Consider the following 113,392-nt stretch of genomic DNA (forward strand, 5'->3'; position numbering starts at 1 on the left):
CTAACGGATACTTGTCCGCTACTCCGTTCTCAGCGCCGCCGACCCACAGCGTCCGTCCGCTCAAAAACTGCCGCAGATGGAACATATTATCGAAGAGTAACTCGGCTTCCTTCCGGTGCCACTCGATATCCGCGCCGTAGCCGATACGATCCATATGCTTAACGCCGAGCTGTACGTTATATTCCGTAGCGCGTCGGACTGTCTCACGCCAGTTTTCGCGGCGTCCTTCAGCGGGTAAGAATCGCGAGTAAGTACGTAGGTAAACGAATTTGCCAAGCGCGTTCATCTCTTCCGGAAACTCCGGATATCCTTCGATAAATGAGTCCGTTAATAATTGCGTTTTAGCGTTAATATGCGTCAGCTCCTCGTAGTTTAATTTCCGTCCGTTCTAATTCCTCCGCGATACGGAGCCTGCGTTCACTCAGCGCCTTTACGTCAGCCGTACGCATGGCGATCGCGAAATCGATACGCGCTAGTTCGGTACGGTGACCCTGCGCTATCTTGCGGGTAAATTCGTAATCAGCTACGTTCATCCCCATATTACGTACCCGATGACTACGCCAATTGCGATAAGAATCGTAGGTATTCCGAAAAATAGCGCTAAATCGAACGACTTCCCTACTGGACCGTTTAACATACGTCGATCAACTCCTCGCGGATTAAGTACGCCAGGCAAACGCCGAGCGCATCGCTATCGTCGTAACCGGACTTAAACGTGTGATCAGCGCCTAACCGCAGAATCCTCCGCACATGGTCCGCAACTTCCGGCTTCTCCGCGCGACCGTTACCCGTTACGATTTTCTTGACGGACGTCGGTGATATCTCCGCATCAATACCGTATCCGTACGCATGGAGCGCTCTGTCCGATGCTGCCCACGCGCTGAATATCGTTTGCGTAGCGCGCTTGTTACGTCCGGACGTAAAGTCCTCGCGGATGACTGCGGCAAATCTAAGCGGTAAAGCCGGACGATGCGTATATATGAATTGCGCGATGAACGATTCGACCGTGTGTGACCGAATGGCATCGTTATCGGCGTTCGATGTCGCTACGGAATCGGCGGCGATGAGCGTTGGTATGCGGTTCTTAACGGCGATACACGCCGCGCCGGGCGATAGTGATAGATCGAGTCCGAGATAGCGCGTTACTTCCGCTTTAGGTTTCCGTTCCGGTTTATTCGGAGGCAGGAGCGCTCACCTCCAAGTAAGAGATCGGTTTGCCTTTGGATATCGCGTACTCTATCTCCTTACTCGTACTAGACCCGATATATCCGCCTACGTTAATGACGCGAATCTCGTCCGCGAGATCAATCTTGCGTAAATGTATGTTATCGAGCAACTCCTTCTCCTGTGTGGTTAACTGAATGCCATCACTGTGTCCGAAAACTCCGACCGATATAACGAGGTTTCCGGCTAAGGTTAGCCTTCTATTTTCCGCCTCAAACTCGGCTTTGAATTTCGTTGATCCACAGAGTGTTATTACTTTCGGTATAGCATTACGCCGACATTTACACGGGTAGCGGTAGTGTATCGCTTCTCCACACGCACCGCATGCTCCGATTCGTATTTCCACTACGCAATCACCTCCGCCTGTATTCCGAATGGCTCCGCAGCTTCGCGTATCATACGCTTAAGGAGGACGGTATTTTCTCGTCCGTCATCTTCGTCAGAGTCCGGAATCGGAATATCGTCGATAATCGTGTTAAGTGTATTTAGTTCTTCCGTTGTGAAAATTACGTCCGTCTTGATTCCCTCCGCGATGGCTAATCCTATCAACGCACCTAAAGAAATCATATTACGCGCCAATTGTTCGTTCATACCGCAGTCACCTCCGTCCGCAATCTCGTAATATCTTCGAATGCCTCCGCAAACTGGCGCTTCTTAAAGTCCGGAAGTCCTGACCGGTTCATCGCGTCTACTTGGCGTTCGAGTACCGCCATTTCTTCGTCGGTTAGCGCTTTAGCACACGTTGATTTAAAATTATTGAACGTCCATTTGCCGATGTCGAGCGCCGGAGGATTACCTATTTCCGCCGAGGCTACGATGCCCGCTAGATGGTCAAGCAACTCCGTACGCATTCCGTCTGTTATCGCGATACCGTGCGCCTTGATGTCCGGACTCTTGGCGAAGTCCTCGTCACTCATTTGCCACGATTTCTTCGATGCGTTAACGTAGAGGATGACGTAATAATCGATAGGCTCAGCCGCGTTACCGTACATGAGCGAATAGCAGACGCATTGCTTAACGTGGTCTTCCTTCGGACCGCTGCGCTGGCTATATTCGGACGTCTGCGAAAACGTAGTCTGCTTCGATTTCACTTCGAGTCCAACGCGGATTAGCTCGCCGTCATCGGAGCGATACGTCATGATTCCGTCACATGTTCCGTAGAGGTAAAAGCGACGTTTATTATGCGTAATTGGCGCGGCTACCTTCGCGAAGTCCTCGAACATCGGACGTCCATCAGCGGTGCGTTCGAATTTGAATCGCGGTGCCTGACCGATTGCTTTAGCGTAATGTTTCTCCGCGAATAGGATGTCGCGTTGGATTACGTCTCCAATTGCGGTCCCTATGCGGACCCAGCGTCCTTGATACGGGGGGCGACCGCTTACGTCCTTCTTGGCTCCGCGCATCTTTTCATATAGCTCGCGCGGATCGCTATTTGCGGAGGATGGCGAAAAGTACGGCGCATCTCTCGGCGGAAATAACTGCTTGCCGCGTAAAGCCTGCGCATACCATTCGTGAATCTGCGCGTCTAACGGATTGTCATAGACTTCGTTGCTGGCGTGCCATGCGTTAAGGAACGCCTCGAAATCCGCTGCGATACGATTAGCGATGTCCTGACGGCTGACTTCATGTACTTCCGCGCCTATCCGTGTGAATAATCCGCTCAATTAATCGCCTCCTTAACGTAGTCGTACGTCCTCGCGAAGATATCGGGCTTGCACGGATAAATCTCGCCTTGAACGCCTTGGATAATGTAATCGCCGACTTCTCCGCGCATAACGCCTTCTAACGTATTGATAACGCAATGCGTCGGATACGTTATGATTTCGTTAGTCGTCACCTTATCGCAAAACCAATCCGGACGACCCTCGATCCAATAACGGAATGCTTCGATAACAACCGGCTTTTTACGGTAAAGCGCCATTAAACCGCCTCCTCTTCGTCTTCTTCCGCATTCTCATCGATAAACTCGTATTCGTACGATTCGCCACGTTTGCCGGCTTCGTACGCAATCTTAACGAGATCGGCGATACTATACGCGCCGTTTAAATCGCGGAAGAATACTGCGTCTTCCGGCTCACCTGCGCTAATATCGGCGCTCCTGCGGTTTCCTGCGCCATCCTCGACCGTAACCGTAATTGAACCCTTACCTTCGTATTCATAATCCGTTCCGATAGCGTGCGTTTCAATTACGCGCATGTTTCACCAACTCCTCCGTTATAATTGCGTCGATTACCTCGCCAGGAACGCGTCCATAATCGCGCAGATGAATCGTACTAAACGCGAACGCGTCCGGGATAAGTCCGCGCTCTACGCAGTCCTTGACGTAAGAGCCGATTGTTTCGCATAACTCTTCGTTAAACTCACGTTCGTCTTCCGGTTCCCATCCGCAGATGCACCCGTGGTCATTTACCTCATCCGCCAGGACGCGTATCTTGCGTTGGCATTTCGGACATTGATACGTAATGATATCGGCGGGCATCGTATGCAGTCGCTCCATTACGCTGACCTCCGATACGGAAGTACGATAACGTCAATTCCGTTTTCCTCATCGCGCAATAAGATAGGCGTCATCGGTCCGATTAATCCGATCGTAATGCGCGCTGATCCTGCGTCCTTGAATACGTTGAGTGCCGCTAGTAAGTACTCCGCGTTAAACGATACTGTTTCGTCGGCACCGCTTATGTCCGCGCTTATTCCCGCTGAGAATGATACGCCAGGAGCATCGCTCTTAACCGACAACGTGACGGACGCACCTACGTAAGACAGTTTCGCGACGTATGATTTATCTCCGGCCAGTTTCGCAACGTCAACCGCCAATTTAACGCGAGCGATTGCGTCCTTTAAGTCCGTACGCTTGATTCCGGATTCAATCAGCGTTATCTCCGCTTTAAACTCCGTCGGAATAATCTTCGATGTATCCGGATAAGTGCCGTCAACTGGCGATCCGGTTACGGCGTGAGACGTGAACGGCTCCGTGAAACTATGTGCGCCGCCAATCCGTAGCATCTTGTGGCGATCCGTTACGACTACGGAGCCGTCTGCAGCATAATGTACGCCTTCTAATACCGGCGTGCTTCCGTTCGGCTTAGCGGCAAACTTACGTCCGTGCTTCGTGATTAATTCGAGTTTCTTCGGCTGAGTTAACGCCATTAAATCGCCTCCATATTCGTATTTTTATTCTCCGATTCCTTTTTCCGCGAGTAACTTCGCGATATCGGCCGCCGTCAATTCGATAATTACGTAATCCGCGCGGTCTTGGCTACTTACGTTCTGACCGATACCGCGGCGAGCACTCGATTCATACGAGTAAACGCCGGCACCGGACGTTAATATCGCGTTCGTATTACGGTTGATTGCGATGAAACTCCGACTCATTCCGTAACCTCCTTCATTTACTACGTTGCCGCTACGAGGGAAACCGTACAGTCATCGGGAATAACGTTTAGTCGCGCATACTCTCCGAATAACTCTGTGGCTTTAGCGTTGTAAGCGCGAGCTGCTTCGGATGGACTCTCAAAGTAACCTGCGTGGTATCTTTTATAATCCTTACCAATCTGAGCCTGCCATTTGCCGTTCCAAGTGTTCCAAGTCACTCCCTTAAACCCCGAAGTATTACCTTTTGGAGCGCCTCGATTTCTACAATTCTGGGCATTTGTGCAAAGGCGTAGATTATGTCTTTGATTATTTAGTGGATTGCCGTCTATATGATCCACGAAATACCCTTTAGGCGCGTCTGTAATGACCCTGTGCATCAGGTACGTTATATATTTACCGTTTAGGTAAACGTTCCTCGCGGCATATCCTCGGTTGGAGCATTTCCATCGGAAAAATGAAAGAGCGTGGTAATCTTCGTCGTCCACCGAGGATGTTACTCCTTTAGTTAGCGCAATTTCCTGCAAATAATCACGCTCCTAAATCGCATATTTAGCGTACTTATCCGCAAACTCCGGCTTCGGACGTCGCGCAACGAAATCCCACTCGTCTACGGAAAATTCAGACATCCAGCGGTCTTCGATAACGGAATCGCATTTCAGCGGACAAGCCAGCGTAACGGTATCCGTCATGATTTCGCTATAAAGCTTAACTGCTTCCTCCGTTAATTCATCCGCAGGCGCTGCGTGCTTCTGTTCGTCATGGAGTGTTAACGTGAATTCCCATCCGCGCTCTAATACGAGAATGTAGTAGCTCATAATCATGCACATTTGGAGAACGTTAGCGCCCGATCCCTGTATGCGGTGATTAAAACAAGCGCGCTCGTCACGTCCAGTTTCGCGGATAAGTTGCCAGAATTCCGAGCACTCATCGCGGGATAATCGGCGTGATTTCTTACTGAGCTCCGCGTCATCCTTGCCGTTGATCCGCGCCTTCCGCATAAGAACGGATAGCCTGCGCCAGTTTTCACGGTAAGCCGGAAACCTACGCTTTTGATGCCATAGCGTCGCCGTCCATCCGTGTTCGCGTAGATGTTCGAACGCCGTCTCAACCATCCGTTTGAAGCCCGGAAGGATCTCGTCAAACTTGCGGTAAGCGTTCAGCGCTTGAGCTTCGCTGATTCCGAACGGTTGGACCGCTTTATAAAACTGGCCGAACGCCTGCCCGTAGCCTTCCGCGAGAAATAGCTGCTTCATAAGCTTCCGATATGGCGGAAACTCCGGATGTTCCTTTGCGTAATCGTCCGTACAGTGCTCCTTTGGAACATCGAATAGTATCGCGGCAAATTCGATATACGGATCGAGTCCCATACGGAACATTTCCGCGAATATATCGTCGTCAAACTCGACCGCCATGATATGCGCTTGAAGACGTGGCTCAATGGACGAAAGATCGCTTCCGAGGAATATGCGTCCTGGCGGCGGCGTGAACGTCATCCGAACACGCTTGCCCTCCTTCGTACGTGACGGTATGTTCTGAACATTCGTTCCCTTGCTTACGGATTTTTCCGGAGCATCGATTAACGCCCGCATTGCCGCGAGGTAATTCTCATCCGTAATCACCGCCGGCCGTGTATCATTCGGCTTCCCTTTATATCCCTTCGACGAATATCGTCCGGTACTCACCGTATCGAGCTCCGTATGAAGCCGTCCGTCAACGTCAAGCGCTAACGGTATCTTATCGACGTACGTACCGAGCAGCTTTTCGTACATGGATACGGCAGCTAACGGCTGCAACGATTCCTCCGCCTCGTAATAGCGTTCGAGTACGTCCTTCGATACGGCGCGCGTCCGTGACTTATCCTTCGCGATTTCCTTAGTACGGTCTTTGACTCCGAGGTAATCGTAAATTAAATACCGCAGATGGTTATCGTTAGTAAATTCGAACGCCTCGACGTAGGCTGGCGCATTATCCGCAATCGGTTCCGGTAACGCAGCGAGATCCGTTTCGTAACGCTTCAGCGCTTCGGTTTCGGAGGAGTACGATTTAAGATGCGTCTTGCCGGCGGCTGCTAGTTCCGCAATCTTCGCATGTTTCCCTGCGATTTGCGTACGTAATCGTTCCGCCTTCTTACGCTGCGATTCGCACCAGTGCTCGATTTTCGTAGCGCTGACAACGCGGTCCATTCTACGCAGGAAGTCCGCCTCGTCTACGCCGTACGCCTTGATTACGTTAGCCTGCGATTCTACAAGCTTCGAGCGGAACTCAACGCCTAATCTCGCCAATGCGTCCAAATCGATAACGAAGCCGGTCCGTTCGATATTAACGTTTATCTCCGTTAGATATTGGCGTATCTCGAAGAACGGAACATGCAGATTGTCCGTAGATACCATGTTATCGATTTGCCAACGCGTAAGCGCCCAGCCTTTGAGAACGTCCTTAATCGCGTAGATGCCGACGACTTCGATTCCGTAGACCATCGGCGATCCTTTAAATAAATCCTCGAACGTAAAGTCATCGACGTCGATTCCGATTAGCGTTTTATACTTCGCGATTAACGGTTTCAAGCCGACGCTCTCTTCGTGCTCATTGAGTAATCGCTGAACGTCCTGCGAGTCGTAACGGATGCCTTGCGGTTTCAAGCCGTCGTTTAACATGATCGATAAATCGTAATTCGCGTTATGGAACGATTTGATGTGTTCCGGCAGCGTCATGAAGCGCTCGATCGCGCCGAGCGCATTTGACCGCGTACACTGGCGTTCGCCGGTTAAATGACCGTACGCAACGTAATATCCTTCGTTAAGAATCGGAAGCCAGACGGAATATCCGCCGCTTAAATCGAGCATCTTATCGAGTCCAGATGTTTCCGTATCCCAAACGGTCAGCGACATAACGGGCGGTATGGATATCCCGCGCTCCAATAGTTTCCTCCGAATTAGCGTATTGTCAAAGAGTCCGAAGATCTTACGGAACCAGGCGTCCGTTTGCTGACGGGAAACTTCCTCCCGCAGACGTTGTATCATCCGCGGGAGATCGTTATCGTCCGTTATTACGTAGAAATTGTCCGGCTTCGTGCGCAGCGTTTCCGCTATTCTTGACTCACGCATCGATTCGGATTTCTCCGCTAGAAGGCGTGTACCAACGCTCAGCACGTCCGCCTTCGTCAATTTAGCTACGCTGACTACGCTGCCCGACCGGAATGAATCGTTACCTATTCGACCATTCCGGTAAGCCTCGGTTACTTCCGTATATTGCGTACGTTCCTTATCCGTTAGCGACATCGCGCCTATTCGGACTAACGCGTCAGCTACGGATTCATTGGCGGCTGCTTTCCGTCCGGCTGCGTCTTTGATACGTTGGCGCGTATCTTCCGACTCATCTACGTTGGGACTACGTACGTTTAGCGTTAATTTGACGTCTATAGATACCGTCTCCTTCCTTCTTACTTAGCGCTGAACAACGATTCGACTGGCGCGATGAGCTCTACTTCAGCGTAACGGGTTCCGCCGCCCTTGTGGCGTACGTCCGGACTGTCCGTTCCGTCCGGAGTAACGACCGTGGTGATTTCGCCGATTTCCAAACTACTCCCTAACGGGTTCAATACGCGAACCATGTCGCCCGCCTTTATTTCGCCGACTTTACGTCCGATTGCGGACCACTTCGCGAGTTCAGCGACTTTTAACGCAGATTTCTCCGCTTGCTTACGGACAGCTTCGACTTCAGCGGGAGAAACGCGTTCTATCTGCGTAGGCCTGAACCAGTCCCATTCGTTAGTGCCGCTGATATCGCGCCCTTTAAACGGAACACTATCGCGATCATCTTCCTCGATGCGTACAATTGCGCCTTTCACTACGTCTTTCTCAGCAGTCAGAACACGCGCATACTCGCCGACTTTTAAGCGTTCGGGTTCCGCAGGTTCAGCGGCTATCTTCGCCGGCTCCAATACGACGTATTCGAGATACACAATCAGTCGCTCATTCCCACCAATATCTACGCGTAAATCACCTGTTCTATCGCTATCAACACGCTTGACGGTAAACTCCGATCCCTTATCGTACATGTTCATGGACATAGTGGGATTCACGATCCGAATACGTTCGCCTACGTTGGCTTTACGTTTGACTTCTACGTAGGAAACTTGCTGCGCGGATACAACCGGAACAAGTACGACGTATCGCGACTCGCTTATAGCGTTTTCCTTTCCGTTGTTCCACGTAACATCTGGAATACCGTGGCTATCCGTAGTCCGTCCAATATCGCCCGCAACATAACGTCCGTCGCCGGATGATCCTATCGCTAGGATAACGTCGCCGACCGCTGCCTTCCGTTTCTCCACGTTATAAACCGTTCCACCCAACGTAATCGACTCGGCTGGCGTGATGACTGCGTAACACTTATCCGAGAGCCATCCGTTAGCGCGATCCTCTCCGCGAACACGTTCGTTACCCCGGAACAACTCTTGAATAACCGTTGTGCTTCCGACTTCGAATGCGTGATGCGTCATATTCGCGATGATAATCACCGTTTCCCCAACGTTAGCCTTACGCGATTCCTTCGTATAAACGGAACCAGCGTGGATGACGTAGTCGGAAGGTAACGTAGTGGTTAACGAAGTCGGGATTGACGTAGGAGCTGCGGACGGTTCCGTTGGGGATTCGGTTTCGGGGCGCTTGAATACTACGAAATCCTCGTCTAAGCGCGCCGTATCGTAATTGTCCCCGTCATCGTCCGTAATCTGCGGATCGCCAGCGCTGTCTACGCGGTTAACTTCGTAGTAAGCTCCATCCGTCAAATCCGAAGCGCCTTCGTCGTCCGCGATACGGATAATATCGCCTTTAACCGCAGCTTCCTCCGATTGAACATAATTAACGCCATTGTACGAAATAGTCGCGATTGCCGGAATAATTACGTTAACGCCGTTTAATTTAGTCAAATTTGCGTGCTCCTCTCGGCTGCCGCTATAACTTCACGGCTAACACCGCTGTTACGTTTACTCCACATCTCCGTCAATTCCGATTGTTCCGCGTGCTGCGATAAACCTCGCATTAACGTAGTCGCGCTCACAGTCGTCGTGTACGATATCACCACCGCTTATAACGGTAATTTCGTCGCCCCATCGGACGTCATCGCGGCATTGTGCGCATTTTGCTACGACCGGCATTTCGCTGTCCGGCGCTTTAAAACGGTCTAGTTCGGCGTTACTCATATCGCGACTTCCGGTTCGATACGGTCTGGTAAAGTGACATGTGTCCATGACTTACGGTTCTTTATCTGGTACGCTGTACAGTGGTTGATCCCGTAATCTTTGGCTATAACGGTTCCTGTTTCGCCCTTTCTGAATCGCAATAATATCTGTACAATATCATCGTCGGTCAGTTTGGTTCTTGGGCTACTACTCCTAACTCCTGGCACATGTGTCCAAGTCAGTCCTTGGTTAATGCCCGCAATAGCAGAAACGGATACGCCGTATGCTTTGGCGATGTCCTCTTGAAGTTCCCCTTTTAATATGCGCGCAAGGATATCCTCGACTTTTGTTTCGGTCAATTTAGCGTTCGTCGACCTACTTCCTCGGTTGTCGCGTTTTTTGTGGGCTTCAGAAAGCTTCTTCCGAGTCTCCTCCGGCATTGGTTTCCCTCTTCTAGCATTAGCGCTTGCTAATAGCGTTTTTTCGGACGGCCTCCGTCCTTTAGATGCTCGCGACATCTTTCTCTTGGTCTCATCGAAATGTATCCGCCCAGATGATTTTCCAGCGATCGGAAAAATATTATATAGATTATTAGTTTCCCTATATCTGTCCATCCAAAATTGTTCCCTTTCGTACCTAACTTTAGAGTTAACTTCCTCTATAGAAGTAAACTTAAACTGATCAAGCCCGTAATTATCGTAATCCGCTTGAAGGAGTCTGTTCCTGTGATTACCCTTCTTAAGCATGTAACGATGCTTAGTCAACCTGCTGCTAGAGTTAACCGTAGACCCTACGTAAACTGTGCCATTCGCGACGTTTTCGATGAGATATATAGTTACTATTTATATCGCCTCCGCGTAAATACTTCGATTTAGAGCAAGTGGGAGTTCTACCCATCGTTCACTAGCTCGCGCCGCCGAACACCAATACTCTCCCAAAAGCCGATTTTCAAAGATGAATACGCGCGGTACGTTCCCTTCCGCAGCCCATACGCCAACAATATAGTCAGCGTCGGACAAGTCGTACGTGGTTCCGTTACCCTTTTTCGCGATAACAACGAGGTCGCCGCCGCGGTCATGGCGTTGCCGAATCGTTTTACACTGTATCCGCTTATGCTCGCCGGTCAACGGATCGGTCGCCAGGATATCGTAAGCTTCCGCTGTCTCAGCGCTGTGAACCGTCCAGCCGTTCGCGATTAAAGCGAGGCGCGCCGCTAATTCCGAATAGACGCCGGTTACTTCCGAGATATGCGCGATATTAACCACGCTCCTGACGGTAAAACGGCGTAAGATGCGGAGCCTTGTACGGATTATCTCCGTAACCTGACGCTATGATTACGCGAACCGGCGGTTTCATTCCGCTTCCTCCTGCGTTGGTTTGTTGCGTTGACGGACGTTCTAACGTTAATGTGTTCATTCAGCGTCCTCCTCTTCTGCTTCGCGTCGTTCCGCGGTGAATCCGATAAGCGGTGTAAGATCTGACGGCGGACCCGGCGGTTTCTCAGCGGTATTTACCGTTACCTTTACGTCAACCTCGTAATCAGCCGGGGCTTGTTCGCGTAAAATCTCGATGAATTTCGCGACATCGTACGCTGCTGAACCGAGCTCGGACGCTTTGTTTACGTTGAGTACGATTTTAATACGGCTGTTCCCGTTCATCTAGCGCCTCCTTCCCGCGGAACAATCGCCAGGAATAGCGCGAAAGCCGCGGATAATACAGTAACGGTAAGATGTCCGTTATAAAGCGCGACTGCGGACAGACTCGCGAATACTCCGCTAGTAAATTTCATATGCCGCGTGCCTCCCTTCGTCTCCTAACCGCTGATGATGCGCCTGATCCGCAATATGATTCCGCTATTATCGCGGCGCTGACCTTCCGCTGCCATGTGGATCTCCGTCAAACGGATAATTTCATCGTTGACTTCAGTAATCGTCTCCGATAGCATTTCGTTCTGACGCGTTAATGCTGCGTCGGTTTTCGTGAACGTTGCGAGCGACTTTAGACTTGCGCGACTTAAGCGGTTAATGCGGGATTGAAACGTTTGGAACATCGCCATTAATCGGACACCCCTTCGGATTTAGTTTCATTTAATTTACGTTAAGATTGCGTAACCAACCGCGGTCCAAAACGCTAGGCACGCGGTCGCTATCGTCAACCATACGGCACCTCTAGCGCTCATCAAAATCCGAGGTCAGGCGTCGGGGCGCTTTCGTCGATCGGAGGAACATCGTCGTCGGACGGTTGACTCGCGTTAGTTTGCGTCGATCCCGCTGAAGCTCCGATACTAAGACCGAGCCGCGCGATATCGAATCCGGCGATAACGAGATTCTTTGTCTGCTCCGCCTCGTCCGCTACGTACAGGCACGTTTCCAGCGATTCCATATCGAACGGTTTCTCCGCTAGTTTAGCGAAATTGGCGCGTTCGGCATCCGTCAAGTCTTCGTCGATATCGAGCATCGGCGATAATGAAACGGCGGCATTCGTACCTGCGCCTACTTTGCTGAGTTCGAACGCGACTTTGCCGAGCTTCTTCGCGTATTTCTCAATCGTAGCTTTAATCTGCGTTTCTTGCTTCGGTGAAAAGTCGATTACGATATCCTTGCCGGTCGCCAAATCGTAGAATGCACGCAGGTAACGCTTCTTACCTTTGTACAGATACGCTTCATCCGTGATTAGTTTAACGTCCGCCTCGGATGAGCCGGCTTCCTTCGCGGTTTTAGCGTCCGCATAAAGAGCGTCGGCGGCCTGATCCCATAGCGATGGGTTACTTTCTACGTAGCCTTTAGCGTTACGTACGCCGGGATTCTTCGGCAGAAACGTGTTGACTTTTCCGAACATGCCGTAACCGTAGTATTCCGCGACATCATTGACGGACTTAACGCCGACTTTAAACGTTGTGCCGGATTTGAACGATACGATCGGGCTATCTTCGCCACCTCCGTTATCGTTCGTTGCCTGCGCCGCTGCTTCGCCTTTTTTCGTAAATAATGACAATTCGCATCACTCCCGTTATATTTTCGTAGCGTAATCTTCTACGCCCGCTATCGGATATTAACGTTCCCGACGGAATAGCGCCTCTCCTCGCTAACCGCACGTTAATATCCGATAGCCGACGTCGGAACCGGTTGGCTCCGTGCTGTCCGCTTGTTGTTTCGTTACATATACTACGTTGCCGTCCGTTTCATTTCCGTACAAATCCGCGATATCTTTTTATACGTAATTCGCGATTCCCTTCGCCAGCGTCGATTTCGTACGCTTGACTTCGAATGCGGCTACGTTGAGCTGCGTGATTTCTGCGTCAATCTCCGCGATACGATTGGCCATAGATTCCGCTACCGTAATTGACCGTGTCTTCAGCTTCCGCAACTCACATTCGGCGCGCTCGACCGCTAATTCCGCTTTACGCACGCTGATTGCGTGTAATTCGCGGGCTTCCTTCCGCTGAGCGCCTCTCAATGCTTTGATAAGCACCCTCGTAACATCATCGCTTATTGACTGCGCAGATGACTCCTGTGGGTATAACGTAATTACAGCGTCCTCGTTAATCGCGACGATAAACGCGGTACGTTTATATGCGAATAGTCTACGCGAAACACCGTCCTCGCCAATCACGCTCGAATCAATAAGACTAGCGCGACGTACCATGTCCATTACGTACATAGGCGCTTGGCCACGGTCGACTCCGAAATGCTCGACGGCACGGTCGCAAGCATGTGGGACTACGAATATTTTACCGGTGAAATGCGAGCCTGCTTTCGGGTCAATTGCGATGCTCATTACGCAATCACCCGCCCCAAAATCCGTCCGCCACGGTAGTAATCCGCTACATCCTCGTATTCTTCCGCGCCTCCGTTATATAGTAGGAACGTATCAACTTCGGTTATTTTCTGCGTAAGTACGGCCGCTGGAAACCGCGTTGTTTTTCTATTGCGTAATCTATCGTTGAATTGCGTTAACATTTCGTCACACTCCGTTCACAAATTCGTCAAACTTCGTTATATATTTAGTGGAAAATTTTAGGCACATTTGAATAAACGTTGACAATCGATTCTTTTTTCAATAGAATAAGAATCGTAGCAAACATAAGTGAGACAATATAACATACAGTTTAATACATAAGAAAATGGGTAATACTACGTAATGTTAATTTTTACGCGTTTTACAGAAAAGCGCGCTATGTTATAATGTAAGTGGAGCCGTCCCTTCCGACGCCATACCTAATCGCCGGAGGGTTCGTGTTCCAAACGTTATACCGCTAAGTAATCCTCTAAATCACCGAAACGATTAGCGTCGTAACGTGATGCAAGGGATCTCAGCTTGCGGTAAACGGTAGTGTGGTTAAGTCCTAGCGCTTTAGCGAGTGCCGTGACGGACTTATACTTCGGAAAGTTCGTAACGATTAGCGTCGTTACGGAATCGACCTGAGACGGGTCATTTACTAGGAAGTCGATCAGTTGGCGCTGGTCGGCTTCTTTCTTTGTGTACATACGATCATTTGCGTATTCTTGAAGATCAAACATGTCATCTTCGATAGTTTCCGGAAAAAGCGTCTTGCCTCCGACTTGATAGCGCGTTGTTCGCCGCTTGCTCGTTCGGTAGAAATGTAATCGCGCCAGCTTCAGCGCTACGGACAGCGTCTTTCCGAAATCTCGAATGTCTGTCCTACGGATAAGCTTCAGCACTGTGTCGTCAAAGACTTCACTAGCGTCGCTGCCATCCCCGTAGCCGGATCGTGTAATCATTCGGATATTCGTCTTGCGCTCCGTACTTACCTCCGCATATATATCACGGAATGTTTGCTGGTCGTTGGTGGCGCGAAACTTACTTACGAGATTATTAAGTTTTTCAAAACCCATCCATTAATCACTCCCTTTATCATCTTTCAAATACTACGTTGCCGCCCACTTTATTCCCGTACACATTTCCGGTAAATAATGCTAAACTTATTAACGTTGTTGATATTATGTAAAACGGAGGACGCGGCGGCTATGGCGATTAAGCCTGTACGCTGTCTTATTCCGTCTTTACTCGAAGAACGCAAGATGACGCAGCAACAACTTATAGAGCGCACCGGTATCGCAAAATCTACGATATCTGCGTATAGCCGGTTTCATCGAAAGGCAATGACACTACAAAGCGCGATTGTTATTGCGGAAGTTTTTGGCGTCCATCCGCGTGATCTGTACGAGTGGGATAGCGAATGATTCAGCGTTAAGCTGGCGGTTTTTAAACCGTCCGGCCGCGCTGTAGTCTACGTTCGTAGACACGACCGCATATTCCCGATTGTACGCGCTTCACGCCGCCTTGTAAATCGCTATCATTCGACCCAATTCGACATTATAACGCGTAAGGTATCGAATATATCGGTCGATGGTCTTATTTCGCATAGATTACCGCCCACAAACGCTATACTAGCGCGATTTTCACCGTATAAACCGTCCGCGCACGTTCGACAAACGAGGGAAATTTTACCTTGGCAGACGTTCCCATTTCGTTAACATCCTTATATCGCGAAGGCACCGTTGCTACTTTGACGCGCACGAACGGACTTAGTTCCGAAATTACTTTCCGCTGCCACTTTCGGCCGGCACCGTCATTATCGCGAATCACCGTGACTTCCTCGATGCGGCTACGGATTATAAGATCGCGCTTGGCTTCGGTAAACGACGTTCCTCCCGTTGCAATCGCGAATATGCCAGCGCTCATTAGAGTCATCGCGTCAATCTCGGATTCTACGACGGCTGCTTTCGTTAACCGACGCTCATACGCGATATTGATTCCGTAGACTAAATCGCGAATAGGACGGCCTCCACGCATATACCAGAATACCTTCGTATCGATTCGCCTGTATTTGACGTTAGCGAGCGAATTATCTGCGTTAACCCAGGGAATCGTGACCGCAGACCTACGTTTATCGTATCCTATGCTCATGAGACGCTGGACTGATTCGGAAATGCCGCGCGATCCAAGATACGGACTTCTAAACCGGTATTCGTCGAGCAAGCGCATACCTAACGTTACTGGCGTAGGCTTGTCCGCGCTACTAAGCTTCAGCGGTTTTAGTGACGGGGGCTCATCCGGATTCTGCCCGTACAAGTCGTTCGGATACTCCGCTAGGAACCGCTCAATGACTTCGGTAGGCGTAACGTTATCCAGAAACGCGATAAGCTTAACGAAGCCGCCGCGCGCCCATTCGGAATCCTCCGCGCCTGGGTCGCCCCAATCGCCGGCTTTCGCGCTCGCGGTATCCTCCGTGTAAACGTAAAACGAAGGCTGACGGTCGCCGTGGCGGAACGGACTGACTGCGATTAGCCTATCCGGGAGCCACGTCGGCTTCGTCCACGTGAAGCGTTCGAGCTCCGCGATAATGTCGACTTCGACGAGGACTTCCGTAGGCTCAGCGGATGGTGCGTTTGATCCGTTTGGACCTCGTATGTAGAGCGTGATTGACATAGCGTCAACTCCTTTCGTGTAATGCGATTATATAGCGAAAGCATGTTCGGAGTCGAACGTCATATTCCGTCAAAATTCCTATCCTGGTCACCGAGTCGATCTCGTAAACGCTACGGATTACTACTGATAGCTTAGATTAACGATTATTTTACGGGTTTGATGTGGTTAGTATAACTCTATCACTCTTTTTCATTCATTTGTTCTAGTATCCCTTTGTGGTATGTTTCTGTAAAATCAAAACCTATTCCATTTTCTCTAGCCGTTAGTAGTCCTAACTCAACTTCTACATCTGTCAAAGCTGCCTGTATTATAGACATGAGAAACTCTTGTTTGGATAATTTCAATTCTTTTCTAACAAACTCCAATCTAGCGTTTGTCATTCTGTTTGTTGTTAAGGAAAATCTAACATCATCGGTCATTGTTGGATCTTTAGCTCGTTTTATCATAGAATTAATCTTCTTTTTCAAAACATCACTCATCTTTTTCACCACCTTCCTTGATTCATATTTGATTTAAATATTAGCACCAATTTTGGTTCATGTAAATAGTGGAATTATAATATATTTTGTCGTACGCTAGGATTATCTTCCGCGTAGCAAAACTCACGCTAGAAATTGCGCAGCCACTTCCGCACCCGTCGGCATCTCCCGCAGCACTCCGTAATCCATCAACGCAACTAAGTCCAGCGTAAATCCCTCGCCACCATTGCGCCCTTTCTCTACACCGATCCGCCCGTTACCGTCCACCGCATCAAATACGAAGAGGTTCGTTGCGATTTCGAGTAGCGCCTTCGTCGTTTTGACTTGGTCGCGCTTCGGCAGCTTGATTTCACGATGTCCCGTACCCTCATCCGTTTCCTGGCGTTCTGTTGACGCTTGTATCGTGAAGATGCCTACGACGTCATGCGCGCCTATGATCCGCTCGAAGTGACGCGCAGCTTGTTCCGCAGCTCCGCCCGCTGTCTTATTTGCGTTATGACCGTACACGTCGTCGAGTCCGTAAAATGGATCGATAACTACGCAGTCAATATCCGGTCGAATATGGAGCTCACGGTCGAGATCCGCTAGTGTCCGCGTCAACTCCGTATCCGACTTCGCCTGCAGGATAAGTTCGCCCGGATAATACTCGTTAATCGCGTCCAGCATCGCGAAGAAGTACGGCTCCATCTCGTCGTCTAAGTGACCGCTTAATATCGCCTTATTCGGAAGTCCGACTTTAACCGCGTGGTCAGCGTGGCTGACCGCTTCATCTCGCGCTGTCATAATCGAGAATAGACGCGCCAGCCATACGTACGCTTTAACTTCGTATGACTTAACGAGCACCTTCGCGCCCTGGCGTAGCATTTCGTCGATGAGGACTGCGGAGAGGTACGTTTTGCCTCGGCCACTTTCTGCCATGATCCCGTAGATGTCACCGGAATATAAGCCGCCGATTTCAGCGTTAAGCGTTGGGAATGGCGTTTTCCATAGCTTAAACGAAGCGCCAGCCTTCCGTTTATCGTATTCTGCGCGAAACTCAACGGCGCGGTCAGCCAGCGTCTTACCAATTGGTAATGGAACACTTGTTCCCATTTTAACTCGTTCGAGCTCCTTTGTAAACCACGTAATGAACGAACCGGCAGATAATTCGGCATATTTTTTCGCCATGCTTCCGTTAATTAACTCGGCTAGGATACGTTTTCCAGCGCCGTCCTTCAGCTTACCCGTAAGGTACTCGTAGGAATCCGTCACAGCCGGTATATACACGAAGTCCGGAACCTCCGTAACTACCGTCGCATAGCTCGGCGCTTGTCCTCCGTTCTTATCCGCGTAATCCAGAATGAATGCGGACGCTGACCGTTCCGTAACCGTTGGGAAATCGGACTCGGCGATCTGATAACGTAATAACGCCGGCACATCGTTCGCGTCGATAATTTTCGATAGTAACGTTTCGCCTACGCTCATTTCGTTCACCTCCATATATTTGATCCGGAAGATAGCGTTACCTATTCGCCACCTTTTGGTAGGAAAAGCATAGCACGCCGCACTTACGTTGTAAAGACAGCGCCACTATATATTGTATGTCTTTTAGTGTTTAGTTTGTAAACACACACAATATGTAGTATGTTTAAACTCGCCGTCCCGTCGTTCATAATCTACATATTGATTTAACGCATTCCCCGCTGACTCCCGCCGATAAACGTTATCTCCGCGCACATATCCCGGACTCGATCCGCCAGGCGTGCCGGCTGCTCACGGAATACTTCGTTAAGCTGCGTTAGCGCTACGTTAGACGTATAAACCGTAGGCAGTCCGCTACTAACCCGCGCGTTAATTATGCGGTGTAAATCCGCCCTGAAAGCCTCCGTACAGTCGCGTACGCCCATATCGTCCAATACCACAAACGGAGCACTCATTGCCGCCTTCTGCGCGTTGTAATAGCGTGCTGACGCGGGCTCGGCGATATGCTCCGGAACACGCGGACGGTTGAACTCGTTATAGTCCGATTGCCACGCGTTGACGTCGAGGAAATACGCCGGGCGTTCATGTACCGGAAGCCCACGCCGGAGAGAACCTACGTAATGAACCGCAATGTATTCGTTGAGTATAGCGGCCGCCGTCGTTGTCTTGCCGGTGCCTGGCGAATCGGACGCGAGGTACAACGATTTAATCCGAGATTGGCCGCTTTCTTCCGCTACGTCTGCGAATTGGCGCGTAAATGTCGACGTGTATTGGCGTACCATATCGTATACGCGGTAACCTCCGATCGCCTGCGCGTCCTTGGCGGGACTGTTCGCCAGTGTTACCAGACGGTAATCCTCCGGTAAGTTTGCGGCTGCTATCCGTCCTGATTGACCGCTGAACCCATAGAGAGCTACGTAAGAGGCGCAGCGTGCGGAACATTGCGGTCCGTCGGCGAGCGTACATATCGAGCTGAGTACGCATTTTTGCGAATGCTTCATTCGTTCACCTCTCGTTCTATATTCGGAGTGTATAACGCAATGTGATACGTTGGCAATGTAATTAGTTGTACAACTAATTGTGTTGACATGCGTAAATTAACGGAGTATAATGCGCGCTATTTGGATTAACGTCATGGTTGCGCCAGCATCTTCGGACGATAATACGAAGTCTTCGCGCGTTCATCGACGATCTCCTTCGATCCGTCCGCGTAATAATTAACGAGGCGCACTCCGTAGACAAGTCCGTTCAGATAACGCATCTTGCCGTGATACTCGTCCATCTTCTTACGTGCGGCTTCTTCCGTCTTCCAAAACGTAGAAAACGTTCCGGAGTACGCTTCGACAACGGCTTCCCACGGTTTTTCCATCCGTTCAATATGCGTTAGCTTTGCGTTAATCTCCGTCAATTCCGTTTCGAGATCCGCTTTCTTTGCGAGCAATTCCGACTTAGTTAGCGTTGTCACGTTATCGCCTCCGTTAATAGTATTGTCACACTAGCGGCGTAATTTCGTCAAATTACCGATATATCTGGATATGTCCGTTCGTAGTTCGATATGTTTAGATAGCGCGATTGAGATTTCCAACGTTCACAAAACGTTCACTTTTCCGTTGGTTTCTACGGATATCGTAACACGGCTTTTTATTACGGACCACACTTCGTTACTTACCTCCGTAATGTTCGATAATATCGTCAATCGTGCGGAATGTATCGTCCGCTACCTCCTTTATTGCGTACACTCTACGTTAGCCTCCTCCGCTTTCCAACACGATTGGCTTCCGCGTTTAGATTCCGTAAGTGTTAACGTTCCAATCGGACGCCCCGCGAGCACCTTCAGCAAATCGACGGTGAATACGTTAACCTCACGCCCCGTTTCTGTATGGCGTAGATAAACGCGGTTTCCGTATGACCGTTCGTACGTAAACTCTCCGGTAATGACATCTTTCGGAATGTCACGCTCAACGTATAAACCTCCGCAATCCCCTTCCTTGTAGCCGTGTTTGCGTCCAACCTGCCACGTATCGACCTGTGCTCCGCATACGTCACATACTGCCTTTTTAATCGTCTTATTTGCCGCCATAAAACATAGCCTCCTTCGTTATTTTACACAGAGTCCGTTAGTTCCGCGAATTAGAAAATCCGAGATAAACGGAGATAAACGCGTTACTGAAGGGGTCGCCTCCCCCTCAGAAAACGGCCGAATTCGGACTAATTTGAGGTTTTATAACCACGGCTTTACAGCCATTTCATCACCGCGTCCGCACTCGGAGCCTTATCCGCCGCATTTACCGCAGCTTCAGCACGCCTTTCCTGCGCTGCCTTATCCGCTATCAAACGTGGCATAATCGTATTCAACCGATAGCTACACGCAAATCCCGCCGTAAGTGACGGATAATCACGCGTCGGCTTATAATCGCGGAAGCACTCGTCGAAGGCTGCGTGTAGGAGCGCCGGTCCGTATGCGTCTAGCGCCCGTTTGAGCTGCGCCTGTTCGAAGCGCCAGTTGCGCAACGGAAAATATTCGGTAACTCCGAAGCGCTCAGCGTTCATATCGCGGAAATACTCCGTAAAACTTAACGTGTTCCAGTCGGCAATCGGAAGCGAGCGCCATTCTTTCCGGTTAAGCTTCGGTTTGGGTTCCGTTTTCTTGCGTGGCATCCGCGATTGCTTCGGTGCTTTCTCCATCGCTTAGGCTCACCTCCACTTGATATCGTTTAAACGTTTCCCATTGCGTTTCGTCCCAATCCAGAGCGCGTAGAATCGATTGGGTATGCGATTCAGCACTTAACGCACGTCTCCGCCAACGTTCAGCCTCCGCATCTAGCCGTTGGATTCCGCTCGCTACTGCTAACGAACGTTTCCACACCGCCAACTCGGACTCAGCGATAATCGCCCGCTTGATTGCGTGAGGCCATCCGGTTCGGGCTTCCGCGATGAACGTAATATCTTCCGCTGATATATCGCAGTATGCGCGGTCGCTTCCACCTACGTTGATTACCGACTCCGTATCCGATGCAATAATTGTGTAGTCGAATTCAATACGTAACCACGGACCCGCCGTAGCCGCATCGCATATTTGCAAATCAGCCGCTAAGTCACGGCGTTCTGTGACGTTTAAATCGCGTTTAGTTTCCGTTGTCACACAATCGCCTCCGCCTCGTCATATTTGCGCCCAGTCCGTTCCTCGTATCTCCGTTTTGCTTGGTATTCCCTGTACGCATTCTGTGCGGAAGTCGAACCGCTGATCGGCGCGCCAACTCGCACGCATTCCGCGATAAACTCGTCGTTAACGTCACGATGTGGAATCCCTTCCGTTGCCAGCCGCCAGTGTACGAGTTCGTGGAGTAGCGTTCCCAACACGGCGGAGCGCATCCTCTCCGCGTTCCTATGGCGGCTCATGCGAATTAAAGGGACGGCGTTCGGGTCGCTTCGTTTCCAAACGAATTTACCGTTGTAATTGTGCCAGACACGGTTAACGAGTTCGATGTGACCGGTAAACGGAACGCCCCAATGACGCCGAGAAAGCATGGAGGCTTCCGCATATAACTCGTCCAAAGTCATACGGTCACCAACGCTTCTTTTACCTTCCGTGGACGTCCGCGTTTCTTCTTGACCGGTTCAATCGCAATAACTTCCGTTTCAACTACACGCGATTCTCCACTCAACGGAAATATATTAACGAGCGCCGACGTAATATCCTTCGCGAGTTTCATTACAACGGATAACCGCGTATTTTGAAGCACGAAGTATTCCATGAATCCGCCGACGTTCACCACGCCTGATATCGCGTAATCGCCTACTTCCGGCAGGTGCGTTTTTCCTACGCCAGCGCCCGGCTTAATTGCGCCTTTATGTGCGTTTAATAAGCCGACGGAGCTCGATTGCCCGAGACACGCGTCAATCGCGATAACCGTTTTACCCGCAGGCAGTCCCGCAACTCGCTCCGCCAGGTTGACGGCATGAGTCGGATCATCCAGCGTACCGACTACGTTCCCGTATCCAATGCCGCGCAGAAACGTTCCGACTAACGGGCCCAGCGAATCACCACTTGAACGGTCGGTTCCGATGCAGACGAAGATAACGTCATTCACCGTTAAGTGGTTCGGAATTAGCGCGGATAATGCCGTTGTAAGCTCGGTCGCACCGTTCAACCTACCGTACTTGACTCCGCTAAAAACGTCCTCATGCGCTACCGCTACGTTACCCTTCGCCAATTAAACCGCCGCCTTTTCATCGGATTTTAAAACGATACCCTCAACCGCTTCCCGTAACCGCTCACTGTGTCCGCGGATTATTTGAGCGAGCTCTCCGAGACTTTGTACGGTCTTCATCGTATCTGAACCGGAATCAATAACCGCCTGGCGCAATACAACGTCCTGCAACGCTGCATTTAAGCCAGCCGCTGTCATACCGTAATAGCCGATGTTACGCCAGTCTTCGTGGGGCTCGGTTGATAACGTTGGATCCGCAGCTAATCGCGCGCTAAAGCCGGGCGCTTTCGCCGGATCGACCATATGGCGCTCCTGCACGATGAGCGAGCGTTCGCCATCGGATGTTAACCGGAATGATTGCGTTAAGGATACGTTAAGTTTCGTTGTCATAGATACGTCACCTCCGTCGATTCTTCCACGTTAAGACCCGCGATGTTGATTCCGAGCTCGCTTAGTACGAATAGGATTCCGCGTTGATATCCGGAGTCGTACGGGAACATGTCCGCGAAGTGGGAAGCGTGTTCGTATTTATCGCGGATATTCTCGTAAGCAATTCGCCTCAATTCGTCCGCTGACGGGTTTAACGGTTCGACCGTTGTATATCCGTTAAGGACAGCCGCGAGGTAGTTGCGCCGGTTCAGCGCTGTCTCATCGTAATAGCGGAGGATTGTTTTAGCGTGCGCATTTCCGTCCGCTAACGCCCGCCTACGGATGGCTTCGATATTCAGCGGATCGACTTGGCTGTATACGATGTGGCTACGGTAATATTCGAGTGCTAACGCGACTTCGACGGGAATGACGGGAATTAATACGTTATTCATACGTTCACCCCTTCGATTTTGACGTTAACTATGCGGAGGACGTCTTCTATCGTCCACATACGTATTTGAGCCATTTGCCAAGCGGTGTCGGCGGGATTAGCGGCTACCTTCGCGAGTGATTCGTACCAATTCCGAACGTACTCATGCGCGGCTTCCTCCGGCGTTTTCTCGACGGTCCAGCCGTTAACTAACGCAGCGAGCAACGTGTCGAACGGGATTGAACGCAATATATCGTAATCCCTACCCTCGTAATCATTAGCGTTGAGAACCTTATATACGAATGATTGCGTACTACTTTCGCCAATTTTGCTACGTAGGACTTCGATAGCGTCCGCCTCTTCACGCGATATAGCCGGAATTAATACGTTTGGTGCGATTGACATTACGTAACCTCCTCGTTTTTTTTTCTTACGATTACTACGTTGCCGACCGCTTGGAGACCGTACACTCTACGCGGATAAATTCGTACGTACTGTATCACGATTGCTACAGCGGAATACGGAATACGACATTTGTCCATATGAAACCCATACGAACGGCTGCGATCCGATACGGCTATTACGCGAATACTACATTTGTCCATGCGGGCATCCGCGGATAAGTAGCGGGGTATTACGGACGATAACGGTAGTGAACGTAGGTTAACGTTTAATAACGGAGTAAAGAGCGTTATAAGAGCGTATATAAAGATCTTAAGTACTTAAGTTCTTTAAGATCTTAAGAACTAAGGTTATTCACTACGTTCATAACCTCCGTAATCGGCGGAAAAGAACGCCTCTACGGGATGACTAATAGATTAATCCGCGTAAGCACTAAAAAACAAAAGATAAAACCGTTGGAATCCGGCCACCAAACGGCCCCTTTCGCAATCCGCACCGCCGCCCACACGTCCGCCATACGATTCTCCCGTATATTTACCGTGAAATTAGCGTGTTTGACCGTCTGGACGATAAAATGTTCATCCGAAGTATGAAACGCGCTAATTTCCCGTCGAGATTAAGCCGAGCGCTAGGAGGGCGTTTTTGATACGGGCGGCTGTCGTCGATGGCGAGCGTTCAACGTGAGGGAGCGTTATGAAGTCACTTGATTACGTATAAAAACGACATTTATCCATATACGTATTGTATCGTTAAGAGAGCGTTGGTGATACGTAATGGAATCGTTGGCGCGATTCGAACGGTTAGACTGCGACTTTGAACGATTACCTACTTCGCTCATTTACGCTACTTAACTATGCCGCGTTTGAAAGACGTCGAGCAATGAAATCGATACCTTTCGGCGTAACACGCGTAGTAGGAAAGGCGGTTACTACTCCCTTAACTTTTCGCACCGCCTCCACTACTTCGAAATACCCTGAGTTAATATACTGCTGATATGGGACGTTCTCCTGCGTTAATACTTTTAGAACGCGTAACTTGTTAAACATAGTGTTACGACCTAACCCGATCGCCTTGGCTACCTGTGCCATAGACTGCGTACCTTCAGCAAACATGAAAGTATCGAAAGCCTCAACTTTTGGAGATTGTTCCGCAATAACCTTTTCTGCCGACAGACGTAATTGACGCTCTTCATGTAACCGCGTTACCGTTTTAAGAAGTAATTCCGGATCATCTAACAGTGAGTCCGTCGCGTACATTCCGTTTTGGCGTATTGACGGGAGGACTTCGTGAGTAATCCAACGTTTGAACGCCTTGGCTTCCGGCTTACTACTACGAATAATTAAACTATATAGACCGGCTTCGCTGATAATATTAGCTTCTGGACCACCCTCAGAAATTCTTAGGGTCGATTTTTCGTCAGCATCCAGAGCGCGAATTGCTTCCGTTGGATTTGAAAGACCGATGGATTCGCAAATATCTTTAACTACCCACCACGGCTCGCCGTTAACTACTACCGTTCTAACCTCGTTTTCTTCATAATTGAATACGTGTTGAATTTGTCTCATTCGTATCGCCTCCGAATAGTCTATTAGATTACACATATCAATACGCAACGCTCGAACTGTTTCGCGCATGTTTCGTGTAATCTCATTAACTACGTTGCCGCTCGGAGGATTTCCGTACACTTTCGCAAATAGAAGCAACGCCACTCCGTTATAATCAGCGGCGTTGCTCCGTTTATTTAATCGTTATCATCGTCGTGCAAATGTTCTAGCGGAGAGAACTTACGATGTTGCTTCGCAATGTCAGCGCCAAATAATGAGACGTATGTCTGGACCATTTCGACCGTAGTATGACCGAGCATCTTCTGTAGAGAGAACGCGTCCCCTCCGTTCATTATGTAAAACTTCGCAAATGTATGACGGAACGTATGCGGACTCACACGTACGCCTTTTATTCCCGCAGCGATACCGAGTTTCTGTATATTCTCCTGCACCGTACGCCGCTTAATCGCGCTGTTATCGATATTGACGAATAGGAAATCGTGATCCAACGGACCGCGTATAGCAACGTATTTCTTCATCTGTTTTTCCAACGTAGCCTGGAACGGCACAAAACGCTCCTTGCGCCCCTTGCCGAATACTTTGATAACGCGTTCCTTCCAGTAGATATCCGTTACCTTAAGCCCCTCCAGCTCGCATATGCGGATGCCCGTTTCAATAAGAAGCTGAACCGTTGTATAATCGCGGAATCCCGTAAACGACTGCTGATCGGCGGCTTTTAACAACGCTTTAACTTGATCCGTAGTGAATGCCGGTATGATCCGCCTCTCCGTCCGTAGTAGCTCAACGTGTTCAGCCGGATTCGTTGGCAGAAAACTCCGCTCATTAAGGAAACGGAAGAACGTCCGCCATCCCTTCAAATTCGTATTGACCGTCGTATCCTTAACGCCAGAATTCAACTTCGCCATAATCGCGGTCTTCAATAACGCCTCCGTTACGTCGATCGGACGTTCAGCTTTCGCGATGAGTAGATACTTAACGAGTTCTTTTAACGAATTCCGGTAATACTTAACGGTGAAGCTACTGAGGTTCTTCACGGTGCAGTCGTAGAGGAACGTAGCGACCGCTGTGTCGTAGTCTACGGCTTCCATCGCATATTTACTTGTGCCGTCCTCTACGAAGGCTGTAACGGTGTTTGGACGCCTTGTACGCGAGTTGTTCGCCATAACGCAAAAATACCTCCTTTCCACTTTTACGCGGCTAAGAGGTATCGAATATAGACGGATATTAACGTGACGGCTCGTTTATTGCGTGCCGCACGGAAGATGTAAGTTTACGCCGAACTGCGAATCTATCGGATTTTCTACGTAAAGCGCTAGGTACGCTAATACCGCAGTAGGCAACGATTGGGCTCCGTAAGGCAACGTTTGGCATCCGTATAAATACGAGCCTATCCGCTAGAATTACCTGAACCGTGCGCGTCTGCCAATTCCGCCATGACCGCTTGTAACCGTTACTTTAGCACCAGAAGCACCGCCTAACGGGACAGAAAATAATATATCACGATAGGAAACGGATGTCAACGGCAACCTTATTTATTTTAATACAAGGGATCAGGTGTCTCTTGCAGCCATTCATTATGGCGGTCCTCGGTAAACGGTTGGTAATGGTAATTGCGGTTTAACTTGACGATATTCCGGTTCTGCTTGCGGATTGCGACTGTTTGGTCATCCCATGCCACAACGATACCTTTCACATCATTCTTGGGATCGGCATCCCTTACTACACGAAGCCTGGTTCCATCCAGACGGTATTGGTCTAATTGCTCTTCACTAATCATTGCTTTCGCTCCTCTCCTTCGGGTATCTAGAATAGAATACCCCATTACAAGCATACAATAAACAAGTCATGAATATATAAACCAGTTAAAGGAGTAATTCATTGTGGACAAAAAGACCTATTACGTCGCAGTAGGCTCCAGTGAAATCCTAGAGCCTGAGGACATGACTGGCAACTTCGAATTTGAGATTATCGCCTCTGAAGAGGAAGTTGACCAGCTTCAGGAATTGTTCGAAGAAAATGAGGATGCACATGATGATACCTATATCCGTTCGCATCTCCCCTTTCCGTTACACGATAATAATAGGGGGAATAGCACCGCCGACTATTACATGACCCAAATCTACAGCAAGCTGCACCAGTTGGGCACCCATGAGACCAAAGCCCATATTGAGAGCATGAACATCTTGCCATAAAAACAATTATCGAAATGTTAACAAAAAAACCTATTCCCTCCATGGAGAATAGGTTTCCCTACTGCTATAGATCGTATATACGCATGATTAGCTTACATGTTCTTTAGAATCATTAGTTTCGAACCAATAATCCAACACTTTGCTGGACATCACCCGTTTACTGATATAATCAACTTGCTGCTCCGAAAAATTTTGCTGCCACTCTACCTCAAGCTCATTGCACAATTTCACAATGGTCAATAGCTCGGACCATGCGACATATCTTTTGTACCAGAAAAATTGAGGATGTTCAATCATATAGGGATACAGATCATCAAACTCTGTATGTTTACAATCGAGGGCACGTTCAAAGTGAATTTTAGCTTCGCCTAACTTGGTCATGAAAAATTCATTTGGAATTTCATTCCCCATAGCAAATGCCTCCTCTCTTATGCATAACTCCATTATAAAGGAAAACAAGCTCGGATGGAAGGCTTTGTAATTTTGTAAATTATTCATCCGACTTGCCCTTACTCGAAAATAATAGTTCCCGATTCCATCGAAACAATTTTGGCCAGCGATTCCACGCGGATTCCAGTCTCCCGAATGGTCCTGCCCCCAGCTTGAAAGGTCTTCTCTACGGCTATGCCTACACCTACCAAATGCGCCCCCGAGCGACGAATAATCCGGATTAATCCTCTTGCTGCATCTCCATTAGCAATAAAGTCATCAATTAACAAAATCCGGTCCTCGGCCGCAAGAAACTCTCTAGCGACCATGATATCGGTGACAAAGCCTTTAGTGAATGAAGGTACACGTTCACTGTATATTTCTGCTGAATCCGAGCTTAACGGCTTTTTACGTCTGGCAAACACCATAGGTACGTTCAGAATTTGAGCAGCAGCGAATGCAATCGGAATACCCGATGATTCGATGGTCAAGATTTTGGTAACATTTTCCTCGGCAAACAGCCGTGCAAATTCCTTGCCCATCTCTGTCGTGAGTACGGGATCTACTGCATGGTTCATAATAGCATCCAATTTTATTACATCATTTGAAAGAACGACTCCAATTTCTCGTATACGCTGTTTTAACATTTCCATCTTTCTAACTCCTCCATCCGAAAAATCCCTTCTCGTTAACTTATCACAAGGTTAATAAACGTTTCAAGTCCAACTTTAATAAACTTTAAAAGTTTCGAAACTTTATGCTCGGGTAATACGTTAATAAAGGTATATTATCAAAAAAATTTTCTATTTAAGTTAAATCGCCTTGAATTAGTCATATTTGGACTTTGAACAGCTTGCCAGTACAGAGTATGATTATAAGGCTTATTAACTTAACGGAAGGCCAGGGTGCAGATGACAAACAAATCAAAATTACATAACTTGTCGCCGGCTTCTATTATCTTCATTATGCTATTATCAGGTTGTTATCATACGCCTGAATCCGTCCAACAGCCAGAAGCTAACATTCAACAATCCGTGGTATCCGGAATAGGGATAGTGGATCCTTCGGTCGATACAACCAAGGTTGATTCGGCAATAGCCGATTTATCTGAACAAGCTGCTCAGCCTGTTGTTGAACCAACACCAGCTACACCAGCAGCAGAAGTCAATCCGAGCGACAAGGTTTCCTTAGCCAGTGTGGAGCCCGCACCTAAGCAAGATCCAGTGATATCAGAAGTAAAGCCCGCTCCCTCCAAACCTAAAATTGATATTCGTGATTCTTACAATCAGGCTAAACCGACACTTATCGGACTAACTTTGAATACATCGATGGACAAGGTAGTTGCAACCTTCGGAAAACCTAAAGAGCAGTTTATTATGGATGAGGAAAACGACCCTATCACTGTCTATGACTATACTGATTTTCTTATAGGCTTTAATAAGCAAAAACAGCTGAGATTCATAGACATCCGCAGTGCGGAGATAAACCCTGGTTTAAATGGGTTAAAGCTAGGCCAGTCTACAAGTAAGGTTTATGAAGCGCTGGGTAAACCCGATTCTAACACCAGTTTCGTATTTACGTATAATTCAACTGGAGCTGTATTGAAGCTTGATGTGGACCCGAAGACAGATAAAGTAAACTCAATTAAGCTCTTCACCACTGAATAATCCCACATTCTTGGGAGCTAAGAAAAAAGCCTTTAAACTGATTTCAGTTTAAAGGCTTTTTTCTTTTACGTACGCGCCAATAAATGATAGCCGCCAAACCAATAACCACTACAGCAATAATGCCACCGATGCCGAGATAATGATGGATAACCGCCATAATTTTCGGAGCATTAAGTCCAATTACATGCCCTAAGGTTAAAAAGGTTAAGCACCAAACCATCGCACCACTACCTGCATACAATAAATACCGCCAAATACTCACTCCACTTACACCTGCTAAATAACAAGTGAAATGGCGTACCCCTGGGACATAATAGCCGAAAACTACCGTCCAAAGACCGTATTTCTGAAACCAGCCTTCGACAAGATCCAACCTTTGGGGTGTCAACTTGACCCATTTGCCATACCGATATAAAAAAGGCTTGCCGACCGTGTTTCCTAAATAATAACTAACGATCATCCCTACCATCGTACCTGCAAAGCTAGCAATAAAGGATTTAAAAAATGTGAGCCGACCACCTTCAATCGTTAAAGAACCCACGGTAGTCATAAGAATTTCATCCGGGACAGGTATTCCTACAATCCCAACTGCAAGCAAGCCAAACAGAGCGATATACCCATAATCTTCAATCAGCAGTAAGATATCTTCCAGCACAGGACACGCTCCAGCATGAGAAATGACTTGATGTATAAAATTCCAAGCATGAATATGAAGACAACCTCTATTTTAACAGAAACTATCCAATTTCCCAAGTTCGAGGCATGGGATGGTTCATTATTTCATATCTTGTACTATTATCCCTAGAGAACAAGCTATAAGAAGGGTGGAAAGCCATTAATGAAAGCATGGGGCCGTATCATTCAAGTTGGTTTCACTTATGCGGGTACGGTCGTTGGTGCCGGCTTTGCGACTGGGCAAGAAATCCTCCAGTTCTTCACCAGATATGGATCTGCAGCTACACTAAGCATAAGCATAGCTGGTGTTTTGTTTATCTGGATGGGTATAAAGCTAATGCTTCTGGCGCATGACCTTAAAGCACGCTCCTATGAAGATATGAACGCGTTATTATTTGGCCGACGTACCGGAAGATGGATCAATCTATTTACCTTGGTTACAATGCTAGGGGTTACGACAGTGATGCTGGCAGGAGCTGGCTCGGTGTTTGAAGAGCAGTTTCATTTGCCTTATCAATGGGGCTTACTTTTTACGTTGGTTTTGGCTTATGCCGTTTTGTATAAAGGTATGAAGGCTATTTTGATAGTGAATTCAATTGTCGTTCCCTTAATGCTTTGTTTTATTGGCATGGTCGTTTGGAACACCTGGAGCTTGCCTAGCTCAGGCAACTGGTTAACCTTTTCCACGGATTATTCCTTGCTCCAAATTTGGCTTTCACCTATGCTGTATGCGGCTTTTAACCTGTCTATGGCTCAAGGAGTGCTCGTCCCCCTTGGTGGGCAAACCGAAGACCGTTCCGTTCTATATTGGGGAGGAATATTAGGCGGCTTGATCATCGGCATCATGCTTTTGGCCGGCCATTACGCTTTATCCGCAAGAATGCCAGGCATTATACAGTATGATATCCCCATGGGCCAGCTAATTAGCAACCTTGGATGGATTTGGCAGCTTATCTTTATTGGTGTCATCTATAGCGAAATCTTCACAACTTTTATTGCTGACATGTTCGGGCTTACCACACAGCTTGAGCAGCATATCCAGCTTTCACACACATCCATCGTGCTGGTGCTTTTGTTATTTACCTATATAATCAGCCAGTTTGGTTTCAAATCGCTCCTCACCACTCTGTACCCGCTCTTCGGCTTGTTCAGCCTTGCCTGGTTGGTCATCCTGATTGGGCATAGAAAGCACAGATTCCACACGAATTAGTGAGAGCACTACTGACAAGCGAAGCACTATGAACAACATTCCAAAAACCATAAAAGCGAAGCCACATAGCAAATATCCATAATGGTACAGCGGATAGCTGGATGCATCACGAACAACAGCAAGTATATCGGCCACTAAAAACAAACAACCTATCACGAAAACACCGATAAGCATATAATCAAAAAAAGTCCAACGCAGCAAAGGGCGAAATGCCCCTTGGAGAAGAATTTGCTTGGATGCCGTTTGCTTGCGCTTCTCATGAAGCTGATGCATGGTCAACCAAGCCATCGCGACTGCGGATCCGGTCACCAGCAGCCCAACAACTCCTGCCAGTATGGCCAGCGTTAAGTTCATCCTATTCCCCTCCTAAAAGTTTTCAACGAAAACTTGCTTCGTAAGCATTTGCTGAGTTTTCGTAGAAAACTTACTTCGTAAGCATTTGAACAAGCCATAAGGAACCGATAAAGATTACTACCGGAAACACCCATAGTCCCATTAATAGGACCCTTATCGGTGCAGTCCCCGCATGGCTCCAGATTGAAGCGATATTTAAACGATGTACCCACGGTAGTTGTATGGATGCGGGATTCCCGATGGGTCTGCCAGCAGGATGAACCATTGTTCCACGCTTCCAGCCAACCCGATACGTAATTTCCCGTGCTTTCCGCTGCACCGGCTCCATGTTCGTGCCCCCGATTCCTTGATCAATATCCTGCAGGCAGGCCTGCCAGCCTAAGCCACCATAAATAGACTGCATCCACAAGGTGCAGTCTATCTCTCACTGTCGTGAAGCGCTGCCGCTATTCTTCCTTGCGATACGTGCGGTATACGCTTTTTAGCTGTTGGACTACCCGCGTCATCGAGTAATCGTTTTTAGCTTTGTCCCAAGCGATTCGACTTAAATTGTAGCGATATGTAGGATCGCCTATTACTTTTTCCAAAGCATTAGCAAGTGCTGGCACATCACCTACCGGGACAAGCAGTCCATTTTGCTCATGGACGATCTGCTCAGGGATGCCGCCAACATCTGTACCAACCAAGGCAAGACCGCATAACGCCGCCTCAGCGAATACGGATCCGAAGGATTCCGCTCGGGAAGGCAAGACGAATACATCAAAAAACGGCATAAAGTCCTCAGGATGAAGCATATACCCATAAAAAATAATTTCCTCATATATGTTTAGTTCGATTGCCATTTGCTCCAGCTCTTGGCGAATAGGTCCATCCCCGATTAAATGCAGCACAAAGGGATGCCCGTTTTTCTTCAGCTCCGCACAAGCTAGCAGCAAAATATCAATCCCCTTGGCAGGAACAAGGCGACAAACCGTAATTAATTGAGTTATTTTATTTTCATGGGGTACCGGACGGAAACGCTTCTCATCAAAGCCATTAGGAATAACGCCGATCCGCTCAGGCTCTTGGACAAATTCAGCTAAATATTGCTTGAAAGCATTAGAGGCTGTAATAATCTGGTCTAGCTGCTCCTCCAATTCCCGATAAATCGAGGTAAGGAAGTTGTATTCGACCCCTTCAGATGGAATTTTCCCGTTCAATGTCAATTCTTTTTCATAGCTGGAATGGATCGTTATAATAACGGGCGTTTCCGGATAAAGCTGCTTCATCACGAGACCTGCAATTGGATGGTGCGCATGGATTAAATCAAAGGTTTTGTTCATCCGCAGCTTGGTCCACCATACGTAATCCTTATAGGTTTGAATATATTTATCAACAATTGGATTGCCAGCGTAAACTTCCCAGTCAAAGGTAGCAAATTTTACCGGCTCCACCCCTTTGCTACGCACTCGTCTCGGAAGCGAGAACAACTCCATTTCCCAGCCGCGCTTATTAAACCTATCAAGTAGAAACGGAATCATCGAAGATACGCCACCAGGCTGTTCTGGCGGGAAAAATAAAGCTTGTAAAATATTCATGATTGGCCTCCGTGACCCTACACATAATTTTCTGTATAAATACTTGCATATCTGATATCGTATCAGGTATGTACCACTACTACAAGTGCAGCTGGCGAAAAAATGAGCAGGAATGGGAGTTATAAATTTTTCTGCAAAGCGAATGTACGTTTGCTATCATACTCTAGATATTTAGGAATAAATCGTGATGCATTGTACTGAGGAAACACGGTAATTTATCAGTGCAAAATTTAATTATATGCCACTCGATGACACTCAATGAATCCGAAAATGTTATTTTATTGTTACTTTTTAAACATATTAAAGTACTGAGTTTCCCCTCACCCTAAAAATATTTAGAACTGAGCCTATAATATCATTGATGTCGTTCAACCATCAATCATTGCCCAATCTTCCTCGGTTGGGCGTTTTGGTATGGCGTTCTCACTTACGGATTTCGCTAGTCTGGACATATTCATTCCTCCTGTTTTAAAAAGCTTGTTATATTTCCACCTGATCAAACTTCGCATGAATAATATCCTCGAACATGATCCATCGCCAATCATCCCCTGACTCATCGAGGAGCAGCTTCACACCTCGCCGCGTTTCAATGGCACCAACTGGACCGGTAATCACCTCATGCTCGAATTCACCATGCAGGTTAGCGTAACGGGCAAACAGCAAGCTCGGGTGCTGCGGATCAGCCCGAATATGTTTTCCTGTTCGTCCTCGGTCAGAATGGGCTTTGTGATTCTTAGTTTATCTTTGTCATGCCTGTTGAGCGCTATCACATGCTCCGGTAACACCATGCGACTGGATTCCCAATGACCATTGCCCTCTAGCTTCTTGCTCGGTGCTTGCTTCATGCTGTCACCCTATTCCCGTTGGCTGGATCGCCAGAATGTTTTCAATCTTAAACACCCGCGGCGCTTTCCGATGCAAACAATGGGCTTTTATGTAGCCTTTGTTAATGGCACGGACTTCGATCAGACGTTGCGTTATTTGCTCGGCAGCTCCTATGTAAATGATTTCTGTGGTACATCCAAGGTATTTCTTCAACTCCTTTTCCAATGCAATCGCCTCCTAAAAACACTAATGTTTGTTTGTATGCTATACACCGAAGTGGGAGGTTTAAATCAAGAGGAGTTTCTAGGATGACGAAATTTGTTTACTTTTTATTTACCAAGAGTTACTTGTGTTGGTTTATGTGTACTTCGTTTATCATGGAAGTGAAAGGGTGTGATCCTGATGTTATACCATGTCATCCACTTGCAAACGAATGAAATGAAAACACTAAAACCTGAAAATGTATTAGATATGGCCTATGATTCCGATGGGCGTGTAATTGTTATAGATAATGATCAACAAAGCTATTTTTTATTGGCGGATACAAACCTTATAAATGAACCCTAAGCACTTTCTATGGCACTCTCTACAAGTCGTTAAGCATTTTCCTTCCAATACTTCCCGACGCCAACTTACTGCCTCTTCCTTTATAATTACGGTAGAGGTGATTCATCTGTGTTTATTTCTCCAATGTTATTAGAAACCGCTCCAGCTCCGTTTTCCCACGATGATTATATATTCGAACCGAAGATAGATGGACACCGCGCCATCCTTACGAGATCCAACAATAATACGCGAATATACACGCGACACAATAACGATTGTACGCGGCAATATCCGGAGCTCAATAGTTTAGCGATCGACGACGTTATCCTGGACGGGGAGATTGCTGCAACTGGCGTTAACGGGCAAGTAGATTTTGAGGCAGTAATGGAACGTTTCGCGTTACGGAAATCGGACAAAGTACGGAAGGCTGCAGAATCACGACCGGTTAATTACGTTGTGTTCGATATATTGCGATATAAAGGTGAAGAATTGCGTGGTTATCCTCTACATAAAAGGAAAGAGTTATTGGCGACGCTAAACTTCGGCAATGCAAATATCGCAATTATACCGTCGATCGAGGCAGAGGGCGAGCGTCTTTATAAGCACATTGAGGCACTTTCAATGGAGGGAATCGTAGCCAAACGTGCAAATTCGATATATGTGAGTAGCCGATCAAGTGCGTGGCAAAAGGTTATTAATTGGACATACGTCGATGTTTTCATAAGTGGATATCGTAAGGGTGACTTTGGCTGGCTTACTGCCGATGAACACGGGCGCCCGTTGGGTATTGTAGAGATCGGTGTTACCCCGCGCCATAAGCTCGCGTTTTATGGTGTGAGGGATCGATTAAGGACGTATGAGGACGACGATTACGTTTATTTAGAGCCAAGGTTACTTGCGAAGGTTAAGATACGGAATTGGACACGCGCCGGCTTATTGCGTTCGCCGGTGTTTGTTGACTTCATTGTATAGATTAAAACAAAAGAAGCCCTAGATCCCGAAGGATGAGGGCTTAACCAAATTCATCATTTATGAAATTTTTTCCTACTCACAAGATAACGCAATCTACCACGAATCTCAAATATGTCTGCTGTATCGAATACAAGCCCGCCATCTCGCTGTACCTTTATGCCCTCCATGGCAGAATTCATATTGATCAAATTATGAAGGGTTAGGATTATATCTGCATTTTGCTTAAAGATCACTCCAAAACACATTTGTCCATCCTTTCAACAACATATTACAATCTATAATTGAAATAATAAAACAATTAGTCATTATGATTATACTTTACCCGAAACCTTTGAATATAAAACGCGTATAGACCATTATTGCTACTTATATTTTCTAATAAATTTAGTTTCATTAAATTAATAGACATATTTGTTGTAAATCTATATATTATTTTGCACTTTTTATATTACATCTTAGAGTGGAGGTTAGCAGAAGATGAGTCCGTCAGAATTAAATGAACTTGTTTTATTAATGAAAGTTGCGAGAGAGAAATCTAATATAGCTAACACCATGGCTTATGAACTCAGGCAAAGGGCTATTCAATATCAATTTGAAGCAACAGCTGCAACGGAGACAGCCGCTTTGATTATTGAAATTTTAGCATCTTGTACGGATTCAGCCCTTTTACCTAAAATTATGTTCGAGAGTAAGGAAGCCGCCCTTAAGGCTGTATCTTCTATTTTAAAAGCTTCTAAAGCAGTAGAGGAAGCAAACAAAGAAGAAAAAGAAGTTACAGCATCATTTAATTTAGCCTATGAGGCAGCGAGTAAATTAGTTAGTGCCCTTTCTTATACAGAAGATTCAATAAATATGAACAATAATAACTGTTAATAAAATTAGATACGCGCCAGCTTTCGTGGAGTCATTTTATAGATTAAAACAAAAAAATCCCCCATTCCCGAAGGATGAGGGCTTTTACCAAACAAAGACACAGATATAACTTTGTTTGGTAAAGATAGTATAACCACACATCCCAATATTAAACCCTTGTCTAAAGCATAAAAAAGCCCTCGATCCCGAAGGGTGAGGGCATGGATATTACAAGCCAACTAAAATTCCTCTATCGGAGTCAAGGGTTTTAGTTGGGGACATCAGGGAGTGTGACGTAATATCACATTTACATTATTTCCTCATTCACAAAATATAATCTCATTTAGGAGGCATTCCTCACAATTTAACACAGTTTATCTTAGGGCAATACTGTTTCATTCCATCCCATTTACCCCAAACGCACCCTCGGCATTTCTTTGGTTGTCTGGGAATAATCTCAATAGCCAACCTTTTTCACCTATACTTTCAATAGTGAACTAAAAAGAACTTCATCAATAAATCAGGCTTGAACAAGATCCGGTCTTTTTACTTGAAGTGGCGGAGGTACAAGCCACCCTTTATCTTTGCTCATTTTTAAAATTTTCAAACCAATAGTGCCTTTTGTCATATGATACTTAGTGAACAAAGCAATGATATCCTCTCTAATAGAACTGCCCATAATTTGACTGCAAGCCACCAAGCCAACTGAAGTATCCGCTGCAATAATTGTGGCGATTTCCTGATCTGTAAATCGGGCTCCCAACGGAATCTCTTCTAACTTTACCTCTGGTCGTGCAGGTAGCGACGGAGAAGGAGTAAATCCGTTATGGGTAAGCATCGTGTCACATTCACTGATTTCGAGCTCTGCCTGATCGATTATAGCAGCCAGAATTTTTTTGAGATCCTTGTCACCAGCATGGTTCAGGAAAGCCCGATTCATAGATATACAACCCTTTGCTGCAGCGGAAAATTGCCAGACAGCATAAATTTCTCCGTAATGCATAGGTTCATCCTTTGGATTACCGCTTAAAATTCCCATTTAACCCAACTCCTCGTTAGTTAATTTAACAAAGGTTATTTTGACCAATGCAGAAGAAACTTATTCTTATTGAGCGACGTATGAGGTTTCTCATAATCCCAAGCGCTTGGGATTATGGTAAAGAAAATGATACGCTCGGATGCATGGGATGTTAATGGGTCACTCCAGCGGGTGGTATTTTCCGAATGATTTTCTGCGGACTCGATTTGGTTCGGCTGCAGGATTCGTTTTCAGAATGAACTTTAATCAGTTCCTCACGGCTGATGAGCCTTTCATTATTGGATTTTGCTAATGTTCGCAGCATCGGTGTAATCGCTGTTGGTAATAACCCAAGCTTCAGATGCTCCATAATGAGCTATAGCACCAACTATTTCTTGGACAGCCTTGATGCCTACATTACTTTTATATCTTTTGGCTTGGATCACGATCTTTTTTCCGCCTTTTGCAATGACTAGATCAGCCCCGTAGTCTCCGGCAGATTGGGTTCCTAATACTTCGTAACCATGCTTTTTAATCAACTCCCCTAGGTACAACTCGAACTCCCTGCCGTCCATTTTATGGATGTCCTCAATTCCTGAACGCCTAAGTTTGTCCGTGTAGTTCATTTTTCGGATGATTAAAACTGCTATAACGACGGCGAAAGCAACGATTGCCACGCCTACAGAGGTTAATAGCGATTTAGTGAAATAAAACGTTACAAAAAAAGATCCAAACATAAATAACCCAATAAGCCCATTGATCAATTCATCTTCTTGCTTTGCTTTACTTTTTCGTCTAGATGAAAGTTTCCTTAGCAAAGTATGGTACTTTATTCCTATATTTGTTATAGTTGGATTTGACATACTTCGAGTAAATCACCCAGCCGATGGGAAACATGAAAGCAGGATGATCAAATTGAGTACAGTATTAAATGCAAGTGGGGATGTGGGGCAGCCGAGTCATAGAGTTGAACTAAACTCCTATTTTGATGGAGGATTACTCCAGTTCATCGGTTGGAATATTCTTGGGGCTCTCATCACGACGTGTACTTTAGGTATTTGTTATCCATGGAGTTTAACTATGATCTATCGTTGGAAGACTGAACATACTGTGGTAGACGGAAGGCGACTGCGATTTGACGGCACGGCGCTGGGGTTGTTCGGAAATTGGATTAAGTGGTGGTTACTATGCCTCATCACATTAGGTATCTACGGTTTTTGGCTTTTCATTTCTTTGGAAAAATGGAAAGTAAAACACACGACCTTTAGATAAATTTGGAGTGACCCTATGAAATTCGGTTTTCGAATACCAAGCTTGAAAAAGAGAATCGCTGCGAGGACTAGAGTTAAGCGGCATCTCGTAAACCAACTTGGACTAAAGATGCCCCGTGGTTCTGGCTGGATGAGGAGTCCGAAAAAATTACATATAACAAAGTGTATAACCGAACAATTTTTATATATTTGCTTTTATTAAAAAATTGTTCAAATGAAACAAAAAAGCCCTCGATCCCGAAGGAACGAGGGCTTTTAATATTCCCAGGCGCATGGGATTATGGTAAGGAAACTTTTCCTTGGCATAGAAAACCCTTCTTCTCGTTTACTGTCACGAACATATATTCCATATATCGGAAAATAGGACTTTTGTAGTAGGATTATATAGATATGAGGAGGTAATTGATGGATTTGCGGGTCAAGCTTGCCTACTTCTATCGATTATTGATTTTTCCACGATTAAAGTTCTCATCTCAACTATTGAGTTAACGTCTTCGATCTCTTGCTGAATAAAATCCTCGAACTGGATTAGACCCGACTCTAGAACCTTGATCTCCAAGAGATACCTCTTATGGTTTTCAAATTCGGTTATTACAAATGAGTGTATCGTTTCTCTAAGCTGTTTTACTTTGCGCCCACTTAGTTTAGTACGGGATAAGTCATCTATCAATTTCACCAGTTCTGCCTTTAGTTCAACGGAAAGAACCCCGATTGTTCCCGAAACAGAGATAGATCCCCTTGCTATCCCCCGTTCCCCATACTCCATAGTTTATTTCGCACAGATCGTCTAACGCGTCTTGAGACAGCTTGAAGCAGCTTTCCAATAAATGGTTCCGATCTCATATAGTCATCACTCCCGCCCACTCTTTCGACAGGAGGCGACCAATTACCTTTTTAATCCAGCCATGTATTTCAGAGGATAAAAATGGGTATGCTGTTAATCCTCTCTTTCATGACTTAAGGATCAGACCTACATCATGTGGTGTAGGTCTGATGTGTTTTACTTCTTCTTCAGCGATTCGAAGTATTTATCATGTCGCAAATCTTCTTCGGCCCTTATCGCAATCCCTTTTGGACACATGCAGTAACCAGCAGCATTCAACGGAATTAACTCCCGTTCCTCTACAGCCCTGACAAATCACCACTCTTTCAAGTGATACAACCTCGACCGGAATGACCTCTCCTTGCTCATACCAATCAGCGCCTATTCTTGCTAGATGATCGCCAAGCGCTTCTTCCGGTGTTTGTGAAACGATGAATTCTGGCATATCGTCACCGACTTGATATAATGACCATTTAATGATTGCTATTTTGTCCATTTGTTTCTTCCTCCTTGGCAATAAGTCCATACCAAATCAAAATATGAATCATAGTATATACCATCCCTCTAAAAGGAGGTTTACGATACTATGATGCGTAGACGCAAAAATAACGTTATTGTCATTAGATTAAGACCTGGACAAAAAGCAATTGTGATTTGTTCACCCCATCGCCGTTTGGTTTAAGATTCATTGCGGGAGCGCCTCGTCTTGACGGAGCGCTCTTTTTTTCTTTCATACACTTTAATAGCCAGCCAATGTCCTTTCCTCCTCTCCGGTGTTCCCCTTGGTATAAGGGGACCTTATTTAAATAATTTAACATTTGAAAGGCTGACATCATGAATAGTTATATTTTTCCCGTCAGGCTTAACCGAAATCCTGTCGCCCCGCACAAGCCCAATGATTCTCCCTGTTTCTCCAACTTTTGCCCTGCACCGTTTACCGTTCCACGTTGTTACTTCTTCAAGAAAAATCACTTTATCACCGTGCTTCATTCCATGTACACCACCCTACCCAATGATTTTTCCTAATTGAACGTTACTGTCAGGTGTGACAGGTTCATATCATCGATTTGGTTCAGCAGATCATCCCTGCTTTTTTGGTTCTTACCAATTCACGTTTGCTGCCGTTATCTTTTCATATACTTCAATTTTCAAGGTGTGTCACCACCCTATTAAATAAAACTAGTTAACCCTTCTGGCGGCTGGGGCTGTTCGGTCGGACTCGATGGCACCTGCGGTGCAAGTTCAAAACATTTTAAGTTCTTTTAAAGCGACATTACGATTACGTTTCTGTTCATAAAAATAAACAACTGCATTTTGAGATTCAGTCACACATATTAACTGACCTTGACCATGTTCCTTGTGCTCAACCTCGTTTAATCTTGTGGGATTTCCGCAAGCTGCACAGTATTCAACACTACTTTCATATGCAAGCACCGATTTGCCTCCCTTGCTTCTTTCCAGCCATCATCTTTATGCTTGATCAACCTTTCGATTTCAGTATCCTTCTGTTCTCTTTCCTCTATGAGTAGCCTATTAGCTTCCTCCAACTTATCCTCTTTTTCAAGAGATTAATGAAGATGTTCTTTAATCAGTCTACAAAATTGGACACCATAAGCCCTCACGTTTGTTTCTGAAATCTATAAAATAGTGAGCAATGAGAGGATGGTGATAAGGGTGTACGAAATATATCAAGCTTGCAGAAGCTGCCTTAATCGTCGAATTCGTGTTTACATGAGATCCGGGGAAATTTATGAAGGAACAGTCGTTAATGTTGATCCCAATTATTTATATCTGGAAGGAGGTTCTGCCTCGATCTCAAGTAAAAAAGTAAAAGTTAAAGGATTTTTAAATCCATTTATAACTACTCTTGTATTATTCGATCTATTAGCAATTGCTTTACTGGTATGATTGGATGTCCCTTTGAAGGAATGTAAGATCTCAACCCTCGTAACGCCCACTGAGATGCAGCGAGGGTTTTTATATTTGGTACTGGAGTGGTTTAGGGAGGCTATACCTCCCGCATTAATCCATACAAATCATGCCCCGATGAATCCGATCAAGGTCAGCCACCTCAGCCAGCTGCATTATCACAGCCCTACCATCCACCAGCAGAACCAGTTCCTCGCCTAACTTCATTGCATTAACTTCCTTCATCAATTCTGCTACGCGCTTGCGATATTTGCTCAGCTCCGTTTGCAATGCCGTGGAGCTAGTACCACGTTCCTTGGCGACTTCCATCCAGGTCAGGTCCTTTTGGATCTTCTGCATGAGGATTTCAGGATCAAAGTTGATATCATCGAATACCGGCTTCTTCTCAATAATGAAGGCTTCAACGTCCTCCTTGGAGGGCTCAACATAACCCATGTTCAATTCCAATCAAATCCTAAGCAGCTCCGTTGATTTTGACAATGCGATGTTTCTCGGATCCAACATTGAAGTCTACCAGGACGGCGAACCCATCGACCGCGGCGGGCAGATCCTGAAGCATACCGACGATTGTGTCTTTATAGGCGATGGATATTTTATTAAAGAAACTTGTGGATTCAAGGGCCGCTAGCCCGGGCTTTTATTTTAAAAGAAAATAGAACATACCTTCGAAGGAGTGTAGTCCATGGCAAAAGAAACCAGATCGTACGCCGCGCCGTTAGCAAAAAAAAATTACTAGCCCGCGCCGAGTCCGCTCATGACCAACTGAAAGATTTTGGTATTGATGAAAAGAAAGTAAAGAATATGGCCTTTGAAGAAGTTGCCGAAATGGTTGATTGCTTACTCTAAGGGAAAGGTGAAATCGAGTACAATACATATACGAAGGAATTCAGTGAATATGCTGTTTCGTTATTTTGCAAAAACGAGCATTCACAAGATCACAACGCGCCAATATGAAAATATGTTAAATGATTTAGGTGACCAAAACTATGCAAGGAGCACCATAGAGGGCGTACATGTGGCTGCTGGCTTGATATTCAAGTATGCAATGAAGCATAGGTTCCGCAGGGACAATCCCTGTGCGGGGCAACTATACCCGTTAAAACGGCAACTGTTGAAGATCTCGAGAAAGATATGTTAGAGAACACGGCAGAGAACGTGACCTTGAAACATTCTACTTACTTCTTTTCTCAGGAATGCGATCTGGAGAGTTGTGTTCGTTAAAGTGGCCGGATATGAATTTTGATACTAATGAAGTTCGTATCATAAAGACGATATACAGTAAAGGGAGGATGGGAACGTACGAGTTGACACCACCAAAGACGACGGGATCCATTCGAACGATTGACATCGATTCGAGTGTGATGGAGTTATTTGTAAAGTACAAGAGCAAACAAGAAAAGCTATTGGTTGCAGCGAAGAAAGCTGGAATCGAGGTTAACGATAAAGGTTTTGTTTTTTGCCGTTCAAACGGATACCCCTATTACCAGGCTTCCGTGATTCGAAGGATGAGGATACTCATGAAGAAAACCGAAATTAAAAAACATGCAACTCCTCATATTTTTCGTCACACACATATTAGCATGCTCGCTGAGGCCGGAGTCGATATAACAACGATCATGAAGCCTGTTGGTCATGATGAAATGAAAACAACGATGAAGATTTATACACATGTTACCGATAATATGAAAAAGAATGCTTCAGATAAAATAAAGAATATGTTCGGTGATATTTTAGAATTTTAGGTGGCTTTTTGCAAGGAATGTGATTTTTTCGTGATTTTTATCTAATAATCCATGAATTTACACCTTTAAAACACTGATATATCAAGGTTTATTGATAAATGTCAATGTATGTTTGCTATAATGGTGCTAACTCTTGAAGAAGAATGTGAGGCATTGGTCTGCAATGCAAATATTAAGCTTATCGGATTTGTGGTCAGGCACTTTAGGCAGCATCGTGTCCTACATCATCATTATCGTTATTTTATTAGTAACATTGCTAGTATCATTGAGGTTGCTCATTACACGCCGCAAAATCGGTTATTTCTCCATGTTGCTTTCTCTGTTTCTGTTGATTGTTCAGTATATGCAGCTCATCCAATTTCAATTAATCCAAACGGTCGATGAAACCGCTGCATTTATGGCCCTTATTTTGAAAATATCGGCTTTTGTGCTTGTTAATACCGGTATTTACCAGCTCTACAATCCAACTAAATTGAGGGATGGTTTGGTTATTGGATTATTCGGCTTGGCAACAGCAGCCGTTGCGTCCTCTTACTGGTTCATACCCGGATGGCTAGAGGGTAGCGACGAGCAGATCCGGCAAATGCAGCCACTGGGCTTGGAATTATATTTGTTCGTTCTCCTGTTTGTCAGCTTCCTGATTGTTAACCCGCGAATTGGGCAAAATGGAAAATTCCAGCTCATGCTGACGCTCTACTTTTGTGCCCATTTGATCTATATGGCAAATAAATACCTGTTTAATGGCAACCAGCTAGCCTTGGTTAAGCTTGAGGAAGTGTTCCCGATGATTTTTCATATCGTACTGTTTCTGTTTATAGTCGAACGGATCATTGAGCTTATGCAAGCCATCTATAATTCTGCGATTAAGGATGGCTTGACTGGGCTATTCAATCGCACATTTTTCTATAACCGGGTCAACCAACATATTTCTCAAAATATCGCCGTTTCGATCATTTTCAGTGATATCGATAATTTCAAAAAGCTCAATGACACAAAAGGCCATCAGATGGGAGATCAAGTACTGAAGCAGGTCGCACAGATTGCTAAAGAGGAAGCTGAGCCGGATGGGGTTTGCGGCCGCTATGGCGGTGAGGAGATCGTTGTTATGGTTCTGGGCACCACTGCGGACAATGCAGCAGTGGCCGAGAAGATTCGTGCCCGAGTAGAAGCCGAGACTATAGTAACCGTCAGCGTAGGGCTCAGCCATTACCGCACTCCCCTTAAGACGGAGGAGTTAATTAAACAGGCAGATGAAGCGATGTATAAAGCCAAAACCACCGGCAAAAATAAAGTAATCGCTTATAGCTGACTTTGGCAAACCAATAAATAAAAAACCGGCTAGCGTCTCCAAGACGCTTTGCCGGCTTTTTATTTATTGGCTGGATTCGGATTTACTTGTAACTTTCCCATTGCGGAAGGTTACTTTCATCACGCCTCCGTCTTTCTTTTTGTACTCGTAGGTTTGTGTCTTATTGATGTTACCCTCATCTGTGGTTTCACTTGTCAACTTACCGATTTGCCCCATAGTTTTGCCAACATCATCGTATGTCATCCCAAAATCGACTTTTTCTAATTGGTCTATTGTCGCTACTGGCTGTTCCTTTGCCCCCTCAGGCCTTGGAACTTCGGGTACTACGGTAGTTGGTGCAGGCGTTGGCGCTGGCACCGGAGTTGCTGATGGCACTGTAGCTGGTGGTGTAGCCGGCGTTGTAGTTGCCGGTGGCGTCACTGTGCTAGGTGCTGGCGTCGTTGTTGCTGGTGCTGGTGTAACAGGAGCCATGGTTTCACCTGGTTTCGTTGTTGGCGTTTCTGTTGAACATCCCGAAAGGATGATGGTCAAAGCAGCGACTGCAATAATTAGTTGGCGCAAAGATAGTCTCCTCCCTTTCGTTAAATAAAATTCGGAACTCTCATTCCGGAGGCTTGTACTTTCATGCCTCACTCTTATTATACCGCATTCCAATTAGGGAAGCGAATTACCCACCTTTATCTGCACCTATTCAATGACAAACAAGGAGTCCAAAGGCTGGTCCAGAAGCTCACTCAGTCTCTTAGCTGTGGCTGGTCCTACGATTTTGACAGATCGCTCCAAAAGACTTATATACGAAGGACTTAAACCCGATTGCTGGGCTAATTCCTTTTGGGACATTCCTTTAAAAACCCTCGCTCTTACAAAGGCATTTGTATTCGTGCGTATTTTTCGCATGGAGAAGTCACGCTCCCTTCTTTTCCTTGTTTTCCATTATATTATCACGTATTTTCGCATATGGAAACACTTTTATTTACATTTGTATTGCTTGTAAAGAACGTTGAAATTACAGATCTTTACTGTTATTATATCAATGTTAACTATTGTTTACTTTGAAAAATGCAGGTGCCCTTATATGAACTTTTATGAAAAATTACGCGACATGCGCAAGCTAAAAGGCTTTACTATCCGTGAGTTAGCCGATCGTTCCGGCGTTTCTTCCGCTTATATCTCCCAGCTTGAGAATGGGAATCGTGGTGTCCCGTCGCCTGATGTGCTAATGAAGCTATCGGAGGGCCTGAATACACCTTATTCGAATTTAATGGAGATTGCCGGCTATCTGGAGCAATCTGCCGACCGTCAACAGGGCGAAGACTACGTGAAGCCGCGTGTCAATTTGCGACGATTTCTGCAGGAGAATGAGTTAATCTTTGATGGCATGGAATTGACCGAGCAGGATAAAGAGTGGGTAGAGCGTATGCTGACGGTATTGTTTTGGAAAGATAAGCTGAAGAAGGATGGCTCTTCCAAAGAATAAATCAAGACCATAACCAACTCCATACTAGATGAATCAACTAGAGAGATGTCCATACATAACGAAAAAAACCTCCGTTTCCTACGATGCGGAGGTTTTCTCGATCCTATGTTTTGCGGCATCTTGATCATTTCGCATGCTATCTAATGCACCTGGTCTGCCTCATATACAAATTCCTCAAATGGCTGATTTTGAAATAACATCGTCAAGTTAAATGATTCAAAAGCCGTTTCCTTATCCAATTCCTGCATCATCAATAACGCAATACACTCACGATCCGCCAATTGACCTGGCTCCCGGAAATCGATAAATCCTTCAAGCTGGTCATTGCTAATATCCACGGTTGCTTTACCGATAGGCAGCCCGCCATGCGATTGTTGGTACACCTCATAAATGAGCGTGTCCCCATCCTCTCTTGTCAGGACAACTGTATAATCCTCTTCCGCACTCTGGATCGATTCCCCTGCTAGGGGCTGATTATGTGTGATGAGGCCACCACCTACTATTAATGACTCCGCCTCCGATAATCCACTATTTTTTTGCCGTCCCAGCTGTTTACTTACCATGGTACCTGTTCGTTTCTGCATCTGCATAATATATTCATTTTGCTCGTCCAATGCCTCATCCTCGAAGCGCTCCGTTTCCATCCAATCGTACTCATAATCATAATCTTCCTCGACATTGGCGGGATTTATTAAATCAGGGTCTAAAGTTATAAGTTCACCATAATCGCTGTAAGCAATTTGAATACAACTGGTGTCGACTCCCAAAGCAGCAATCATGGATTCTATATATCGATGTACAAACGAAGACACACGCTGTTGGGCATGGTGAGGAAAGCTTGATGGCTCCAATTGGACGGTTCCAGCGATGCGGTCTGCCTCACGATAAACGAGCGTCATCGTCCCGATACTTGCATGGTCCCACATTATCGTACTTACCTCTCCGCCAGATGTTTTTAACTCCTGCTTGAGCCAAATATCGGTCATGAATTCCCGCCTCCCATACATGGTTTGGTCATTGCTATAAACACTACCTAATTAGCCTGTCCCAATTAGTCCAAAATATGAATATAAGGATAAATGTCTATGCGAAACTTGGGTTTTGTCATACTATACATTAGACCGTTGACAGGGCAGGGCAAGGCACTCGGCAAAAAGTTTACTTCAAGCGGCGCAGCCTATTCTCTGCATCAATAGGTCAACTTCATACATGGGTACCTATATGAATGAGCAGAGCCAACCTTACGAAAAAAAGACCAATGCAGTGTGCCATTTATCGTCACACGCGCGGGTCTTTTCTCTTATTTCGTTACCTGCTGCAGCTCGGCAAGCTCGGTCTCCGTTAATTCACGGTAAGAACCGGGCGATAAACGCTCGTCTAGCAGCAAGGGTCCCATAGAAATTCTTTTTAAGAAGACTACCTTTTTCCCAACGGCCTCAAACATTCGTTTCACTTGGTGAAATTTCCCTTCCATAATCGTCAGTTCAATTTTTGACACCCGATTTGCTGCCGGATCCCCCGCGACCAATACCGTAAGCTTTGCCGGCATAGCTACATAACCATCCTCCAGAGTCACGCCCGCTTGGAAGGCCTCTCCATCCTCCTCAGTCACAGCTCCTTCGACCTCGGCAAAATAAGTTTTGGGTACATGCTTACGAGGTGACAATAGATTATGCGCCAGCTTGCCATCATTGGTCAATACCAGCAGGCCTTCCGTATCTTTATCCAGCCGTCCCACAGGAAACAGCTCGAAATGTGCATGCGCTTCATCCAACAAATCCAGCACAGTACGTTCACGGCTATCCTCTGTTGCCGAAATCACACCTTGTGGTTTATTCAGCATCAGGTAAATAAATTCACGATAATGGACCAGTTGCCCGTCTACCGTAATCCGATCCTGCAGCGGGTGTACCTGGATGCCGCCATCCTTCACAGGACGATCATTTAGGCGAACCCAGCCATTTTTGACGATTCGTTTGATTTCACTACGGGAGCCGTGACCGGCATGGGCCAACAGCTTTTCCAATCTCATGGTTTCTTTCAATTAATCCTACCTCCTGCTAGCGGATATTCCTGTATTATTTTCCATACCCTAATGTAAGTTTCAAGCTATTGCACGTGGTTCCCCCCATTATAGAGGGTTACAGTGCCCAGCTGCAACCGAACATTGTCAAAATTCATTCATTTTTACAGGAATACTTGGGCAGGAATTGGGGACCAGTTTAGCGAAATCATTAGTTACCAACCATCTTTACTATACTTACTTATCTTACTTGAAGAGAGGACTATATCTAATGAAAAAGCTCGCGATTTATTTATCCATCATTATTGTATTGTTCGCGGGGCTTTATGTCGTGAACCAACAGTCGGACAAGGCCAAGAATAGTCAATATGCCACCAATGTTTATGGTATTGCGCCCGATAAGCTGAATCCAGAAACGGTCAAGCAGCTAGACGATCCCAATTACCAAAATATCATTTTACCCGCAGAGCTTAACAAAAAGCTGGATGCCAAAGAAGATTTTTTCATCTATTACTTTGCCTCCACCTGCTCCCATTGCAAAAGAACCACCCCTGTTTTATATCCGCTAACCAAAGAATTAAACTTGGATGTCAAGCAATTTAACTTAGAGGAATTTAAAGATGGCTGGGGCAAGTATAAAATCGAGTCCACGCCTACCCTGATTTATTATAAAGCAGGCAAAGAGGTAGACCGGATGGTTGGTGGTATTGCCGAGACGGGCCAGCCTGGCTACAATGCAGATTCCTACAAGCAATTTTTCGAAAAGAATAAAGCCAAATAGAGCAGATGAGCGAAAGCTCCTGCTCTTTTTTTTTGCCCATCTGCTTCTATAAGCCCTAATGTTCAGCATCAGGAAGCGGCGGATTGGCCCTCAGCTCCTCCACTAGGTCATCAAGCTCCTGATCGATAATCCGAATGTCCAAGTCGTAAAAAGCAAAGGGCTCCTCCTCCATCCGCTGCAGCTGGGATAAATACCTTTGGCTTGCAGTAAGCAAGCTGCCCAAATCAATACCTAAGAGCTCCGGCTCACGCCCTACCAGCTTTTCCAGGGCAGCCGTAAAAAGCTTGACCGCACCACTCACATTGCCGTTACGGTGATGGTAAAGCCCTACCGCTATTTGCAGCAGGCCCTGATATAAAGGGTTGCGCCCTTCTTCAAGCCAAAGCTCCTCCATCACCTCATGGCATTCAAAATAATCGCGCTCAATATTGAAATAATAAACGAATTTAACATACAAACGATCGTATATGGGCACTTAGGCACCTCAGTTTCTTCTAAAGCAGCCGATCCTTCTTGGCACGGGCGATAGCTTCGTCGATCTCCGTGGAAAGCTCCTTTAAATACCGCACATCCTCGGTTTCCCAATGCTCATTGAAACGGAACTGGAATTGCACGGCCTCTCGGACGCGATGATAAAAGTAGAGCTCTTGGATCCCATTAAGGATCCGGGATACAATATTGGAATTGTCCTCGAATAGCTGCTGGGCCTCCATAATTTCATCACGGATGCTGCTCATTTCCTGGTCAAGCAAATAAGCGGCTTCGGCGGCTTTACTCAGCCTTTTAATCACTTCCTCGGGAAGGCTTTCCCGATATTTATAATTAAGCGAATGTTCAATCGTCGCCCAGAAATTCATCGCTAATGTGCGAATCTGTACCTCGGCAAGCACACGCTTCATACCAAGCGCCGTTTGTACGGGATATTCCACAATCATATGATAGCTACGGTAGCCACTCGGTTTTTTGTTAAGCACGTAGTCCTTCTCATACATCAGCTTCATATCCTGCCGCCTGCGGATCAAATCCGCTAATCGTTCAATATCCTCAACAAACTGGCACATAATACGTATGCCAGCAATATCCTCGATCCCTGTCTCCAATTGCTCCATAGGTACATTTAAGCGCTTGGCTTTATCCAAAATGCTCGATATTTTTTTCACTCTGCCTGTTACAAATTCGATAGGGGAATATTCCTCGCGGCTTTTTAATTCTCCACGCAGTGTTTTAAATTTTACCTTTAGTTCTTCAACGGCCTGGTCATAAGGCATGAGAAATTTTTTCCAATCGCGTCCATCCATCCGTACGCCTCCATTCTTACCTATGCCGATGTGTCGAGCCTACTGCTTCCGTAACGCTCTTAAATCCATCTCTCTGGAGCAGCTTCCTTAAGCCTTCATTCAAATTCCTTAACAAAGCAGGGCCTTCATAAATAAAAGCTGTATATACCTCCACTAAACTGGCACCTGCACATATTTTGTCATAAGCATCTTGGGCTGTGAATATGCCACCTGAACCAATGATCGGCAGTTTCCCCTCAGTTAGCTCATATAAAGTATGTATAAGCTGGGTAGACCGCTTCGTCAAGGGCAGGCCGCTTAGACCTCCTGCTTCGCCTTTATGCATGTGGGTTAAGCCTTCTCTAGATAAAGTCGTATTGGATGCGATAATGCCGGAAACGCCACTTTCCACGATCGTCTGCACCATATAACGAATTTCCTCAGGCTCAAGGTCTGGCGCTATTTTCACCAAAATCGGTTTAACTGCACCCCCATGCTTGTTGTGTTGCGCCTTCATTTCCTCTTGAACCGTCCTTAGCAGCCGGTATAAATCATCCCCATGCTGCAAGCTGCGCAGGTCGGGTGTGTTGGGAGAGCTTATATTCACTACAAAAAAATCGCCATACCCATACAACTTATTTATACAAGTACGGTAGTCATCCTCTGCGTGCTCATTAGGCGTTGCTTTGTTTTTGCCGATATTGACAGCAACCGGAATACTATGATGGGTCGCCTTAGCCAAATGCTTGGCCATCGTTTCGATTCCTACATTATTGAAGCCCATTCGGTTAATCAAGGCTTGATCCTCCGGTAACCGGAACAACCGCGGCAGCTCATTGCCTACCTGTGGCTTAGGCGTGACCGTACCCACCTCCATAAATCCAAATCCAAGTCTGGAAAAACCGGGAACAGCCTTTGCATTTTTATCAAGCCCTGCAGCGAGCCCAATCGGATTGTCAAAATGGATACCCCATAGCTCCGATTGTAGATCAGGTGTTGAATTAACGCCATAGAGGCCTTTCAGCAGCCCCTTAACTCCAGGCACATTGGAGGCGTTATGAAGACCATTTATAATCAAATGATGAGCCTTCTCTGGATCCATACGAAATAACAGTGGTTTAATTAAGCTTTTATACAGCATTTCTATTGTCTCTCCCTTAAACGAACCATAACTTACTCTCTTTGAATAGTTTATCTTTTAATCCAAAAAAAATAAAGAGGACAAGCTACAGAAATGACGTTTTTAAGCGGCTACATTATGATAAACTAGGGATAAATCTAAAATAAAGGCAGGGATACGGCTATGCAACGAAAGAAACCCAGTTATTTACAGCAACGCAAACCGAAAGATACCATAAATAAAAAGCTCATTATTTGGATTAGCTCAATTTTTGCCGTGCTGGTCATTGGAATGGCTGTTTTACTTTCGGTCAATTAAGAAAGCGTTTCATTAGAACCATTCCTTACCGTCTTCAGTCCAACCATTTGTATACCTTTCCCGGATTCGTTTCTGTGCTGTAAAGCGGCAAACGGAATTGCGGCTCGCCACGCTTAATTTCAGAGGGTAGCAACCCCTTACCAATGGTTACAGGTGTTCCTAAAGGTGTCATATCAAATAATTCCTCAATATCAGCCTGGAGCATTCTTACGCAACCTAAGGACTCATCCTTGCCTATACTGCCGGGCTTGTTGGTACCATGAATGGCGTATAACGGGTCAGAGAGCCCCATGCCTCTGCTGCCAAAATCACCATTGGATTTCCCGTTCGGATCCCTTACCTTCTCGGCGATTTCAAAGCTGCCCTCAGGCGTTCGATCTGCCCCTAAACCTACAGGGTAGCTACGGACAATCATTGTCCCACTGACCAAGGCCAATCGATGATTGGTCTTATCCACGATAATGCGGAGCGGGCTAGTTAAGGGCTTCAGCAAGCCTGCCGCCACAGGTTGTGCCTCGTTAGCTTGAGTACCCGTTCCGAGATTAGGTGGTGAGGTTACGGCGTTTGGGACTGGGTTTTGCGGGCTGCTTCCTTGCGGCTTGTTGTCTGTAAGCTGATCCTTTTGCTGCTCGTAAAGCTCTTCCATAAAAGGTGTAATCCCAGATAGGATATTGAGTGGATGGGACTGATTTAAAGCCTGGATACCTTCTGGCGGTTTTCCATTCTTGCGGGTATAAGCATCTAGCGCCGAGCGGAGCACAACCTCCTGCTCGCGTTGCGCCACCCATGAGTTATAAATAGCCTGTGGCTTAGACGCATCCGAGGGCTGGCAATGGCAGCTTTCAGCATCATGATATTGAATTTGCTGCTGGGCTGCATCTTCTTTGCCCTCAACAGAAAGTAAAATATCCGGCGGCTGCAGCCATGAGATCCATTTACCATCTTCCGTTTTTTTACCATTAGCTAGGATCGCATAACTATTCACGCGTTCTTTAATGAGCATTTCTTGCAACGCTGCGCCTACAACTTCCTTCGTTTTATTCCCTGCTATGTAGTAGACCTTCGTTTGCTGCACTTGAGCTATGCTTACATCCTTAGGGAGCGTAGGGGCTGCTATATGCTCAGCTTCTCGTAATGTACCGGGCAGATACGCAATCCCAGCTATAATCAGGATCAGCGCAGCCATTAGCCTTAACCGGTTTAACCAATGCCTTCTCCTGCCGCGCTGATCCCACTGCTCCAAGGTTTGCAGCGACTCCATTGACACATTTATCGTTTTTTTCTCGAAGGCCTCATAAATTTCTCCAGATTGTGCAAAGCAATATAAAGCTTTTCCTTTTTTACCCTGCCCGTCATATTCCCGTCCCAACAGATACCATGCCATTTTGTTGCTTGGATGCTCGCGCACATATTTTTTAAGACGTATTTGGTCATCTAATGAGTTGCTATTGAAAAACTGCTTTAGCTGCTCCTCATGTTCCTTAGGCTTCACGGTTATCCCTACTTTCAACCTTCTTACCATAATATCGGTTTTGATTCCGATATTATAAATAGTAGAAAAAACACCCGCATGCTCCATACGGAGCCAGGTGCTTGATCTCTAGCTAGGGTGTGAATCAAGCTGCTGCTCAATGGGTCCACCTTTTAAATAATTACGCTCCTGCATCACTTTATTAAATGCGGATACAACCAAGGGGTCGAAATGTGAATCCCTACAACGGAGTAGTTCCTCTACGCCTTCTTGGTAGCTGATTGCTCTTGAATAAGGGCGGTCTGTAGTCATCGCATCAAAGGCATCGGCTACCGCTACAATTCGGGCATAAAACGGTATCGCCTCTCCACGCAAGCCTTCGGGGTAACCAGAACCATCCATTTTCTCATGGTGGTACTTAGCAACCTCGGTTGCCTGTATCATTCGCTCCGTTGGCTCCATCTTAGATAATATGCGTGCACCGATCGTTGTATGTGAAATCATAATCTCGAATTCTTCCTCGTTAAGGCTTTCGGCCTTCAGCAGCACCCGGTCAGGAACCCCAATTTTCCCCACATCATGCATAAGTGCGGAACGATAGAAATGCTTGCATTCCTCTTCCGATACTCCAAGCTCCTTCGCTATCCACAAAGAATACAGTGCTACTCTTGAGGAATGTCCTGCCGTATAAGGGTCTCTAGAGTCCAAGGCAAGGACTAATGAATGAATGACACTAATAGAAAACGGATGGTCTGTTAAAGTGGGGCCATGCTTAAGTTCAAAGGCAGATTCTAGTAGCAGGGTTAGCTCTCGGTTGCGTTTCTCTAACTGTTCAACTCTGTCGTTCAACTCTTGCTTATCAGGCACAAATCCGCCTCCAACTGTATGGCTTTTTATTATTATAATCGAATATAATCGAAAAACCTACTTTGTAAAGAGAAGGATCGGATCCATCCCTCCCAAGCAAAGTAGGCCTTCTACCTTTGTATTATGGAGCTATCGTTGTTTTTGGTCTTAAAATAGCGGTTCTTGTAACATTATCCCATTGTACGTCTAAACCGATTTCTTCAGCAAAAAAGCGAACTGGAACATAAGTGCGATCCTGCTTGATGTATGGAGCTACATCGGTTTCTTTTAAAGGAGCAACTAAGCCCTCTACGATTCGTTTAACACCGGTTTTATCCACATATAATTCAATGCCTAGTCCATCTTTGGTTAATTGCAGACTGCGGTCCGCATCGTTAAACTTTACGGTATAGCCTAATGTTTCCGCAATTATACGAACAGGCACCATCGTTCTGTCATTCACGATTTCAGGCTGCGCATCAAATTGGATCCAGTTAGATTCATATGCTACCTTAATCGTATTGTCCTTGGGCAAATCCGCCGGTAGCTGATAAGGGCTTACCTTACGAACTTTGTTATTAAAAGCATCGGCTATAAGTATCGTTCCATCGGCTGCTACCGTAACATCAGCAGGGTTCTTAAATGAAGCTCCCCGATCCACACCATCAGACTCGCCGCCACGTAAATTCGTTGCTCCTGCCAAAGTGGTAACCTTGCCTTGGTTTAAGTAGCGAATCGAATGATTCAAGCTATCAGCAATAACTAGGCCGCCTTCACCAGTAACCGCAATACCTTGCGGGGCATTGAATAACGCTTTGTCAGCAGGTCCATCCAAATAATCACCAGGTATGTACAAATCGGTTTCACCATACAGGGCACCTTGGGGATCATACCTATTATTGCCCGCTACCGTTGTAACTTGGTTAAGCTGGAAATCAATATAGCGGATTCTTTGGTTGCCGCTATCACTAACAAACAAATTCCCTTTGCTGTCTAACGCAAGTCCCGTTGGCTCATTAAATTTGGACACTAGGATAGAGCTGTCCAAATAATCTCCAGCCTGCACGACCTGGCCGGGTGTTACTTCAATTAAACGCCCCGATAAAGCATTCAAGGTTGTAACTTGGCCGGTCGGGCTTATGCTGCGGATCAGATGATTCAGCGTGTCCGCTACATAAACGGTTCCATCCGATTTGACAGCTACATCAGATGGGCGATGGAAGGTAGCTTCGCTACCAGCTCCATCTGCTATCCCGATTATTCCTGTTCCGGCAAGAGTAGTCACATTGCCGTTAGTATCGATTTTGCGTATCGCATTATTGCCTGCGTCTGCAACATACACATTTCCTTTGCCGTCTAGGCCAAGACCCATTGGTTCTTGGAAGAAAGACGTATCCACTTTGCCATCATAGCGGCCCCCCAGCGGAAACCCTTTAGCATCCACGTCTACAGTGACTCCGGCAAATGCAGTAACTTGACCGTCCTTTAGCTTACGAATCACATGATTGCGGGTATCGGATACAAGGATCGACCCATCGGGCATTATAGCTGTACTCGTAGGGTTCCGGAAAGAGGCAAGGGCTGCAAGTCCATTCTGGTTATCGAAATCACCAATTCCTGCTAGAGATGTCACATTCGTTAATAGTTGATCATCGCTTCCCTTTATGCTATCGACCGATAAAGCTGCGCCCCACACAGTAGTAGTGCTCATCAACAAAGTCGAAATTAGGGCTAATGTGAAAACTTTGCTTACTTTATTCATAGGGTTCCCCTTTCTTTATGTTTCCTTACTTAGTCGTTACGCTCAAAGATTTGGGTGCATGGGCTAGGCCTGAGCCCAGTTCGTAAACAACGGCTCCGGTTTTGTCAACAATTTTAACATAGACTAGATCTACGGTTGCCGGATTTACAGATCCGCTACCAACCTGTAATGGAATTGCTACTAACAGCTTCTCTCCACTAACCGTTAGATTGTTAATGGTGCCAGTATTGGCTGCGGTTTCGAATTGGGAGGCTGCGTAGATCAGCTCGCTTTGTGTAGAGCCTGTAACCTGACGCATCGTTTCAGCTGTTGAAGCCCCATCGAAGACCGTACCATTAACGTCCGTTATTGTGGTAGGTCCTGTATAGCTAAAGTCGGAGTTCTTGTATACCAAATGCGCTTCTACCGCATAAAATTGGTTAGCAGGCAAGAAGTTTTTCAGAGACAAATTCAGGTTAGCTACACCACCTGTAACTCCGCCCTGCGCCAATACAACATCAGCCACTATAGGCTGTTCCGAATTATTGACAGTGATCGGAGGGATGGAAACCGAAGCACTGTATCTCTGGGCACGTTCTGAGCGTGCAGTTAAATTGTACACGCCATTAAGCAATGCAAGATCGAAGACTACCTCATTGTCACCCTGGCCTGTCAAAGTAGATAGCACGGTATTCCCATTTAATATTTGGATATTGGATGTAAAAGGAGCTTTAAGCTTGATCTGTACATTACCTGTAGTAACGGTAGTCGGTTGAGCAGGACTTATTAAGTTAGGAGCCACAGGTACGGAAGCATTATTGTTATTGCTGCTGTTTCCTGATCCCGAGCTGGATCCTCCACCCGACCCTCCTGTAGTCGTTCCGGTGCCCGTAGTACTTGTACCCGTTGCTGCACTGTTGGCAGTTTTACTTGCTTCAAAGCTTGCCTTCTCTGAAGGGGAAAGCTGCTTAATGAAGTCTTGCTCTGCTTTTTTGGCAGTTTCCTCTTCTACCTTCTTATTGGCGGCAGCAACCCGTTTCTTTTCCAATTCAACAGCCTCGAGGACCGATTTCAGTTTATTTTTCAGTTCATTCTCCATCTTTAACTGCTCGGCTAGCTTCATGGCTTTAAGTGTTTCTAGCTTTGCTAATTCTTCTTGTTTGATCCTTTCTTTCTCTGCATCGACTCCGGCAGTATGATCAAGAGGCTCTACCTTATTCAAATCAATTTTTTTGTCCAATGCCTCAATTCTATTGTTGGCGTCATTAAGGATTTCCTTCATTTTTTCCGGGGAAATTTTCTTTTGCTCCAAAGCTATCTTGGCAATATTCCCGATCACATTGTCCAAGTTTTTGCTGATTCTATTCAAGGTTTCGATATCGTTAATTGTCAACGCTGAATTACCTGTGTCAGCTTTATTTTTTTCTGCAATTTCAGCCCTTTTCTTATCAAGAAACACTTGATTTTCCCGATCAATCTCGGCTTTGTTCTTAATGATGATTTCTAACAAAGCTGGCGAGGCTTGCTCGACCAATTTATAAATATCAACGATTTCAACCTTTACATTTAAGTCCGATACTTCTTTACGATCTGTTAAGCTAATTTGCTGTGTAGGCAGCAATAGTGTAGTCCGTTCTTGCTGCGAATTGTTCGTATCCGGCTCATTATATGTTGTAGTTGTGGTTAATACAGCCCCAGCACCTACGGAAACAAAAGTATTACCTGTGATAGGGTCTACACCCATGAAAAACTGGGTACCACGCACAGCCATGACCGCTGTTGGTGTTTCAACTTCAAACTCATCATCAGAGCCAACTAGTGATTTTACTTTAACCCACATGGAGCCTGCCCAAGAGGAAACCTTAGATTGCTTGCCATTCTTTTCGCTTGCTAAATCCGTTATACTAACTTCGGCATTATCTCCGATACTGATTTCATCATCATGGTCGGCAATGCGAATAACAGCTGAAGATTCGGCTCCTGTAAAAATCACGTCACCTTGATTTAAAGTCATATCCCCATAAGCCGTATAGGATTTAGAGCCCCCTGACTTTTTGACAGTGACCGTCCCTTTTACATCAACGATAATGGCAGCACGTGTACTTTTTGCTTGAATAGGTTCAGATAATGCCACAGACAGCAATGAAAATACCATGCAAAAAGCTACAAATAAAGATAAAAATGATTTGCTACCGCCCATCCTCATCTTATTCCCATATCCCACAGTAAATCTCCTCTCATTCTTCCAGCATTTTACGTTATCCCGAGTTACGTATCCTCTTATTCACTCTCTATCAATTGTAAGTTGAGACACATTAAATGGCAATGCAAAGTTTGACACACTATGACGCTTTACCTGACTTCTTTTCTTCGACTGGGGCTCCTTTTACACTCACAACCTCAAATAATTTTAATGGAGCGCTCTTACCTTTCATTAGCTTCTCTCCAGCGAATTCATATTCAAAATAATCCTTCGTTAATTCATAGGTGGATTCGGAAACCCATACCTTATTGGGCCTTGCATTGGACTCGATTCTCGCTGCTGTATTCACGTTGTCACCAATAGCCGTATAATCCACCCGCAAATAGGAGCCTATGTTGCCTACAACAACATCACCGGTATTGATGCCTACCCGTATGCTTAAGGAGACCCCATATTTAGCTTCAACATCCCTCCGAATCTGCTCCATGCCTTCTTGGATTTCGAACCCTGTCTTCACTGCGTAATAAGCATGGTTAGGCACATCCAGTGGAGCATTATATAAGATCATAGCCGCATCCCCGATAAATTTATCAATCGTTCCCCGATTCTCAAGGGTACGCTCCGTAATCAGGTTAAACATCATATTCAGGAAATCGACAACCTCCTCAGGTTTAAGCTTCTCCGATAGTGGCGTAAAGCCGCTAACATCCAGGAACAGTAGCGATAATTCCCGCTTGATGCCACCCAATTGGATTTCCGAATCGCTCTTGGCAATTTCTTTAACCAGATCCGGCGATATGTAGCGTCCAAATTGCTTTGTGATGTAGTTTTTCTGTTTGGTTTCAAAATATGTTTTCATCGCGATATTGCCAATATAAGAGATGAGTCCACTTAAGACAACACCAATGGTATCCAAGTAAAGATTGCTATAGGCGAAAGTAAAGTATTGAAGAGCCAACAAACCAAGTGAAACAACGATTACTATTAAAATGCTGGTAATGGATTTCAGCCTCCATGTGAGGAAACCGAATAAGGCGATCATAAATGCCGCCATTGCCAGTGTTATAGCCCCGCTAACAGGCACGATTACCTTCTGGTTTAAAATTTGGTTTAATATATTCGCATGCGCATATACCAGATGCATATGGCGCTCCACCGGCGTGATGCCTTCATCTGAGCCCGGAGCCGTATAACCAATAAGAATGATCCGATCTTTGAACACTTGTGGTGGTATGGAGCCGCTTAATACTTTCGAGAAAGGGATCGTTTCGAAGTTGAATTCTTTGCCATCCCATTTGATTAGCATTTCTGATTTGGGGCGATTTTGTAAAAGGGGGAGGTTCAAATACTTAGTAACGTCTGCACCGGCCAATTGTGCCATTGCTAGCCCTAAAGTGGGCAATACGCCATCAGGTGTATCAATTTGCAGCCAATTGGAGCGTACCACTCCGTCGGAATCGAAGGTAGCATTCACATGTGCCTTATGGACTGATTTTTGAAACATTGGAATCGGTTGGTCCGTGTTGCGCGCCATAATCAGCTCGCCCGCCTTAACTGTGGTAGAACGATCAAAGTCGCCCTCCAGGTCAGCATGTGACGGAATAATAATATTTTTATGCTTAGCCAATTCCTCAGCTAAAATTTTGTCGCTTTCTGGCTTCGTGCTGTCTGTGTAAAGCTCGATATCAAAGGCTATTACTTTAGCGCCGGCTGTTTCTAGTTGACTGATCATTTGTGCATAAACCTTGCGGTCCCATGGATAAGGTCCCACGGATTTGATAGATTCCGTATCGATTCCAATAACGAGGATATCTTCATGTGGAGCACCGTTCATTGATTGCTTCATATTGATGTCAAATACTTGATCTGAAAGCACCTTCCATAAACCTAAAACAAGAAAAACCAAACAGATCAATACCACCAATGTATTTCCCATAACAATGACGGCAGATTTGCTGACACCCTTTTTCATTTTAGCCCCTCCAACCCAGATTCGCTCTAATATTACCATACTTTTTTGCCTATAAGCATCAAAAAACGTCAATTTTTGCATAAATAAAAAAAAGTCTTTTTCCTAGGGACTACATCCCTAAGAAAAAGACTTTTTTCAGCTAAAGAATTATTTAGTTAAACGGACTATCAGCAACTTTAATGGAATCCGTAGGACAGCCATCTTGTGCATCCTGCAAATCGTCATATAAATCATCTGGAATTTCGGTTACACCCTTATTTCCATCATTATCGAAAATAACCTCTGCCAAGCCTTCATCATCATAATCGTAAATGTCGGGTGCCGTTGCTCCACAGGCTCCACAGGCGATACAGGTATCTTTTTCAACCCAAGTGTATTTTGCCATTTTAATTTGCCTCCTAATTTGTATAATCTCATCCTTGAATATAATATAAAACGCTGGAAAGTTCAAATAAAAAGTAGATTAAGAGTTAAATCGCCCTTTTATCCAGTTGGCAAGAGCCTCCAAGTCGTCTGGATCAAAAAACGGAACCCCTTTAATACTATATTCCCTTAAGGGCTCGGGAGCTACAACAGCAATAGGCAAATGGGGTAAATTCGAGATAATCTGGGATTGCTCCTCATTACGGAATAAGGCGATTTTATCATGATTACCTTGCTTGAAGCCCTCAACCATTATTAAATCATACCCTTCAGCCTGAAGTTTAGGCAAGAGGCTGTCCAAATCTGTGGGCACTTTTTTATAGGTAACGTAGGCATTGGGCGAAACAACTACCGTTGCAGCGGCACCTGCCTCAATAAATTGTGCAGAATCACTGCCAGTCGCTTCTCTATAATGCCCATGTGCGTCATGTTTCACTACTGCACAGCTAATATGGTTTAGCGCAAAATAGTGAACCAGCCGAGAGATCAGCCTGGTCTTTCCACTATTGGAATATCCGGTAAATCCGATTACGACGGTCAACTTCAATCCTCCTCCAAAGGGCGATCCCTTAAATGGTCCATTTGCAGCGAGGTTCCCCTTGATTTGTGGTTGCGAATCATTGCGGAAGGATCGTCACTCAGCATACCTGCCGTCAAGATAGCACTTTCGCCAAATTTGTCGCGCAGTGCATCTATGGTTCGCATCAGCTTATCTTTAACCGGACGCTGCTGGTAATCGAATAAATCCATTTGAACCGCAGTTTCTTCTTTGTTCAACAGATTCTGTAAGGTAATTCCCAGAAGCCGAACTGGCTTCCCTTGTTCCCAATGCTCTTCATAGAGCTTGCAGGCCATCTTAAATATATCTTCACGCGTTTCCGTTGGCACTGGAAGCTTGGCCGCTCTTGTAATGGTTCTCATATCTGGGTCACGAATGGTGATTTGGATGGTTTGGGAAAGAAGCTGCTGCTTGCGAATACGCCGACCTACTTGATCTGCCAAATTAAGAAAAACCCGATAAATATCGTTGCGATCCGTAAAATTCGTTGGCAGGGTTGTTGTGTGTCCAATTGATTTGCTCTGCTCTCGCTCCGAGTTGACCTCCGATGAGTCCTCACCATTCGCCGATCGCTTCAGTACCGCACCCATAATGCCAAACTGCTCCGCTAGCAAAGCATCATCAGCCTTAGCGAGTTGCCCTAGCGTCTGGATATTTAATTTCTTCAGCTTATCCGCAGTTTTGTTGCCAATTCCATATAATTGGTTGCAAGGGCGCTCCCATAATAAAAGCGGAACCTCTCTCTTTCGCAAAATGGTAATCCCATTGGGCTTTTTCATATCTGAAGCCATTTTCGCCAACAGCTTATTCGGGGCAATTCCGATCGAGCAAGGCAGCAGTAGCTCATTACGTATTCGTGATTGAAGCATCTCGGCAATTTCAATAGGCGTTCCAAATTGCTTCGAGCCTGTAATATCCATAAAGCATTCATCAATGGACATAGCTTCGATCAGAGGGGAGTAATCATAGGCTATCTTCATGAAACGACGGGAAAAATCACGGTATAAATCAAAATCGGGCCGAATAAGGATCAATTCAGGGCAGCTTTTTAAAGCCTGTCCAACCAGCATCCCGGTTTTGACCCCCTTGGCGCGGGCAACGTAGGAGCAGGTCACAATGATCCCTTTACGGAGCTCCACACTTCCGGCTACAGCTGTCGCCTTCCCCTTGTAAACGCCAGGCTCTACAGCTTCGTGCACCGAGCAGTAAAAAGCATTCATGTCGATGTGCAGGATGACTCTGCCTTTAATCGGGTACGCTTCTGTGGACATTGGTCGTGCTACCCCCAGACAAGGTAATGGCTTTCAAATTGAATAATCTCTTTCATTTAAGGATACCTTCCCTAATGAAGCAGGTCAAGCAGCCACCTCTGTCTATTTTCATGAAAGTATTACCCTTATCGATGCTTGTTGTGCTATAATAGTACATTATATTTCGTGAAAGTGTTCTAGGATCAGGAGGACTATCCATGGCTACTAATGTAAAAATTTTTGATACTACTTTAAGGGACGGCACACAAGGAGAAGGCATCAGCTTATCGGTCGAGGACAAGATGAAAATTGCCCGCAAGCTTGATTCGCTTGGTGTTCATTATATTGAGGGCGGATGGCCAGGCAGCAACAATAAAGATATCGAGTTTTTCCTGCGTGTGCAGGAGCTGGAATTGGTCAATGCCAAGGTTACGGCTTTTGGAAGCACACGCCGCAAAGGCATTCTTCCCGAGGATGATGCCAACCTGAACAGAATCCTCGAGGTCGGCGTTCCTGTTGCTACGATATTTGGCAAGTCATGGGATTTCCATGTCCACCATGCCATCCAAACGACGCTTGAGGAAAACTTGGCGATGATTTATGATTCCGTCCATTATCTAAAAAGCAAAGGCCTCGAAGTTATTTATGATGCCGAGCATTTTTTTGACGGGTACAAAAACAACACCGAATATGCCTTGCAAACGATCAAAAAAGCCGAAGAGGCCGGCGCAGACTGGATTGTGCTATGCGATACGAATGGCGGCTCGCTACCGCATGAGGTTAGCGAAATTGTAGCTGCCGTCAAGCAAGCAATCTCGGCACCTATTGGCATTCATGCCCACAACGATTGCGAGGTTGGCGTCGCGAACAGCCTGGCAGCGGTCATGGCAGGCGCCACCCAGGTGCAGGGCACGATCAATGGCTTTGGCGAGCGCTGCGGCAACGCCAACCTCTGCTCGATCATCCCGAACTTGCAATTGAAGCTGAACTATTCCTGTATTACGGCATCACAGCTTGAGAGCTTAACTGGGGTCGCCCGCTATGTCAGCGAAATTGCCAACATGCATTTGCCTGTCAACCAAGCATATGTCGGAACGGCATCATTTGCTCATAAAGGAGGCATCCATGTCTCAGCTATTCTACGTAATGCCAGCACCTACGAGCATATCACTCCAGAGCAAGTAGGAAACAAGCAACGTGTTCTGGTATCTGAACTAGCGGGCCAAAGCAACCTGGTATTCAAAGCCCAGGAGCTAGGCCTTGATTTCAATAACAATAATCAGCAATCCCGACAATTGATTGAGCAGATTAAAGAAATGGAGCACCAGGGCTACCAGTTCGAAGGGGCTGACGCTTCTCTGGAATTGCTCATTCGTGATGCTTATGGCAGCTTAGAGGAAATTTTCACTCTCGAATCGTTCAAAATTATGGTTATGAAAACCGTCAACCAGCCTGTGGTGACTGAAGCCATCGTGAAGATGAAAATTAATGGAGAATCGGTCTATAACGCTGCAGAAGGCAACGGTCCGGTCAATGCCTTAGATAACGCCCTGCGCAAATGCTTGCTGCAGCACTACCCCGCCCTGAAAAATATCCATCTAACTGATTATAAGGTTCGGGTACTGGATGAAAAAGACAATACAGCCGGCAAAGTGCGCGTACTGATCGAGTCCACCAACTTCGACAACACATGGAACACAATTGGCGTATCGGCTAATATTATTGAAGCCAGCTGGCAGGCGCTTACCGATAGCATCCGCTACGCGCTTATTGGCCAAGCCAAGGCAGATGTACACACCGAAGAGCAAAAGGAACGCCACGGCCTCGTTAACCACTAGGCGAATGCCTTTAGAGAATGAAGCAGCTCCACAGCTGCCAAGATGTTGCAAGGACCTCGATTTCCCATACTGTGGAGATCGAGGTTATTTGCCGTTTATTGGGTTTCACTAGCCCTTAACCAGCTGCTGGATCCTCCGCTCCAGCTCCTCAGCAGGAAGCACATGAATAACATCAACCAAGATACCCTGCTTGTTAACCAAAAAGCTGGTCGGCACAAATAATAGCCGGTACTTGTTAGCAACACTTCCTTGCTGATCCAGCAGCACAGGAAAGCTAAGCCCGTATCGCTTCACAAATTTGCTAACTTCCTCTAGCTGGTCGCCTTTGGTAACATTTACGGCATAAATGTCCAGCTCATTTTTATATTTACTATACATCCGCTCCAAGTCAGGTGCCTCATCATGGCAGGGACCGCACCAAGAAGCCCAGAAATTGATTATAAGCGCTTTACTCCTTGCCCCACCCACATGATAAGCTTTGCCATCCAAACCGCTTAGATCAATAGCTGGAGCAGGTTGATTGCGAGCAGCAGGCATTGGAGCTGCCTCGCTTGCTGCCCTCACCTTAGACAAGCCAATCCACCCACCCTCTATATACACCAACAAGAATAAACCTGCTAACAACGCAACTAAACTTCCTCTCCATACTGAGCGCTTCATCATTGTGCTCCTTCCACCCTCTTTTCGATTATTATAACCAGAACTGACAAAAGAATGACGTGATTGACATTAGGGTATCCTATGGTTATCAAAGCTCAAGGAGATACCCGCTTATGGAAAAAACAAAAAAGAAACTCCCTATTATTTTCGAAAGCAGCATTACAGCGGAACCAAAAACCTCCCCAGCTGAGCACCCAAATAGTTCTGGGAACAGTAAAGAGACCAAGGGCCACTCCCTTGAATTTATGGCGATTGCCTCGGTTCCTTTAGTCCTTGTGTTGGGCAATTCCATGCTGGTTCCCATCCTGCCCGACCTACAGGAAAAGCTTGGAGTCAGCCAATTCCAAAGCAGCTTGGTCATCTCCTTGTTTTCGGTAACGGCTGGACTGGTCATTCCGATTTCGGGATATTTATCAGACCGCTTTTCACGAAAAGCCGTAATCATCCCTTCTTTAATTATTTATGGGTCTGCAGGGATAATAGCAGGGTTAGGTGCCATGTGGAATTCGTATCCGATTCTTATTGCGTCGAGAGCCGTCCAAGGTCTAGGCGCCGCAGGGACAGCCCCTATTGCTATGGCGCTTGCCGGAGATATGTTTAAAGGTGGCATGGAAAGTAAAGCGCTCGGACTAACGGAAGCTTCCAATGGCTTTGGCAAGGTCATAAGCCCGATACTTGGCTCTTTGCTGGCGCTAATTGTATGGTATGGAGCCTTTTTTGCTTTTCCGTTTTTTTGTCTGTTATCGTTGCTTGCGGTTATTTTCTTATTAAAAGAACCCGCTAAAGCAGAGGAGCCCTTGAAGCTTAAGCCTTATTTGAAAAGCATCGCCGCTATTTTGAAGGAAAAGGGACGCTGGCTGATTACATCATTTTTCGCTGGATCTATGGCTTTGTTTGTGTTATTTGGTGTTTTATTTTATTTATCGAATATTTTGGAGGAGGCTCCTTATACAATCGATGGCGTCAAAAAGGGGTTTGTGCTAGCTATCCCGCTGCTTGGCCTGGTCATCGCCTCTTACACGACAGGGGCTACCATAAAAAAGAATGGGGTCGCCATGCGATGGCTAATGAATATAGGGCTTGGAATAATGATGATCGCTTTAGGGTCCTGTATGTTTATACTGGAGAAAAACCTGTATGTATTTATCGGGCTTCTAACGTTAAGCAGCATCGGCACAGGCTTGCTGCTTCCCTGCTTAAACACGATGATCACGGGCTCTGTCGAAAAACAGCAAAGAGGTATGATCACCTCTATTTATAACAGCTTACGCTTTCTTGGTGTTGCCTTTGGACCTCCCTTGTTTAGCTGGATGATGGAAATCTCCCATCAACTGGTGTTTATCACGGTAACCTCCATGACATTTGTCGCTTTAGGGCTTGTCTTTTTTCTAGTAAAGCCGAAGGGGGAATTGAACGGATAGGGGAACCGGCTTTCCCCGATTCAGCTTTTGCAGTTATACTGGATATATGTTATATTCGCCAGCCAAGCTGAAGATTTTACAAAGGATGCCTGCCCTTATGCAAATACCAACGATACAATTGAAACGCTCTATTAAAGACCGCATTCTCGATGAATGCATACAGAAAAAACCGAATGAAGCCTGCGGCTTTGTGTGGGGCACAGCAAATTTTTCTTGGATCCATGTCGAGGCGTTTGACTCCGTCCCTAACTGTGCCTCCAACCCTTCCATCCAATTCTCTATGGATCCTGTATCTCTGATTCCTATCTTAACAAGCAAAATCGGCAGTGGGCTGGAAGTCGTAGGCATTGTGCATTCCCACCCAACCGCTGCCGCAATTCCCTCCCACGAGGATCTGTTAACGTCTTGGCATCAGCTTCCCAGCCATTGGATTGTATCCTTACAGCAGCCGACGCCTTATATAGCCGCTTATCAATATGTCCGTTTAGAGGGGGTTGATCAGGACTTCTCTCACAGCATGCACTACCGTCCTATACCCATCACCATTATCCAAGGTTAATTAACGGTCTGCCTAACAAAAAAACATCCTCAACCAGGGTTTTCCTACCCTGTCCAAAGATGTTTAATAGCTTAACTTCGCGTACAAATCGCCTAACGACTCAATATTTTTCGATTTAAATTCTACCATAAAAGTGCTCCAAAGCTTTGCGGTCATTAAAGCATCCTCTAAAGCATGGTGGCGGGTCGAAACCTCAATCCCATATTCTTGCAGCAAGGTATCTAAATCATAATGGCCCAGCTTGGGGTTTAACCATTTGGCAACCATCATTGTATCAATCATGCGATGGGATAAATTCACCTTTGATGTTTTCCATAAAGCTGAATTGAGAAAATGCTTATCATGGCCGGTCCCATGAGCAACAAGCACCTTTTTCTGGACAAATTCCAGAAATGCCCGAAGTCCTTGATATAAATCTGGTGCATTGTCAGCCATTTCGTTCGTTATTCCTGTTAGCTCCACCACTTGCTCTGGAATATTCCGTTTGGGATTCACCAAGCTATAGAAGCTTTGATCCTCCATAATACTATCACCATTTACCGCAACAGCCCCGACGGATATAATCTCATCTCCATGATAAGGGGAGAATCCGGTCGTTTCTAAGTCAAATACCACAAGCTCCACCGTTTCAAGAGGAATATCATAAAGCGAATTTTTGCGTTGTTCCTTCATTATCGAACGCATAAAAGCCATTTGTTGGGCGCTTTGCACATCGAACATTGAGGTTAGTGCCGGTGTAATGCCACCCATTTTGTACAAATTCCACATTCTTCCTGCAGGCCTCATGTCTTTCATAGCTGATCACCTAACCTTTTTCGATTTCCTTCGAGACCATTTTTTTCACATATTTTTGAAGGTCATTACCAATTCTAAGGCATAGCTTTAATTCATTGGTTCTTTCTTTCGTAAGGCCTTCTGCTGCCAGCTTGCCTCTTGATGTAAATTGGTCATCCTCCATTTGAAATGGGGTTAACGAACGGAGCTTCAAAGCAATAGCTAAGGCTTCTAACCAATCTTGGGCAATTTCTTCCTCAACAAAACCAGTATCCATCAATTGGATAATTCTTGCTTCCGTAGAGGTTTGCTTGATCCCTGCTTCAATTGCGAGCAAACGAATTCCATTCACTATAGGAATGTAAGCCCCATACTTAATATCAACACCACCAGCATCCTCTCCATAACGCTCCTTGATCAGTTGCCCGAACAAACCAAGTGAAACCTTATGGTGCAGCGTGTTATGAAGCATATGCTCAAGCATAATGGGATGTTTCGCCACATAATCCATTAATTCATCCATTAAACGGTTTACCAGGCTTGCTTCGCCATAAGCCAAGCGCATATCCCCTAATATGAGCAAGTAACGCACATGCTCCCAATTGGGGTCCTTCAGCCATTCATAGAGCATAGTGCGATAACCGCTCCATGTATTCCGCCATTTATCATTGGTGCTGGTCACCTCGCCTGTGCATGGTGGATAGCCAAGCTGCATCAACATGCCGCTTATCCGTTCTGCCAACACTCGGAAGTAACCCTCCGCATTTTTAGAAACCAGTTCATCTGACGAGTCGTCATAAATCAAGCCGTTGTCTTGGTCACTCCACAAGGTCTGTTCACTGCGTCCTCCGCTTCCAAACATCACAAAAGCGTAAGCAACCGGCGGTTCACCAAGCTGTAAGCTCACATCAGCTTGTGCTAGAGCAATTGCCTTGCTAATCAGACTATCATGAACCAGGTTTAATTCTCGGTTCCAATCAAGTGAATGGGAAAGAAGGAGACGCTGCTCGAACTCCTCATGCAGTTGATTCCTTAATTGACGAAGCTGCAGGACACCTTCAGCTTGATCAATTTGTTGTCGAATCATTTCCAATGAGAGATGTTCCATATGCGTCTCCTTCAAAACCATAAATTATTTAATTAAGTAGATTACCATTTAAGCTGAAGTGCTTCCAGCTTGAACCGCTTTTTTCATTTGCTCAGGGTAGCCATAGCTGCCATGCTCGGAAAGATCCAGACCGATAATTTCTTCTTCTTCCGTAACACGTAATCCGATTGTTGCTTTCAGAATACCCAGAATAACAAAGGAAAGTACAAGTACAAATGCGAAAGCTCCGAATACGCCTAATGCTTGAACACCTAATTGATGGAAGCCACCACCATAGAACAATCCAGGTCCACCAACATTTACTGCTGCTGCTAATTCTGGTGTTGCGAACAAACCCGTGGACAATGTTCCCCAAATCCCTGCGATACCGTGCACAGAGAATGCATAGATTGGATCATCAACGCCCATTTTCTCAAACCATTGCGAAGTGAAGAATGTGATAATACCGGAAATCGCTCCGATAATGATAGCATCACGAGGTGTTACGAATGCGCAAGCTGCTGTGATTGCAACAAGTGCTGCAAGTACACCATTCAACATGCTAGGAATGTCCGCTTTACCAAAGTACATCCATGATACCACTAGGGCCGCTACTGCACCAGCCGCTGCTGCTAAATTTGTTGTTAGAGCAACATAACCGAAGAATCCATCACCAGTTGCACTCAGTGTGGAACCAGCGTTAAAGCCGAACCAACCAATCCAGAGAATGATAACACCTAGAACCGATAATACTTGGTTATGACCGGGAATAAGATTGGGTGTTTTATCTTTATTATATTTGCCAATCCGTGGTTTAAGTAAAATCGTTGCAACCAATGCTGCTGTAGCCCCTTGTAAATGAACAACTGTGGAACCTGCAAAATCTTGCATGCCCATCGCTCCAAGCCATCCGCCGCCCCATACCCAGTGAGCAACTACTGGATAAATCAATACAGTGAACAGGATACCGAAGATGAAGTAAACTGGAAGTTTACCACGTTCTGCAAAGCCGCCCCAAGCAATAGCAAGCGAAACTCCTGCAAAAGCTAATTGGAACAAGAACAAGATACTGATAGGAATAGGTGATTCTGCAAACACACTAATTGAAGCTGCTGTTTGTTCGGCTGACCCATCAATGAAGAAGCCGCCTGTACCTACAAACGCGTTACCATCTCCAAAAGCTAAACCAAACCCAACTGCCCAGAAAGCAATGGCGCAAATGCCAAAGGTCAAAATCGTTTTACCAGCAACATGACCGGCATTCTTCATACGAGTCGAGCCCGCTTCCAGCAATGCAAATCCTGCTTGCATGAAAATAACTAGAATCGCACCTAACATGACCCATACAGAATCGATAGCGGCAGCTAGTTGCGCAGGCGTTTTATCATCTGCGGCAAAAGCTAGGGTTGGTACGAGTAATGACATGACGCCTGTGGAAAACAGCAACTTCTTGAACATTGGTCGACACTTCCTTTTTAATGTTAGTTTATATAACATGTAATCAATTCTTAATGTCATTATATACAGCATTCTTGGATTTGACAATAGCTTTTTCAGGAAAGTTTACTAAAAAGCGAAAAATAACCTCACATCAATTGTTCATAATTCGGTTTTTGCTCTTGAAGTAAAGGTTTTTCACCACAAAATGTCGCTGAAAACCTCACGAAGAACCTTTAAATCATTAGATATTCTTACATATCCCCTGATTATGATGTTAGGTTTACGCACGAATTAGTATAATTAGCTTTCGGAAAGCATAACGTTTGACTGTATGGTTTCTTATCAGGTATCATGATTAAAGCGGACATTGGATGAAGCTGATTGTAATAGAATTAGGGGTGATATGCTTGGGGATGAAACTATATCGTATTGGTGAATTGGCACGCTTATCTGAGATCAGCCCCAGAACGATTGACTACTATACAAAGATGGGTTTAGTGGAACCTGAAGCACGCTCTGATACCAATTATCGTTTGTATAGTGATGAAACTTTAAAGCGGCTTAAACGTATTAATATGATGAAAAAGGACAAATATACCCTAGAAGAAATCAAGGCAAGCTTGCTGCTCTGGACTAAAGTAAGCCATGATGAAATCGTGACAGATAAGCTCTCTTCTATTCAGCTGCACTTACAGCAGCTACAGAAGGAAGTTCAGGAAATCAGCCCTATCATTGATAGGATGAAGCCATCACAAATGAAAAAATTGAATAAAGTGCTTACTCCTCATACTGTGGCCTGTTTGGAAGCCTTGCTCTTGCTACTAGGCAAAAGTCCCCTATCCTAAATAGATATTGGAGGTCGGATGGTATGTTTTTTCACCCTATGGATTTTTTGATCATCATTGCTTTCTTACTTTCCTTATGGGCGCAATTCCGGGTTAAAGGAACATTCAATAAATGGTCGCAGGTTTCAGCCAGCTCAGGTCTTACAGGGGCAGAGGCTGCCCGTCGCATGCTGGACAGCAGCGGACTCTATGATGTGCCGGTTGAGCCCGTCGCAGGAAGCCTTACCGACCATTATGACCCTACACATCGTGCTGTCAGGCTATCTGAGCCCGTCTATTACGAAAGGTCGATATCAGCCATATCCGTAGCCTGCCATGAAGTGGGCCATGCGATACAGCATAAGAAGAGCTACCCGATGCTTTCCATACGGCACTTCATGTTCCCTGTGGTTAATTTCGCCTCTGGCGTAGCGCCCTTCCTTATTATGGCAGGATTAATATTCCAGCAATTCAATTCCCTACTGCTTATTGGTATTCTCTTCTTCACAGCGGCGGTAGCCTTTCAAATTATTACGCTGCCCGTTGAGTTTAATGCCAGCAATCGCGCCAAAGACATAATGGTTTCACAAGGATTTATTACTAATGAAGAGAAACGCGGCGTCTCTAAGGTACTGAATGCTGCTGCCCTTACCTACGTAGCCGCAGCACTAATCTCCATGCTACAGCTCCTCAAATATGTAATGATCTTTAACAACCGCAGATAATCATTGAAAAACGCCTCAGCCCATTAATGGGCTGAGGCGTTTTTGGCTTACAGCTATTTAGTTCACTTGAAATTATTTGACCTGAAAATGATCCAATAAAAAATGCCGAAAAATTTCAGCCACTTGCGGCAGCTTTTCGCCGGTTCTTTGGATCAAGCCCACACTACGTGTCACAACGGGATCAATGACTCTAACCTTGGCCGGCTGGAGCTGGCTAATTTCAGTTAATGCCATCTCAGGAAGTAGGCTGACCCCCACCCCTGCTGCAACCAAGCCCCGAATGGTATCCGTCTCTTCCCCTTCAAAGCCTATACGCGGTACAAACCCCGCCTTTGCACAGGCTTCTAACACAATGTTACGCAACGAATATTCATCGCTGAACATCACGAAGGCTTCATCTTTAAGCTGCTCCAGCCGTATTGTATCTTGATCGGCCAAAGCATGCACTTGCGGTAAGATCGCAAACAATTCCTCTTGCAGCAGCAGTTTCCCACTTACATTAAGATGCTTTTCAGGAAAAGGCGAAATAAAGGATAGATCAATATCCCCCTTTATCACATCACGGATCAGACTGTTGTAAGTACCTTGCCGCAATCTGAATTTGACATTAGGGTGCGTTTGCCGAAAATTGGCCACTACAGTTGGCAACAAATAAATGCCCAGGCTATGCGGGAAACCAATCCTGATTTCTCCTGCTTCGGGATCCATAAACTCATGCACTTCATTTACCGCACGCTCCAAATCAGCTAAAACAACCTCGATTCGTTCCAAAAATAATTTCCCAACGGAGGTAAGCTGGAGATTACGGCCTTTACGCACAAACAAAGGAACCCCAAGCTCATCCTCAAGCTGATGGATTTGCCGGCTAATCGCCGATTGGGCGACGTGAAGCTCTTCCGCGGCATTAGTCACATGTTGTTTTCTCGCCACTTTCACAAAATAATGCAGTTGCCTTAATTCCACAGGTCGTCTTCCTTCCATTGGACAAGATCCTTTTAAAAAGTTTATAATAAAAAATGGTGAAATACCAATCATTCTCATAGAAACAAGGAGGCCAATGAACATGGCACAAGAGCGTACCGGTGTAGCTACCCTGAAAGGCAACCCCATTACTTTGGTAGGAACTGAAGTCAAAGTAGGCGACAAGGCTCCAGATTTCACAGTAAATAAAAACTTGATGGAGCTAGCAACTTTGGCTGATTATGCAGGAAAAGTAAAGCTAATCAGTGTAGTACCTTCCCTTGATACAGGTGTTTGCGACGCCCAAACTCGCCGTTTTAATGAAGAAGCTGCCAAATTGGGCGATGAAGTAATTGTGCTTACGATCAGCGTTGACCTTCCTTTTGCCCAATCCCGCTGGTGTGGCGCTGCCGGCATCGATAAGGTGATCACTTTATCCGATTATAAAAACCATTCCTTTGGACTTGCTTATGGTGTATTGATTAAAGAGATCCATTTGTTAATGAGATCCACATTTGTTATCGATAAAGACGACAACGTGCAATATGTTGAATATTTGAGCGAAATGACGGAGCATCCTAATTACGAAAATGCGATTGAGGCTGTTAAAAAGCTAGTATAATGAAAAAAACAGCGGGGAAGCCAAGCTTCCCCGCTGTTTTTATGCCCATATCCATCCTCCGCAAAAGCCGTTCGGAAAAGATCGCACCCCTGTTATCCCGGTATTCTACTCTTTATAAGCAGCAAGGCGTTTGTCCAGCTGCTTGTATATGTCCAAGATAGTGCGATAATTAGAACCAAGGTCACCTAATGAGCCTCGGGAGGCCGAATAAATATCAATTGCTGTTTTAAGTGGGTTTATCCCGAATAAAGTTAAGGTAATATCTTGCGTCCGGCCAGTTACCGTCTTTTTCTCTACTACAATTTCTCCAACATTCCTAACCTCGTGCAGTAACTTGTAACCATTCATTTTCTTGAACATATTGGTTACTTCATCCCACACTTGATCCTTAGAAAGCTTGTAGTAACGGGTTTTTAAAGCCGGGTCTTTTGCTTTCTCTCCTGTTCCATCGTGACTGCGAACTAGGCCGATTAAGGTTCGCTTTAACAAAGCTTTCCCCCCTCATAGAAGTACTAGATATAATCATAAACACTATCTTTAATCATACCATTATTTGTCCTGATGAGAAAGCGTTATTTCACATTTTAGACAAACTATGTGTGTCGCATTAAAATTCTTTACAATTTCATGACAGAACTCAGGATATAAAAAAGTTCAAGCAGGATTTTATTCATTTAATGCGAATAGTAAAGGAGAAGCATTTGTTTATTTGATAAACAAAGTTTTCCTATTCTTTTTTCGAGGTGAATACAATTGGCTTATTTTTTGGGAATCGATTTGGGAACGTCTGCCGTAAAGTGTATTTTGGTAAATGATCAAGGTGAAGTTAAAGCAAGCCATAGCGAAGAATACCCCTTTTTACAACCTCAACCCGGATGGGCAGAGCAGCATCCAGAGGATTGGTGGACAGGCACTGCTTCATGTATCACCGCATTGCTAAAGAAAGCTGCTGTTGAAGGCGAAGAAGTCGCTGGAATTGGTTTGTCCGGGCAAATGCATGGTTCCGTATTCCTTAATGCTGATTTACAGGTGGTTCGGCCCGCCCTTTTATGGTGCGACCAACGTACTGCAGCAGAATGCGAATGGATCGAGCAAACGGTAGGTATCGAGGAATTAGGCCGGTTGACTGGCAATAAAGCCTTGACCGGGTTTACGGCTCCGAAAATCATATGGCTGCGCAATCATGAGCCTGAGCATTATGCCCAGACCGCCCATTTGATGCTGCCTAAAGACTACGTACGTTTACAGCTTACCGGAGCCTTTGGCATGGATGTGGCGGATGCCAGCGGCACTCTGCTGTTGGATGTAGCCCATCGCGAATGGTCGCAGACCGTTGTCCAGCGTCTTGGCATTCCGATGGAATGGCTACCGCCTCTATTCGAGAGCAATGAGATCGCAGGCTACCTGCTGCCAGCGATTGCCGAGCTCACAGGTCTTAAGGCGGGGACTCCGGTCGTTGCAGGTGGCGGCGACCAGGCTTGTGGAGCGGTAGGTGTAGGTGTCGTTAAACAAGGCATCGCCTCGGTTGCCCTAGGCACCTCAGGCGTCGTATTTGTCCATGATGATACGTATCAAATGGATCCAGAATGTAGGCTCCACTCCTTTTGCCATGGCGTTCCTGGCAAATGGCACCGCATGGGAGTTATGCTAGCTGCTGGTGGTTCCTTTCAATGGTGGAAAAACCACTTTGCCTTTGAAGAACAGCAAATCGCCGATGCTGAAGGACGCGATGTCTATGAGTATTTGACCGCTCTCGCTGAAACCGCACCTCTAGGCAGCGAAGGTCTTCTGTTCCTTCCCTATTTGACAGGTGAGCGAACGCCACACCCAGATCCCAAAGCACGTGGTGGGTTTATCGGCTTAAATATGCGCCATACCAAAGCCCATATGACTAGATCCGTTCTGGAAGGCATCACCTTTGGTTTGAGAGACTCCTTAGAGCTTATTAAAGCCTCCGGGATTCAAATTACAGAGTTGCGTGTTAGCGGTGGCGGTGCAAGAAGCTTATTTTGGCGGCAGTTGATTGCCGATATATGCGGTTATCCGGTCGTTACAGTTAATTCAACGGATGGCCCCGCCTATGGGGCAGCGGTTATGGCCGCCTCTGGCGTGCTCAAAGAAGACATCAGCGAATTATGTGAACGCTGGATTGAAGTCGTCGAACGCGTCGAGCCCAACCATGAACATCAAGCACCCTATGATGAGTATTATGAGATTTACCGAACCCTCTATCCAACGCTGAAATCAGCCATGCATCAATTAAATGATTTGGCCGTGTTGCAGTAAGTTTTTCATAACATGCCTATGGCATACAATAGCAATTTCACGCCAACACAAAAAGGGAGATGCCGTTATTTACGGCTCTCCCTTTTACTATCTATACACTATGATAAACCTCATTGAATGCAAAACGATTGTACTTCAGGCATTAGAATTGGTTTTGCTTAGCGCCTTCCCAATCTGCCAAGAAGCGTTCAATGCCCGCATCTGTTAAAGGGTGCTTGGTCATAGCTTGGATAACCTTGTAAGGAACCGTAGCAATATGAGATCCATACAATGCTGCATCAATAAAATGTGAAGAATGACGAACACTAGCCGCAATAATTTCCGAGGAAATATTATGGACTTTGAATATAGTGCTAATTTCTTTAATTAAATTAATCCCCACTTGATTAATGTCGTCTAAACGACCAATAAAAGGAGATACATATGTAGCCCCTGCACGTGCCGCAAGAAGTGCTTGCGGGGAACTGAATATAAGTGTGACATTCGTTTTAATGCCTTCTGCTGTAAAAATTTTCGTTGCTTTCAGGCCTTCTTCAGTCATTGGCAATTTAACAACAATGCTGTCTCCCAAAGCTGCAAGCTTGCGACCTTGTTCAACCATTTCTTTGGATTCCAAGCTTATAACCTCTGCGCTGATCGGCAAGTTACCAACGATTGAAACGATTTCTTTAACCGTTTCAAAAAAGTCTCTGCCTTCCTTTGCAATAAGTGACGGATTGGTTGTAACTCCTGCAATAACTCCAAGGTCAAATGCCTTGCGGATTTCCTCGGTGTTGGCCGTATCAATGAACAATTTCAAGCTGGTCACCCTTCCTTGTTTATCTAGCTAGGATTTAGACGCAAAAAACCCGCGTATGCCGTCCGATTTAGCGCTTCAAACCCGCTCTCGCAGGTGGGTGTCCGCAAAATCATCTTTGAAGTCCCTTTTCGGGGGCATGTCAGCCATGATTTAATGTAGGTCTCCCAAGAAACAGTCATTGGTTCAAAACAACTTAAAACCGTAACGAACACCGCAGGATTTTTTGGTACCTTTATTATATGATTTTCGGCATTGAATGTAAACCTTGAAACAAACTAGCCTCCAGTATTAAGTTAAGCTAAGGCTTATTGCTATTAGCGTCCTCATCTTCACCTTTTTTATGAAGATCAATCCCTGACAAGGTGTTGCCACTACCGCTACCCTGCCCATTGTTTCCCAAAACATTCGGATCTGAATTCGTGAGCGCCCCTGCTTTAGCCGCCTCTTCGGCCGCTTCTGCTTCTTTCTCTGCTAATGCCTGCTGCTTCGTCTGCAGCTTACCAAAGATCAGATTGAAATGCCAAAACGAGACCACGGAAATTAAGCTTCCCATAAAAAAAGGAATCAGAAACGTAAAGGTAGTAAAGCTGATATAAATAATAAATCCATTACAAATAATCATCGACAAGGAACGAATTGGATGACCGATCGAGATTAAAATCGCATTTTTCAATATTTGAAAAAACTTCATATGCAAATGCGTTACAATCGAGAAGAAATGGAAAAAAGAAACGCCGATCAACGCTGTAAGCGTCAACACTAAAAACTTCAATACCCCAAAGGTACCCGCTTGATTGCCGTAAAATTTAAAATTCGTATACAACACTACTGCAATCAATGCATACAAAATGCCACCCAGCATGCTTTGCAGGAAATTATCCTTATAGCCTCGAAAAAAAGTTTTTAACAAAGGTGCATCCTCTTCACCCGTCAGCCACTTACGGGCTACTGCAAACATTGCAGAGGTTGAAGGAAACAATGTAAATGGTGATACGATGGCGATCAAGATCAATGTGGATATCAACTGGTCGACAGACTCTGTTTGCAGCAAGAGCAGACCCAGCAAGAAAAACGGGAGCGCACAGATGACCCAAAGTACATTAATAACGGACAATCGCATAATCCATTCCGATATCCGGTAAAACCCTCCCATAATGCCTCTAAATTCCAAAACAATACCCTCCTCATTAAATTTGCATGAAAGCTTAACCTGTACCTTGTATTATATCCTATTTCGACCGTTGTAGGTAGCAAAACAAAAGGTGAAGCTCGAAACCAAGCTTCACCTTCGGGTATTAGTTTTTCACAAGATCTTCATTGGGACGGGAAGATGTCGTACGGTTGAAGCCACGGTCACGACCATAGTCACGACCTTCATTACGGCTGCTGCTGCTACCACGGTTATCGCGGCCTTCACGGGATGTGTAGTCGCGGCTTCCACTGCTGCTACCGCCGCCACTGCCTGAGCGAGGGGCTCTGGAGCCGCCGCTGCTGGAACCAGATGAACGGTCATATGGTCTGCTGCTGCCTCCGCCGCTTCCGCCACGAGCGCCTGCTGCTGTTCCGTAGCTGCCTGATGGCTTGCGTCCGGAGCTGCGAACATCTTGTCTTCTTTTCTTTGCACGTAATGGATCTTCCGGTGTCAATTCAATAACAACTTCCTTCTTATCGCCTGTTAACAGCTTTAATGCTGCTGCTAATAGATGAACCGAATCATGTTGCTCTAGCAATTGAATAGCCAAGCCTTTGTATTCATTATGGTCGTCTTTGTTCAATAGATCCAAGATGCGTTCAGCTGTCATTTTTTGTTTGCCTTCGATAGCTTCAGCGATACTAGGCATTGGCTTCTTGGCAATTTTTTGACGTGTTAGCTTCTCGATAAAGTTCAAGTGGTCAATTTCTCTTGGTGTTACAAATGTGAAGGCTGCACCTTCTTTACCTGCACGGCCTGTACGTCCAATACGGTGGACATAGCTTTCAGGATCCTGCGGTAAATCGAAATTGATAACGTGTGTTACACCAGAAACGTCCAAGCCGCGTGCCGCTACATCAGTTGCTACAAGAACATCGATGCTGCCGTCGCGGAATTTACGCATAACGTTATCACGTTGGTTCTGTGACAAGTCACCATGTAAACCTTCTGCTGTATAACCGCGTTTTTGTAAGCCTTCTGCCAATTCATCTACCCGGCGCTTCGTACGTCCGAAGATGATTGCCAAATCTGGAGCTTCCATATCAATCAAACGGCATAAGGTATCAAATTTTTGTCTTTCTTGCAATTCGATATAGGATTGCTCGATTAGCGGTGCACTCATTTGTTTAGGAATAACCGACACATGCTCAGGGTTACGCAAAAATTGTTGAGCAAGACGTTGGATGTTCATAGGCATTGTGGCCGAGAATAACATCGTATGACGCTCTGCTGGCACTAACTTCAAGATGGATTGAATATCCTCCATGAAACCCATATCCAACATTTCATCTGCTTCATCCAGGATAACGGTTTGTACATCATCCAGCTTGATAGTTTTTCTATTAATATGATCAAGTAAGCGTCCAGGCGTACCGATAATGATTTGCGGTTTTTTCTTTAGAGCGCGAATTTGTTTAACAATATCTTGACCGCCATAGATTGGCAAAGAGCGAATGCCCTTAAATCTGCCAAGCTTTTCGATTTCTTCTGCTACTTGGATTGCAAGTTCGCGAGTCGGGCACATAATCAAAGCGACGATTCTTTCTTCTTTAACGTCGATTTTGTTAACTAACGGAATGCCGAATGCTGCCGTTTTCCCAGTACCCGTTTGTGCTTGGCCAATTAAATCGCGATTCTCCATGGCAATAGGCATTGCTTTTTCTTGGATCGGTGTCGACTCCTCAAAGCCCATTTCTGTAATGGCACGCAAAACTGATGGCTCCAAGCCGAATTCGTTAAAATTTTTCAAATGATTTCATTCTCCTTTTAGGGTTTTGTATTTGTATATACCCTTAAGTCCAGCTCCATTATCCTTTTTTGTATCTGCAAAATGCGTCCGAAGCATTCGAAATTACATACGCAAGGCCGTACTTAAGAATATCTTTAGTATTGTACCATAAAACCAAAAAATATTCCAGAAATTTCAGAACCTTATTAAATAACTGTCGATTGAAACCTATACTTCCGCTTTTTCGTATAAATTAGGTATAATGTTTGTTAAAGAAACCATTAAGGGGCAAGCGAATAAGCTTTTATTCAGTTATTATTAGATTGTTTCCTAATTTTAAGGTGAGATTAAAGGAGAGTTTGCCCATGTCCATTTGGAAAAGAATTAGCTCAATATTCAGAAGCGAGCAAGAGCAGCCTGTTGTCAAGGAATCCAATCCTCTTGAAGATACGCAGGTTGGCGATATTATTAATGTTGACCTTGAGGAGTATATCGTTTCTGGCAAAATTACTTATTTTGACCGCGGGTTCCCACCGCACCGGATTGCTTATTATTTACAAAATGGCACTGCCATTTCTTGCTTGCTCGTTGAAAAGGGGCGCACCTACGAGTGCTTTAATTGCCAGTTCGTGGAAGGCTCCTTGGATAGTCCCCATGATGTACCTACCACACTGGACGTCAATGGCGATGTTACCTACAAATTGGATAACCAGCGCAGCGACCTTATTCGTGTAGAGGGAAATACCGATTTCCGTGCCAATGAAGAGGTCATGATTTGGCGTTATTTTGGACCTGAGGGACAATACTTCTTCCTGCAATGGCAGGATGGCAAGTTTGTAGCTACAGAAGGCAATAAAACACCCGCAAGCCAAATTACATTTATGAAAGGCAGCCGTCAATAAGCGGCAGCATACAGCCGCGAGCCGTATGGAGGTGATCACACAATGAATAAACGCCATATTACATGGATTGCTGTTGTTCTCATTTTTGTTGTCATTTTCGCCATGTTATCTGGTTTTGGTGATGCTGGAAACTATGTCAAGGATAACTATTCACTTGTCGATGTACAGGGCAACGGAAAAAACACTGCCAAGGTTTACTCAGTTGAAGGCAAGGATGTACCTACGGTTGCTAACGAGCTTGCCGACCAGGAAGAGCCGACGGAAAAAAGCAAGGAATCCACAGAGCAAATGTTCCTCTTCTATTCAAATAAAATTATCAATATTCAAAAGGATCCTGCCAATGCCAGCAATTCCTTGGTCGAAGTGGATTCCATTGAGTATGCCAAAAAGAATTATGATTCTTCCTTCCTCGAAGGATATATAGCAGCCTCTGTCCTGCAGCAATTACTCGGAAACAGTTGGTCGAGCAGCAGTAAAAGTGGTTCTGACTACAAAGGGTACACGACTACCAAGCGTTATGATGATTATGGCAAATACCAGAAGCCTGAGCCGAAAAAAGAGCCTGTGAATTCAACACCGGCACCTACTACAACAAATCGCCAAGGAAGCTTTGGTACGACACCATCAACAACGGCTCCTTCAACAAAAGCACCAACAACTGGCAGCAGCACAGCACCCAAATCAACTGCACCCACTACCAGCGATACAAAAGGGAGCTTTGGTACAACACCATCAACATCTACCAAACCGTCTTCATCTTCATCCAGCAGTTCAAGCAGCAGCAACGTTCGTAAAAATGATGGATCCAAAGCTAATACTAAAACTACTAAGCCTAGCACCAGTAATCGGTCAGGTTCATTCAAAAAGAAGTAAGTAAGTGACCATTCCTATTTTAATTCAATATGTTATAATAAGTATTGTAATCTCATTACTATTGCAGCTTTGCCTTTGTTCATCGTAAGTCAAGCCTGATCTTCTCTAACCTAGTTGACGAGGAAGGGTGTTGCTTGTGGAAACAGTAAAGTTATCAACGATCGTGATGAGATTGACTCCCGAGTTATTTCCTTTTTTGAGGCGGTCCGAGCTCGAATTTGAGATTGTGCTGCGCAACGGTCTTGAGGCATTGGAAGCGGGAGATGCTATGGAAATTATCCAACACAGTATTTCGGAACAACAAAGGGACGCCTTTCTCCATTAGGAGGCGTTTTTTTTTCGAATAATTGCGAAATTGTTACGGTTTCGTAATAATTAACCGTTATGCTATAATTAAAATAGTGTATGATAGAATGGAAAACCAAATCGGAGGTGTATTACATGGGAGCATTATCTCCATGGCATATCATATTAATCGCTCTTGTTGCCCTGCTATTGTTTGGACCTAATAAATTGCCTGAGCTAGGCCGCGGATTCGGTAAAATGTTTCGTGAGTTTAAGGAAGCAACTTCCGGCAACGGATCTTCGTCTGATGATACAACAACAGCAACAAAAAAAGAATTACATGAGGTCGCCCAAGAATCCAATAATCAACAGCTGCCTAAGCTATAGGCTACGCTTGCATACCGCCATCTGATGAACTCCATCAGATGGTTTTTTTTGCTTTTTGCTGCTCATATATATGAGTCCCAAGGAACAACACCGCTGCCAAAGCTGTCATTCCTGCACCAAGCAGGTACATCCATTGCCCGCCCCAAATGTCTTTGATCAAGCCGCCTACAAATCCTCCCGTAATGCCAGCTAACCCCAGAAATACAGCAGAAAATAACGCAAGCCCTGTAGATCTCATTTCTTCCGGCACCAAACGTACAGCGTATTGCAAAGCTACAATCCAAAATACCGCAAAAGTAACGGAATGTGACAATTGCATAAACATAAGCGCAGTCGGATCTGTAATCAAGCCATACAGCAGCCACCGTATTGTATACATAATGGCGACAATTCCAAGCAATGCCATCTCATGAAAGCGATGCATATATCGACCTAACAGCGCAAATGCAGGGATCTCCCCAAAGGCTGCCAATGCCCAGCCCCAGCCTGCCATGGAGTCACTGCCTCCAAGATCCTTTAAATACAGCACAAACAATCCATCATTCATCCGATGAGGAACCATAAGCAGAAATACAAGCAGTAAAAACCAAAGAAAAGGGCGGTTTTTCACAATGCTACCTACCGCTTTTAAAGATATTTTTTTTCCGCTGCCTTTCTCATCCTTTAAAAATAAGAGCAGAATTAAGGGCAATATCCACGCACACCAATAAACCCAAGCGATATGCTGCACACCACCAAGCGCTTCCAGGATAAAACCTGCCAGTATGGCTACTGCCGTAAAACCAATGGAGCCCCAAAGCCTTATTGAACCGTAGGACCGACCATTCTGCTCGGCTCCTTTAATCGTGAGGCTATCGAGCAGCGGTACCGCAGACAGCATAAAAAAGTATAGCAACAACATAAATACAAACGCCCATAGAAAGGCATCCGTTTGAAATATACCTATACTCGAAGCGACGGTCATGATCCATAAGCCAAAAATGATAAATTTCAACGTATTGTAACGGTCACACAAATAACCCCATAAGGGCTGCGCGAATATAGCTATAAATGGGCCTACCATCATAAGCAAACCGATTTGTGAGGACGAGTAGCCTTTTAAGCCAAAATAAAGCGGAAGAAAAGGCATAAGGACAGCTGATGTTGCATAATAAGTAAGGTTTAACCCGCTTAACGTCCAAATTTGTTTATTCATAACACCTATCCTTTGGGTAATATGTCACAATATCCGAAATTCTAGCAAAATGAAACAAAGTTTTCTACCAAGCCACCAACTTCTCTATTATAATGTAAGATATCATTCTGGCAAGGAGAGATTAGTTAAACATGGAATTATTACTCGCTTCCTTATTAATCGTGATGGGCCAAACGGGTGCAGACCACCCCGATGTTAGCTTTGACCAGCTCGTACAAGCTTCACTCGACTCTAAAAATGCGATTGTTCAGCAGGCACCACCCGTTTTGGCAGCGACTACAAGTACGGATGACCACTTGCGCCCCATAAACAAAAAAGATCCCCAACAGGACGCTCCTAAAGTAAAAGGGGTATATGTTACAGCCCACAGCGCCGCCGGGGCAAGAATGAGCACATTGTTGAAGCTGTTAGACGAGACCGACCTCAATTCGATGGTTATCGATATTAAAGATGACTGGGGTTATATTACTTACCGGACAGGTAACGCCGAGCTGGAAGCATTGGAGACCACGCAAAAAATTATTTCGGATATGCCAAAGCTGATGAGCACCTTGCAGGAGCACCAGGTTTATCCCATCGCAAGAATTGTCGTATTTAAGGACACAGTGCTTGCTAATAAGCGTCCTGAGCTTTCTTTTGTCAATGGTGATGGCACGATATGGAGCAATGGTAAAGAAAGCTTTGTAAACCCTTATAAAAAAGAAGTATGGGATTACAATATAAATATTGCCAAGGAAGCCGCTAAAGCCGGCTTTAAAGAGATCCAGTTTGACTATGTGCGGTTTCCAGAAGGGTTTGAGAAGCGAGCCGATATTTTAAAGTATGATAAGGATGACCGGTCACGAATTGATGCTATAGCGGAATTCGTCAAGTATGCCAGAGAACAGCTCTCCCCTCTAGGCGTAAGGGTTTCCGTTGATATATTCGGTTATGCGGCAGCGGTTCCTGCGGCAGAAGGCATTGGGCAGGATTTCGAGAAAATCTCGCAAAATGTCGATGTGATCTCCCCTATGATTTATCCAAGCCATTATAGCACCGGTTGGTATGGTTCTAAAGTGCCTGATGCGGCACCTTATGTAACGATTAGTGGAGCCATCAAGGACACCACCAAGAAGTTAGAGCCGATTAATGCGCTCAATCTGAAACCGATTGTTCGCCCGTGGATTCAGGATTTTACAGCCTCTTGGATTAAGGGGTACGTTAAATACGGCAAGCATGAGCTGGATGAGCAAATTCGTGCTTTAAGGGATCATGGTGTTGAGGAGTATTTGCTTTGGAATGCGGTTAATACGTATACGGGTGGAGTGGACTATTAAGGAGGAATCTACCCACCCTCCCTATAGGGAGGGTCCCAAAGGGCGTTGCCCTCTGGACTCCCATTTCGGGCGCGAGACTGTGGTGTGCTCGGGGCGCTTTCGTCCCTACGGGACACGCTTGACTTGGGTGCCGTGGATGGGGCGCGGGACTGTGTGTGCTCGGGGCGCTTTCGTCCCTGCGGGACATTGCTTGGGTTGGGCGATCTGCGAGATACGTCGGGGTCAGGACCCTGAGCGAGACCTCGTGCGGCTTGCAACGCTCGTCCCTGCGGGACATTGCTTAGCTGTAGAGCTGGGCGGGGGCGCGTGGAAAAACAATTACTTTGAATAAAATGATTAAGACCCAGCTTTGATGAAGAATTATCTTCATCGAAGCTGGGTCTTTTGGGTTTAAATAGTATCCATCCATTTATTGAATGTGCTTTTTACCTGACAGATACACTCCGTTACCGGGCAAATCTCAATTTGCTCCTCGGAATTAGTTCAAGAACATCCATTATCTTTCCTATCACGATTTTCTTATGGACTATTGGCTTATTTCTTTCCCAGCTTTTACACTTTCAGCCAAGTCTTCCTCAACATTATCCGCACTGGAGCCGAACTCAGTAAATTCCTGGTTGTAGTTTGCCGCTACGGTTGGCTGTAAATATTTTGAATCCATATATTTAGCCAAGTATTGTTTGCCGAACAATGAATCATATTGCAGTTGCCGGTATTGTTCTACATCCGCTGCTAAAGCATCAGGTACGGCGGTAGTTAAATTGAGGTCTGCATCTACTACCAAATTTCGCAGCATGGCGGGCATTTTACGGGATAGCTCCTCATTGTAAGCAAGTGTTTCAGGAAGCTCCATGCCCATCTGCTTCAGCATATACGCACCAAGGAAGGAGTTGCTGAGAACTGGCAATTGTTCTTGTGGCAAATCTACATTGGACCAGGTTACGAATGGTACGCTATGCATTTGTTTCAATTCGTCAAGCGACCATTGTCCCGACTTCGCAGTTTGAATAAAACCCGTCTGCGTATACACATCATAGTCATAACCCAGCATCGGCAGATGGTCACCATAAAACACGATAACGGTAGGCTCCTCCGTTTCGGCAAAGTGGTCCATTAGCTTTTGCAGGCTTGCATCGGCATCTTGGATACCCTGTGTGTAGGTTTCGAGGGTATTTCGAGCCTCCACGGTTAAATCGCCTTCGATTTGTATCGGATTACTTTCATATCGATTATCGTCATAGGGACCGTGATTTTGCATGGTTACGCCATAAATAAACATCGGTATATCCGTATTGTCGACCTGTTCAATAATGCTGTTGGCCACCTCGTCATCGGAGATAAAAGCACCTTTATATTGAGGGTTACTAAATTGCTCTTTACTTTTAAAGCTTTCAAAGCCCATTTCTTTATACACGTTTTCGCGATTCCAAAACCAGCCCTCATAGGAGTGGATGGCCATGCTTTTATAGCCCTTTTCCTGAAAATATCCGGCTAGGCTTGGTGTTACTTTTGAAAGGTATTGTTGGTAGGGAACCGAGCCTGCTGGCAAAAAGCTCATCGAATGCCCCGTTAGTACTTCGTACTCTACGTTGCTGGTGCCGCCCCCAAACTGGGGAGAAAGCAAATACCCTGAGGTCGATTCCTGTTGCAGCCTGTGTACAGTAGGTAACGGATCCTCGCTAAATGTGACATTGGGTAGCAACGTCGGATCCCAAAAAGCCTCGCTCATTATGAAGATAACGTTGGGCTGCACCCCATTAAAAGGATCGAGGTTTGCCGAGGCTGTCTGTATATTAGCCTGCCCCTTCAGTTTACCCGCTATTCCCTCCATCATCGATTCATCATAGCCCGCTGGCTTCTGGACAATCGCATTTTTTACATTCATCATAAAAGCTAATGAAATCCCATTATTTCCGTAGTTTTCCGACTGGTTCCACACGATCTCGTTCGCACCCATGCGGTCCATCACCCGGCTGGCCCAAGGTGCGTTAACACCAAATGCATACACAGCATAAATGGCTAGAAGTCCAACGATAGCACGGGTTTTAAGCCGCAAACCAAGCCGCGGCAGCCGAAACGATAAAACGACCAGCACTACAAACATGCCGAATATAACACCAATAGGCAGCAAATTCGATCTATTTGCTACGAGCGGTACAATATCTATGCTTTCTTTATTCAGGAAAATATCCCATGGAAAAAAAGGCTCGCCAATTAATTTCAGCTTAAAATAGCTGATTAGCGACATCGTACAAAGCAAAAGCATGGTCAAAGCAACCGCGGGCAATAACGCACCCGCTAAAGCGTATATCAGCAAAAAGATCAATAAATCCAAAATCGCATTCATCGCAAACAGCATAGGATTTTGCAGTAGCCATGCCATTGCTTCTTGTAAATTTCCCCGTTGTATAAATTCCGCTCCAAAAACTAAACATACAGGTACCACCAAACAAGCGAATATGATAAAAAAGGTACTCCTCAGTTGATTTAGCTTTGACCCTGTCCGTTTCCTTTTTTTCAAGGAACGCATAGGCCTCTCACTCCCCTATCCCGCTTATCTCTAGAGCTTAATGCGGGTTTAATTTATCAGATAATTTCTTATCCCACTCCATTGATCTGTCTTTACATTCTAAAGCCCTAATATTAATATAACCTTAACATATCCATTTTATGGTAAAAAAACCAATATTAAAATGGATATAAAAAAGCCAACAGTAAGCCTGACGCCTACTGTTGGCTATCTTTCAACTCCAATAAAGCAAAGCCCGCTTCATTCGGAGGAATCCTTAACTCTATATCTTATATATTGGGCAGCTGCCAATCTATTTCCGTAGAACCTATGCTATGTAGAAAAGCGTTGGCTTCCGAATAAGGCTTACTGCCATAAAAGCCACGGTGGACCGATAAAGGACTTGGATGAACCGATTTGAGAATATGATGGCGTGAGTTCGTAATCAGCTGCATTTTTTGATGCGCTTGGCTGCCCCATAGAATGAAAACCACGGGCTGCTCCCGCTCATTAAGCTTGCAGATGATTTCATCCGTGAAGCGTTCCCAGCCTTTGCCTTTGTGTGAAGCGGCTTCGCCTTCGCGAACGGTAAGCACCGTGTTAAGCAGCAGCACTCCCCGCTCTGCCCATGGCACCAGATATCCGTTGTTAGGTATCGTACAGCCTAGGTCCGAGCGAAGCTCCTTTAGCATGTTCTGCAAGGACGGGGGCGCCTTCACACCCGGCTTAACGGAAAAGCTTAACCCATGGGCCTGACCGATGCCATGGTAAGGATCCTGGCCGAGAATGACAACCTTCGTTTCGACATAAGACGTATAATGCAAGGCATTGAAAATATCATCCATCTCGGGAAATATCGTGCGGTTGCTATATTCCTGGTTTAAAAATTGAAATAGCTCCAAATAATACGGCTTTTCGAATTCGGCAGCTAATTGCTCGGTCCAATCATTATTTAATATGGACATCATGTACCACTCCCAGCTTGTTGCAGTTACAGTTCTGGACTGAAAGCTTCTACCATTTTCACAAAATATTGCAGGGTATGTAGGGCACGCTCACGTAATTTTTCGTTAACCGGCTCTCCTTCCGGTGTAAAGGTACGATTCTCTCCGCCGATCGAAATCCATTCGGGGCAATTAATACCATGCACGCTGCGGACGATCGTCTGTAATTGCTGCAAGGAGCTTACACCAACCGGGCCTCCAGTCGAGCTCACCGACAGAACTACTTTCCCACTAAATTGGGCTGAGCCTACAAAATCCAATGCGTTTTTCAATACACCGCTGGGAGCACCGTGATATTCAGGTGTCGCTAATATAATACCATCTGCCTCATTCAAGCTATTCCTCAATATCGCTAGGTTCGCATCCTCACAAACTACGTCTGGGGAGTATAAGGGTAGGGGCATTACATAAAGATCTAGCAACGTAACTAAACAACCTTTGCTTTCCAAAACCTGTTGTAAATAGCTGCACAATTGGGTTGTTGTAGCTTGTGCGCGATTGCTACCGGAAATAATTGTAATTTTAGTCATTGTATATTAGCTCCCTTATCGTGCATTTTACATTCATCGTAGTATATAACATTCACTTGAGTCAACACTGGAAATTTCCTTCCAGCTACTGCAGAATCGTTCAAAGCTTGCATGTCTTTTCCGATGTTAGGTACAATATAGGGGCACCATACAAAAGGAGATGTTAAGAACATGCTAGCAATTGGACAAAATGCCCCGTCCTTCAACGCTGAGAGCACACAAGGTGCTATACAGCTTAGCGATCATCTGGGCAAACAGCCAATCGTGCTTATTTTTTACCCGAAGAACGAAACCCCGATCTGCACCAAGCAATTATGCGCCGTTCGTGATTCCAAAACCCTATATGCCAAATTTAACGCGCTGGTATTGGGAGTGAATCCCGGTTCGCTTGCCGACCATAAGCAATTTTCGCAAAAATTCCAATACGATTTTCCGTTAATTAGCGACCAAGGCGACCTGATTCGCCATTTATATGATGTTGGCAAAATATTTTTACTGGGCCAGCAGCGCTGTGTCATCGTGATCAGCAAGGACGGAACGATTGTTTACGCCAGAAAGGGCAATCGTCCCACTGATGAAATCTTAAGTGCCTTAAAATAAAAATAAACAAACAAAAACATGCAGTCCGCTTCGATCTGGAAGGGAACTGCATGTTTGTTATTGGGACAACCGTTTGGCCAATTCATAAAGCTCCATATTAAATTTTTTCTTAGTACTACATACTTTCTCGATATCGGTTATCGTCAGCTCGCCTTTAATGATTCCACAGCCTTTGCCGGATTCACCTTCAATTAACATGCGCACTGCAAAGTCACCTAAGCTACTAGCCAATATGCGATCGTTATGCGTCGGAGCGCCGCCACGTTGAATATGTCCCAGCACGGTTACTCGCGGTTCAATGCTATCCTTGCGCTCGGAGATGGCATTGGCAATATCCTCTCCTTTACAAACGCCTTCGGCAACAATAATAATACTATGGCGCTTGCCCAGCTTGAAATTGGCTTCCATCCTGTCGGAAATTTCATCCATATCAAACGGTACTTCCGGCACCAATATCGTTTCGGCACCACTGGCTAAGCCCGAATATAAGGCAATGTCACCGCAATAACGCCCCATTACCTCAACAACGGATGACCGTTCGTGGGAGCTCATTGTGTCGCGCAGCTTGTTGATCGCGTCTACGACGATGCTTACGGCTGTGTCAAACCCGATGGTGAAATCCGTAAAAGGAATATCATTATCAATGGTACCTGGCAAGCCCATCGTTTTAATTCCCAGCTTAGACAACTTATTAGCACCTTGATACGAACCGTCGCCTCCAATGACCACCAAGCCATCAATGCCTCTTCTTTTTAAATTATCGGCACCGATTTGCTGACCTTCGGGAGTCATAAACTCCTTACATCGAGCGGTTTGCAAGATCGTCCCTCCACGCTGGATAATATCGCCAACGCTCCGCAGGTCCATCTGGCGAATATCATCATTGATTAGCCCGGCATAACCACGTTGGACGGCGTATACCTCCAAACCATGAAAAAGTCCGCTGCGCACAACTGCACGAACAGCTGCATTCATACCTTGTGAATCTCCACCGCTAGTTAGCACTGCTATTTTTTTTACTGACATGTATGGTTTCCTCCCAGAAATAACAATTAAAATGATTTACGAACCAGTATGCTGTTTGCAAAGAAAAAAAGTCGGGTTAAAGGACTTCCCTTCATCAATTTTCGCGAAATTTGCTTCACCTGTATCTGTTTATTGACCTTCGGATCCGACAAATAAAGCGCAAGTAAACCTTCAATAATCATGCTGTGAAAAGCCGGATGCTCCAGGAGCTTCGTCTTGGCTCTAGCCTCTAGAACGATGGCAGCGATACGGTTAACGGTTTGTTCCATACTTTCGTAGTAGCTGCAAAAATTAAGGTCACCACCAAGCGTATCCTCCCCTTGGTCGATCAAATAATCCAATAAAATATGCAAGGCGCAAATATATGGAAAATAGGCATCTCGGATGGCATCCACGGAGCGAGTCTCTAAACCGGATCCAGCAGCTGCCAAAAACATCATAAAAACGCCCAAGGTAGAGCCAGTAGCTGCCGCAAACTCATTCCAGCTAAGCTCTGGATATTTGGCCTCATAAGGCTTTCTCCAAGACAAAAGAGCCTCTTCCCTTAATTCATGTCGAATATGCTTATACACTTGTAAATCACAATATAAGCCTACCCATTCTCCCACATCCTTCGCTACCATTGCATAGGAAGGCAGCATTCGCAGGCTTGCCTGGCAGGTTTTAACCAACTCATTTAAGTAGCCGCCATCCTCCTGCTCTGCCCGGAATGCGTAATATTCATGAAGCGGCTCAGCCGGGTTAACGGCATCCAGCATGGACTGGTGCAGCCTACGGAAATCCTGCGGATCCATCGAGGTGCTCCGATCGCACAGGTTATCGAGATAGTCACTAATCGTCTGAAAGGCAACGATCAGCGGAATCAACACATGCCGCATCGGCAAATTGGCCGTGGCATACACGGCTCCTCCCTGGCAATGGAACAGCTTGCTGGTCATGCTGGCAATTGCCTGTTGTTTCAGCTCAGGGTCGGGCATAGCCTCCGCCTTTTCTTTCCAATACCGCAGCTGTTCCCCAACCTCCGGCAGCACATAGCGATACACGCGCAGCATGAGCTGCACAGGAGTTCTCGGGACCTGTGCAGCATGTCCAGCTTTAAAGCTCAACAGCTTTCCCTCCGCTCTGCTCAAAGGAATATTGCAGCAGTAACTTCATTTCAACCCTTTGTATAGCCATTAACAATGATTCCGCATGTTGGTCCTGGACCATCGTCACTTGTTGCTGAACGAGGTCAACGAAGCCATAGGGATCCCATGCCGAGCTGCTGGCTATTTGGTGCAATTGGCTCTGAAGAGCGCTGTTACTAATTAGCTTCAGATCAAATGATGTGTATAAGGCTTTGGCTTCTTGCAGCAGCGTATCGAATATAGGATGGCCACCGACCTGGCGGAACCAATATTTGGCGTTACTGTAGTCCCCCTCCATACGGTGCATAATCCCATGCCAATAGCTTCCCGTTGAATTGTGGATATCTTGCGAAAGGGTATGCGATTTGTCCAAGCTCTCATTGAATAGATGCAAGCCTGATTGAACAGCCTGCACATAAGGCATTTGGTTCGCAGCTATACCTTCCTTAGACAGCTTTGCTATTCGGATATCAATCAAATCATCCCATTCCTCCGCAGGATACAGCGAAGGCTGATGATCCTTCAATAACAACCATAATCTGGCTACTCCTTCTGTCCACACCAAAGCTTTTCCACCTCTCCCAACTTAGGAGCAACCTAATCCTGGCTCTAATCGGATCCGGTTGTTGCTAAGTACCTGTTGAAACACATACCCTACATTATAATATAAAGAATCGGCAATGCCCACCATTATTAAACAAGTTTGCCCTAATGATGTGCAACTGAAGCCGTAATATCCTGATTGACTCTAAACCATAGGTTCAGCTCATTGATCGTTCCTGCCAATTCCGCGATTTCCGAATTAAGCTCGCAGGAAAGTTTGAAATTATCCTCTACATTCAGCTGGTTCTGCTTCTTGATAATGATGCTTTCCAGCCTTTTAATATGATCAGGTATAGTGCCGCGAATTTCTTCCCAGCGCAGCAAAATTTCAGAGCGTTCCTCTTCTGTAAAGTCTTCCCATTCCTTATTCCAATAGGGAAGCGGAATTCCTAGGCGCTGATCGGGTACAAAACTCCAAGCCATGGAAAACTCCACCTTTCCTTGAAAGCATAGCTGCTTGTATTTACATTAATGTACCACGAACCCCCCTCCACTTCCAGAGGTTGCAGGTAAAATTTCAAGCTGAAGTTATGGTAAAGTATGCTATACTGGGAGGAATGATTTTTAGAATGTATATTATAGGAGTCCTTTCAATGAGTAAAGCTTCAGAAAAAGTTTTGGAAAACCGTGTGACCTTTCGACAGCTGCTTGCGTTCTTCTTGCCCTTGGGCCTTTCTGCCAGCCTAGTCACGATCTCCCACGTCATTATCAATAGTACGCTTGCCCGGTCCGCCTCTCCCGAAATTATTATTGCCAGCTATGCCCTGCCATTCAGCATTTTAGGTATTACAGAACGTCCAGCCCTGCTCTTAAGACAAACCTGCTCCGCTCTAGTAAGAGACCGAATCTCGTTTCGAGCGATGACAGTTGTCAGCATTTATATATTTTCGAGTATTTTGCTCCTCGGTGGTTTGCTATCCTACACGCCTATCGGCAAGTGGGTTTTTTTCTATTTATTTGGCGTAAATGACGAGTTGGTGGGACCGATGATTGATGTATATCGCGTTTTGATGTTTGTCAGCATTTTTTCGGGAGTGCGCTGCTTATTTCAAGGCGTGATCATTTTTAATATGCGTACGAAATGGCTGACGATCGGGATGGCTGTACGGCTGCTTGTGATGTACCTGGTTTCGCTCTATTTCATCAAAACCAATGGCGTGACCAGCGGGCAGGTAGGAGCGATCATCTTTCTTTCCGGGATGATTATTGAGGCGGGAGTAAGCTTCTGGGAGGGCAGGCTGCTGCTGAAAAAAATTCCCGAGAAGCTTGCAGATCATCCGATAGAACGCCCGCGGCAAATCTTCGGATTTTATAAACCGCTGCTCTATTCTTCGTTTATTGCTGTCATTATCGGCCCTGCGATCAATTCCTTTATGGGCAAAACATCGGATTTCCAGCTATCTGTTGCTTCCTTAACGATCGCTTTTAGCTTGACTCAGCTCGTACAAAGCTTCTTCTCTTATATCCATCAAATTGTATTGAACTTTTACAATAAGGACGCTCCTGCTGTGATTCGGTTTACTTTGATATTGTCGTTCATACCCGGTTTATTGCTCGCGGTGCTGAGCTTTACACCGCTGGGTATGTGGTTTATGCAGCATGTGATGGGTGTAAATGAACGTTTGATGCATGCCAGCCTGGAAGCATTGCGGGTTTTCATGATCATGGCGTTTACCTTTCCGTGGCTGGATTTTGGCAATGGCCTGATTATGCTGCGAGGTGAAACCAAAGCGATGATTTGGTCGCAATCCGCCAATGTCGCGGTCACACTGGTTACATTGGTCGTGTGTGTGGCATTAAGTCCGGGCTGGAACGGCGCGATTGGTGCATTTGCCCAATCCTTAGGGATGGTTGCCGAAGCTTCGGTAGTCTGGATTGTTCTGAGGGCCATCAAGAAATCTGGGGACCGTTCTCCTTTTGCTATGAAATTTTAAATTTAGAAACGAGTGATTGTTCTGGATAGCGCACTTCCCCAACAACAACCCAAATTCGGCATGCTCCGTGGCTACAGCTTCGCGTCTTATATGACCATGGCTGTAATCGTGTCTTATTTCCCTTTATACTTCAAATCACTGGGCTACTCCACGATCCAAATTGGGCTGCTTTATTCTGTCGGACCTATGATCGGGATTATCTCTAATATATTTTGGGGCCTGATGAGCGATAAATATCGGACGGTCAAAAACATATTGATTGTTGTGCTGCTGGGACAATGGATATTCGCTTTTTTCGTTTTCCAGAGTACCAGCTTTGTCCTATTGCTGCTGTTGATGGCTGCTTTTTTCTTTTTTCAATCGCCCAATAATTCTTTGACGGATAGCCTCACTTTACTGAGCATCCAAGGAACCAATAAAAGCTACGCCTCCTTTCGCGTCTGGGGCTCTATCGGCTTTGCTATCGCCTCCCTAAGCTTCGGAATGATCTTGAAGCAATACGGTGCTGGCCTCACTGTCTATTTGTGCCTGGGAACCATTGCGTTTTCTTTTATTGTATCCACGCAATTAACGGATGGACGCCGGTCCTCCACAAAAAAGCTCGAATTCAGCGGGTTGGTACAGGTGGTTCGCTCCAAGCGCTTTCTGGCATTTATGTTCATTGTGTTAGTCTCTTCCGTTTCCCATCGGTTTAACGATGGATTTCTTGCGTTATTCCTCAACCAGCTAGGTGCTGACCAATCGATTGTGGGCTTGTCCTGGTTGGTTTCGGCGTTAAGCGAGGTCCCTATATTTTTCCTGCTCAGTAAATACGGACACCGCTACAAGGAGCTCCCCCTGCTCATGATTAGCTGCTTCGTCTATGTCATCCGTTTTACCTTGATGAGCCAAGTAGAGAACCCGCTGTGGGTTATTGCTATCCAAGCGATGCATAGTATCTCCTTTGGGATCTTTCTCTTTACCGTTATACGCTATATTGCGCGGATTATCCCCGATCAATATAGGGCAACCGGGCAAGCCATTCTTGCCGTAACCTGGTCGGGAATAGCCGGTCTGCTTAGCGGTACACTTGGCGGCTGGTTATTCCGCGACTTCGGTCCCCATACGATGTATGGAGTTGGTGCTTTATTATCCGCTTCCGCATTGCTCGGCTTCCTGCTCCTTCATCTATTCGCGAAAGAATCCGAATAGCCGAGGAACTCCTGTTCCGGCATATCCTCCTCATTTCTTAATAAACTACAACGATTGCAACACAATTGCCCTGAGTAACGTCTTATATAGGTGATGGAGCAACCAGCATAGCTCTAGCGATGCTGGTTTTGCTACGCAAACTCAAAGGAGGGCTAACGTGCTTGCCGTACAACAATTGTCCCATCGGTTCAAGAATGGTGCTGAAGAGACACCGGTCCTTCATGATATTCAATTCCGTATTGCCAAAGGCGAAATGGTTGCCCTGCTAGGCAGCTCCGGCTCGGGCAAATCGACCTTATTAAACCTGATGGCTGGCTTAATGAAGCCGACCCACGGCAGCATTCTTATTAATGGCCATGCCATTGAGAAAATGTCGGAAAACCAGCTCGCGGAATTCCGACGGACGCAAATCGGTTTTATTTTCCAATCCTACGAGCTTATTCCCCACTTAACTGTACGCGAGAATGTAGAGCTGCCTTTAATTTTTCAAGGGATTAAAGCCAAAAGCCGTAAAGAAAAAGCATTCGCCTTATTAGCCAAGGTCGGCCTAGGGGATAAGGGCGAGATGTTCCCTTCGCAGTTATCGGGAGGACAGCAGCAGCGTGTCAGTATTGCCCGTTCGCTTGTCACCTCGCCCGCGATTGTCTTTGCCGATGAGCCGACAGGCAATCTGGATACCAAAACTGAGGCAGAGATCATTGACCTGTTGATCGAGCTTAATGTTACGTTATCGATCACCTTTGTTATTGTGACGCACGAACTTGAGGTCGCCAAGCGAACACAAAGAGTGATCCAGCTGCGCGATGGCTTCCTCGTGGAGAATGAGCCTTGGGCTGGTGAAAACGAATGAATATCGTTGATTATTTGCGGCTTGCGTGGGAGCAGCTAAAACGGCGGATGGTCGTTACAGCGCTATGTACCATGGGGATCGCCATCGGCTCTGCCTCGATTGTTGTAGCCCTTTCCTTTGGTGAGTCCATTAACCATTATAGCCGCGTGCAAATGACCCAATTTATGAATACCGATGAAATTACCATACATAATGGAACGCCTCCGCAAGGTACAAGCACAAGTGCGGGAAACCCTAATGAAAATAAAACCTATGAGCTTACCAAATCGAAAATAGACATCATGCGCAATCTCCCACATGTCCAAGCCATTGCTACTTACCAAACGATGAATGCCCAGCTGTTTGTGCTTGACCATAAGCTAGGCCGGATTAACAATTTGATCGCTACGGAATTGGATACGTTGGTTGATTTTGGTTTTGAATTTCAACAGGGCGGACCGTCCGAGCAGGAAAACACGATTATTTTAAGCTACGGGGCGACGATGGGGCTATTTGATGAGCAGCTTTCGGGCTCCGGCATGCCCGGAATGAACAGCGGTAACGGGCAAGCCGCCCCCGAGCGCGATAACGAGCAACGATATATAGCGTACCCGCTTTACCAAAAGCAGATAATTTTGAAGCCGCAAATTTTCCAAGCTAATGGTGTAGAGATTACGGGTATTCAATTTCCACTCCGTGTTGTAGGCATATTAAAGAAGCCGGAAGGCTCGTCCGACCAGGCTGCCAGCAATATGAAGACGGCTTTTATTTCTCCGGCACTTGGAAAAAAGCTTCAAGATGCCATAGCAGCAAGCACAAGCACTTCAGCTTCCAGCACAAGCAATGGCAGCCAGCAGCAGCCAATCCCGGCATATAATGAGGTCAAAATTAAGGCAGATGACAGCACACATGTAGAGCAAATCGAGAACATGATCAAAAAGCTGAAGCTGTCCACGCAAACCAACCTCCATTATGAAGAACAGATGCAAGGGCAACTGGTAATCCTGCGGTTTATTTTTGGCGGCGTCGGTTTATTTATTCTGTTCGTGGCCTCCATCTCAATTATCGTGGCAATGACCATGTCCACCCACCAGCGCCGAAGGCAGATTGGGATCATGAAGGTGCTTGGGGCTAATCTAAGCCAAATTCGCAATATGTTTATTGCCGAATCCGCGTTACTGGGGCTGTTTGGTGGCGCTTGTGGCATTTTATTATCGTATTGGGTCATCTGGGGCATCAATCTCGCTGTTATTCATTTCTCCCCTCCACAGCCTGGTAGCGATCTGGAAATATTATTTATTAGCGCTTGGATCTTGCCTGTTGGTTTATTTTTTGCTGTGATGACCGGCGTTTTATCAGGCCTCTATCCTGCTGTCAAAGCATCCCGTACCGATGCCCTAACCGCAATTAAACGAGATTAGGAGAGCTATATAATGAAGAAAAATACATGGCTTATCGCCATCACCTTATTGTTAGTAATCGGCATTACAGGTACACTTTATCTATTAAGCCATCCTCCCAAGCAGGATCAGCAGAACGGCGCACGGGGCTTATCAGCGATCACATTTAAAGTCACCCGTGAGGACTTGGTCAACACTGTAGAAGTAAAAGGTAAATCCTCCTATCAAAAGGAAACCTATATCAACGCCCCTTTCTCTGCGGATGTGCAATCATGGGGAGTTAGTGAAGGCATGCAAATTGCCAAAGGCGACAATCTATTTCAGTTAGATGATACCGCTCTGCGTGATGAAATTGCCCAAATCCAGTCCAATCAAAAGAAAACCGAAATCGACATCCGCATCAGCCAATTCCAGCAGGAAGCAACGAATGGAGCCGATCCCCAGACGGCCGGGATTTCGGAAACAGAAGCCAAACAAAGGTACGCCCAATCGCAGAGCAAAAAGATGCAAGAGGAAATCAACCAGTTAAATATAGAGCATATGCAGACACAGCTAGCACAAAAGCAGGAGAAACGGAAAGCCGCCCAGTTTAATGCTCCAGAAAACGGGATCTTTTTGTTTGAGGGTACCAAAGAGCCCCAATCGGTGAAAGAAAATGAACGTATTGGCAAAATCGTCGATTTGACGAAGCTGCAGCTAATCTGCCTGGTGGGAGAATACGATCTATTCCGTATCAAGCCGGATATGCCTGCCGAGATCAAGGTAGATGCGCTAAGAAATACGGTACTGCAAGGCAAGGTTGAAAAGCTGTCCAAATTTGCCAAAAACGGAAACAGCGGTGATTCGAATAGTACAACAGCTGCCCAGTTTGAGGTTATCATTTCTTTGGAGCCCAATGACCAGCTCATCGCTGACCTTAGCCTCACAGCTACGATTCATGCAGACAAAAAACCAGATGCGTTAGTCGTCCATACCCTCGCCATCCAACGTGATAAAGAGCAATATTATGTGATGAAGGACGCGGGGCAAGGTGTTGCTGTCCGCCAGGATATTACGATAGGTATGGAAACCCCGGAGAAAACGGAAATTCTAAGTGGCTTGGTAGAAGGAGATACGGTTATCTTGGAGTAATTCTCTGTCTCCATCTAAGCTTGGATGTTGTCTTTGCTTAGCGAAACCGTTATAATCATTGCTAGATCATAGTACCAAGTCATGAACGAATTCATGCTGGCTTAAAGGGGATAATAACCAATGCATTACGACGATTTCAAAACCATATTGCTGGAACGAAGAAGTATCCGCAAATTCACAGAGCAGGATGTAGCTGTGGACGATATCAAAGAGCTGGTGGACTGTGCACGTTATGCACCAAGCGACACCAATTCCCAAACGTGGGAGTTTATCGCAATTGTCAACCGCACCAAAATCAAAGAGATCGAGCAAATCACATGGGACCAATTACATAAAAAAGCAGCCGAGGCCGAAGGACGCGGCTTGAACCGCGAGGCTCGTATGCTGGTCAAATCCTTTGGTCCTTACGCTACCGCTTTTGCCGATGCACCTGTGTTAATCATTTGCTTGGCAACGCCGTATACGTCCAAATTCCGCGACAAAATATTTGATCCGATCCAGCTTGTGGACGATTCGGTATGGGAAGAGGAAGGCATCAAGAGCAGTTGCCTTGCCGCACAGAATTTCATGCTGGCCGCCCACGCGCGCGGCCTTGCTACTTGCCCCATGACAGGGCCGGTCCTGCTGGCTGCTGAGCAATTGCGCACGTATCTCGACATACCGCCACAAAGCCAGATTAATATGGTCATCTCCTTAGGCTATCCTGTGGAACGTCCGGGTAAGATGCCCCGCAAAGAAGTAGACGCTATTTTAAGGATTGTAGATTAAGCAGGATTAGATAAAAAACCGTTAGGGCAGATACTCATCCTGACGGTTCTTTTATAGTCCTATTCAGTCAATTCTTGCACATCCGAATTTCTATCGTTACTTATTGGTTGTAATTTTTTATATTTTTGCTTTTCAATTAGATTGGCAATTCTAGCCATGGTCATGCAGAGCGCTACAGCGAATATAACAAAGCTATAGAAACCCGCACCAATACCTATACCCATTCCACCTACGAAAAGGATCATGGCCGCTGATGTGAGGCCTTTAACCTTCAAACCGTCTTTAAGAATAACACCTGCACCTAAAAATCCAAGTCCTGTCACGATTTGAGCAGCTAGACGCATCGGGTCCATCATGGTATTCTGATTCACTGTACTAAATTTCCCAACACTATAAATCGAAATTAAAGTAATTAATGCGCTTGCAACGCAAACATACATATAGGTTTTCAACCCAGCAGGTTTATTTTTGGACTCCCGATCCCAGCCGATAATAAATCCGAGAAGAGCACTAAGAGTTAGACGAATGTATATTTCATAATACTGGATAAAGTGATTAATTATTTGTTGTTCAAACCAAGTATAAACAATATCCAACCCTATCTTCTCCTTAAATGAATCTATAACAAAGAATTCATATGGGTTCCCTCATATATCCTGGCCTTCATATTGCGCTCAAACGTTGAAGCGCACTTCTACAAAGTCCCAACGCATTCAATCATCTGAATAGCGAATATGCATCCAACCATTCCTGGGTCAGCATGCGGAATCCTTTGTAAAGTGCGCTTCTTTTGTCAACCCTTATCAAGTAATAACCTCAATTAATCCATATCTATCCAAACCGGGGAAGTTGCCGCGAACTCACCGTCCTCCTGATAAATCTTCACAAAATAATAGCGATCCTTGCACGGTAACGTAACCTTATAATCCAACTGCTTACCATCATGTTCAACCGTATGCAGCACCTGTCCATGCTCACCGATGATCTCCGCCTTGATGATTCGGCTACCTGTATCCACACCGTACAAAGCCTTAATATCAAAATCGAGAGTATCGGATCGTTGGATGCGCGAACCCATAATGGCACCGTTCACCTTGAACCAAACCTTCAAATGAAGAGCCGACGTAAAGTAAACACGATGATTTCTGACAGCATCGTAGAAGTGCTCTCTCGTCAATTTATCCACCAGTATCGCTGTCCGGAGCGTATTTTGCGTCCCCCACTGCCCATGATGATTGTCCTGGTTGCCTAAGGGAGATACATGCCAGCCCTTGTCTAGAGCCATGACATAGTAATAGAGCCCTCCAAGCTCCTTTGATTCTATCGGGTTGATTTCTATTAAATGCAGCACTTCATCCAACTGCGTGTCGTACGGATCAAATCCATCCAGATGACGCTGGCCGCAGGACCACGGATGATTCCATTGATGGATCGAATCGGGATATTGCTTCAATGTGTCATAGTACTGCGAAATATCGTTAAATCGGGTTTCATACGTATTGATAAAGAAGTCCATATTATACGTATTCATATGACCGAATTGATTGTACCAAGTGGTTTCTGCACCGAACAGGGCGAGGAAAGAGCCATCTTCGGTTTTCTTTTCGGCCATCTGCTGGATATCCACCCATTTGCGGCTTTTATCCCATTCCAGATAATGATCATAGAGATTGCTGTGCTCAGTAATCGCCAGAAAATCAAGACCAGCCGTATACCGCGCATAATCATACGCATATTCTGGAACTCCTATCCCATCTGAAAATCCGGTATGACTATGAAGATTGCCGAAATAGATGTTATACTCGTTATCGATGGGTGTAGGTAAAGCACTAGAGCGAGGCTTTGGCGCAGGAAAAGGCGACTTTTTGACAAATGCCAGCCAATGTATCATCAAGCTCTGAAGCGGTGCAGCATCTGTAATCACAAGGTAGACGTCATGAATACCTGTTAACAGCAACGGATTCGAATGTTCCAGAGAACCAGCCAACATGGACCATCGTTTCCATTGTTTAAACAAACTGATCTCGCCTATCTTTTCTCCGTGGAGATCGTTCAATCTCACTTCCAAGGTGACTCGTTTTTCTTTATCCAGATCCGTAAAGCCGAATTGTCCACGCAGTTGGTTCACTCCGGCCTCTGTAAAATCTACGTCGCGGTAAACCAGATAACTACCGACCTCTCCACTGACCAGCACTTGGTCTTGCTGTCCGGGCTCAATATCGTCTACTTCCTTCTCGCAAAATCCGTAAGCCTGGTCACAAGCAATCGCGGGAAGCTTAAAGGGCGAGACCTTGTTGGGCACAGGTGCTTCTAGTCTTTCCAATTCATGACCGTATACTTGAAAATCACGAATCTTCGCCGTCTCTCCTGACGAGCAATAAGTGACCGTTACCCTTAAATATCGAGCCCTAAAGGATACGTCATATTGCTCTCCACCGGCCCTCGAAGCAAGACTATCTTTCTTCTCAACTACGACCTCCCAGTTAAGATTATCCGGGCTGTATTCAATGAAATAGTGCGTAAAGTCGTCTAAACCCGAATCCGTACAAATGCTCATCTGCTCGATCTGACAGCACTGCAATAAATCGAGTTTCCACCATTTATAGTACGGCGCACCCGCCCAACATGTATCGTCCCGACCATCAATCGCTCTTTCTGCTTCAGAACCTTCAATCTGGTCTTCCGCCGTAGCCATTTTGCCTTTGCTTAGCAAAACGACTTGCTTTAAATTTTCTGGTTTATGTTCGATCATCATTTTTCACCCATTCAGCAGTATAGTCTTAACCTTTAACGGCTCCCATCATAACGCCTTTTACAAAATGCTTTTGGACCAAAGGATACAACAGCAGCATAGGAATGCTAGACACCACGATCACGGCATACTTCATGCCCTCGACCAACAACTGTTGTTCCACCAGACTTTCACCATCCCCGCCAGCCATAGCATTCATGTTCTCTTGAATCAGTATGCTGCGTATGACCATTTGAAGGGGTAACCGCCAGCTATCATTCAGATAAATCAACGCTGTAAAATATGAATTCCAGTGAGCAACCCCATAATACATAGTCATTACGGCAATAATCGGCATAGAAAGTGGAAGAACGACTCTAGTTAACGTTCTGATATTGCTACAACCATCGATAAAAGCCGCTTCTTGCAATTCATAGGGAATTGCAGTCTGAAAATAGGTCCTCATTATAATCAAATTCCATACACTAATTGCGCTTGGAATCACCATTACCCAAAGGTTGTTGTACAATCCAAGCACATTTTTGTATACCAGATAGGTCGGAATCAGACCGCCGTTAAAGAGTAAGGTGAACGTAAAAATCAATGCCAGTACATGACGTCCCTTAAAATCCTTGCGAGACAGCGCATAAGCACCCATTGTCGTCATGACAATATTAATCGTCGTTCCAACAACCAAATAGATCAGGGAGTTTCGATAGCCCAGGATAATATCAGGATTTTGAAACACCTTTTTATAAGCGTTCAGAGTAATATTTTTCGGCAGCAGCCAAAGCTCTCCCTTTATAAGAGCAATCGGATCACTAAGGGATGCACTAACTATATACAGCAACGGATAAAGTGTTCCTAGCATAATGATCGTGAGAATCGTATATATCGCAATATCGTATACACGATCTCCCCAGCTCTCTGTTTTTGCGTGTTCCATTCTTCGATTCCTCCATCACCACAGGCTGGTGCCGCTGACCTTTTTGGCAGTTTGATTCACAATAATAATCAATACGAAGTTAATCGCCGAGTTGAATAATCCTACTGCAGCGGAAAAGCTATACTGTGATCCAATTAGGCCTATCTCATAAACATAGGTTGATATAACGCTAGATGAGGTACGATTTAGCTCATTCTGCATAAGAAATATCTTTTCGAAACCGATGTCCATAATGGAGCCAAACTGAAAAATTAGCATGATGACGGCAGTAGGAATCATGCTTGGAATGGCGATATGAATCAGCCGCTTTAGTTTGCTCGCACCATCAATCATCGCCGCCTCATATAGGCTCTTATCAATGCCAGCAAGTACAGCTATATAAAGAACAGAACTAAACCCCATGTTCTGCCATATATCCGAGAAGACATAAATGGATTTGAACATCCCTGGCTCTGTCATGAAGTAGATTGGCTCTCCTCCAAACAGGCGGATGGCATGGTTAACCAAACCCGTGGAAGGTGATAGAAATGCCATCACTATACCTACAAGCACAATTGTAGAAAGGAAATGCGGCATAAAGGTAATCGACTGTACGCTTTTCTTGAACCACTTGCTGCTGACCTCATTAACAAGTAACGCAAAAAAGATGGGTATAGGAAATGCGACAAGAATTTGGAAAATGCTAATCCCCATGGTATTCTTAATTAAAGTCCAAAACTGATAGTTATTAAAAAATCGAATGAAGTGTTTCATCCCGACCCATTCGCTGCCCCAAATCCCCCTTGGAGCGGAAAAATCCTTGAATGCAATCTGAATGCCATACATCGGCAAATACTTAATTAGCAGAAAATACAGGACTACCGGAACAACCAGTAAATACAAATCCCAATTTTTGCGTATAGAGCGAGGCAACATAGCTTTGGAAACTCCTTTCTCCGTACCTGATCATAACCATACCCCTTGTCAGGTAAAAGGCTGTAAATCAATGCAACTCGGTTTGCATCGGATGTGTAAAGGTGTGAAGCTCCACATAAAGACGTTCCATCTACTAGGCGCTTCACACCTTTACAGGTCTAATTCCACGAAACCCTTTAGCGATTAGTTCTTTTTATATCGAGCATAAGCAGTTGTATAAATGCCCTGCAGTTCACTAAGACCCATTTTCTCCAGCTGAGCTACATATTTGTCAAACTCATCGAGAGATACTTTACCTTGCACGAATTCTGCGGTGCGTTGGTTAACCAAACTGTAAATATCCGCTTCCTGCGACAGCTTCTTCTCTGATTCATCAGAAGCAAAGCTGAACGGGGCCCAAAGCTCCTTAGGCAGATAAGGTCGCAAGTTTTCCGCTGCGGCTTTGGCTGACGGTTGCGTTTCGCCGCCTTTGAAGTAGTTTTCCATAATCAGGGTAGGCAAGGAACCGCCTGCATAAGGAACATACTTGGAAACGACCTGATCGAAGGATGAACCTTCCGGTATATTTTTTACAATATCAGGCATAAAGTCGTAGTTTCCTTTTTCATCCTTCTGATAGGTCTGACCTTCCAATCCTAAGTACAGCATCCGAATTCCTTCTTCACTGTAGAAATAATCGATCCAGCGCATCGTCTCTTCAGGATATTTGTTCGTATTGCTAATCATGAACGCACCTCTCGAACCGATGTGTCCCCGTGCGCTCGTATAAAGACGATCGCCATTCGGGCCGGAAAGCGCCGTTTTAAGACCGACAAAATCATTAGCGTTAGTATTAGCCCGAGCAGTGACATTGCCGAATGAGAAGCTACCTACCTGCTTTTGCTCATTCTTCGCAAGCACCTTTGTACCGCTGTTTGTAAATATTTCCTTGTCAATCAGATTCTCTGAATACATTTTATTTAAATAGGTCAATAATTCTTTGTAGCTTTTGCTGGTCGGGAAGAAGCGCAGGTTTCCTGAATTAGGATCAACATCCCAGTTCCCATTTCCAGTGCCTTTATTACCAAGCCCGAAGGCGCCTCTCAGAACCAGTATGATATCTTCGAGAGAATCAGCCGTCAGCGGAATTTCATCCAATTTCCCGTTGCCGTTTGGATCATTGTTTCGGAATGCCTTTAATACGTCATACAACTCAGCTGTCGTCGCAGGCATCTGCTTACCTGTGCGCTTCAGCCAATCCTCATTGAGAAACAGCTTGCGGGTAATCTCAATGCTTGGAGAATCGGTGAGGTTCGGCAATGCGTAAATACTACCATCCGCTGTTGCAATACCCTTTTTCACGTCCTCATATTTCCCCATGATTGCTTTGAAATTCGGTGCATATTTATCGATCAGATCATTCAATTTGAGAAAGGAACCTTGTGCACCGTATTTGTCAACATCGTTATCTGACATTTTGGTTCTGTAGAAGATGTCTGGAAGCTGGTTGCTCGCGAGCGCCAAATTTCTCTTTTCTGTTATATCTGCAGTGGTATATTCTTCCCAATTGATGTGAATACCGGTCTTCTTTTCGTATTCCTGCCAGACTAAAATATTATTCCATTTAGTTGGCTGTGCCGGACTGAGCAAGACCATTGCGGACAACGAAATCGGCTTATTCACAACCGGGAATCCACTTTCATTAAAAGCTTTGGTCCCGGACGCGGGAGTGGTTTGACCATTATTATTAGATGATGATGACGAATTGTCATTACAAGCAGCAAGCATAGAAACCGTGAGGATGACCGCAGTAACAGAAAATACCTTTTTCAAAAGAATACCTCCTCGTAGATTTGTTTTGAATTAACACGGCGATTCAGCATACTGAAATAGATTGAATACTTCAATGATGTCTCAGCAAGGACTCCCCCTTACTCTAGGCTTTTTCTGTAATACTATTTATAATTAGAATCCGGTCGATCAACTGAATTCGAAAGACCTGGATTTTACTATCATCGATAGATTAACAGGCTGCAGGCGTCTTTATTTCCCGTCTGTTTGATCTGAGTAGGCACCATCATAGAATACTTTTTTCCTCAAAATTTGCTTGTACTTATATTTGTATTTATCACTGCGGATATAACTTTCACAGTACTCGATGCATCGGTTCTGGGCTGTCGTCACACGAGTAAGATGCAATACGGCTGTGTTTTTCTTTAACTGAAGCAATTCTGCGACATCAACTGGACAATTCACAGCCTCAGCTTCTACCTCGGCCTCCTCCGCCATTAATCCCGAACAACGGAAAATCGTGAAATACAACCCTTCCTTTTGTAATTGTTCTTTATCTGCCCCCTCCATAAGAGAACAAGGTGTAAAAGATCTTTCCCAGGCAAACATCTCATCACCAATAAATCGCAGGCGCGTGATTTCATACACGCTATCTTCATCGGATATTCCTAATATTTGCTTCAGAAAGCTTGTAGCGTTGCATTTTTTGAATCCAAGAATCTGGAAATCGGAATACAACCCTTCCTTTTCTATTTCCTGAGACAAGCTGTAAGAACTTGACAACTCATGCTCGAATTTAGGCAAAGTTACAAATGTACCTTTTCCTTGCTTCTTGACTAAATAACCCTCTTGAACCAATTCTTTGACTACTTCCCGTACCGTAATGCGGCTTACACCATATTCATCGCAAAGCTCCCGCTCGCTTGTAATTTGAGAACCTGGGGACCAAAATCTTTTTTCGATTTTTTCGAGCAATTTACTTCGCAATTGATATTGCAATGTCACTGGTAAAGTATCATCTAACACATCTATTCCTCCAAGCAATCTTGATTTTTAGCATGTAATTGTCCACTCATTTTTCAAGAATGAATATCCAATAATTTAACTGGTTATAACATTATAATATAATGATGAGTATGTCAATCCTTTCCACACTTAATTATTCTTAATATTTTGTAAATAAAAGATCGAGATACAAAGAAAGAGGCAACCGTTAGGATTACACGGTTACCTCTTCCTTTGTACAATCAGTGGATAGCAGCACGGATCAATCGCTTTGCAATCCATTTTCCTATTTTTGAACCTTACTTGGTCATGGACTCAGTACTCAGCCAGCCATTAACCGATTCGGCTCATTTCTTCCTCGGCTATTTCATAATTTGAATAGACATCCTGGACATCGTCTAAATCATCGAAGGAATCCATCATTTTAATCAGCTTCTCGGCATTATCGCCTTCTACCTTAATCGTGTTTTGCGGTGTCCAGCTAACGGAAGCCTCGGCGAACTCAAGCCCCTGCTTCTCCAGCTCTGTTTTCACCTTCTCAAACTCATGAGGGTGGGTTAAAATCTCGAAGCTTTCTTCTTCCGTCCTCACATCTTCAGCTCCTGCCTCCAATGCCTGCATCATCAGCTCGTCCTCATCCAAAGGATGCGCTTCACGATCAACAGTAAGTAATCCTTTTTCGTCAAACATGTATGACACGCAGCCGGACTCGCCCATATTGCCACCACGTTTATTGAATACCGCGCGGACATCCGCTGCTGTACGGTTTCGGTTATCGGTCAAGCATTTCACCATAATGGCGACCCCGCCAGGACCGTAGCCTTCGTACATAATGACCTCGTACTCTACAGTGTCTCCGTCACCCGTTGCTTTTTTGATCGCCCGCTCGATATTATCCTTGGGCATGTCGATGCGGCGTGCACTTTCAATCGCAACTTTTAAGGCAAAGTTGCTATCCGGATTCGGACCGCCCGCACGTGCAGCCACAAATATTTCGCGGCCCAGCCGGACAAATTGATTATTTTTCGCTTGGTCTGCTTTCCCTTTGCGATCTTTGAATAATTTAAATTTCATAATAGTACGCTCCCTATTGAAAAGTATCAAAGGTATTTTACCATTCGGTGAGGGTAATGGTCAAAGAGAATGAAAAAAACAACCTACAGAAACCGAAGTTTCGTAAGCTGTTTGGGTTTATCATGCTATGGCACTCATCCAAAACTTATAATTTAATGACGTTAGCTGCTTGAGGACCACGGTTACCTTGAGTAATTTCGAACTCAACGGATTGGCCTTCGTCAAGAGTCTTGAAGCCATCGCCTTGAATTGCGGAAAAATGAACGAATACATCTTCGCCACCATCAACTTGAAGGAACCCGTAACCTTTTTCTGCGTTAAACCATTTTACTGTACCTGTCAATGAAAACAACCTCCTAGAAATATCGCCATTCGAGAGCGAATACCCTAATTATATCACCAGAAAACCGACAAATCAATCTGAAAAATGAATCCCAGCAAGCGTTTAGGACTCATTTGGTTATGCATAATAGCTGATCTGAACCAGGAATAAATGGTAGGCTTGAAGGTAATAAAACGGACTTTGCACCCTGCTGCTCCAAGGCATCTATCAGTTGCTCCAAATGCGGATATAAGTCCCAATGCAGCGTGCGTAGCGGATAAATCTGTACTTGCCCACCTACACGGCATACACGCAACAGCTCCTCGACAGCCCTGAGGTGAAACTCATAATCGAATTGCTCGTGGTACAGAAATAAAAAATGGCTACACACCACAAGTGAAAATGTACCAGCCTCATACGGCAATTGGGGCAATAAAGCCGATATATAGCGTCCTGTCTCTCTTTGGTTGCGATAATCATCTATGAATCGTGCAAGGGACTGCTCCCTTGATTTTCTGTGGTTGCCGAGATTGCCATAATAGCTCCAGTCGAAAGAGCTTTCAAGCCGTGCTATTTTCTCAGTTGATGTTTCTATTTCTTTTAGACCGTAGGTGTAAATCGATTCTGGATCCAGCTCGTAAAGCGGATCAACGGCCCGGGCTTGAATCCCTCTGGCACACGCTTCGGCTACAAAGGATGAAGCTCCACCGGCAACGTCCAATATGGCGGTGTCCTGTAATTCGGCCAGCTCGAAGTTAAACATCTGCTCATACTCGGCAAAAGACCTGCATGTCATGGCCACTCCAGCTTGCTCATACTTTTGATTACTCATTTCTCATCTCTCCTCAGCTATTGTTACCTCGTCTTCGCTTGGCCTTAAGCCACCGCTCACCTCTGTGAGCTTAATAGAGATTTTAACATAGGAATTACTGACTTACAATCTATGGGAAATATAATTTCCTTAATTCCATATCGTTCTTTATTCCTATTTTTGTTATAGTTGAATTTGACAGTTTTCGACTAAATACAAGCTAGATCGGGACAGGGATGGGATTGCTTGCGAGTAGCTTGACTCTACCCAAATAGGCAAACATCATCGATCAGAGAGGTGTGCAATATATGAACGTACTTAAAGGGCAAAAAATTGATGTTACCAAAAATAAAAGCATAACCGATATTGATGTTTTTTTAGGCTGGAGCTCAGCAAATAAGGAGATTAGCTTAGATAGTGCTGCTTTTCTGTTATCGGAGCAGGATCGTTGCGAAAAGGAAGAAAACTTTATTTTTTATGGAAATCCTTTTAGTCCTGGGGCTGCCGTCTCCCACTCGACAATCAAGCAAGCTGATAATGAAAAAATAACGATATCCCTTCCCAAGCTACAGCCGGACATCAAAAAAATCGCCTTTACTTTAACCATCTATGAAGGAGAGAAATTGGGACATCAGTTTGGGCAAGTAATGAACATGTACTTACGTATTGTCGATCGGAGTCTTAACCAAGAATTGCTGAGATACGAATTTGGTGCTGATCTTTCACGTGAGACGGCAATCGTAGTTGCCGAGCTTTACTTGTATAAAGGCGAGTGGAGATTCAATGCCATTGGCAGTGGTTTCTTTGGTGGTTTGGCGGCGCTTTGTAAAAACTACGGTCTTGATGTCGAAGAAGAACCTCCTCATTCAAATGAAGATTCCTTGCTGTCACGCCGAAAAAAAATCGTACAGGCGGCATTTGAAAAGAAAAAACTACATGGCGTGATTGCCAGAGTAGGGTTAGTCTTGGACATTTCCGGATCTATGCGTTCCCTTTATCAAAATGGGGCGGTGCAGGAGGTTGTGGATCGCATCCTTGCTGTTGCCAGCAAATTTGATGACAATCAAACCTTGGATGTGTGGATATACGACAACGAATTTAGCCGGCTTCTTTCCGTCAAAGAAAATGAAATCGAAAATTATGTACAAAAGCATATTTTGAATAATGATACTATCCATAAATTTGGACGCAACAATGAACCTTTGGTTATGGAGGATGTGATTCGTAAATATACAAAAGAAGAGCCCAGCGAGCATCCCGCTTTTATTGTTTTTATCAATGATGGCGGTGTCGTCAAACCCACTAAAAAGGTAATTATTGATGCTTCGGTGCTTCCGATATTTTGGCAGTTTATCGGGATTGGGAATTCTGAATTCGAGCTGCTGCAAAAGCTGGATGAGATGGAAGGAAGATTCGTGGATAATGCTAATTTCTTTCATTTAAACGATATTTCTGACATATCGGATGAGCTGTTATATGATGAATTGCTGAATGAATTTCCAGAATGGCTACAAGCCGCCAAAGCTAAAGGCATTATCAGCATCTGATTCCGAGCAATCAGCAAAGGATTGAGGCGTACTACACCTCAATCCCCCGATCCACCCGCCCATCCAGCACCGTGTTCACAAAAGCCAGCTCCGTAGCCGTCATGGTTTTGTCGACAATCTTCTGCATCCAGTTCCAGCCAAGCTGGTCCGAGTTATACGCCGTACCCAAGACTTGATACAGCATATCCCATTGCCAGTCCTCCAGTTTCATTGGCATGTTATCCTCATCCTCCTCCGCCCTCAGGCAATCGTTATATTCGTCTACAACGTCTTGGACAAATTCCTCAAAGGTCTTGCCAAGCAGATTGAACGCATTCATCGGATCTGTCTTTCGTGTGGGGTCTAGTAGGTGGTGGCCGGATAAGTCCGTTTTTGGGTTCAATCCATGCTGGTAACAGCTATAAGCCAGCACCCATAAGTACCTTGTATAGGCCTCTGAAAGATGAATAGTGCCACCATAACAAAGCTCTACGCCCCCTGCTGCATCATTAGCGTCTGCTCCGAATTGTTCGTTGTCGATACCGGTATTATACCGCACATGCCAAGCTTTTTCTGGTACGCTAGTCAAAAAAGGGATGCATTCGATGATCTCCTTATCATCTACAAAAAGATGTGCTGACGCTTCAGCTTCATCCCTGCTATTTTCGAAATAGCTTACATTACCTGCAGCCGTCGATCCGGGATTGCCGGTATCATGCGCTACCATGAATAAGCATGGATCAAGTGTAATACAAGGACGGCGTTTACTGGGACCACTCAGGTATCGTGGAATGATTTCGAATTTTATTTTGAAGGTGCTCATCTCACCCCAACTCCCCCTCTATGTTCACGTCTTTGAGATTAATATATTCAGAAGTAGACTTGCCCGTATCTGCTTTTTGCCCAAGCCGCTTTTAAAGATTAAGCAGAATCTGTCAAGCTAAAATAAATCTGGTGTTTGCCCTATGGCATTGCTTAGTTTATAGTAGAAACATGTGGATATTAAACGAAATAAATTCACCAAAACCAATTAAAGTGAGGGAAAAGCCTTGTCTAATCACGGATTTAAGAAGCACACGATATTCAAAACCGATAAATGGAACATGCTTACAGTTGAGGTTCAAGGAAAAACATTGATTTTACGCGAAATATCCGACCAATGGGGCGAGGAAAGCCATACTTTTTTGAGCAGGCCTGAAATGATGCATTGGGCGGAGAACCGGTTCTCCGCAGAAAAATATGCAGATCGACCTGAAGAACGTGAAGCCATTATGGCTGCCTTTAAAGAAGTGTAAGGTCATTTCATAAGCGGACTTGACTTGCAACTTGTCCTTACCTTACAATGAGGTTAATTACATAAGAATCCTCCAAAGGGGAGTAGCTGTCACAATAAAGTCGTCATTACGGGTGTGAACCCCGGCTTTATTGGCAACATTACGTTGTTAGCAAGACCTTTGCCTATTAGGTAAAGGTCTTTTCTGTTTTCATTGACCTTTACCATTGTGGTAGAGGTCGTTTTTATGTAGCAAAACTAGAGCAATGAGGAGATGGTCTGTATGGAATGGTTAGATGGAGCTTTTTTCATGACACTTCTTAGTATTATCATGATCGATCTAGTGCTTGCTGGAGACAATGCTATCGTAATTGGTATGGCAGCAAGAAATTTACCTAAGGAGCATCAGCGTAAAGCTATACTTTGGGGCACGGCTGGAGCGATCGGCATTCGGGTAGTAGCTACGTGGCTGGTCGTTTGGTTATTGGAAATACCGGCGTTGCTATTGGTGGGCGGTCTTATCCTGATCTGGATTGCTTACAAGCTGCTAGCTGATAAAAAAGATCACACCATCCAAGCCAAAAATCAATTATGGCCGGCTATCCAAACGATTGTGATCGCTGATGCCGTAATGGGCTTCGATAATGTAATCGCTGTGGCGGGGGCTTCCCATGGCAACTTTGTGCTCGTTATGCTTGGACTCATTATCAGTATACCGATTGTAGTCTGGGGCAGTACGATATTCATTAAAGCCATGGAAAAATTCCCATGGATCCTGTATATAGGCTCAGGAGTGCTTGCATTCACAGCAGGAAAAATGCTGACGGATGATCCTTTGGTCAGTGGCTGGTTTGCCGATAATTCGATAATCAAATGGACGCTCCTGGTATTGGTTACGGGCGGTGTTATCCTCGCGGGGTATCTCAAAAAAATGCAAGCCTCCCTCGTATCGATCAGTGCCCAAGGGCATTTGGCGATGTCCATGGAAGTTGCCAAGGAGGCTGGAATCACTCTGGACGATAGCTTTATAGCCACTCATGACAAGAGTGGGCAGCTCGTTCTTATCAAAATGGATAGCTATAAAGGAGTTTTAGATAAGACGGCGAAACCCTTATAAGAGCAGGAGCATCCTACAAGGCGATGCGTGCGATTCCATCGTAAGAAGAGGTGATTCCTTTGAGCAATTCCGCTTCGATATTAACATTTATTATTGTTTCATTTTGCCTGGCCATGATCTTGATTTTCAAAAAAGATTCACTTCCCAGCAACATCAAACGTCCCCTTGCCATTTTGGCACTGGTGATGGTTACCTTCTCATTTACGTTGATTGTTTATAGCTTTTTTGTGATTCAGCAAAAATAAAAGTCCGGTGAATAGGTTCCGCTGCGCGGCCAGGGTGTTCCTACGATTGCTGATATTCAGGGATTTTTTTAATTATATAAATAATTAGTGGTAAAAATCCCTGAACAGCATATGCTTTCGAAGTCGCTTTCTTACAGAAATCGTGTAGGCACCGCTTCACTATCTCCAGAACACCCTGGCCGCTCCGCTTGTTATTCACCGGACTTTTAACATTTAAAGCGCGATCGCTCATCATTGTTTTACTTCGATACTGGTTTCTCTTATAATTAAACTACGATCCGGTCATACTAGTGGAAAATTACAGGGAGTGTAGAACACTATGCGTTTTTTCCCACTAATCATGACGGGTATTTTACTTACAGGTACGGTGTTCACCTCCCCGATGGCGGCGGAGAGCACCAAACCATCCAAATTATTGAGGAGGCCTCCGATGAGTCAAGTTAAGCGTACAGATGTCCCCGTAGAACAACGCTGGAAGCTGGAAGATATTTTTGCTGACCAGCAGGCTTGGGACAAAGAATACAAGCAAGTCAAGGAAGCCTTGAAGAAAATCAGCGATTTCCAAGGTAAGCTGAATCAACCTGCCAGCATCAAGCAATGCTTCGAATTGGAAGACACCATTTCCATACATATGGAACGTCTTTATGTATACGCGAATATGAAGCACCATGAAGATACGGCAGAGCCTACCTATCAAGCTTTATCTGACAAAGCCAAAAAGCTTAGCGTCGAAGCCGGTGAGGCCTCATCCTTCATATCTCCTGAAATATTAAGCTTATCTGATGAAGAGCTGCAAAAGCTGGTCAACGCTCCCGAGCTAAGCTTTTATAAACGGACCTTAACTGAAATGCTTCGTGAAAAAAAGCATATCCTTACCAAAGCCGAGGAAGCCTTACTGGCTCAAGTAGGCACTTTATCTCAAGCACCTAATACCATTTTCAGTATGCTAAATAATGCGGATTTGAAATTTCCTAAGGTCACTGATGAACATGGCGAAGAAATCGAGCTGACCCATGGACGTTATATCACGTTCCTTGAAAGCCGTAATCGTGAAGTGCGTAAAAACGCCTTCCAAGCTGTTTACGCTACCTATTCCAAAAACAAAAATACAATCGGCGCGACGCTGTC

General features: G+C 45.4%; 138 protein-coding genes, 1 other RNA gene and 2 pseudogenes (2 of these 141 only partly in view). 41 read left to right on the forward strand and 100 right to left on the reverse strand.

Annotation, left to right across the window (positions count from 1 at the left end; genetic code table 11):
* The 25 genes and pseudogenes from G9U52_RS15075 to G9U52_RS15185 all read right to left on the reverse strand — a co-directional run.
* Positions 1-286, reverse strand: the start of a protein-coding gene (locus G9U52_RS15075; RefSeq protein WP_166150940.1) for a ribonucleotide reductase barrel domain-containing protein. 1,955 nt of this gene lie to the left of the window's left edge; 286 of the gene's 2,241 nt are visible here — the first part of the coding sequence; it begins with the start codon at positions 284-286; the stop codon falls past the left edge of the window.
* A gap of 344 nt (positions 287-630) precedes the next feature.
* Positions 631-1,185: a crossover junction endodeoxyribonuclease RuvC gene (locus G9U52_RS41675; protein ID WP_166151794.1), complete on the reverse strand. Its 555-nt coding sequence runs from the start codon at positions 1,183-1,185 to the stop codon at positions 631-633.
* Positions 1,172-1,570 carry a hypothetical protein gene (locus G9U52_RS15085; RefSeq protein WP_311764871.1) on the reverse strand — a complete coding sequence of 133 codons (399 nt, stop codon included), beginning with the start codon at positions 1,568-1,570 and terminating at the stop codon, positions 1,172-1,174. Before G9U52_RS15085 ends, G9U52_RS41675 begins: the two co-directional genes overlap by 14 nt.
* The gene (locus G9U52_RS15090; RefSeq protein WP_166150942.1) at positions 1,570-1,815 is read right to left on the reverse strand and encodes a hypothetical protein; all 246 of its coding nucleotides are present in this window, start codon (positions 1,813-1,815) and stop codon (positions 1,570-1,572) included. The genes G9U52_RS15085 and G9U52_RS15090 overlap by 1 nt, the downstream gene beginning before the upstream one ends.
* On the reverse strand, positions 1,812-2,447 hold the full coding sequence (locus G9U52_RS40005) for a hypothetical protein (RefSeq protein WP_243767356.1): 636 nt from the start codon (positions 2,445-2,447) through the stop codon (positions 1,812-1,814). The genes G9U52_RS15090 and G9U52_RS40005 overlap by 4 nt, the downstream gene beginning before the upstream one ends.
* Before the next feature lie 437 nt (positions 2,448-2,884).
* The gene (locus tag G9U52_RS15100) at positions 2,885-3,145 is read right to left on the reverse strand and encodes a hypothetical protein (RefSeq protein ID WP_166150946.1); all 261 of its coding nucleotides are present in this window, start codon (positions 3,143-3,145) and stop codon (positions 2,885-2,887) included.
* Positions 3,145-3,420: a hypothetical protein gene (locus G9U52_RS15105; protein WP_166150948.1), complete on the reverse strand. Its 276-nt coding sequence runs from the start codon at positions 3,418-3,420 to the stop codon at positions 3,145-3,147. The genes G9U52_RS15100 and G9U52_RS15105 overlap by 1 nt, the downstream gene beginning before the upstream one ends.
* Positions 3,407-3,721 carry a hypothetical protein gene (locus tag G9U52_RS15110; RefSeq protein WP_166150950.1) on the reverse strand — a complete coding sequence of 105 codons (315 nt, stop codon included), beginning with the start codon at positions 3,719-3,721 and terminating at the stop codon, positions 3,407-3,409. Before G9U52_RS15110 ends, G9U52_RS15105 begins: the two co-directional genes overlap by 14 nt.
* Complete coding sequence (locus G9U52_RS15115; protein WP_166150952.1) at positions 3,721-4,374, reverse strand: beta clamp domain-containing protein; 654 nt, start codon at positions 4,372-4,374, stop codon at positions 3,721-3,723. Before G9U52_RS15115 ends, G9U52_RS15110 begins: the two co-directional genes overlap by 1 nt.
* A gap of 24 nt (positions 4,375-4,398) precedes the next feature.
* A complete protein-coding gene (locus G9U52_RS15120) occupies positions 4,399-4,599 on the reverse strand; it encodes a hypothetical protein (RefSeq protein WP_166150954.1) in 201 nt (66 codons plus the stop codon).
* A gap of 20 nt (positions 4,600-4,619) precedes the next feature.
* Positions 4,620-4,817 (reverse strand): AP2/ERF family transcription factor, encoded by a 198-nt coding sequence (locus G9U52_RS41680; protein ID WP_375790260.1) that lies wholly within the window; start codon positions 4,815-4,817, stop codon positions 4,620-4,622.
* Positions 4,818-4,877: 60 nt separating this feature from the next.
* A pseudogene (locus tag G9U52_RS41685) lies at positions 4,878-4,976 on the reverse strand (HNH endonuclease); the annotation flags it as partial.
* A 159-nt stretch (positions 4,977-5,135) separates the two neighbouring features.
* Positions 5,136-7,877, reverse strand: a complete 2,742-nt coding sequence (locus G9U52_RS15130; RefSeq protein WP_243767357.1) for a DNA polymerase — start codon at positions 7,875-7,877, stop codon at positions 5,136-5,138.
* 161 nt (positions 7,878-8,038) lie between these two features.
* Positions 8,039-9,529 (reverse strand): hypothetical protein, encoded by a 1,491-nt coding sequence (locus tag G9U52_RS15135; protein ID WP_166150958.1) that lies wholly within the window; start codon positions 9,527-9,529, stop codon positions 8,039-8,041.
* A gap of 57 nt (positions 9,530-9,586) precedes the next feature.
* Positions 9,587-9,757 carry a hypothetical protein gene (locus tag G9U52_RS15140; RefSeq protein WP_166150960.1) on the reverse strand — a complete coding sequence of 57 codons (171 nt, stop codon included), beginning with the start codon at positions 9,755-9,757 and terminating at the stop codon, positions 9,587-9,589.
* Between the two features lie 41 nt (positions 9,758-9,798).
* A complete protein-coding gene (locus G9U52_RS15145; protein ID WP_166151800.1) occupies positions 9,799-10,623 on the reverse strand; it encodes a GIY-YIG nuclease family protein in 825 nt (274 codons plus the stop codon).
* Complete coding sequence (locus G9U52_RS15150; protein WP_311764872.1) at positions 10,624-11,046, reverse strand: PDDEXK-like family protein; 423 nt, start codon at positions 11,044-11,046, stop codon at positions 10,624-10,626.
* Complete coding sequence (locus tag G9U52_RS15155) at positions 11,039-11,197, reverse strand: hypothetical protein (protein ID WP_166150962.1); 159 nt, start codon at positions 11,195-11,197, stop codon at positions 11,039-11,041. Before G9U52_RS15155 ends, G9U52_RS15150 begins: the two co-directional genes overlap by 8 nt.
* Complete coding sequence (locus G9U52_RS15160) at positions 11,194-11,439, reverse strand: hypothetical protein (protein ID WP_166150964.1); 246 nt, start codon at positions 11,437-11,439, stop codon at positions 11,194-11,196. The genes G9U52_RS15155 and G9U52_RS15160 overlap by 4 nt, the downstream gene beginning before the upstream one ends.
* Positions 11,436-11,570, reverse strand: coding sequence for a hypothetical protein (locus G9U52_RS40905; RefSeq protein ID WP_279538644.1), 135 nt, complete (start codon positions 11,568-11,570; stop codon positions 11,436-11,438). Before G9U52_RS40905 ends, G9U52_RS15160 begins: the two co-directional genes overlap by 4 nt.
* Positions 11,571-11,594: 24 nt before the next feature.
* Positions 11,595-11,831 carry a hypothetical protein gene (locus G9U52_RS15165; RefSeq protein WP_166150966.1) on the reverse strand — a complete coding sequence of 79 codons (237 nt, stop codon included), beginning with the start codon at positions 11,829-11,831 and terminating at the stop codon, positions 11,595-11,597.
* Between the two features lie 128 nt (positions 11,832-11,959).
* A complete protein-coding gene (locus G9U52_RS15170; protein WP_166150968.1) occupies positions 11,960-12,775 on the reverse strand; it encodes a hypothetical protein in 816 nt (271 codons plus the stop codon).
* Positions 12,776-12,991: 216 nt separating this feature from the next.
* A complete protein-coding gene (locus tag G9U52_RS15175) occupies positions 12,992-13,558 on the reverse strand; it encodes a hypothetical protein (RefSeq protein WP_166150970.1) in 567 nt (188 codons plus the stop codon).
* Positions 13,558-13,740, reverse strand: a complete 183-nt coding sequence (locus G9U52_RS15180) for a hypothetical protein (RefSeq protein WP_166150972.1) — start codon at positions 13,738-13,740, stop codon at positions 13,558-13,560. The genes G9U52_RS15175 and G9U52_RS15180 overlap by 1 nt, the downstream gene beginning before the upstream one ends.
* Positions 13,741-14,028: 288 nt before the next feature.
* Entirely contained in the window at positions 14,029-14,637 is a 609-nt protein-coding gene (locus G9U52_RS15185; protein WP_166150973.1) for a hypothetical protein, read from the reverse strand.
* 78 nt (positions 14,638-14,715) lie between these two features.
* Here G9U52_RS15185 and G9U52_RS15190 point away from each other — a divergent pair, with 78 nt between their 5' ends.
* A complete protein-coding gene (locus G9U52_RS15190) occupies positions 14,716-14,985 on the forward strand; it encodes a helix-turn-helix domain-containing protein (protein ID WP_207952999.1) in 270 nt (89 codons plus the stop codon).
* A 202-nt stretch (positions 14,986-15,187) separates the two neighbouring features.
* Here the strand turns inward: G9U52_RS15190 and G9U52_RS15195 are convergent, their stop codons facing one another.
* From G9U52_RS15195 to G9U52_RS41375, 4 genes are all read right to left on the reverse strand, one after another.
* Positions 15,188-16,234: a toprim domain-containing protein gene (locus G9U52_RS15195; RefSeq protein ID WP_166150977.1), complete on the reverse strand. Its 1,047-nt coding sequence runs from the start codon at positions 16,232-16,234 to the stop codon at positions 15,188-15,190.
* Positions 16,235-16,413: 179 nt separating this feature from the next.
* Positions 16,414-16,713, reverse strand: a complete 300-nt coding sequence (locus G9U52_RS15200) for a hypothetical protein (protein WP_166150979.1) — start codon at positions 16,711-16,713, stop codon at positions 16,414-16,416.
* A 123-nt stretch (positions 16,714-16,836) separates the two neighbouring features.
* Complete coding sequence (locus G9U52_RS15205; protein ID WP_166150981.1) at positions 16,837-18,177, reverse strand: P-loop NTPase family protein; 1,341 nt, start codon at positions 18,175-18,177, stop codon at positions 16,837-16,839.
* Between the two features lie 203 nt (positions 18,178-18,380).
* Positions 18,381-18,629 (reverse strand): P-loop NTPase family protein, encoded by a 249-nt coding sequence (locus G9U52_RS41375; protein ID WP_311764873.1) that lies wholly within the window; start codon positions 18,627-18,629, stop codon positions 18,381-18,383.
* A 175-nt stretch (positions 18,630-18,804) separates the two neighbouring features.
* Here G9U52_RS41375 and G9U52_RS41380 point away from each other — a divergent pair, with 175 nt between their 5' ends.
* Positions 18,805-18,972, forward strand: a complete 168-nt coding sequence (locus G9U52_RS41380) for a hypothetical protein (protein ID WP_311764874.1) — start codon at positions 18,805-18,807, stop codon at positions 18,970-18,972.
* A 334-nt stretch (positions 18,973-19,306) separates the two neighbouring features.
* On the opposite strand, the gene G9U52_RS15215 is transcribed toward G9U52_RS41380, so the two are convergent.
* The 12 genes from G9U52_RS15215 to G9U52_RS15270 all read right to left on the reverse strand — a co-directional run bounded on the left by G9U52_RS15215 (position 19,307) and on the right by G9U52_RS15270 (position 26,928).
* Complete coding sequence (locus G9U52_RS15215; protein WP_166150985.1) at positions 19,307-19,639, reverse strand: hypothetical protein; 333 nt, start codon at positions 19,637-19,639, stop codon at positions 19,307-19,309.
* 261 nt (positions 19,640-19,900) lie between these two features.
* On the reverse strand, positions 19,901-20,254 hold the full coding sequence (locus G9U52_RS15220) for a hypothetical protein (RefSeq protein ID WP_166150988.1): 354 nt from the start codon (positions 20,252-20,254) through the stop codon (positions 19,901-19,903).
* A 155-nt stretch (positions 20,255-20,409) separates the two neighbouring features.
* Positions 20,410-20,832: a hypothetical protein gene (locus tag G9U52_RS15225; protein WP_207953000.1), complete on the reverse strand. Its 423-nt coding sequence runs from the start codon at positions 20,830-20,832 to the stop codon at positions 20,410-20,412.
* Entirely contained in the window at positions 20,795-21,316 is a 522-nt protein-coding gene (locus G9U52_RS15230) for a hypothetical protein (RefSeq protein ID WP_166150992.1), read from the reverse strand. Before G9U52_RS15230 ends, G9U52_RS15225 begins: the two co-directional genes overlap by 38 nt.
* Positions 21,313-21,534, reverse strand: a complete 222-nt coding sequence (locus G9U52_RS40010) for a hypothetical protein (protein WP_243767358.1) — start codon at positions 21,532-21,534, stop codon at positions 21,313-21,315. The genes G9U52_RS15230 and G9U52_RS40010 overlap by 4 nt, the downstream gene beginning before the upstream one ends.
* Before the next feature lie 197 nt (positions 21,535-21,731).
* Complete coding sequence (gene yyaC, locus G9U52_RS15240; protein WP_166150996.1) at positions 21,732-22,388, reverse strand: spore protease YyaC; 657 nt, start codon at positions 22,386-22,388, stop codon at positions 21,732-21,734.
* Positions 22,389-22,775, reverse strand: a complete 387-nt coding sequence (locus tag G9U52_RS15245) for a hypothetical protein (RefSeq protein WP_166150998.1) — start codon at positions 22,773-22,775, stop codon at positions 22,389-22,391. It abuts the gene before it with no gap.
* Complete coding sequence (locus G9U52_RS15250) at positions 22,772-23,206, reverse strand: hypothetical protein (protein ID WP_166151000.1); 435 nt, start codon at positions 23,204-23,206, stop codon at positions 22,772-22,774. The genes G9U52_RS15245 and G9U52_RS15250 overlap by 4 nt, the downstream gene beginning before the upstream one ends.
* Complete coding sequence (locus G9U52_RS15255; protein ID WP_166151003.1) at positions 23,203-23,589, reverse strand: hypothetical protein; 387 nt, start codon at positions 23,587-23,589, stop codon at positions 23,203-23,205. The genes G9U52_RS15250 and G9U52_RS15255 overlap by 4 nt, the downstream gene beginning before the upstream one ends.
* Positions 23,590-24,437: 848 nt before the next feature.
* Positions 24,438-25,151 (reverse strand): phage antirepressor, encoded by a 714-nt coding sequence (locus G9U52_RS15260; protein WP_166151005.1) that lies wholly within the window; start codon positions 25,149-25,151, stop codon positions 24,438-24,440.
* 176 nt (positions 25,152-25,327) lie between these two features.
* Entirely contained in the window at positions 25,328-26,314 is a 987-nt protein-coding gene (locus G9U52_RS15265) for a tyrosine-type recombinase/integrase (protein ID WP_166151007.1), read from the reverse strand.
* 374 nt (positions 26,315-26,688) lie between these two features.
* Entirely contained in the window at positions 26,689-26,928 is a 240-nt protein-coding gene (locus G9U52_RS15270; RefSeq protein WP_166151009.1) for a hypothetical protein, read from the reverse strand.
* Positions 26,929-27,031: 103 nt separating this feature from the next.
* Here G9U52_RS15270 and G9U52_RS15275 point away from each other — a divergent pair, with 103 nt between their 5' ends.
* The gene (locus G9U52_RS15275; protein ID WP_166151011.1) at positions 27,032-27,343 is read left to right on the forward strand and encodes a hypothetical protein; all 312 of its coding nucleotides are present in this window, start codon (positions 27,032-27,034) and stop codon (positions 27,341-27,343) included.
* An 87-nt stretch (positions 27,344-27,430) separates the two neighbouring features.
* Here the strand turns inward: G9U52_RS15275 and G9U52_RS15280 are convergent, their stop codons facing one another.
* Both G9U52_RS15280 and G9U52_RS15285 read right to left on the reverse strand, forming a co-directional pair.
* A complete protein-coding gene (locus tag G9U52_RS15280) occupies positions 27,431-27,754 on the reverse strand; it encodes a hypothetical protein (protein ID WP_166151013.1) in 324 nt (107 codons plus the stop codon).
* 98 nt (positions 27,755-27,852) lie between these two features.
* On the reverse strand, positions 27,853-28,425 hold the full coding sequence (locus tag G9U52_RS15285) for a xanthine phosphoribosyltransferase (protein ID WP_166151015.1): 573 nt from the start codon (positions 28,423-28,425) through the stop codon (positions 27,853-27,855).
* Positions 28,426-28,683: 258 nt separating this feature from the next.
* Between G9U52_RS15285 and G9U52_RS15290 the strand changes: the two genes are divergently transcribed.
* Positions 28,684-29,439 carry a DUF4309 domain-containing protein gene (locus G9U52_RS15290; protein ID WP_243767359.1) on the forward strand — a complete coding sequence of 252 codons (756 nt, stop codon included), beginning with the start codon at positions 28,684-28,686 and terminating at the stop codon, positions 29,437-29,439.
* A 43-nt stretch (positions 29,440-29,482) separates the two neighbouring features.
* On the opposite strand, the gene G9U52_RS15295 is transcribed toward G9U52_RS15290, so the two are convergent.
* A complete protein-coding gene (locus tag G9U52_RS15295; RefSeq protein WP_311764875.1) occupies positions 29,483-30,094 on the reverse strand; it encodes a DedA family protein in 612 nt (203 codons plus the stop codon).
* Between the two features lie 183 nt (positions 30,095-30,277).
* On the opposite strand from G9U52_RS15295, the gene G9U52_RS15300 reads away from it, so the two are divergent.
* On the forward strand, positions 30,278-31,324 hold the full coding sequence (locus tag G9U52_RS15300; RefSeq protein ID WP_166151017.1) for a YkvI family membrane protein: 1,047 nt from the start codon (positions 30,278-30,280) through the stop codon (positions 31,322-31,324).
* A 424-nt stretch (positions 31,325-31,748) separates the two neighbouring features.
* Here G9U52_RS15300 and G9U52_RS15305 read toward each other — a convergent pair whose 3' ends face one another.
* From G9U52_RS15305 to G9U52_RS15325, 5 genes are all read right to left on the reverse strand, one after another.
* Positions 31,749-32,081 (reverse strand): hypothetical protein, encoded by a 333-nt coding sequence (locus tag G9U52_RS15305; RefSeq protein WP_207953001.1) that lies wholly within the window; start codon positions 32,079-32,081, stop codon positions 31,749-31,751.
* 43 nt (positions 32,082-32,124) lie between these two features.
* On the reverse strand, positions 32,125-33,255 hold the full coding sequence (locus tag G9U52_RS15310) for a glycosyltransferase family 4 protein (RefSeq protein WP_166151021.1): 1,131 nt from the start codon (positions 33,253-33,255) through the stop codon (positions 32,125-32,127).
* A gap of 480 nt (positions 33,256-33,735) precedes the next feature.
* Positions 33,736-33,918, reverse strand: a complete 183-nt coding sequence (locus G9U52_RS15315; RefSeq protein WP_166150827.1) for a hypothetical protein — start codon at positions 33,916-33,918, stop codon at positions 33,736-33,738.
* Positions 33,867-34,100 carry a YolD-like family protein gene (locus G9U52_RS41690; protein ID WP_166151023.1) on the reverse strand — a complete coding sequence of 78 codons (234 nt, stop codon included), beginning with the start codon at positions 34,098-34,100 and terminating at the stop codon, positions 33,867-33,869. Before G9U52_RS41690 ends, G9U52_RS15315 begins: the two co-directional genes overlap by 52 nt.
* Before the next feature lie 4 nt (positions 34,101-34,104).
* Positions 34,105-34,305, reverse strand: a complete 201-nt coding sequence (locus G9U52_RS15325) for a WYL domain-containing protein (RefSeq protein WP_166151025.1) — start codon at positions 34,303-34,305, stop codon at positions 34,105-34,107.
* Between the two features lie 198 nt (positions 34,306-34,503).
* Here G9U52_RS15325 and G9U52_RS39260 point away from each other — a divergent pair, with 198 nt between their 5' ends.
* The 3 genes from G9U52_RS39260 (at position 34,504) to G9U52_RS15335 (ending at position 36,471) form a co-directional block, all read left to right on the forward strand.
* Positions 34,504-34,647, forward strand: coding sequence for a hypothetical protein (locus G9U52_RS39260; protein ID WP_207953002.1), 144 nt, complete (start codon positions 34,504-34,506; stop codon positions 34,645-34,647).
* Between the two features lie 108 nt (positions 34,648-34,755).
* Positions 34,756-35,598 (forward strand): ATP-dependent DNA ligase, encoded by an 843-nt coding sequence (locus G9U52_RS15330; RefSeq protein ID WP_166151027.1) that lies wholly within the window; start codon positions 34,756-34,758, stop codon positions 35,596-35,598.
* A 477-nt stretch (positions 35,599-36,075) separates the two neighbouring features.
* The gene (locus G9U52_RS15335) at positions 36,076-36,471 is read left to right on the forward strand and encodes a hypothetical protein (protein ID WP_166151028.1); all 396 of its coding nucleotides are present in this window, start codon (positions 36,076-36,078) and stop codon (positions 36,469-36,471) included.
* A gap of 499 nt (positions 36,472-36,970) precedes the next feature.
* Here the strand turns inward: G9U52_RS15335 and G9U52_RS15340 are convergent, their stop codons facing one another.
* Positions 36,971-37,489 carry a DUF3231 family protein gene (locus G9U52_RS15340; RefSeq protein WP_166151030.1) on the reverse strand — a complete coding sequence of 173 codons (519 nt, stop codon included), beginning with the start codon at positions 37,487-37,489 and terminating at the stop codon, positions 36,971-36,973.
* A gap of 275 nt (positions 37,490-37,764) precedes the next feature.
* The gene (locus tag G9U52_RS15345; protein WP_166151032.1) at positions 37,765-38,331 is read right to left on the reverse strand and encodes a restriction endonuclease; all 567 of its coding nucleotides are present in this window, start codon (positions 38,329-38,331) and stop codon (positions 37,765-37,767) included.
* Positions 38,332-38,413: 82 nt separating this feature from the next.
* Between G9U52_RS15345 and G9U52_RS15350 the strand changes: the two genes are divergently transcribed.
* The gene (locus tag G9U52_RS15350; RefSeq protein ID WP_166151808.1) at positions 38,414-38,740 is read left to right on the forward strand and encodes a YjgN family protein; all 327 of its coding nucleotides are present in this window, start codon (positions 38,414-38,416) and stop codon (positions 38,738-38,740) included.
* Positions 38,741-39,157: 417 nt separating this feature from the next.
* Here G9U52_RS15350 and G9U52_RS15360 read toward each other — a convergent pair whose 3' ends face one another.
* The 5 genes from G9U52_RS15360 to G9U52_RS15380 form a co-directional block, all read right to left on the reverse strand.
* Positions 39,158-39,505, reverse strand: coding sequence for a hypothetical protein (locus G9U52_RS15360; RefSeq protein ID WP_166151034.1), 348 nt, complete (start codon positions 39,503-39,505; stop codon positions 39,158-39,160).
* A 265-nt stretch (positions 39,506-39,770) separates the two neighbouring features.
* Positions 39,771-40,058, reverse strand: a complete 288-nt coding sequence (locus G9U52_RS15365) for a hypothetical protein (protein WP_166151036.1) — start codon at positions 40,056-40,058, stop codon at positions 39,771-39,773.
* 302 nt (positions 40,059-40,360) lie between these two features.
* The gene (locus G9U52_RS15370; RefSeq protein WP_166151038.1) at positions 40,361-40,552 is read right to left on the reverse strand and encodes a hypothetical protein; all 192 of its coding nucleotides are present in this window, start codon (positions 40,550-40,552) and stop codon (positions 40,361-40,363) included.
* 252 nt (positions 40,553-40,804) lie between these two features.
* Complete coding sequence (locus G9U52_RS15375) at positions 40,805-40,996, reverse strand: hypothetical protein (protein WP_166151040.1); 192 nt, start codon at positions 40,994-40,996, stop codon at positions 40,805-40,807.
* A 588-nt stretch (positions 40,997-41,584) separates the two neighbouring features.
* A complete protein-coding gene (locus G9U52_RS15380; protein ID WP_207953003.1) occupies positions 41,585-41,926 on the reverse strand; it encodes a hypothetical protein in 342 nt (113 codons plus the stop codon).
* Between G9U52_RS15380 and G9U52_RS15385 the strand changes: the two genes are divergently transcribed.
* From G9U52_RS15385 to G9U52_RS15395, 4 genes are all read left to right on the forward strand, one after another.
* Positions 41,925-42,119 carry a hypothetical protein gene (locus tag G9U52_RS15385; RefSeq protein WP_166151044.1) on the forward strand — a complete coding sequence of 65 codons (195 nt, stop codon included), beginning with the start codon at positions 41,925-41,927 and terminating at the stop codon, positions 42,117-42,119. The genes G9U52_RS15380 and G9U52_RS15385 overlap by 2 nt on opposite strands.
* Positions 42,098-42,337: a hypothetical protein gene (locus G9U52_RS39265; protein WP_207953004.1), complete on the forward strand. Its 240-nt coding sequence runs from the start codon at positions 42,098-42,100 to the stop codon at positions 42,335-42,337. The genes G9U52_RS15385 and G9U52_RS39265 overlap by 22 nt, the downstream gene beginning before the upstream one ends.
* Positions 42,338-42,684: 347 nt before the next feature.
* Positions 42,685-43,233: a tyrosine-type recombinase/integrase gene (locus G9U52_RS15390; RefSeq protein WP_166151046.1), complete on the forward strand. Its 549-nt coding sequence runs from the start codon at positions 42,685-42,687 to the stop codon at positions 43,231-43,233.
* 163 nt (positions 43,234-43,396) lie between these two features.
* Positions 43,397-44,542, forward strand: coding sequence for a GGDEF domain-containing protein (locus G9U52_RS15395; RefSeq protein ID WP_166151810.1), 1,146 nt, complete (start codon positions 43,397-43,399; stop codon positions 44,540-44,542).
* A 63-nt stretch (positions 44,543-44,605) separates the two neighbouring features.
* Here G9U52_RS15395 and G9U52_RS15400 read toward each other — a convergent pair whose 3' ends face one another.
* A complete protein-coding gene (locus G9U52_RS15400; RefSeq protein WP_166151048.1) occupies positions 44,606-45,103 on the reverse strand; it encodes a hypothetical protein in 498 nt (165 codons plus the stop codon).
* A 126-nt stretch (positions 45,104-45,229) separates the two neighbouring features.
* On the reverse strand, positions 45,230-45,439 hold the full coding sequence (locus G9U52_RS15405) for a helix-turn-helix domain-containing protein (protein ID WP_166151050.1): 210 nt from the start codon (positions 45,437-45,439) through the stop codon (positions 45,230-45,232).
* A 178-nt stretch (positions 45,440-45,617) separates the two neighbouring features.
* Here G9U52_RS15405 and G9U52_RS15410 point away from each other — a divergent pair, with 178 nt between their 5' ends.
* Positions 45,618-46,019, forward strand: coding sequence for a helix-turn-helix domain-containing protein (locus G9U52_RS15410; RefSeq protein ID WP_166151052.1), 402 nt, complete (start codon positions 45,618-45,620; stop codon positions 46,017-46,019).
* A 140-nt stretch (positions 46,020-46,159) separates the two neighbouring features.
* Here G9U52_RS15410 and G9U52_RS15415 read toward each other — a convergent pair whose 3' ends face one another.
* Together G9U52_RS15415 and G9U52_RS15420 are read right to left on the reverse strand one after the other, a co-directional pair.
* Positions 46,160-47,005 (reverse strand): hypothetical protein, encoded by an 846-nt coding sequence (locus G9U52_RS15415; RefSeq protein ID WP_166151054.1) that lies wholly within the window; start codon positions 47,003-47,005, stop codon positions 46,160-46,162.
* A gap of 314 nt (positions 47,006-47,319) precedes the next feature.
* Positions 47,320-48,063 (reverse strand): pseudouridine synthase, encoded by a 744-nt coding sequence (locus tag G9U52_RS15420; protein WP_243767361.1) that lies wholly within the window; start codon positions 48,061-48,063, stop codon positions 47,320-47,322.
* Positions 48,064-48,313: 250 nt separating this feature from the next.
* Here G9U52_RS15420 and G9U52_RS15425 point away from each other — a divergent pair, with 250 nt between their 5' ends.
* Entirely contained in the window at positions 48,314-48,823 is a 510-nt protein-coding gene (locus G9U52_RS15425; RefSeq protein WP_166151056.1) for a thioredoxin family protein, read from the forward strand.
* A 55-nt stretch (positions 48,824-48,878) separates the two neighbouring features.
* Here the strand turns inward: G9U52_RS15425 and G9U52_RS15430 are convergent, their stop codons facing one another.
* The 3 genes from G9U52_RS15430 to G9U52_RS15440 are packed head-to-tail and all read right to left on the reverse strand — an operon-like array spanning position 48,879 to position 51,241.
* Positions 48,879-49,298 (reverse strand): DUF309 domain-containing protein, encoded by a 420-nt coding sequence (locus G9U52_RS15430; RefSeq protein ID WP_166151058.1) that lies wholly within the window; start codon positions 49,296-49,298, stop codon positions 48,879-48,881.
* A 19-nt stretch (positions 49,299-49,317) separates the two neighbouring features.
* Positions 49,318-50,121, reverse strand: a complete 804-nt coding sequence (yjbM, locus tag G9U52_RS15435) for a GTP diphosphokinase (protein WP_166151060.1) — start codon at positions 50,119-50,121, stop codon at positions 49,318-49,320.
* Positions 50,122-50,137: 16 nt separating this feature from the next.
* The gene (locus G9U52_RS15440) at positions 50,138-51,241 is read right to left on the reverse strand and encodes a quinone-dependent dihydroorotate dehydrogenase (protein ID WP_166151062.1); all 1,104 of its coding nucleotides are present in this window, start codon (positions 51,239-51,241) and stop codon (positions 50,138-50,140) included.
* A gap of 162 nt (positions 51,242-51,403) precedes the next feature.
* Between G9U52_RS15440 and G9U52_RS40910 the strand changes: the two genes are divergently transcribed.
* The gene (locus G9U52_RS40910; protein WP_279538648.1) at positions 51,404-51,538 is read left to right on the forward strand and encodes a hypothetical protein; all 135 of its coding nucleotides are present in this window, start codon (positions 51,404-51,406) and stop codon (positions 51,536-51,538) included.
* Between the two features lie 34 nt (positions 51,539-51,572).
* Here G9U52_RS40910 and G9U52_RS15445 read toward each other — a convergent pair whose 3' ends face one another.
* From G9U52_RS15445 to G9U52_RS15480, 8 genes are all read right to left on the reverse strand, one after another.
* Positions 51,573-53,117, reverse strand: coding sequence for a L,D-transpeptidase (locus tag G9U52_RS15445; protein ID WP_243767362.1), 1,545 nt, complete (start codon positions 53,115-53,117; stop codon positions 51,573-51,575).
* A gap of 21 nt (positions 53,118-53,138) precedes the next feature.
* Positions 53,139-53,876, reverse strand: a complete 738-nt coding sequence (locus tag G9U52_RS15450; RefSeq protein WP_166151066.1) for an HD-GYP domain-containing protein — start codon at positions 53,874-53,876, stop codon at positions 53,139-53,141.
* A 121-nt stretch (positions 53,877-53,997) separates the two neighbouring features.
* Positions 53,998-55,617 carry a stalk domain-containing protein gene (locus G9U52_RS15455; RefSeq protein WP_166151068.1) on the reverse strand — a complete coding sequence of 540 codons (1,620 nt, stop codon included), beginning with the start codon at positions 55,615-55,617 and terminating at the stop codon, positions 53,998-54,000.
* Positions 55,618-55,642: 25 nt separating this feature from the next.
* Entirely contained in the window at positions 55,643-57,820 is a 2,178-nt protein-coding gene (locus G9U52_RS15460) for a FecR family protein (protein ID WP_166151070.1), read from the reverse strand.
* A gap of 118 nt (positions 57,821-57,938) precedes the next feature.
* Entirely contained in the window at positions 57,939-59,771 is a 1,833-nt protein-coding gene (locus G9U52_RS15465; RefSeq protein ID WP_166151072.1) for a CHASE2 domain-containing protein, read from the reverse strand.
* Positions 59,772-59,922: 151 nt separating this feature from the next.
* Complete coding sequence (locus G9U52_RS15470; protein WP_166151074.1) at positions 59,923-60,156, reverse strand: ferredoxin; 234 nt, start codon at positions 60,154-60,156, stop codon at positions 59,923-59,925.
* A 78-nt stretch (positions 60,157-60,234) separates the two neighbouring features.
* Positions 60,235-60,735, reverse strand: coding sequence for a molybdopterin-guanine dinucleotide biosynthesis protein B (gene mobB, locus G9U52_RS15475; RefSeq protein ID WP_166151076.1), 501 nt, complete (start codon positions 60,733-60,735; stop codon positions 60,235-60,237).
* A gap of 2 nt (positions 60,736-60,737) precedes the next feature.
* Entirely contained in the window at positions 60,738-62,024 is a 1,287-nt protein-coding gene (locus G9U52_RS15480) for a DNA polymerase IV (RefSeq protein ID WP_166151078.1), read from the reverse strand.
* Positions 62,025-62,221: 197 nt separating this feature from the next.
* Between G9U52_RS15480 and cimA the strand changes: the two genes are divergently transcribed.
* Complete coding sequence (gene cimA / locus G9U52_RS15485; RefSeq protein WP_166151080.1) at positions 62,222-63,841, forward strand: citramalate synthase; 1,620 nt, start codon at positions 62,222-62,224, stop codon at positions 63,839-63,841.
* Positions 63,842-63,949: 108 nt separating this feature from the next.
* On the opposite strand, the gene G9U52_RS15490 is transcribed toward cimA, so the two are convergent.
* Positions 63,950-64,504 (reverse strand): TlpA family protein disulfide reductase, encoded by a 555-nt coding sequence (locus G9U52_RS15490; RefSeq protein WP_166151082.1) that lies wholly within the window; start codon positions 64,502-64,504, stop codon positions 63,950-63,952.
* A gap of 110 nt (positions 64,505-64,614) precedes the next feature.
* Between G9U52_RS15490 and G9U52_RS15495 the strand changes: the two genes are divergently transcribed.
* Positions 64,615-65,922, forward strand: a complete 1,308-nt coding sequence (locus G9U52_RS15495; RefSeq protein WP_166151084.1) for an MFS transporter — start codon at positions 64,615-64,617, stop codon at positions 65,920-65,922.
* A 97-nt stretch (positions 65,923-66,019) separates the two neighbouring features.
* On the forward strand, positions 66,020-66,481 hold the full coding sequence (locus tag G9U52_RS15500; protein WP_166151086.1) for a M67 family metallopeptidase: 462 nt from the start codon (positions 66,020-66,022) through the stop codon (positions 66,479-66,481).
* A 63-nt stretch (positions 66,482-66,544) separates the two neighbouring features.
* Here the strand turns inward: G9U52_RS15500 and G9U52_RS15505 are convergent, their stop codons facing one another.
* From G9U52_RS15505 to G9U52_RS15515, 3 genes are read right to left on the reverse strand one after another with little or no spacing between them, the layout of a single operon-like run.
* Complete coding sequence (locus G9U52_RS15505; RefSeq protein WP_166151088.1) at positions 66,545-67,276, reverse strand: exonuclease domain-containing protein; 732 nt, start codon at positions 67,274-67,276, stop codon at positions 66,545-66,547.
* Positions 67,277-67,286: 10 nt separating this feature from the next.
* Entirely contained in the window at positions 67,287-68,363 is a 1,077-nt protein-coding gene (locus tag G9U52_RS15510; RefSeq protein WP_166151090.1) for a DUF294 nucleotidyltransferase-like domain-containing protein, read from the reverse strand.
* 48 nt (positions 68,364-68,411) lie between these two features.
* Complete coding sequence (locus tag G9U52_RS15515; protein ID WP_166151814.1) at positions 68,412-69,800, reverse strand: ammonium transporter; 1,389 nt, start codon at positions 69,798-69,800, stop codon at positions 68,412-68,414.
* Positions 69,801-70,195: 395 nt separating this feature from the next.
* Here G9U52_RS15515 and G9U52_RS15520 point away from each other — a divergent pair, with 395 nt between their 5' ends.
* A complete protein-coding gene (locus tag G9U52_RS15520; protein WP_166151816.1) occupies positions 70,196-70,627 on the forward strand; it encodes a MerR family transcriptional regulator in 432 nt (143 codons plus the stop codon).
* Positions 70,628-70,650: 23 nt separating this feature from the next.
* On the forward strand, positions 70,651-71,331 hold the full coding sequence (locus tag G9U52_RS15525) for a zinc metallopeptidase (RefSeq protein WP_166151092.1): 681 nt from the start codon (positions 70,651-70,653) through the stop codon (positions 71,329-71,331).
* Positions 71,332-71,403: 72 nt separating this feature from the next.
* On the opposite strand, the gene gltC is transcribed toward G9U52_RS15525, so the two are convergent.
* Positions 71,404-72,294 carry a glutamate biosynthesis transcriptional regulator GltC gene (gltC, locus tag G9U52_RS15530; RefSeq protein ID WP_166151094.1) on the reverse strand — a complete coding sequence of 297 codons (891 nt, stop codon included), beginning with the start codon at positions 72,292-72,294 and terminating at the stop codon, positions 71,404-71,406.
* Positions 72,295-72,394: 100 nt separating this feature from the next.
* Here gltC and tpx point away from each other — a divergent pair, with 100 nt between their 5' ends.
* Entirely contained in the window at positions 72,395-72,913 is a 519-nt protein-coding gene (tpx, locus tag G9U52_RS15535; protein WP_166151096.1) for a thiol peroxidase, read from the forward strand.
* A gap of 105 nt (positions 72,914-73,018) precedes the next feature.
* Here the strand turns inward: tpx and G9U52_RS15540 are convergent, their stop codons facing one another.
* Positions 73,019-73,402 (reverse strand): DUF1499 domain-containing protein, encoded by a 384-nt coding sequence (locus tag G9U52_RS15540; RefSeq protein WP_166151098.1) that lies wholly within the window; start codon positions 73,400-73,402, stop codon positions 73,019-73,021.
* Between the two features lie 264 nt (positions 73,403-73,666).
* Between G9U52_RS15540 and xylB the strand changes: the two genes are divergently transcribed.
* Positions 73,667-75,199, forward strand: coding sequence for a xylulokinase (xylB, locus tag G9U52_RS15545; RefSeq protein ID WP_166151100.1), 1,533 nt, complete (start codon positions 73,667-73,669; stop codon positions 75,197-75,199).
* A gap of 142 nt (positions 75,200-75,341) precedes the next feature.
* Here the strand turns inward: xylB and fsa are convergent, their stop codons facing one another.
* The 4 genes from fsa to cshA form a co-directional block, all read right to left on the reverse strand.
* Positions 75,342-75,998, reverse strand: coding sequence for a fructose-6-phosphate aldolase (gene fsa, locus G9U52_RS15550; protein ID WP_166151102.1), 657 nt, complete (start codon positions 75,996-75,998; stop codon positions 75,342-75,344).
* Between the two features lie 42 nt (positions 75,999-76,040).
* Positions 76,041-76,221, reverse strand: a non-coding RNA gene (gene ssrS, locus G9U52_RS15555) — 6S RNA.
* Positions 76,222-76,296: 75 nt separating this feature from the next.
* The gene (locus G9U52_RS15560; protein WP_166151104.1) at positions 76,297-77,169 is read right to left on the reverse strand and encodes a YesL family protein; all 873 of its coding nucleotides are present in this window, start codon (positions 77,167-77,169) and stop codon (positions 76,297-76,299) included.
* 124 nt (positions 77,170-77,293) lie between these two features.
* A complete protein-coding gene (gene cshA / locus G9U52_RS15565; RefSeq protein WP_166151106.1) occupies positions 77,294-78,940 on the reverse strand; it encodes a degradosome RNA helicase CshA in 1,647 nt (548 codons plus the stop codon).
* Positions 78,941-79,284: 344 nt separating this feature from the next.
* Here cshA and G9U52_RS15570 point away from each other — a divergent pair, with 344 nt between their 5' ends.
* The 4 genes from G9U52_RS15570 to tatA all read left to right on the forward strand — a co-directional run bounded on the left by G9U52_RS15570 (position 79,285) and on the right by tatA (position 81,366).
* Entirely contained in the window at positions 79,285-79,821 is a 537-nt protein-coding gene (locus tag G9U52_RS15570; RefSeq protein WP_166151108.1) for a DUF4178 domain-containing protein, read from the forward strand.
* Between the two features lie 42 nt (positions 79,822-79,863).
* Entirely contained in the window at positions 79,864-80,694 is an 831-nt protein-coding gene (locus G9U52_RS15575; RefSeq protein WP_166151110.1) for a DUF4247 domain-containing protein, read from the forward strand.
* A 130-nt stretch (positions 80,695-80,824) separates the two neighbouring features.
* Complete coding sequence (locus G9U52_RS15580; RefSeq protein WP_166151112.1) at positions 80,825-81,019, forward strand: hypothetical protein; 195 nt, start codon at positions 80,825-80,827, stop codon at positions 81,017-81,019.
* A 116-nt stretch (positions 81,020-81,135) separates the two neighbouring features.
* Positions 81,136-81,366 carry a twin-arginine translocase TatA/TatE family subunit gene (gene tatA, locus G9U52_RS15585; RefSeq protein WP_166151114.1) on the forward strand — a complete coding sequence of 77 codons (231 nt, stop codon included), beginning with the start codon at positions 81,136-81,138 and terminating at the stop codon, positions 81,364-81,366.
* Between the two features lie 34 nt (positions 81,367-81,400).
* Here the strand turns inward: tatA and G9U52_RS15590 are convergent, their stop codons facing one another.
* A complete protein-coding gene (locus G9U52_RS15590) occupies positions 81,401-82,561 on the reverse strand; it encodes an MFS transporter (RefSeq protein ID WP_166151116.1) in 1,161 nt (386 codons plus the stop codon).
* Positions 82,562-82,692: 131 nt separating this feature from the next.
* Here G9U52_RS15590 and G9U52_RS15595 point away from each other — a divergent pair, with 131 nt between their 5' ends.
* A complete protein-coding gene (locus G9U52_RS15595; protein WP_166151118.1) occupies positions 82,693-83,877 on the forward strand; it encodes a putative glycoside hydrolase in 1,185 nt (394 codons plus the stop codon).
* On the forward strand, positions 83,840-84,208 hold the full coding sequence (locus G9U52_RS15600) for a hypothetical protein (RefSeq protein WP_166151120.1): 369 nt from the start codon (positions 83,840-83,842) through the stop codon (positions 84,206-84,208). Before G9U52_RS15595 ends, G9U52_RS15600 begins: the two co-directional genes overlap by 38 nt.
* 195 nt (positions 84,209-84,403) lie before the next feature.
* On the opposite strand, the gene G9U52_RS15605 is transcribed toward G9U52_RS15600, so the two are convergent.
* From G9U52_RS15605 to G9U52_RS15615, 3 genes are all read right to left on the reverse strand, one after another.
* Entirely contained in the window at positions 84,404-86,260 is a 1,857-nt protein-coding gene (locus G9U52_RS15605) for an LTA synthase family protein (protein ID WP_243767363.1), read from the reverse strand.
* Between the two features lie 416 nt (positions 86,261-86,676).
* A complete protein-coding gene (locus G9U52_RS15610) occupies positions 86,677-87,354 on the reverse strand; it encodes a uracil-DNA glycosylase (protein WP_166151124.1) in 678 nt (225 codons plus the stop codon).
* A 23-nt stretch (positions 87,355-87,377) separates the two neighbouring features.
* A complete protein-coding gene (locus tag G9U52_RS15615) occupies positions 87,378-87,920 on the reverse strand; it encodes an NADPH-dependent FMN reductase (RefSeq protein WP_166151127.1) in 543 nt (180 codons plus the stop codon).
* Between the two features lie 171 nt (positions 87,921-88,091).
* On the opposite strand from G9U52_RS15615, the gene G9U52_RS15620 reads away from it, so the two are divergent.
* A complete protein-coding gene (locus tag G9U52_RS15620; protein ID WP_166151128.1) occupies positions 88,092-88,520 on the forward strand; it encodes a peroxiredoxin in 429 nt (142 codons plus the stop codon).
* A gap of 57 nt (positions 88,521-88,577) precedes the next feature.
* Here the strand turns inward: G9U52_RS15620 and pfkA are convergent, their stop codons facing one another.
* The 4 genes from pfkA to G9U52_RS15640 form a co-directional block, all read right to left on the reverse strand.
* Complete coding sequence (pfkA, locus tag G9U52_RS15625; protein ID WP_166151130.1) at positions 88,578-89,546, reverse strand: 6-phosphofructokinase; 969 nt, start codon at positions 89,544-89,546, stop codon at positions 88,578-88,580.
* Positions 89,547-89,572: 26 nt separating this feature from the next.
* On the reverse strand, positions 89,573-90,598 hold the full coding sequence (locus G9U52_RS15630; RefSeq protein ID WP_166151818.1) for a tetraprenyl-beta-curcumene synthase family protein: 1,026 nt from the start codon (positions 90,596-90,598) through the stop codon (positions 89,573-89,575).
* 43 nt (positions 90,599-90,641) lie between these two features.
* A complete protein-coding gene (locus tag G9U52_RS15635; RefSeq protein ID WP_311764885.1) occupies positions 90,642-91,235 on the reverse strand; it encodes a hypothetical protein in 594 nt (197 codons plus the stop codon).
* Between the two features lie 146 nt (positions 91,236-91,381).
* Positions 91,382-91,699, reverse strand: a complete 318-nt coding sequence (locus tag G9U52_RS15640) for a hypothetical protein (RefSeq protein ID WP_166151134.1) — start codon at positions 91,697-91,699, stop codon at positions 91,382-91,384.
* 170 nt (positions 91,700-91,869) lie between these two features.
* On the opposite strand from G9U52_RS15640, the gene G9U52_RS15645 reads away from it, so the two are divergent.
* From G9U52_RS15645 to G9U52_RS15670, 6 genes are all read left to right on the forward strand, one after another.
* Complete coding sequence (locus G9U52_RS15645) at positions 91,870-93,210, forward strand: multi antimicrobial extrusion protein MatE (protein WP_166151136.1); 1,341 nt, start codon at positions 91,870-91,872, stop codon at positions 93,208-93,210.
* A gap of 60 nt (positions 93,211-93,270) precedes the next feature.
* A complete protein-coding gene (locus G9U52_RS15650) occupies positions 93,271-94,401 on the forward strand; it encodes an MFS transporter (RefSeq protein ID WP_166151820.1) in 1,131 nt (376 codons plus the stop codon).
* Positions 94,402-94,558: 157 nt separating this feature from the next.
* Positions 94,559-95,251 carry an ABC transporter ATP-binding protein gene (locus G9U52_RS15655; RefSeq protein WP_166151138.1) on the forward strand — a complete coding sequence of 231 codons (693 nt, stop codon included), beginning with the start codon at positions 94,559-94,561 and terminating at the stop codon, positions 95,249-95,251.
* The gene (locus G9U52_RS15660; protein WP_166151140.1) at positions 95,248-96,651 is read left to right on the forward strand and encodes an ABC transporter permease; all 1,404 of its coding nucleotides are present in this window, start codon (positions 95,248-95,250) and stop codon (positions 96,649-96,651) included. The genes G9U52_RS15655 and G9U52_RS15660 overlap by 4 nt, the downstream gene beginning before the upstream one ends.
* Positions 96,652-96,663: 12 nt before the next feature.
* The gene (locus G9U52_RS15665; protein WP_166151142.1) at positions 96,664-97,761 is read left to right on the forward strand and encodes an efflux RND transporter periplasmic adaptor subunit; all 1,098 of its coding nucleotides are present in this window, start codon (positions 96,664-96,666) and stop codon (positions 97,759-97,761) included.
* 120 nt (positions 97,762-97,881) lie between these two features.
* Positions 97,882-98,529 carry a nitroreductase family protein gene (locus G9U52_RS15670; RefSeq protein WP_166151144.1) on the forward strand — a complete coding sequence of 216 codons (648 nt, stop codon included), beginning with the start codon at positions 97,882-97,884 and terminating at the stop codon, positions 98,527-98,529.
* A gap of 59 nt (positions 98,530-98,588) precedes the next feature.
* Here the strand turns inward: G9U52_RS15670 and G9U52_RS15675 are convergent, their stop codons facing one another.
* The 9 genes from G9U52_RS15675 to G9U52_RS15715 form a co-directional block, all read right to left on the reverse strand.
* Positions 98,589-99,125: an MgtC/SapB family protein gene (locus G9U52_RS15675; RefSeq protein WP_207953006.1), complete on the reverse strand. Its 537-nt coding sequence runs from the start codon at positions 99,123-99,125 to the stop codon at positions 98,589-98,591.
* A 224-nt stretch (positions 99,126-99,349) separates the two neighbouring features.
* A complete protein-coding gene (locus G9U52_RS15680; protein ID WP_207953007.1) occupies positions 99,350-101,284 on the reverse strand; it encodes a CehA/McbA family metallohydrolase in 1,935 nt (644 codons plus the stop codon).
* A 25-nt stretch (positions 101,285-101,309) separates the two neighbouring features.
* Positions 101,310-102,206: a carbohydrate ABC transporter permease gene (locus G9U52_RS15685; RefSeq protein WP_166151148.1), complete on the reverse strand. Its 897-nt coding sequence runs from the start codon at positions 102,204-102,206 to the stop codon at positions 101,310-101,312.
* 15 nt (positions 102,207-102,221) lie between these two features.
* Positions 102,222-103,121: an ABC transporter permease gene (locus tag G9U52_RS15690; RefSeq protein ID WP_166151150.1), complete on the reverse strand. Its 900-nt coding sequence runs from the start codon at positions 103,119-103,121 to the stop codon at positions 102,222-102,224.
* 183 nt (positions 103,122-103,304) lie between these two features.
* The gene (locus G9U52_RS15695) at positions 103,305-104,933 is read right to left on the reverse strand and encodes an extracellular solute-binding protein (protein ID WP_166151152.1); all 1,629 of its coding nucleotides are present in this window, start codon (positions 104,931-104,933) and stop codon (positions 103,305-103,307) included.
* A 210-nt stretch (positions 104,934-105,143) separates the two neighbouring features.
* Positions 105,144-105,917, reverse strand: coding sequence for a GntR family transcriptional regulator (locus tag G9U52_RS15700; protein ID WP_166151154.1), 774 nt, complete (start codon positions 105,915-105,917; stop codon positions 105,144-105,146).
* Positions 105,918-106,229: 312 nt separating this feature from the next.
* Entirely contained in the window at positions 106,230-106,970 is a 741-nt protein-coding gene (locus G9U52_RS15705) for a YebC/PmpR family DNA-binding transcriptional regulator (protein ID WP_207953009.1), read from the reverse strand.
* A 145-nt stretch (positions 106,971-107,115) separates the two neighbouring features.
* Positions 107,116-107,313 (reverse strand): cold shock domain-containing protein, encoded by a 198-nt coding sequence (locus tag G9U52_RS15710; protein ID WP_166151156.1) that lies wholly within the window; start codon positions 107,311-107,313, stop codon positions 107,116-107,118.
* 109 nt (positions 107,314-107,422) lie between these two features.
* Positions 107,423-108,124, reverse strand: coding sequence for a class I SAM-dependent methyltransferase (locus tag G9U52_RS15715; protein WP_166151158.1), 702 nt, complete (start codon positions 108,122-108,124; stop codon positions 107,423-107,425).
* Positions 108,125-108,411: 287 nt separating this feature from the next.
* Between G9U52_RS15715 and G9U52_RS40020 the strand changes: the two are divergent.
* Together G9U52_RS40020 and G9U52_RS40025 are read left to right on the forward strand one after the other, a co-directional pair.
* Positions 108,412-108,927, forward strand: a pseudogene (locus tag G9U52_RS40020) (TerD family protein); the annotation flags it as partial.
* Positions 108,928-108,984: 57 nt separating this feature from the next.
* Entirely contained in the window at positions 108,985-109,650 is a 666-nt protein-coding gene (locus G9U52_RS40025; protein WP_243767394.1) for a vWA domain-containing protein, read from the forward strand.
* 31 nt (positions 109,651-109,681) lie between these two features.
* Here the strand turns inward: G9U52_RS40025 and G9U52_RS15730 are convergent, their stop codons facing one another.
* On the reverse strand, positions 109,682-110,452 hold the full coding sequence (locus tag G9U52_RS15730) for a peptidoglycan recognition protein family protein (protein WP_166151162.1): 771 nt from the start codon (positions 110,450-110,452) through the stop codon (positions 109,682-109,684).
* Positions 110,453-110,732: 280 nt separating this feature from the next.
* Between G9U52_RS15730 and G9U52_RS15735 the strand changes: the two genes are divergently transcribed.
* Together G9U52_RS15735 and G9U52_RS15740 are read left to right on the forward strand one after the other, a co-directional pair.
* The gene (locus G9U52_RS15735; protein ID WP_166151826.1) at positions 110,733-110,924 is read left to right on the forward strand and encodes a hypothetical protein; all 192 of its coding nucleotides are present in this window, start codon (positions 110,733-110,735) and stop codon (positions 110,922-110,924) included.
* 261 nt (positions 110,925-111,185) lie between these two features.
* The gene (locus G9U52_RS15740; RefSeq protein ID WP_166151164.1) at positions 111,186-112,019 is read left to right on the forward strand and encodes a TerC family protein; all 834 of its coding nucleotides are present in this window, start codon (positions 111,186-111,188) and stop codon (positions 112,017-112,019) included.
* 13 nt (positions 112,020-112,032) lie between these two features.
* Here the strand turns inward: G9U52_RS15740 and G9U52_RS39270 are convergent, their stop codons facing one another.
* Positions 112,033-112,191: a hypothetical protein gene (locus tag G9U52_RS39270; RefSeq protein WP_207953010.1), complete on the reverse strand. Its 159-nt coding sequence runs from the start codon at positions 112,189-112,191 to the stop codon at positions 112,033-112,035.
* A 503-nt stretch (positions 112,192-112,694) separates the two neighbouring features.
* Between G9U52_RS39270 and pepF the strand changes: the two genes are divergently transcribed.
* Positions 112,695-113,392, forward strand: the start of a protein-coding gene (gene pepF / locus G9U52_RS15750) for an oligoendopeptidase F (protein WP_166151168.1). Its footprint extends 1,090 nt past the window's final position; only the first 698 of its 1,788 coding nucleotides appear in the window; the start codon lies at positions 112,695-112,697; its stop codon lies off the right edge, out of view.

This window comes from Paenibacillus agricola (assembly GCF_011440305.1).
GTDB lineage: Bacteria > Bacillota > Bacilli > Paenibacillales > NBRC-103111 > Paenibacillus_S > Paenibacillus_S agricola.

Bases quoted from the DNA above. Each gene is read 5' to 3' on its own strand.
- G9U52_RS15090 (WP_166150942.1), bottom strand. From the start codon at position 1,815: ATGAACGAACAATTGGCGCGTAATATGATTTCTTTAGGTGCGTTGATA.
- G9U52_RS40005 (WP_243767356.1), bottom strand. From the start codon at position 2,447: ATGTTCGAGGACTTCGCGAAGGTAGCCGCGCCAATTACGCATAATAAA.
- G9U52_RS15100 (WP_166150946.1), bottom strand. From the start codon at position 3,145: ATGGCGCTTTACCGTAAAAAGCCGGTTGTTATCGAAGCATTCCGTTAT.
- G9U52_RS15105 (WP_166150948.1), bottom strand. From the start codon at position 3,420: ATGCGCGTAATTGAAACGCACGCTATCGGAACGGATTATGAATACGAA.
- G9U52_RS15110 (WP_166150950.1), bottom strand. From the start codon at position 3,721: ATGGAGCGACTGCATACGATGCCCGCCGATATCATTACGTATCAATGT.
- G9U52_RS15115 (WP_166150952.1), bottom strand. From the start codon at position 4,374: ATGGCGTTAACTCAGCCGAAGAAACTCGAATTAATCACGAAGCACGGA.
- G9U52_RS15120 (WP_166150954.1), bottom strand. From the start codon at position 4,599: ATGAGTCGGAGTTTCATCGCAATCAACCGTAATACGAACGCGATATTA.
- G9U52_RS15130 (WP_243767357.1), bottom strand. From the start codon at position 7,877: ATGTCGCTAACGGATAAGGAACGTACGCAATATACGGAAGTAACCGAG.
- G9U52_RS15140 (WP_166150960.1), bottom strand. From the start codon at position 9,757: ATGCCGGTCGTAGCAAAATGCGCACAATGCCGCGATGACGTCCGATGG.
- G9U52_RS15155 (WP_166150962.1), bottom strand. From the start codon at position 11,197: ATGAACACATTAACGTTAGAACGTCCGTCAACGCAACAAACCAACGCA.
- G9U52_RS15160 (WP_166150964.1), bottom strand. From the start codon at position 11,439: ATGAACGGGAACAGCCGTATTAAAATCGTACTCAACGTAAACAAAGCG.
- G9U52_RS40905 (WP_279538644.1), bottom strand. From the start codon at position 11,570: ATGAAATTTACTAGCGGAGTATTCGCGAGTCTGTCCGCAGTCGCGCTT.
- G9U52_RS15165 (WP_166150966.1), bottom strand. From the start codon at position 11,831: ATGTTCCAAACGTTTCAATCCCGCATTAACCGCTTAAGTCGCGCAAGT.
- G9U52_RS15175 (WP_166150970.1), bottom strand. From the start codon at position 13,558: ATGAGCATCGCAATTGACCCGAAAGCAGGCTCGCATTTCACCGGTAAA.
- G9U52_RS15180 (WP_166150972.1), bottom strand. From the start codon at position 13,740: ATGTTAACGCAATTCAACGATAGATTACGCAATAGAAAAACAACGCGG.
- G9U52_RS15185 (WP_166150973.1), bottom strand. From the start codon at position 14,637: ATGGGTTTTGAAAAACTTAATAATCTCGTAAGTAAGTTTCGCGCCACC.
- G9U52_RS15190 (WP_207952999.1), top strand. From the start codon at position 14,716: ATGCTAAACTTATTAACGTTGTTGATATTATGTAAAACGGAGGACGCG.
- G9U52_RS15195 (WP_166150977.1), bottom strand. From the start codon at position 16,234: ATGTCAATCACGCTCTACATACGAGGTCCAAACGGATCAAACGCACCA.
- G9U52_RS15200 (WP_166150979.1), bottom strand. From the start codon at position 16,713: ATGAGTGATGTTTTGAAAAAGAAGATTAATTCTATGATAAAACGAGCT.
- G9U52_RS15205 (WP_166150981.1), bottom strand. From the start codon at position 18,177: ATGAGCGTAGGCGAAACGTTACTATCGAAAATTATCGACGCGAACGAT.
- G9U52_RS41375 (WP_311764873.1), bottom strand. From the start codon at position 18,629: ATGAGTGCTCCGTTTGTGGTATTGGACGATATGGGCGTACGCGACTGT.
- G9U52_RS41380 (WP_311764874.1), top strand. From the start codon at position 18,805: ATGTATTCGTTGAGTATAGCGGCCGCCGTCGTTGTCTTGCCGGTGCCT.
- G9U52_RS15220 (WP_166150988.1), bottom strand. From the start codon at position 20,254: ATGGCGGCAAATAAGACGATTAAAAAGGCAGTATGTGACGTATGCGGA.
- G9U52_RS15225 (WP_207953000.1), bottom strand. From the start codon at position 20,832: ATGCCACGCAAGAAAACGGAACCCAAACCGAAGCTTAACCGGAAAGAA.
- G9U52_RS15245 (WP_166150998.1), bottom strand. From the start codon at position 22,775: ATGACAACGAAACTTAACGTATCCTTAACGCAATCATTCCGGTTAACA.
- G9U52_RS15250 (WP_166151000.1), bottom strand. From the start codon at position 23,206: ATGAATAACGTATTAATTCCCGTCATTCCCGTCGAAGTCGCGTTAGCA.
- G9U52_RS15255 (WP_166151003.1), bottom strand. From the start codon at position 23,589: ATGTCAATCGCACCAAACGTATTAATTCCGGCTATATCGCGTGAAGAG.
- G9U52_RS15260 (WP_166151005.1), bottom strand. From the start codon at position 25,151: ATGAGACAAATTCAACACGTATTCAATTATGAAGAAAACGAGGTTAGA.
- G9U52_RS15265 (WP_166151007.1), bottom strand. From the start codon at position 26,314: ATGGCGAACAACTCGCGTACAAGGCGTCCAAACACCGTTACAGCCTTC.
- G9U52_RS15270 (WP_166151009.1), bottom strand. From the start codon at position 26,928: ATGATTAGTGAAGAGCAATTAGACCAATACCGTCTGGATGGAACCAGG.
- G9U52_RS15280 (WP_166151013.1), bottom strand. From the start codon at position 27,754: ATGGGGAATGAAATTCCAAATGAATTTTTCATGACCAAGTTAGGCGAA.
- G9U52_RS15285 (WP_166151015.1), bottom strand. From the start codon at position 28,425: ATGGAAATGTTAAAACAGCGTATACGAGAAATTGGAGTCGTTCTTTCA.
- G9U52_RS15290 (WP_243767359.1), top strand. From the start codon at position 28,684: ATGACAAACAAATCAAAATTACATAACTTGTCGCCGGCTTCTATTATC.
- G9U52_RS15300 (WP_166151017.1), top strand. From the start codon at position 30,278: ATGAAAGCATGGGGCCGTATCATTCAAGTTGGTTTCACTTATGCGGGT.
- G9U52_RS15305 (WP_207953001.1), bottom strand. From the start codon at position 32,081: ATGCAGTCTATTTATGGTGGCTTAGGCTGGCAGGCCTGCCTGCAGGAT.
- G9U52_RS15310 (WP_166151021.1), bottom strand. From the start codon at position 33,255: ATGAATATTTTACAAGCTTTATTTTTCCCGCCAGAACAGCCTGGTGGC.
- G9U52_RS41690 (WP_166151023.1), bottom strand. From the start codon at position 34,100: ATGAAGCAAGCACCGAGCAAGAAGCTAGAGGGCAATGGTCATTGGGAA.
- G9U52_RS15335 (WP_166151028.1), top strand. From the start codon at position 36,076: ATGAGTCCGTCAGAATTAAATGAACTTGTTTTATTAATGAAAGTTGCG.
- G9U52_RS15340 (WP_166151030.1), bottom strand. From the start codon at position 37,489: ATGGGAATTTTAAGCGGTAATCCAAAGGATGAACCTATGCATTACGGA.
- G9U52_RS15345 (WP_166151032.1), bottom strand. From the start codon at position 38,331: ATGTCAAATCCAACTATAACAAATATAGGAATAAAGTACCATACTTTG.
- G9U52_RS15360 (WP_166151034.1), bottom strand. From the start codon at position 39,505: ATGGAGTATGGGGAACGGGGGATAGCAAGGGGATCTATCTCTGTTTCG.
- G9U52_RS15365 (WP_166151036.1), bottom strand. From the start codon at position 40,058: ATGGACAAAATAGCAATCATTAAATGGTCATTATATCAAGTCGGTGAC.
- G9U52_RS15370 (WP_166151038.1), bottom strand. From the start codon at position 40,552: ATGAAGCACGGTGATAAAGTGATTTTTCTTGAAGAAGTAACAACGTGG.
- G9U52_RS15385 (WP_166151044.1), top strand. From the start codon at position 41,925: ATGTTCAATTCCAATCAAATCCTAAGCAGCTCCGTTGATTTTGACAAT.
- G9U52_RS15380 (WP_207953003.1), bottom strand. From the start codon at position 41,926: ATGGGTTATGTTGAGCCCTCCAAGGAGGACGTTGAAGCCTTCATTATT.
- G9U52_RS15390 (WP_166151046.1), top strand. From the start codon at position 42,685: ATGCGATCTGGAGAGTTGTGTTCGTTAAAGTGGCCGGATATGAATTTT.
- G9U52_RS15395 (WP_166151810.1), top strand. From the start codon at position 43,397: ATGCAAATATTAAGCTTATCGGATTTGTGGTCAGGCACTTTAGGCAGC.
- G9U52_RS15405 (WP_166151050.1), bottom strand. From the start codon at position 45,439: ATGCGAAAAATACGCACGAATACAAATGCCTTTGTAAGAGCGAGGGTT.
- G9U52_RS15410 (WP_166151052.1), top strand. From the start codon at position 45,618: ATGAACTTTTATGAAAAATTACGCGACATGCGCAAGCTAAAAGGCTTT.
- G9U52_RS15415 (WP_166151054.1), bottom strand. From the start codon at position 47,005: ATGACCGATATTTGGCTCAAGCAGGAGTTAAAAACATCTGGCGGAGAG.
- G9U52_RS15425 (WP_166151056.1), top strand. From the start codon at position 48,314: ATGAAAAAGCTCGCGATTTATTTATCCATCATTATTGTATTGTTCGCG.
- yjbM (WP_166151060.1), bottom strand. From the start codon at position 50,121: ATGGATGGACGCGATTGGAAAAAATTTCTCATGCCTTATGACCAGGCC.
- G9U52_RS15440 (WP_166151062.1), bottom strand. From the start codon at position 51,241: ATGCTGTATAAAAGCTTAATTAAACCACTGTTATTTCGTATGGATCCA.
- G9U52_RS40910 (WP_279538648.1), top strand. From the start codon at position 51,404: ATGCAACGAAAGAAACCCAGTTATTTACAGCAACGCAAACCGAAAGAT.
- G9U52_RS15445 (WP_243767362.1), bottom strand. From the start codon at position 53,117: ATGGAGCATGCGGGTGTTTTTTCTACTATTTATAATATCGGAATCAAA.
- G9U52_RS15455 (WP_166151068.1), bottom strand. From the start codon at position 55,617: ATGAATAAAGTAAGCAAAGTTTTCACATTAGCCCTAATTTCGACTTTG.
- G9U52_RS15465 (WP_166151072.1), bottom strand. From the start codon at position 59,771: ATGAAAAAGGGTGTCAGCAAATCTGCCGTCATTGTTATGGGAAATACA.
- G9U52_RS15470 (WP_166151074.1), bottom strand. From the start codon at position 60,156: ATGGCAAAATACACTTGGGTTGAAAAAGATACCTGTATCGCCTGTGGA.
- G9U52_RS15480 (WP_166151078.1), bottom strand. From the start codon at position 62,024: ATGTCCACAGAAGCGTACCCGATTAAAGGCAGAGTCATCCTGCACATC.
- cimA (WP_166151080.1), top strand. From the start codon at position 62,222: ATGGCTACTAATGTAAAAATTTTTGATACTACTTTAAGGGACGGCACA.
- G9U52_RS15490 (WP_166151082.1), bottom strand. From the start codon at position 64,504: ATGATGAAGCGCTCAGTATGGAGAGGAAGTTTAGTTGCGTTGTTAGCA.
- G9U52_RS15495 (WP_166151084.1), top strand. From the start codon at position 64,615: ATGGAAAAAACAAAAAAGAAACTCCCTATTATTTTCGAAAGCAGCATT.
- G9U52_RS15500 (WP_166151086.1), top strand. From the start codon at position 66,020: ATGCAAATACCAACGATACAATTGAAACGCTCTATTAAAGACCGCATT.
- G9U52_RS15505 (WP_166151088.1), bottom strand. From the start codon at position 67,276: ATGAAAGACATGAGGCCTGCAGGAAGAATGTGGAATTTGTACAAAATG.
- G9U52_RS15510 (WP_166151090.1), bottom strand. From the start codon at position 68,363: ATGGAACATCTCTCATTGGAAATGATTCGACAACAAATTGATCAAGCT.
- G9U52_RS15515 (WP_166151814.1), bottom strand. From the start codon at position 69,800: ATGTTCAAGAAGTTGCTGTTTTCCACAGGCGTCATGTCATTACTCGTA.
- G9U52_RS15520 (WP_166151816.1), top strand. From the start codon at position 70,196: ATGAAACTATATCGTATTGGTGAATTGGCACGCTTATCTGAGATCAGC.
- G9U52_RS15525 (WP_166151092.1), top strand. From the start codon at position 70,651: ATGTTTTTTCACCCTATGGATTTTTTGATCATCATTGCTTTCTTACTT.
- tpx (WP_166151096.1), top strand. From the start codon at position 72,395: ATGGCACAAGAGCGTACCGGTGTAGCTACCCTGAAAGGCAACCCCATT.
- G9U52_RS15570 (WP_166151108.1), top strand. From the start codon at position 79,285: ATGTCCATTTGGAAAAGAATTAGCTCAATATTCAGAAGCGAGCAAGAG.
- G9U52_RS15575 (WP_166151110.1), top strand. From the start codon at position 79,864: ATGAATAAACGCCATATTACATGGATTGCTGTTGTTCTCATTTTTGTT.
- tatA (WP_166151114.1), top strand. From the start codon at position 81,136: ATGGGAGCATTATCTCCATGGCATATCATATTAATCGCTCTTGTTGCC.
- G9U52_RS15590 (WP_166151116.1), bottom strand. From the start codon at position 82,561: ATGAATAAACAAATTTGGACGTTAAGCGGGTTAAACCTTACTTATTAT.
- G9U52_RS15595 (WP_166151118.1), top strand. From the start codon at position 82,693: ATGGAATTATTACTCGCTTCCTTATTAATCGTGATGGGCCAAACGGGT.
- G9U52_RS15600 (WP_166151120.1), top strand. From the start codon at position 83,840: ATGCGGTTAATACGTATACGGGTGGAGTGGACTATTAAGGAGGAATCT.
- G9U52_RS15605 (WP_243767363.1), bottom strand. From the start codon at position 86,260: ATGGCATGGCTACTGCAAAATCCTATGCTGTTTGCGATGAATGCGATT.
- G9U52_RS15610 (WP_166151124.1), bottom strand. From the start codon at position 87,354: ATGATGTCCATATTAAATAATGATTGGACCGAGCAATTAGCTGCCGAA.
- G9U52_RS15615 (WP_166151127.1), bottom strand. From the start codon at position 87,920: ATGACTAAAATTACAATTATTTCCGGTAGCAATCGCGCACAAGCTACA.
- G9U52_RS15620 (WP_166151128.1), top strand. From the start codon at position 88,092: ATGCTAGCAATTGGACAAAATGCCCCGTCCTTCAACGCTGAGAGCACA.
- pfkA (WP_166151130.1), bottom strand. From the start codon at position 89,546: ATGTCAGTAAAAAAAATAGCAGTGCTAACTAGCGGTGGAGATTCACAA.
- G9U52_RS15630 (WP_166151818.1), bottom strand. From the start codon at position 90,598: ATGCTGCGCGTGTATCGCTATGTGCTGCCGGAGGTTGGGGAACAGCTG.
- G9U52_RS15640 (WP_166151134.1), bottom strand. From the start codon at position 91,699: ATGGCTTGGAGTTTTGTACCCGATCAGCGCCTAGGAATTCCGCTTCCC.
- G9U52_RS15645 (WP_166151136.1), top strand. From the start codon at position 91,870: ATGAGTAAAGCTTCAGAAAAAGTTTTGGAAAACCGTGTGACCTTTCGA.
- G9U52_RS15650 (WP_166151820.1), top strand. From the start codon at position 93,271: ATGCTCCGTGGCTACAGCTTCGCGTCTTATATGACCATGGCTGTAATC.
- G9U52_RS15660 (WP_166151140.1), top strand. From the start codon at position 95,248: ATGAATATCGTTGATTATTTGCGGCTTGCGTGGGAGCAGCTAAAACGG.
- G9U52_RS15665 (WP_166151142.1), top strand. From the start codon at position 96,664: ATGAAGAAAAATACATGGCTTATCGCCATCACCTTATTGTTAGTAATC.
- G9U52_RS15670 (WP_166151144.1), top strand. From the start codon at position 97,882: ATGCATTACGACGATTTCAAAACCATATTGCTGGAACGAAGAAGTATC.
- G9U52_RS15680 (WP_207953007.1), bottom strand. From the start codon at position 101,284: ATGATGATCGAACATAAACCAGAAAATTTAAAGCAAGTCGTTTTGCTA.
- G9U52_RS15685 (WP_166151148.1), bottom strand. From the start codon at position 102,206: ATGGAACACGCAAAAACAGAGAGCTGGGGAGATCGTGTATACGATATT.
- G9U52_RS15690 (WP_166151150.1), bottom strand. From the start codon at position 103,121: ATGTTGCCTCGCTCTATACGCAAAAATTGGGATTTGTATTTACTGGTT.
- G9U52_RS15705 (WP_207953009.1), bottom strand. From the start codon at position 106,970: ATGAAATTTAAATTATTCAAAGATCGCAAAGGGAAAGCAGACCAAGCG.
- G9U52_RS15715 (WP_166151158.1), bottom strand. From the start codon at position 108,124: ATGAGTAATCAAAAGTATGAGCAAGCTGGAGTGGCCATGACATGCAGG.
- G9U52_RS15730 (WP_166151162.1), bottom strand. From the start codon at position 110,452: ATGAGCACCTTCAAAATAAAATTCGAAATCATTCCACGATACCTGAGT.
- G9U52_RS15735 (WP_166151826.1), top strand. From the start codon at position 110,733: ATGCTTACAGTTGAGGTTCAAGGAAAAACATTGATTTTACGCGAAATA.
- G9U52_RS15740 (WP_166151164.1), top strand. From the start codon at position 111,186: ATGGAATGGTTAGATGGAGCTTTTTTCATGACACTTCTTAGTATTATC.
- G9U52_RS39270 (WP_207953010.1), bottom strand. From the start codon at position 112,191: ATGGCAAGGGGACGTTTGATGTTGCTGGGAAGTGAATCTTTTTTGAAA.